The sequence below is a fragment of the Alteromonas sp. PRIM-21 genome (genome assembly GCF_027563165.1).
In the GTDB taxonomy this organism is placed as follows: domain Bacteria; phylum Pseudomonadota; class Gammaproteobacteria; order Enterobacterales; family Alteromonadaceae; genus Alteromonas; species Alteromonas macleodii_A.
Window position 1 is genome coordinate 1 of sequence record NZ_JADOEK010000007.1, and the last position, 115343, is coordinate 115343.

The following is a 115343-nucleotide window of genomic DNA, read 5'->3' on the forward strand; positions in this document are numbered from 1 at the left end:
CCCTGAACTTTAAGTTCTGGAAGGGTTGTTATAGACGATGACGTTGATAGGCAGGGTGTGGAAGCGTTGTAAGGCGTTAAGCTAACCTGTACTAATTGCCCGAGAGGCTTAACCATACAACGCCCAAGAAGCTTTAGGCTTTTGAGTGTTGTAGACAAGCTAAGCTCTGAGAAGAGCCGCAAGTAGAGTGAAAAGTAGTTACTCACTGATTGAATTGATATCCAGTTTTCTAGATTGTTACCAGTTTTTTCCTGGCAGCCATAGCGATACGGTACCACCTGATCCCATTCCGAACTCAGAAGTGAAACGTATTAGCGCCGATGGTAGTGTGGGGCTTCCCCATGTGAGAGTAGGACACTGCCAGGTCCCATTAAGAAGAACCCGCCTAACGGCGGGTTTTTTGCTTTCTACACCAAAGAAAAATAATGGGTCAGGGTACATTAATCCCATTCCTCCCCCAGCAAACCCTAAATTTGAATTGTGATATTACTCTTACGCTCTTACAAATTGTTTAATCAACATGTAGTTTTTCTTCAGAAATGAAAAAACACACCTTTCATATGAGCTCTATAACAGCGATATATGCTTCTTGAAAGGACGATTTAAATAGCGTGGAATTTTATACTAACGTTATTATTTACACAGTGAAAATGTACTCTGACCCTGAGGGATCCCCACGAATTTAGTTTCATGTGTCTCCGGCCCAGGCTGCGTCAACTATGGAGCTGTACCATTTGAGTGCAGCTTTCCACTGTCGCATAGTAAATCGCATTCGACAAGCGACAGCCCTGAGTCCAAGGTAATGGAATGACAGCACGCTTCTGGTTTCGGTATTGGCTTGGAAGCGCCGATGCCTATTCGATGAGACGAGCACCATACCCAGTAATATAGCCACGAGTGACGCTAACGTTGTCAGCAATATCAGTATTATTAGACGTTGCTTTTTCACGCTTTTATTCTGTTCATAGCCAAGCCCGAACTTCGTGCTTTTCATGTCTCTAAAGCCTTCTTCAATTTGCATTCGTTGCCTGTAAATGGCCACTACTTGCTTCGATAAGCTTCGATGAGGTGCCAGTGATGTCGCTAATAGCCATGGATCTTTCGCCCCTTGCGCATGAACTTTTGAGCGTTTTGAGGCTTTACGTGTACCATCTGAATTTGAAGCATGACGCCCTTTAGATTTCTGTTTAAAAAGAACTAGCGTGCAGGTAAAGGGGTTGCTCCTTACTATTTGGCTGTTATCAAAACGCTTCGGTCGACAGGTTGCTTGTGCGTATAAACGACGAATACATTGCCACGTATTTCCTCTATCAAGCGAGTAAAGATGTGGCTTGCGGATACGCCCAACAATGTCCCATCCTAGGGCCCTAACTTCTCTGAACCAAGGCGATTTATACCCTGCATCGGTAACGATAATGGGTCGGCAATTTGAAGGTAATATAGCGTGTAACGCCTTTAAAAATGCCTTGTGTGTAGCAGGTTTCTCTTTGGTCTTGTTGCAATGTACTTCTTGGTAAAGTGTGATGGGCCTTCCTTTCAGAGATACTGCCGCGCGTAAAAGAAAATGCGCTTTACGGTCGTCTAAATCTGACCAATCTATTGAGATAACAGGGCGTGTTGTGTTGCCGCAAAATAGTTGGCATATAGATGCATAGATGAGCGGTGTTTCACTTAGTAAATGCGGATTTGAGAGCAAGCGGTCTGCACGTTTAATCCTATGTTTTTCAAAGGCTTTAGTGTTTATCCCTCGACCTATGCTGGTTACGGTTGCAGCGCTTCCATTAAGCAGACTTTTGACGCACGCCGTGACCGCATTTAGACGAGTTTTATGCATATTGTAGCTGACAAGCGTAACGACTTTGTTCACAATAGATAGGGCATTCATGGCTGTTTGGTCTCGGTGAAGTTTGGCGATTGATCTGATCACCAAACGTCATGAATGTTCCTGTCTTTTTTATCTCACTGATATCATTAGTTTATTTGTGGGGATACCTCAGACTCTGACCCCAAAACTTGTTACTTATTGAAGCTTTAATGTGCATTTAAACTTATGTAAAAATCAGTAATATCAATTAGATAAGAAATAATTGTAAAAAAATTAATTTTTTGTGAAATAACCTTTAAGCCCATAAGGTCTTTTAAAGTACACGTGCTTACTGTACGTCAAACATGACTAATATTATTGAGGGTACATCAATGAAACAAATTAAAAAATCATCAGTAGCTACAGCTTTGGGTGCAGTTGTAATTGGCTCTTTGGCGTCAACAGTTGCAGTAGCAGACGTTAATCCATTTGGTATACAGGCACTAGAATCTGGCTACAGCCAATTCGCTGCAGAAGGCAAGTGTGGTGAAGGTAAATGCGGCGGCGACAAGAAAGCTGAAAAAGAAGGCAAGTGCGGCGAAGGTAAATGTGGCGGCGACAAGAAAGCTGAAAAAGAAGGCAAGTGCGGCGAAGGTAAATGTGGCGGCGACAAGAAAGCTGAAAAAGAAGGCAAGTGTGGCGAAGGTAAATGTGGCGGCGACAAGAAAGCTGGTAAAGAAGGCAAGTGCGGTGAAGGCAAATGCGGCAGCATGTAATTGCCACTCAAAAAACATTGTGTAGCTTATTATAAAGTAATGAAACGCTACACGAGTTACGTTTAGTAAAAATGGCTGTCGAATGATGGCCATTTCTGTCTTATAACGTAAGTTGATATTATGTAATCCCATGAGGTAGAAGGGGGAAATATGAAAGACATCTATGGCGCTGGCTTAGGCTTTCGTAGGGAAATGCTAAAAGAGCTATTACCCACGTTGCCATCGGAGGTTGATTTCTGGGAAGTTGCACCTGAAAACTGGATCCCACTTGGTGGAAAGTACCAAAATCAATTTCAGCAAGCATCTTCACAAGCTTCTTTTACCACCCATGGTTTATCTTTGTCTATCGGAAGTAGCGACAAGCTAGACGTTGAGTTCGTAAAAACCGTTAAGCGATTTTTAGATGCTAATAATATTGCATTGTACAGTGAGCACTTAAGCTTTTGTTCTGGTAACGGTCATATGTACGATCTAATGCCAATTCCTTTTACTGAACAAGCTATTAAGCACGTTGTGTCTCGCATTGTTCAAGTTCAAGATATTATTGAGCGGCCACTGGTTTTAGAGAATGTCTCTTATTACATTGCACCCGGTCAGGAAATGGATGAATTGGAATTCACTACAAATATATTAAAAGAGTCAGGATGCCAAATGCTTCTTGATGTAAATAACGTGTACGTGAACAGCATTAACCACAAATATGACGCAAAATCATTTATCAACGGCCTTCCTTCTGAAAAAATTGTTTATGGGCATATTGCGGGTCACTATGACGAAGCTGAGGATCTAAAGGTTGATACACACGGCGCAGATGTCATCGAGCCAGTATGGGATTTATTAGAGCACGCCTACCTTACTCATGGAGTGTTTCCCACTTTGTTAGAACGTGACTTTAATATTCCTCCTTTGCGCGAGTTATTGTCAGAAGTAAGGAAGATTAAGCAGATTCAGACAAAGTGCGGAGTTATTAGAGAATCAGTCGTAAATGGAAGTGTCGCATGACGCAATCATTTCAGCGCACCCAAAAATCGTTCGTCGAGGCGATAAAAGATCCACAAACTTATCGAGACACTGACAGAGATAACGCCCGTCGAATGAAAATCTATCAGTCTTTATTTTTTAATAATATAGATAACTTCGTTAGTACAGGCTTCCCAGTTCTAAAATCTATCGTATTAAAATTGTACGGGGAGAAAGGGTGGGAGAGTGTTGTGCGTCAGTTTTTTATTGAGCACGAATGCCGATCGCCTTATTTTGCAGAAATCAGTAAAGAGTTCGTTGAGTACTTATCAACAGCACCGTCTTTTGGGTTGGATTTGCCTGATTTTATCGCAGAACTTGCTCATTATGAATGGTTAGAGCTTGATGTCAGTATAAGAAAAAACGAAGAAGATATTGAGTTCTACACCCAAGATCATGCAGTTAATGCTATAAGAGTTTCGCCGTATGCTTCATTAGCTGCCTATCACTTTGAAGTTCATTTAATTGGTGAGGACTATATTCCTGAGCAACCTGCTCAAGAACAACAGTTCTATGTAGTCTATAGAGATCGCGACTATAACGTACAATTTGCTCATGTTAACCCGGTAACGGCTATTTTAGTCAACACGCTGGAGCAAAGTGAGCAGGGAATGAAAATAGAACAATTATCCAAGTCTTTATGTCAACAACTTCCTCAAATACCCTCGAATGTGCTTGTAAATGGCATGAACCAAACCCTCATGGATATGCTTCAAAAAGGGATATTTCTTCCTGTACGCTAGCTAAAAAAGAGTATTTAACTGCTTTATATTAAACTTTCGCCAGGATCTGTATTGAAAGTGAGCGATCAGTCACATTAGCGCTGTCAATCGAGCTTGCTTTCGATTAACATTTAGCACCATTTTTTTGTTCACAAAAATTGTTTAGGTAGTGCAAATGGCTAACAATTCAGATTTCAAAGAAGTCTATAACAAGTGGTACTTTCTAGCTTCGCTAGTAACTTTAATTGCGTTCCCGTTGATGCATATCATCGCCGGCTGGTTCACCTTCTGGTTATAACGCAGACATTCAAGGCAAAATTGTGACTGCAGAATATATTAAATCAGTAGTGAAAACCGTACCTGACTATCCTAAGCCAGGTATTTTATTTAGAGATGTGACCAGCGTTTTAGAAGATCACAAAGCATTCAGTAGCTGTATCTCTTTACTTGTAGAAAAGTATCAAGGTATGGGCTTCACCAAAATTGCGGGTACTGAAGCGCGCGGATTCCTATTTGGTGCGCCATTGGCCATCGAAATGGGCATTGGTTTCGTTCCAGTAAGAAAACCCAACAAACTTCCTCGTGAAGTAGTAAGTGAGAGCTACGAACTGGAATACGGCATGGATACGTTGGAAATCCATAAAGATGCTATAGAGCCAGGCGATAAAGTCCTTCTTATTGATGATCTACTTGCAACTGGCGGCACTATAGCTGCATCTGCAAAGCTAATTCGTTCTCTAGGTGGCGAAATCAACCACGCAGGGTTCATCATTAATCTTCCCGATTTAGGCGGCGAGCAAAAATTGAATCAGCTTGATATTGAGAGTTATTCAATTTGTGAATTTGAAGGCGAATAATCGCTGTAAAGCATAATTAGCAAAAGGCGAAATACGTAATAATGAGTTATCAGGTACTAGCAAGGAAGTGGAGACCAGGCAAGTTCAGTGAACTTGTAGGTCAGGAACATGTCGTCTCTGCCATTTCAAACGCTTTAGATAACGACCGTTTACACCACGCATACCTTTTTACCGGTACGCGAGGTGTGGGCAAAACCACGATTGCGCGTATTTTTTCAAAAAGTCTTAACTGCGAAGAAGGGCAAGGGGCAAACCCTTGCGGTCAATGTAACACCTGCAAAGAGATAGAACAGGGCAACTACGTTGATTTATTAGAGATTGACGCAGCATCAAGAACCAAAGTCGAGGATACTCGCGAACTTCTTGACAACGTGCAATACAAGCCTACTCGCGGACGCTATAAAGTGTACCTTATTGATGAGGTACACATGCTTTCAAAACACAGCTTTAATGCGCTGTTGAAAACGTTAGAAGAGCCACCTCCACACGTCAAGTTCTTACTAGCGACCACTGATCCACAGAAGCTTCCCATAACCATTTTATCCCGTTGCTTGCAGTTCAATTTGAAAGCGATGTCTCGGGAGCAGATTGTTGGACAGCTTAAGCATATTTTAGAGCATGAACAGCTGTCATTTGAACAACAGGCACTCGCGCTTTTAGCTAGAGCGGCTCAGGGCAGTATGCGTGATGCGCTAAGTTTAACGGACCAAGCGATTGCGCAAGGCGGAAATCAAGTTCTGGCATCGGTGGTAACCGATATGCTTGGGTTGATGGACAAGAACCAGTTGCTTAAAGTAGTACACGCTGTGGTAAACAAAAGCCCGGCTGAGGTGTTGCAGCTGGTGAATGATATCGCAGAGCAAGCACCAGATTATGACAACGTACACAGCGAGTTGGCTAGCCTACTGCACCAAATAGCATTAACGCAATGGGTGCCAGAAGCATGTAAGTTAGAAACCACGTCTGCCAAAGCGATATTTCAATTAGCCAAAACTATTCCGGCAGAGCAAGTGCAGCTACTCTATCAAATTGCACTTCAAGGCAGAAAAGACTTACCTTTTGCGGCAGATGGCAAAAGCGCTTTTGAAATGACGTTAATGCGTATGATGTCGTTTGCGCCAAATATTCCCATTGAACATACACCAAATGAGATTGAAAGTGGGAGGAGTGAGCATAGTTTACCTGTAGATCATGCTTCTTCCAGTGGTGGCCCGGGAAACGTCGGTAAGCAGGAGGAAGCGCCGCTAAGCGAAACTTCTGCAAACAACGTGCAGGAGAAGGCTCCGTCAACACCACAAACAGAATCTACTTCGGCTCTGTCATTAGAAATTACGCCATCTAACCCAGAGGCACCTGCTGCATCTGTAATTGAAAAAGAGCCGCAAGAACAGCCTCAATCGACGTCTCAATTTGAGCCACGGCAAGAGCAGGAATATGCCGTTGTTGATGAAAGCAAGTTGCGTGAAGACAATACTCAGTCGACGTCGCCCTCTGTAGCGTCGGGTACAACGTCAACTCAAACAGCAGCGCTTGAGCGTGATGCTGAACATGATGATGAATCCGTAAAGTTACCACCAACTTCGTCTATTGAAGAACTACCCGTAGAAAACACCGCGGTTCAAACAGAAAGCGTTGCCGCAGAGCTTGAACCAACGCCAAACGAAGTCAGCGCGCCCCATAGTGAAGCAGCGCAACATTTCGATGGACCTCCGTTAGATGCGTACATGGACGGTATGCCACCTCCGTCAGAAGATGAAAGCTCCTTAGGTTTTGAAGGTTTTCAAAGCGCTGAGGGTTTTCATAACGCTGAGGGCTCCTATGACGCTGAGGGCTCTTATGACGCTGAGGGCTCTCATAACGCTAAAGGCTCTGATAAAAACAGCGAGTCATTGGCGCACGAGAACGAAGCGTCCTCATTAACCGCCGAAGAGCAGCTTACTTCTACGGCTGATATGTTGGCGCTTCGTCAAAAGTTAAAGCAGAGAAAAGCTCAAGACGCTGATGCAAAGAGCAACAGTGTAGCCGATGCTAAATCTGAAAGTGCAAGTGATATTCAAGCGCGTTTTACCAGAAGTAAGGCTGAGGCTTTGAGTACTGCACAAACTGCACATGGAATTAACAGGGGGAGCGATACTAGTGCAGGGCAGCCTAGCGCAGATAACGAAATCAAGAGTGGTAATGTAAACCCCGTTGGGAATGAGGACAGCCGTGAGTTGCAAGATCATAGCCCAGGGCTTATAGATAGCGGCTCAGAACAAAAAGATAGTACCACTGCACGCGGTGCCGCATCTCGACTAGAAAGTGCAGATTCAGGTTCGGCTTTAGATAGTACTCATGCACATTCTGCTGACACTTTGCGAACTAGCGATGCAGAAACGAGCCACTCTAGCGAAAACGATACGAGCGATTTCTCTCTAGATGAGTTTGAAGAGGATATGCCTTTTTCAATTGATGAGGCTGTCGCTCAGCCAATTACAGCGCCGTCTACAGAAGATATGCCTCCTTGGGCTAGCGATTACGATCAGCAGCCCCCTCAACATGTTGAAGGTAATAACTATGCTGAAGCGCCCTCTAACAGCAGCTCGAATTACGAAAGTGCACCAGATCAGATGGAAAGTGCTGGAGATCGCTCTTTTACGCATGAAGCGTTAAACTTCGATACGCCGAGAAGCAGTACCTATCACGGGCAATTAAAAGCCTATTTAAATGACGGAAGCAAGCTAACTCACGCAAGCCAGATCGATGAGTGGAGCAACCTAGTTGAGCAAATGCCAGTTGCCGGCCTACTTAAACAATTGGTGCTACACGCATCATTTTCTCGAGACGGCAATCAAGTTTCCCTTGAAATTGACCACAGTCAGACTCACTTATTAAATGAGAGCGCGAAAAAGCAATTAGTCGATGCAATACATCATGGACTGGGTGAAAACGTAGAAGTTAATATTACATTGGGTGAACCGTCATCTACACCTTTTGCGTTACAACAAGAGATTCATGCAATGCGCCATGCGCATGCACATTCGGTAATTAAAACCGATGACACAATTCAAGCATTGCTATCGACTTTCGATGCGTCAGTGCTAACCGATTCGGTTAAAGCGCGATAGCAGAATTATTAACACCAAAACGAAGCGAGACAAAAATTATGTTTAAAGGTGGAATGGGCAATATCATGAAGCAGGCGCAACAGATGCAAGAGCGCATGCAAAAAGCACAAGATGATTTAGCTAAAATTGAAGTAACAGGCGAAGCGGGTGCAGGCATGGTTAAAGTAACCATGACGTGTAATCACAACGTCCGCCGTGTAGATATCGATGAGTCATTGATGGACGATGACAAAGACATGGTTGAAGATTTAGTTGCTGCAGCGTTTAACGACGCGGTACGTCGCGTTCAAGAGACTAGCAAAGAGAAAATGGGCGATGTAACCGGTGGTATGCCACTACCTCCTGGCTTCAAAATGCCGTTTTAATTTAGAATCCCATAAAAATAGCGCCTTCAGGCGCTATTTTTTTATCTGAAATTTAGGGATACCAATTAGATACCAAACGTTAGTAATAAAAAAGCCCAAATTATTTCATTTGGGCTTTGCGTCTGTACTCAATATTGATTATCAGAGTAATGCTAAATTGGCGGCAACTTTGTTTATCTCATCACTACCTTCATCAATCCACTTTCCATAAATGATGCGGATCATCCCCCAATCAGCATGTCCCATTTGCTTCGCAAGCCATACATGGTTAGCCTCAGCTTTAAGCATACGACTTGCATATGTATGCCGCAGTTGATAAGGAGGGCGGTGAACTAATTTAGCTTCCTTCAACCAATTAGCCCATTGTTTAGGGACGGTTGTTAGCTCTGGCCGCTTAAATGGTTTATCTTCACGACTCAAGAAAACACGGCGGCGTGATACAATTATAGTTTTACCATGCTTAAGGTAAATTATTTCATCAATAGCTGGTAATGAAAAAGAACGCTTCTTTTGTTCAATAAGAAGCTTTACCGTGGTTGGTAAAAGTTCGACAGTACGCTTGCCTGATCTCGTCTTGGGAGTTTTTAACTTGCCTTTACGGTCTAGATTAAACTTAACATCTATATGTCCCGTTAGGTTAGTCTCATCAATAAAAATATCTTCCCAAGCGAGTCCTTTCATTTCACCTGGTCGTAACCCTGTCCATGCTAAGAACTCTATCATTACTTTTGTTTGAGGTACATGCACAACATCCAACAATGACGATAGTTCTTCTTTAGTAAATGGCAGCACATCTTCATCAAGCTTTTCATCAGGTACAAGTTTAGAGACTTTAACAAACGGGTTGTATTCGATGATTGCATCTTCAACGGCCAATTCTAAGATTCGACGCAATGTTTGGCTGTATTCGATTACAGTTGAAACAGCTAAATTTTTAGCTGAACTCTTTCTGGCTTTGTTAAGGTGCTTATGTGTTAACTCTTTAATATCTAGTTCTATCAGCTTGTTTTTAGCTGTCCAAGTTTTGCAACTTTTAAACTTCGATTTAAGAGATTCAGTCAGGTCAGCATAGTTTTCCTCTTCGTACATGTCGAAAATAGAACCAACGGTGAAGACTTTAATACTTTCGGATTTGACTGAGTTCGGAAAATGGGTAGCCCAGAAGCTCTCAGGGTCAACACGATATGCACCATTTGCAATATCACGCTTGATAGCACTCAATGAAGCAATAGCTGTTTCAAGGTTCTCTTCGCACGCCATGATGCCAAGCGAACGACGCACAGCACTTTTTAAATCAGGTAACTTAAATTGTACTCGGAAGTTTCCTTTAAACTCTGATATGCCCTTAGCTGCTTTCAATTTGTCAGCATACGATAACTTTGCCATATTCAATATTCTCCTACATCTTTTCTCTAAATGCCTTGAGGTTTATATAAATCGAAGCACCTTTGTCTTTCTGCTTCCAAACAGTGCCTTTTGCCATCATCTTTTTAGGGTTTTTGATCATTTGACGAACTGCGGAAGGGGATTTCCCTATTTCATCAGCGGCTCTCTCTAGGGTGACCCAGCTTTCTTTTGCGATTCCTCTAAGCACTCTTACTTCCTCTTCTAACAGGGCGATCCTTTGTAGGGCATTGTCGATTCGCTCCGCTTTATTCATGACACTTTCTAGCGAGGAAGTTAAAGTTGAAAAATCATTCATGGTTTGACCTTTTATTTGTATTTTGCGGTGAAAAATGGTAGAAGTCATGAACATGTTTACGTCCCGTAATAGATGTTCTTGAGTCCCGCCGAGAAATAATTTTTGTCTTTTAAATTCAAGAGATAGGTCAATTGTGAATGTTTTTGGCTTTTTCCTATAAAGCTTACGTGAGAATGAATATTGTACTTTTAGATGAGTTTAGAAAATACGCCGTGTAAAAACTGTGGGTTGGTCGATAGATATAACGATAAGAAGAAACGCTGTCGTCCATGCACTCAGAAAAAGCAAAGAATAAGAAACCAAGCAGCCAGATTGCCAGTTCATGTAGAAGCAGAAAAGCGACAACTGGAAAACCGAAGCATTAAGCAGGCGGCCATGAATGCAGGACATCATATATATGACTCTAAAACTCCCTGCGGCCACTGCGGTGAGTTGATGCGATATGTTAGCAATGGAGCGTGTATTGCCTGTAATTAAATTAAAAGTGAGCGAGTTGGCTTAACTCGCTTTTCAGGCTGACTCAGTGCTTAGGCTCTATTCAATCCTTTTGAACTGAAAGTCACCATTACCCATTACATCGCCAAACTCAAATGTCATCAGGTCTTCGTTGTTGGCTCCATGTCTGCTTTTCGGCTTTCGTAGCTTGATAACGGACTTTGAATCAGTGCTTTGTTTTTTATCTTTAATAGCGATCAAGATGTTATCGATGGCGCGGGCAATCTCAGAATGACCACGGTAGTTTTTGGAGTCTTTGTCGGTGTGATGGAGTACCAGAACCGCTTTGTTCAGCTCTCTTAGTTCATCAAGGCAGTCGTTGTAATAATTCCAGTCATTTTGTGATAGCTCTTCTGCTGAGCGATACAAAGAAGAGAGATTATCCAAAATGATCACCTTCGATGCCTCTATGTCTGGCATCAGTTTTTCAAAGCCATCAGGGTGAGTAAGATCAGGCATACCTGATTTAAAAGATCGTTTATGAATTATTCTTAAAACCCCCTTTGCTGGCCTTTTGCCTATGAATTCATAAATTAGCTTAAACCTTTGCTGTATTTGATATTTACTCAACTCTGAATCTACGAATAGTACAGGCTCAGACTTAGTTGCTGGCATACCAAAGCAAGGTGTACCTGTAGCAACACATGCTGCAATATACTGTGTTGTGATCGTCTTTGCCCCTCCTGCCAATGCGGCGAGCATAGTCGCTTCACCCGACACTAAAAAGTTTGGAACTATAATATTGGGCGGTTCGATATCTGCCGACAATATCGCATTGATACACTCTCCAACACTCGAAGTTTCAGGTGTAGTGGATTCTTGGTGCTCATCAAAATCAAAAGATAATTGGCTCATTTTTTTCCTTGCTAAAAATAATAATTGTTGTGAGCCATTACCTAAGATTGGGTTGTGCAAATTATTCTGATTCGAACAATCTTTCATAAAAATCACCAAAATTCGCATCAATGAAACTTACCAAAAAGCACTTCCCCCTTTTAAAGGGGGAAGTGCTTTTTTGTAAGTAGAACTTGAAAAGCTTCATAAGCTCATTGGGCGAAGCACAATGAATATAAAAAGCTTTAACGCAGTTAAACAACAAATCGCGTAAGCAAAAAATAACGTAGTTGATTTTGCAGCGATAGCCATTTGAAAAATGAAAAAGCGCATCTCAAGCCGCCATAGGCGAGCGGAGCAACCTGGTTCGGTGTATTTACCTCCGAAGTTTCCCGAAGCGGGTTGCTCCGCTCCCATAGGGTAAGTGGAGATGCGCTAATCGGTAACGTCAGTGATGGAATCAATGCCGCAGTTGTAGTTGATGTATCAATGGAAACAAGGAGTTAGTGATTGTCTTCTTTCTTGTTCTGTTTAAAACGCTAGTTTCTCTTACCTTCTTCTGATTGCCTGCAAAAAATCAGTCTCAAGTGCCTTAACTGAAGGTAATTCGCATACCTTGCTGTTACTTAATTAAATAAAGAAGTAAAGGAATGTTTTATGATCACAGTATATGAACGAGGTATCTTATCGAGATACATTCAGTCGAAATCAACACAAGCAAGGCATCAAGCAAAACTGTACTGTATGCTTGATTGGTTACTCCGTTGGGGATATACCAGTCCATCGGTATTAGTCGCATTGTGGGGGCTTGATCGTTCTGTCGTGAATAGAATGCTTCGTCGATATGTAAACGAGGGTGCTGTCGCTGAAGTGCCAGTCTATTCTTGCCGAGATAAGCGGGTATTTATATTAAAACCAGCAGGGTTGCGTCTATTGGAAGACTTCCATCAGCAAAACTTCAAATATGGTGTTAAGCCTTCCAGTTTTCCTAAAAAAGAATTAAACCATGATTTGATGGTTCAGTACCTTGTTGCTAGAGGTGTAAAGTCAGGAGAGTATCAGTTCTTTATTAACGAATCAGAACAAAGCAAAGACGGAACTAGGCGCAAGCGCCGCCTAGACGCCATTGTTTATAATGGTGAAGAGTTAATAGGTCTTGAGATAGAGTGCTCTTCAAAAACAATCCCGTATCGTTTAGACATTATCCGCCGCTACAAAACCGCGATTGTCGAAGAAAACAAAGTGAACAAAATTTTGATGATTAGCCATAAACGTAAATACATCAAAGATGCTGAGCGCATTCACAACAAGCTTTTTGATGAACCAGAAAATAATCTTGAACGATCATTTTTTGAAGAGCACATCAAGTATGTTTATAGCAAGCAGCTTACAGCGGAGTTATACGAATCATTTTGGGCTTATTAAGTTCATAGAGTGGAAAAAGGCAGGTAGTACGATATTCCGTACCCCTGCCTTTATTTTGTATCAGGGAGAGACAATCAAGGCATACCGCCACAGAAAGCTCAAAAGGTGCCGAGGTTTGCATACCCAGCTTTAGTAAGTCATTCAAGTTTGAATGAGCCGCAGCCTGCAAAAGCCGCAAAGTTAACCTGTACATCTTTAAGTAGTAACTAGAGGGACGAAATATTTAAACTATTGGCGTTGAGAGAATAAAACAAATAAAAACCGCCCAAACAGGGCGGCGATGCTAGTTTGTTAACTAGCCAAAAATTGCTGATATGATTTCTTCCATACGGCTTTAGACTCGTCAGAAAAGAACCCTTGCTGATCTACCAAGAATATTCGTTTGAAAGCTTCAGAGCTTACGTTGTGATTACAGTATTCTGAAATCTCTGTCTCAAATAGGTGTAATACAACGTCTATATCACTAGCTTTAATGTATTGACTTTGTGAAGCCTTTGGCAGTCTAGATTGTAGATCTTTACTGAGCGAAACACCGTTAATGCCCGATTCACCCAAGTGCAGGTAAATGCCCTGTTTCGATTCAGGTTGAAACATCATAACCACACGCGACACATCGGCCCAAGGACTACGTGATTGGCGTGTGTAGCGTTTAAAAAACTCAATAGTATCTGTCATCATTGTTACTCATAGTAGGTGGCCTATCAGTAACAAGGTTCATGCTATGGAAATTAGCTGGTATTCATCATAGTTTCTTATTTGTAAGCGTCACGTTCACGCTGAAGTTAAAAGTGGCTAGCACTCGAATCTCGGCTTACCTTGGTGTGTTTTCCCTAGTAGTCAGAGCTGGCTATATATTTAGGCGCACACCAGATGACTCCTACCTCAAGCGTCGGTGAAGTCATCTTACAAATTAAAAAAACAAAAAATAAATTAATATTATGCTTTATCTACCAATCATCAAACCCGCCACAACTTGAATCATCAAAGGTGTCAAAGGTATCCGAACTAGAAAAATCATTATCAAAGCACGAGTTATGATCAATGCCATCGTCTGTGGACGTCACTCCATATGGGTTTCCATTGATATCAATACTGCCACACATTGGTGAGCCGTCTACATTTACGGTTGGTTCACTATTAGAAACTGAATCGCCAGAACCAAACAAGAAGCTAAATAACCCCATAAAAATCACCCTTATTAACATTAAGTTACAGACAAATTGTCTCAAAAATGGTAGCTTTTAAAAGCACTTTCGTTGTCGTTAGACGCCTACAAGTGCTTCGCTGAAGAAAAGCAAAAATAGAATTTAAAAAGGGTGATATAGGGACATAGATAAACCGTTTGATTGCAATATAAAATATCTCAAACTCATCACTAAATAATGGTATCGCTAAGCCAAACTAGTTTAAGTTCAGCCGTGCCCAATTATGTTCCCTACCTAAACACTCCTTTACTCAATATGCGCTTAGCAAACCAAGGAGTGCATTGGTGATAAATAAAAGAATTATAGGGTTATGCCGCTTTCAATAAGGGCATAAGTCCAAAATGCATTGACAAGTAGCGCTATAGGTGGCCGCTACTTTTGGAAGACTAAAATGACAACGAACACAAACTTCTCTCAAACCGCTGCTTTCATCTGGTCAGTAGCTGACTTACTTCGCGGTGACTTTAAGCAATCACAATATGGTCGCGTTATTTTACCTTTTACCCTGTTACGTCGTCTCGAGTGTGTGTTATCAGAATCAAAAGACGCTGTTGTTACACAGGCTGAAAAAATTAAGGCCATGAATCTACCTGAAGAAGCACAGGAAAAAATGCTGCTTAGAGCGACAAATGGCTTGTCATTTTTTAATACCTCACCGATGAACCTTGGTAAAATGGGCCAGAGTGATATTAAAGACAACCTGGAAAACTACATTCAGTGTTTTTCAAAAGATGCCCGTGAAATATTTGAACACTTTAAGTTTGATGAGTTTGTTGGCCTGCTTGACGATGCTAACCTGCTTTACAAGGTGGTTAAAAAATTTGCCACTACAGACTTAAGCCCTAAAGCTATTTCTAACCACGACATGGGTTTGGTGTTTGAAGAGTTAATCCGTCGTTTTGCTGAGAGTTCTAACGAAACCGCAGGGGAGCATTTCACCCCGCGTGACATCGTGCGTTTAACTACCTCGTTGGTATTTATGGAAGACGATGATGCCCTAACCAAAGAAGGTATTATCCGCACCATATACGATCCAACAGCAGGTACAGGCGGCTTCCTATCTTCAGGCATGGAATATGTGCATGAGCTAAATCCAAAAGCGGTAATGCGTGCTTTTGGTCAAGAGCTTAACCCTGAGTCATACGCAATCTGCAAAGCCGATATGCTGATCAAAGGGCAAGATGTAAGCCGTATTAAGTTGGGGAATACCCTATCTAATGATCAACTACCATCAGAGCAATTCGATTACATGCTATCTAATCCACCATTTGGTGTGGATTGGAAAAAGATCGAAGGTGAAATCAAAGACGAGCACATACTAAAAGGCTTCGATGGTCGCTTTGGTGCTGGTCTTCCGCGTGTATCAGACGGCTCTTTACTGTTTCTTATGCATTTAATCAGTAAGATGCGCGACACTAATTCAGTTGAAAACACCGTTATTTATGGTGGACGCATTGGTATTATCTTAAATGGTTCACCGTTATTTACAGGTGGTGCAGGTAGTGGTGAGAGCGAGATCCGCCGCCATATTCTAGAAGCCGACTTACTAGAAGCTATTATAGCCTTGCCAACCGATATGTTCTACAACACAGGTATCGCCACGTATGTTTGGGTCCTTACCAATAAAAAAGAAGCAAATCGCAAAGGCAAAGTACAGTTAATAGATGGCTCTAATTTGTACGGTAAAATGCGCAAATCACTTGGCTCTAAGCGTAACTTGATGAGTGATGATGATATTAAAACCATCACGCGTGCCTTTGGTGATTTTGAAGTGATTGACGCACGTCCTTTAGACAAGCTTGTTGAAGAAAAGTCTAATCGAGGTCGTCAATCAACTACGACTAAAACAGAAGCACCGAAAACCTTTGCTAGTAAAATTTTCAATACCTACGAGTTTGGCTATCGCCGTTTAACCATCGAACGACCTCTACGTTTATCTGCACAAATCACGGACCAAAAAGTGGAGTCATTACGCTTTGCACCTAAGCCGTATAATGCAGTGATGAAGTCTGTTTATGATTTGTTTGAAACTACGTGGACTGAAGAAACATATGGTGACTTAAAATCTTATGAAGAAGAAGTCCGTAGACTTGTAAAATCAGACTTCCCTGAGCTGAAAGAAAAGCAAATTAAAGACCTGCTTGATTGCAAAACTTGGCTATTCCAAAAATCACTAATGGAAAAAGCAGACAAGCTTAAAACAGAAGTTGGCACTGAGCAGCACGATGACTTTAATCAGTTTGAACTCACCCTAAAAGCAGCCTTTAAAGCGACTGATATTAAGTTTGATACAAAAGAGAAAAAGCAATTTCTTGATGCGATAACTTGGAAGAACCAATATGCCGAACCAGTCATCAAAAAGGTGCTGAAAGAAGATGCAGATCCAATATACGGTTCGTTCGAATACAAAGGTAAAGTAGTTGAGTTCCAGCAAGATGGCGATTTACGTGACAACGAGAATGTACCACTTAACCCAAGTATCACCACATCTGATTTAATCGAAACCTACTTTAACGAAGAGGTTGCATTGCACGTAGCCGATGCATGGATTAACACTACTAAGCGTGATGATAAAGATGGCGAAATAGGTGTGGTCGGGTATGAAATACCATTTAATCGCCATTTCTATGTTTATCAACCACCTCGTGCACTTGAAGAGATTGATGAAGACCTTGATTTAGTAAGCGCTGATATTATGAAGCTGCTGCAAGAGGTGCATTCGTAATGGACAACTATCAACAGTATCCAGAATATAAAGGCTCTCAGATTGAATGGGTTGGAAACATACCTTCAAATTGGGATGTTAAACCTGTATTTGCCTTATTTAGTCCTCTTACTCAAAAAAACTTTGACGGAAAAATAACAACAGTTTTATCTTTGAGCTATGGAAATATTATCGAGCGTGACGTAGAAAAAAACTTCGGTTTATTACCTGAATCATTCAACACATATCAAATAGTTGAACCTGGAGATATTATTCTCCGGTTAACAGATCTTCAAAATGATAAGAGAAGTCTTAGAGTTGGCATAGCAAAACAGAAAGGAATTATTACATCCGCCTATTTAAAGTTAGCTGCAAATACCTTGATCGAGCCTAGATATGCGTATCGATTACTTCATTCGTATGATACTACTAAAGTATTTTATGGAATGGGCGGTGGATTACGCCAGTCAATGAAGTTTGAAGATTTCAGAAGGCTTCCCATTCTATTGCCTCCATTAGATGAGCAACTTCAAATAGCCAATTTCCTCGATCACGAAACCGCCAAAATCGATACCCTAATCGAAAAGCAGCAACAACTTATTAAGCTGTTAAAAGAAAAGCGCCAAGCGGTGATAAGCCATGCGGTGACTAAAGGCTTAAATCCAGAAACACCGATGAAAGAGTCTGGTGTGGAATGGTTAGGTAAAGTGCCTGAACATTGGAAAGTCACTCCTTTGGCTGGTGTGGCGGATGTTGTTGATCCGAACCCTAGCCACCGAAACCCTAAATATACAGTTGACGGTTTTCCTTTTATATCTACAGTTGAGTTCACAGAGATTGATAATGTCGAGACCAATACACCGAGGCGTGTAGCAGAAGAAACTGTTCTAGAGCAAGAAAAACGATGTAACTTTCAGGAAGGTTCAATAGCCTTTTCAAGAAAAGGAACTATCGGCGCAGTGAGAGTTTTACCTCACGGAATTCGCTTTGCTCTTCTTGACTCCGTATGTGTTATCAATTGTGGTGAAACAGTTTTGTATGAGTTTCTTTATCAACAATGTCGTTCCAGCTTATTTGAATCACAGTTAGGAGCTGAAACTAGAGGGGCTGCTCTAAAGCAGGTCAGTGTAGGTAGAGTTAGAACCGTTAAAACTTTTATTCCTCCTCTGGAAGAGCAAAAAGAAATTTTAGCCTACTTAACTAAAGTCTTATCAAAACTAGACAAAACAGTAGAACTCGCTAACAAGCAAGTGAATTATCTTACGGAACGCCGCACAGCTATAATATCAGCCGCTGTCACTGGCAAAATTGATGTACGTAATTCGCAAAAGCCTGAAGTGAGTAAAGAGGAAGTGGCTTAATGGATTTGAACTTATGGAAGGGAATATCTGATTTTGTTGCGATTGATAAATACCCGACATTACCTTGCCCCCACTGCAACCAACACTCTCTGATTTTAGACCGAGATAGCATACAAACCCGTGTCGCTCCAGAAAAGGTGTTGCTTGACGCCAATAGAAAATACAGAGGGGAAAAGCAAAAGCAGCAACAAAGTAGCCAAAAAAACCTTGAAACGATAAGAAAGTCCAACGGCACTTGGTTACCTGTAATTGCTGCGGTGTTTAGTGTTTATCAAGATAGTATTGCGGCTATTAATGGCGCGCCATTTTTATTTAGTGGTTTTTTTAAGTGTAGTGAGTGTAAGCATCACGTATCAGCAACGGGTATTTATTTAAAGCCAGCAAAGGGTTTAGGTGATGTTGAAAAAACACCATACATTAAGGTTGATAACTTCTCACCAACAGTGCCTATTTTTCCACTATCAAGTAATACGCCAAAAGTAATTGGTGAAGAGTTGTTTGATGCATTTAAACATTTTCATTTTGATCCGCCATCATCCGCTTCAAAGTTGCGCCGAGCAATTGAAAAGTTCTGTGATGATATGCAAGTAGACGGCAGTAACCTTAATCGAAAAGTACAAAACCTTGCTAAAACGCTTCCAGAAGAAGCTGCATACCTAGAGCCATTAAAGTTAGTGGGTAATGAAGGTACGCACGGTTCAAATGTTGAAGAGTTAGATTTGTTATACGCATTCCAAATGTTCCAGTTTGTATTGGAATTGTATGACAGAAAAGCACGCTTTGAATCGTTACAAGAAACGTATGACAAGTTAGCAAATAAAGTTGGAAGAGAGCGCTTGCAACTTACACACGAAAAAGAACAAGTAGTTGAAGCGATAGAAACGGATTAATAAGAAGCAGCTATGAATGACGCAACGCAAGAACGAATTTTTCAAGACGATATCACCACTCAAATGGTAGCCAATGGCTGGGTGCAAGGTCAGCCGGACCATTATAATCGTGAATCAGCCTTATACGAGCAAGATGCAATCGCCTTTGTAAAAGAAACCCAGCCAAAAGAGTGGCAAAAGTTTTGTAAGGTCTACCCGATTGATTCTGAACAACACTTCATTGATGCACTCGTAACGCAACTTAAAAAAGCCGATGTTAACGCCACCGACCAAGCATCACGTACCTATGGAACTTTGGGGGTGTTACGTCATGGTCTAAAAATTCGCAATGCCCGTTTTTCACTTTGCCAGTTTAAGCCAGAGCATGATTTGAATCCAGAGACGCTTGCTCGTTACCAGCAGAATACTTGTCGTATTGTGCCTGAGCTAGTTTATAGCCCGTACGCTACCAAAGAGCATTTAGCAGCTACGGGTAAAAAAGCTAAAGCGTGGCGTATTGATTTAGTGCTGTTTGTTAATGGCTTGCCCGTATCAACCCTAGAGTTTAAATCCGAATTTAAGCAGGCCGTTGAAAATGCTATAAAGCAATATAAGCGCACGCGCTTACCAAAAGACCCTGCCACCAAAAAGCCAGAGCCGTTATTAACCTTTAAACGCGGTGCGTTAGTACACTTTGCTGTAAGCCAATATGAAGTATATATGGCAACCAAGTTGGCAGGTGACAATACCTTCTTCTTACCTTTTAACAAGGGAACAAGCGAAGGCGGTGCAGGAAATGATATTCCAAAAGATGAAAACCGTTATGCGACAGATTATCTTTGGAATGAAGTCTTAAAGCCTAATAACCTACTTAATATTATTGGCCGTTTTATCCACTTACAGATTGAAGATAAGGAAGACTGGGAAGGGCGTAAAACCAAAAAAGAAACTCTGATATTCCCGCGTTACCACCAATGGAATGTAGTGACTAAGCTGATTGGTGCTGCCATCGATGAAGGTACAGGTAATAAATACCTTATTCAGCACAGTGCAGGGTCAGGTAAATCAAACTCGATTGCTTGGACAGCGCACCAGCTTTCAACTTTGTATGATGCCCAAGGTAACAAACAATTTCATTCAGTGATTGTCGTAACAGATAGAACAGTATTAGATGATCAGCTACAAGATACTATTTATCAGTTTGAACACGTTGATGGCGTAGTTGGCCGTATTAATAATAAAGAAGGTGACGGCTCTAAATCAGAAAAGCTAGCGTCAGCATTAGAAAGCTCACAGCCGATTATCATAGTCACCATTCAAACCTTCCCATTTGTATTACGTGCTATTGAAAACAGTACCAGTTTAAAAGAGCGTAACTATGCGGTCATTGCCGACGAAGCACATTCATCTCAAAGTGGTTCAACGGCGCGTCAGTTAAAAGAAGTATTGATGACTGATGAAGCCGATGAAGACACAGAACTCTCCTCTGAAGATATTCTAGATGCAACGATTGCGGCTCGCCGTGGGAGTGCTAACTTAAATTACTATGCGTTTACGGCAACACCCAAGGCTAAAACGCTAGAGCTGTTTGGACGTTTACCAAACCCAGAGTTGCCTGCATCAAAACAGAATAAACCAGAAGCTTTTCATGTGTATTCAATGCGCCAAGCCATTGAAGAAGGCTTTATTCTTGATGTATTGAAAAACTACACCAATTACCAAGTTGCCTATCAATTGGCTCAAAAAATTGAAGCTGCTGATAAAGAGGTAGATAGTAAAAAAGCCAAGGTAAAACTTAGCCAATGGGTACGCCTACACGAATACAATATCTCACAAAAGGTGAAGGTGATTGTTGAGCATTTTAAAGACAACGTGATGGGGTTATTGGGCGGCCAAGCAAAGGCAATGGTTGTGACTAGCTCTCGTAAAGAAGCGGTGCGCTATAAGTTAGCTTTTGATAAGTATGTCAGTGAAAACGGTTATCAGTCTATTCGTGCCTTGGTTGCGTTTTCAGGTGAAGTTGAATTTAATCAAAATGACCCTGATGCCATTGCATTACTTGATCAAAAGTTCACTGAAAAAAGCATGAACCCAGACCTTAAGCAAGATATGCGCAAGGCGTTTGATACTGATAGTTATCAACTCATGCTGGTGGCGAATAAGTTCCAAACAGGGTTTGATCAACCAAAACTGTGCGCAATGTATGTAGATAAAAAGCTAGGTGGTGTTGAGTGTGTTCAGACACTTTCGCGCTTAAATCGTACTTACCCTGGTAAAGCTGAATGCGGTACGTTTGTGCTCGACTTTTATAATGAGCCTCAAGATATTTTAGATGCCTTTCAACCTTATTATCAAACAGCAGAACTGGCTGATGTGACAAACCCTGATGTGGTCTTTGAGTTATATGAAAAGCTACGTACCAGCGGCATATTCCTATGGAATGAAGTTGAACAATTCTGTAAAGCATTCTTCACTAAAAATAAATCTAACGCAGCGATCAGCAATATTTGTAAGCCAGCGGTAGACCGTTGGCAAAAACGCTATAGCTCAGCGTTAGAAGCTTACATTCAAGCCAAAGAAATGTTTGAGCGCACCAAAAAAACAGGTGACGCAGTGCTAATTGCTAATGCTGAGAATAGCTTTAAAGAGTGTAAGCAAGAGAAAGACCGCCTTGAAATCTTCAAAAAGGATTTAGGTAGCTTTACTCGATTTTACGAGTTTATGTCGCAAATAGTGGACTATGACGACAAAGAACTAGAGATGCTAAGCCTATATGCCCGACACCTGCGCCCGTTATTGCGTGAAAAAGTGATTGAAGAAGATGATATCGACCTTGATAACGTAGTCATGAGCCATTACCGCTTATCTAAAATTCGCCAGCAAGATATTCAACTAAAAGAAGACAGCCCTGAATACCAGCTTGAGCCAAGTAGTGATGTGGGAAGTGCAAAGGCGAAAGACAAGAAAGAAGAGTTTATGTCTAACATACTGGCTCGCCTGAATGAGGTGTTCATCACCGACAACCTCACTGACAAAGACATGATTAACTATGCATTCACCGTGCGTGACAAGCTGACAGAAAACGATGCAGTTATGACGCAAATAGCCAACAACACCCGTGAACAAGCAATGCTTGGTGACTTCCCTCAAGCAATTGATGACGCCATCTTAGGCAGTAGTGAAGCACACCAAGAACAAATGATGCAGTTGTTATCAGACCCGTCGAAAACAGCACAGTTTGCACGGGTGGTGTTTGATATGTTGAATGGATTTGTGGGGTAGTCTACTGGATTCAAGGACATAGGTTGATGTGCTCTTGTGTGTCCGAGCATGTACAAAAAGATGAGGTTTGTACCGTTGTGACAAGCAAAAATAAAAGTGTATTTATAGAATCAATCTACTTTACCAATATTAGGGGGTCAGATAACTGCCACGGGCAGGATGAAGCAGGTTATGAGCGTTCCTATGGAGACTTTATAGAATTTAGAAAAGTTAATATATTGATAGGGGAGAATGGATCAGGAAAGTCGACTATCCTAGATATAATCAACGCATTATCACAACCTGATCTTCTTGCTTCATTACCTAAAGACAATTTAAAAAAAAATGAGAAGATAAAGCTAAATATCAATCTATTGATAGATGATAACAAGCATGAACTACGGTATCGCTATTCTCCAGTTTTCGGAGGTCTCAAGAAGAAGGAATTCCAATTATACTTTAATATAAATGGAAGTGACTTTAATGGCCTCGGTTATACTTTGTTCGACTCCTATAGAAAGAGAAGGTTAACAACAATATACCGCTCTTTATTTCAAAAAGGGGTTAATCATGCAAATATCTTTAGTTTCAATAACAGAGGCAATAACTTAGAAACTGTTATTGAAGACTATCAAACTAATTTTGATGAATACTTCCTGCTAGAGCTAAACAATGCTTATAGGCACTTCCATGGCGTTACAAGTTTTAGAGAAATGGATGGAAATAAGTGTTTTGGTAGAGATCAAAATGGGTATTTTAGCCAAGTATTACTATCCGACCCTGTTATGTTTAATAGAGTTGCTGAAAAGTATATGCCATCTGGTTGGCGTCAGTACGGTGAAATAACATCGTTTTTACAATGTCTACCCTCTAACTCCATTTGTACAATAGATGAACCAGAAGTTCATCTACACCCAAACCTGCAACGACTTTTAATCTTAAGAATCAAAGCTATTGCCCAGGCTAAAAATATTCAACTATTCATCGGCACTCACTCGCCAGTTATTATAAACAACTTAGATTATGAAAACGGTAAGCTCTTTCACGCGCGTATTAACAGCATAGATGAAGTAAAGCCTTCGAAAGCAATTCTGGACGGCCTTGGTTACAAATTAAGTGATTATCTACAAACTGATGGAGTCGTATGGGTCGAAGGCCCTTCTGATAAAATATATCTGTTAGAGTGGCTAAGAGCCTATGCAAAAGCTAACAGAGACGAGAGTTACAACTTCGAATTGCTTAACTTTGAGTTTTTATTTTATGGGGGGTCAACACTAAGTCATTTTGGAAAAGATGAAGAGCTGATCGACTTCCTTTCTATAAACCAGAATTCAGCCGTTATTATGGATAACGATAATGATTATGATCACAATAAGGAAGTTTTTATACAAGATAACAAAAAGAGAGTGTTTGACGAATATAATTCACACCCAAATAGTGCTTGTTGGGTAACTCACGAATATACCATTGAGTCATACCTGCCAGATAGCTTTCGTGAACGATTTTTTGAAGTGAAGAACAATCGGTTATTAAAGGATTCTGGATATAGTAAAACAAAGATAGCGAGTTTATCTAAAGAGGAAGTTGATTCTGAAATGCTTTTAAAAAATAGAACAGAGCTCAATACGTTTTTGGGAGAGCTACTTTCTTTGATAGAAAAGTGGAACGGAGTTGAAGTTTAAATCTCTCTGGTTAGATAGATATGAATCTTAATGAATTTTAGTAGCTAACTATGCAACTATATTGAAAAGTTAGATACCAAATAGATACCAAAAAATTAGAAATTAGGTGTACTTACCAGTTATGAAAGTTGTTTAGGAAACGAAAGAATGCGGCTTTCATAACACATCAGCACTTATAAGAAGACTATGGTCATTTGGCTTCAAAATGCCGTTTTAAGCAAGTATACAGCTTTTAGTCCTTTACGCGTAAGCCTGCGTAAACTCGCTGGGCTTACGGGTTATGTAAGTGTCTTAGCTCTGAAAAAGCTCTGGTTCATTGCCAGAGCTTTTTTGTGTCTAGTCTCCTCAGCGAAACCACCCAAACCACTCTATTTTCATGCCAACTTAATATCTCTTTTTATAAATCGGGCTTGTATATATACATTTATTCTAATGCTCAGGCTTAGCTCATTGAAAACAAACGTTTGGTTATATTTACACTAATATTAATAAATGCGCATGAAAGGTTTAGCTTAACTTATTCTTGGTCTATATTTTATGTTTACTCTCTTTTCAGTTTTACTTTACAGCGCTTTTTAAAGACTGATAACGCTGCTATTTAATTAGTCTAATTCAAATAAGGTTGTTGGATTAACAATAATGCATGACGAAGCAAGCGAACTCACATCATTAGTAAATGAATGCGACAAAGAACCGATTCACCTTCTTGGTAGGATACAAAATCATGGTTTCATGATTGTCGTAGATAGAGAAGGTGCTATTACCCATTTGTCCGAAAACTTAGGCAGCTTTGCCAGTATTCCACAAGATAAGCTTATAGGTCACTCGTTTTGGAAGTTGCTCGACCGTAAGCTGATACATGCGATACGGGGCGCGCAGAGCCAAGCTATGATTCTCGGTAAAGCAAGCTACCTTCATTCTGTTTCACTACCGCACTGTGAAGATATTTTCGATTTATGTGTTCATCAAAGTGCAGAACATTTAATTCTTGAATTCGAACAAACAGAGAGCACCGGCAAATATGAGGGCGTTATCACAGCGTTAATGGCGCAAATGTCGATGTTCTCTGAACTCGAAGACCTTTATGAAGGTTTGGTTGAAAGCGTTAGGACTGCAACGGGGTACGATAGGGTAATGCTTTACCAATTTCTATCAGACGGTTCAGGTGAAGTGATTGCTGAATCGACCTCAAGCGATATGACGCCCTTTTTAGGGTTGCGTTATCCCGCCTCAGATATTCCGCGTCAGGCAAGACAGCTTTATAAGAAGAATCTTATCAGAACTATTTCTGATGTTAACGGTGAAACTTTCCCTATCATTGGTAACAACAGAAGCGATGGAGCTTCTATAGATCTCTCCCTTTCACGCCTTAGGGCGGTTTCTGAAATTCATATTCAATATCTAAAGAATATGAAAGTCGGCGCCTCTATGTCTATATCTCTTATCGTAGAAGGTGAACTGTGGGGGCTGGTTGCTTGTCATCACAACACTAAAAAAGTTATCCCTAGCCGCTTAGTGTCGCAATTAGAACTCTTCGCAGAGATGTTTTCACTAGAATTATCGCGAAGGCTGGTAAATGAACGGATAAGGGTAAGCGAGAAAGCAAACGCTACATTTACACGTGTACTTAGCAACCTTTCTTTAGGCAAATCGCTTAATAATGCCATCGTACAACAATTATCCCTGCTTAAAACGCTTATAGATATTGACGGCATCGGCTGTGTTTTTAGCAATGAATATACAAAGTCGGGCGCTGCATTTAGCGCACGAAAAATCAAACGTCTTACAGCAATACTTGCTGAACTGCCCGAAGAAGAAATCCATCAATTTGAAAACTTAGCAGACATTCACCACGAGTTAGCGGATGAGAGTGTTGCCGGGGTATTGGCATTAAAGATCTCTCATCAGCCAATGGACTATATTTTTCTTTTTAGAAATTCAGTTGTGCAACAAGTCTCCTGGGCCGGTAACCCTGCAAAACGCGTTGAGTTGAAAGGCGGTAAAGAAACGCTTACTCCCCGAGCGAGTTTTGATAAGTGGGTAGAAAATAATGAATCTACCTCTACTCCATGGACAACGCTGGATATTGAGCGTGCTAAATCTATTAGACTCGGTGTAATGGAACTGACCATTCGCCATTTACACGAAAAAGAACTACTGCAACGTGAAGCCAAAAAAAGACTCGAGTTACTTATTGGTGAACTAAACCACCGCGTTCGCAATATCTTAAATTTAGTCAGTGCGATTATCGGACAGACATCACAGTATAAGAAAGATATCGATGAATTTGTGCTCTCCTTATCATCAAGAATATCCGCACTTGCTCTAGGGCATGATCAGCTCACGCATGCCTCATACAACAGTGTGAGATTCAAGGACCTACTTCATAACGAGCTCAAAGCTTACATGATCAAAGAGTCATCTTTTAAAATAGACGGCCCTGATATAAGGATTTTACCCTATGCAGTAACGCCTATCGTGTTGGTCTTTCATGAAATGATTACCAATGCAGCCAAATATGGAGCCTTAAGCGCGACAAGTAATGACGGCAGAGTGGCGATAACTTGGGAGTTAGAAGAGAAAGGCTGCTTTATCAAATGGGAAGAATTAGGGGGGCCTCCCTTACATGGTTTAGGTGAGGAAGGGTTTGGAATGACGGTTATAAAATCAGTTATTCCCCATGAGCTAAAAGGCAAGGCGTCAGTGAGTACCAAAATTACCGGGCTAAATGCAGAGTTTCTCATTCCTCGTAAATATATAGAGCTAGATACTAGCCAAAAAAGTACTCAACATGTAACTCATGGCGATAAGCATCAATCCATCAGCACTGCTAATTCCGAAAAAATCCTCACAAGCGCCTATATCGTTGAAGATAACCTGCTTATTTCGCTTGACCTTAAGAAGCATCTTAAACAATTGGGAATTGATAAAATTGATATTTTTGGCGACATAAGCTCTGCAAGAGCGGCTTTGGCTAAAGGTAAACCGTCGATGATGTTTTTAGATGTTCATTTGGGAAATGAAAATACCTTTCAGTTAGGGATTGAAATACAAAAGTTATCAATACCCTTTCTCTTTATTACGGGTTACGGAGCCGCAATAGAGCTGCCCGAGGAGTTATCAGATGTGGATATATTAACCAAACCCGTCGACACCACATTGCTAAAGCGTTCTATCGAAGCTTTTGGTTTCAAGGTGTAAATTTGTGACTGATATAACCAGGCCCCTAATACTTGTTGTTGAAGACAATTTAGTTGAAGCGATGAACGTTAAAAATGCGCTTATCCAGGCAGGTATGCAGGTGTTAGGCATAGCAAAGACGGAAAGCGAATTGTATGCGTTAGTGGATAAATGTGTTCCCGACCTCATTTTAATGGACATCGATTTGGGTGGTTCAGATTCTGGTATTGGAATTGCGAAAAGCATTACAGAAAGGTTTAAAGTACCAATTGTGTTTAGTACCTCTTACTGTGATGACACCACAATTTCTAATGCGCTCTCGATTTCCCCTTATGGATATCTAGTAAAACCGTACGGTGTGCTTTCACTCACTACTACTATTCAAGTTGCGCTGGAAAGAAAAAAAACGGAAAAAGCGCTAGCTTCTTCTAATAGGCGTTTCGCAATGGCGTCAGAGATTGCGAAGTTAGGCGTGTTAGAAGTTGATACCTCTACTCAGTCAGTCGTTATTGAAAGTGTGGAGAATCTTTTCGATTTTCCACGCAAAATGCCATTATCCAAATTCCTTTCGTTGTTTCCCGAAGAAAAAGAAGTTGAGTTAAAAGAGGCGATACATTTAAAGTCGAATTACCTCACAACGTTGCAGCTAAAAATTGAAGGCCAACCGACTAAATGGTTTCAGGTTGTCCTCTCCGATATTGGGTGGGGCGAAGACTATGTTCAAATTGGTGCCATACAAGATATATCTATCCTACAGAGCACTCAGTCAAACCTGAGTGTTGCAGATAAGATTGTAAGTGAAATTAAAGAAGGGGTTTTAGTCTGTGATGCTGAAGGTCTCATAATAAAAGCAAACCAATCCTTATGCGAGATGCTAGGCACCCAAGCCGAGCACCTTATATCTACTCACATAAACAATGTTTTTCCTAAAGCGCGAAAACACGATCCTCGCCCAGACTATCTGGAAGACGGTTTAAGAACAGAGCTCACTATTGTAAGCGAAGGGCGAAGGTTTCATTTAACCATGTCGGTAACTTCATTTAATCTTGATGATGGAGAAACTAATTTCGTTGCCATTCTTACCGATGTTTCAGAACTAAAGTCATCGGAAAGTCAACTCAAGTACCTTGCATTCACTGACGCTCTCACCGGTGCTGGAAATCGAAACTTTTTGAACAGTATTGTCGAGACTTACAGTGAATCATGCGAGCCTTGCTCAATCATTTTTATTGATATCGATGAATTCAAGCTCATTAACGATACCCATGGGCATGAGGTGGGAGATGAAATACTAAGAGCATGCGCGAGCCGATTTAAAGCATCGCTACGAGATGATGATACTGTTATAAGGTTTGGTGGTGACGAATTCGTTATTGTGACAAGTACTACTTGCCAAAAGCTTTTAAACAAAATGACATCCCGGTTATCTTCTTCACTGAAATCAGTGTTTAAGACAACATCGGGCGACTTTCAAGTTACAGCAAGTATTGGTCTAGCGTCATCTACAGAAAACATGTCGCCAACAGAGCTACTAAAAAATGCTGATATTGCAATGTTTTCAGCAAAACAAGGCGGTAAGAATAGTGTTGTCACATTCAGTGAAGATCTTTCGAAAAATATCGAGTATAGGCTGTTCATTCAACAAGGGCTTAAAAGCGCAATTCAAAATAAACAAATCACAGCCTACTTTCAGCCTATAATAGATTCGAATGGTGAAGTTTTAGCTGTGGAGGCGTTAGCTCGCTGGCACATTCCTAGCCATGGGCCAATTAGCCCCGAAAAGTTTATACCGATAGCTGAACGTACAAAACACATTCATGACATTGGTCTTTTAATGTTAGACGAAGTCTGTTTCGCACTTAAAGCTCTCAGTGGATGGGGTTTTTCAGACGTGAAGTTCAATTTGAATATGTCACCGGTACAGTTACAGAATACCGGGGTTATTGAGCTATTTGCAGAGCGGTTTGCCTTTCATAATATTGACCCTAGACGAATAGTGATAGAAATAACTGAATCTACGCTTCAAAGTTCAAAGGCGAGGGAAGTGCTTACCAAAATTAAAGCACTTGGGGTTATTATTTCCATTGATGACTTTGGTACAGGCTTTTCTTGCATATCAGAGTTAGCTGACGAAACGTATGACGCTATCAAAATTGACCGCTCGCTGCTGCCTGACTTTCCACTACAAAGTAAACAACAAAAGCGTAGAGCGCTAATCATCGAGAATGTGGTGTCGATGTGTGTGAAGCTAGGCATGCCGTGCACGTTAGAAGGTTTAGAGACCGTTCAGCAGGTAGCCTTCGCCAAAAAGATTGGTGCCAAAGCTATGCAAGGGTATTACTTTACCAAGCCTTTAAGCTTGGTGGGTTTGATGGAGTATCTGCAAGCCGAACATGCCTCACCGCTCGTCAGCGTTACCGCACCAACGGAGGGGCAATAAAAGAGCCAGTTAGTTAAGGTGGTACTGCTGAATTTTTTGTTCCACTTTTATACCATTTTGCATTTCTTCGACATCTGTTTGCGCTAGAGAGGTCTCATGCACTATTTTACGTCGACAGAAGTGTACCTATCGCACTAAAATGTTCATTCGCTTAGAAATGGTCCTTAATTTGACCTGATTCGTTATATTATTGCTTCTTATTCCCTGCAGCGTTCAGACAGGTTTCTTCCAAAAAAATGTGCAGGGGAAACGGAAAACCAATCACCCTAAATAGAGGTTTGTAGTGCTAAGGAAAGGCTTAGTTATCACCACGGTTCTTTTGCTTCCTATCGCAGCCGTGCTGTTTTTTATGAGTATTCACGAACTGTTTCAAATGAAAACGGTAACGGTAGACCCAAAACTCAAAGAAATTTCTGGAATAGAGTTCGACAAATACAAAAGGTTGTGGGCTATCAACGATAGTGGTGATGGTCCGATTCTATATATGCTGAATAAAGACGGCAGCATAGAAAGAGAGGTGACGGTTTCAAATGCTAAAAATGTTGATTGGGAAGACATGACACAAAACAGTTTTGGTCATTTCTTCCTAGGAGACTTTGGCAATAATGACAATAACCGCCGCTGGTTAACCATTTATAGAATTGAAAACCCTATCGATATTCAGGGGGAGTCCACGGAAGCAGAGATTATCAAGTTTACTTACCCTGAAATGGGAGAGGGTAAAGTAAAACCTGAAGATAAAAACTATGATTTAGAAGCTTTTGTGGAATACAAACGCAACCTTTACTTGTTCACGAAGAATAGAACGAAGCCATTTGATGGTATTACAAAATTATATAAAGTGGGCGATCATGCAGCGAACTTCGATGCACAGTTAATTGGAGAATTTAAAACCTGTACCACACTTGAAAAGTTATGTTGGATAACGTCTGCGGCGATAAGCCCTGATAGAACAAAGCTGGTATTATTAGATTCAACCAGCTTGTGGCTATTTGAGAATTTTGAAGGCGATAACTTTTTTAGTGGCGATGTATCTCGCATCGATCTCGGTGTGGTAACACAAAAAGAGGCGGTAACTTTCTATGATGACAACACCCTCGTGTTTACTGACGAAGAATACAAAGGCCTATTCGGCGGCAATGTATACGAAGTTAAACTCGACCAAGTGAAGCGTAACGTGATTAAATACCGCGAAAGCCCGAAACAAACCGAACAAATATCTAAGCAGTAAACATTATGAAGTTCAGCCCGCTACTCTCAGAACTAATACAGGCATTAACCTGTCTTCCCGGCGTAGGCAATAAGAGCGCCCAACGAATGGCATTTCATCTTTTAGAGCGAAATCGTACGGGGGCGATTGATTTAAGCAATGTGCTACACAATGCTATGGAGCATATTCATCATTGTAAGCGTTGCAGAACGTTCACCGAAGATGAATTATGCGATATTTGCCGCCACCCAGAAAGAGAAGCTAGCGGGTTGTTGTGTATTGTGGAAAGCCCTCAAGACGTATTAGCGATAGAACAGACGTTAAGCTACAAAGGCCAGTATTTTGTACTAATGGGGCACTTGTCTCCTATAGATGGTGTTGGGCCTGAAGAAATTGGTTTAACTGAGCTTGAGGCACGTTTAGCCGCTGGTGGGATAAATGAAGTTATCTTAGCCACAAACCCCACCGTCGAAGGTGAAGCAACGGCGCACTACATTGCTCAGCTATGTACAAGTCACAACGTCGACGCCTCTCGCATTGCTCATGGTGTGCCTGTTGGGGGAGAACTTGAATACATTGACGGCAATACACTTACCCACGCTTTTTCAGGTCGCCGCAAGCTGTAATTAAGATACAGAGCGTTTTAAGAATTCAAAATAGAAACGCTCTCTTTTCATAAAATCGTTTGCCCATTTCCAAGCTAATACCTGCCTATTCGCTTATTAAATAAGCGGTATTTGTCCTTTCTCGAAAAAGTTTACGAATAGAAAATAAATTTTCGTTCTAAACGTTGAAAAGTGCGTTGAGTGACCTTACCTGTTTAACATCAAACGTGATCCATTCAACGAGGAGATATTGGATTATGGCTGAAGCAGCCCACAAAGAAACCCACGGTTTTCAAACAGAAGTAAAACAGCTTCTTCAACTGATGATTCACTCTTTGTATTCAAACAAAGAAATTTTTCTACGCGAGCTAGTGTCAAACGCGGCAGATGCTGCAGATAAACTGCGTTTTCGCGCCTTAGAAAATGATAGCCTGTACGAAAACGATGGTGAATTAAACGTAAAACTTAGCGTTGATAAAGAAGCGAACACAGTTACGATTTCTGATAATGGTATTGGTATGACTCGTGATGAAGTCATCGCTAATTTAGGTACCATTGCTAAATCTGGTACTAAAGATTTCTTTAGCAAGCTTTCAGGCGATAGCGCAAAAGACTCGCAGCTTATTGGTCAGTTCGGTGTAGGTTTCTACTCAGCATTTATCGTTGCAGACAAAGTTACTGTTCGCACTCGTGCGGCTGGTGCTGATGCATCTACTGGTGTTGAATGGGTTTCAGATGGTGAAGGTGAGTTCACTATCGCTGAAATCAATAAGCCTACTCGCGGCACAGAGATTACGCTTCACCTTCGAGAAGATGAAAAAGAATTTGCCGATACATGGCGTCTGCGCTCAATCGTAAGCAAATACTCAGACCACATCAGCATTCCTGTACAAATGTGGAAAGATGAAGTGCCTGAAAGTGAAGGTCCAGATGGCGAGAAAATCGCAGCTCAGCCTGGTGAGTGGGAAGTAGTTAACAAAGCCACCGCGCTGTGGACTCGTGAAAAGTCTGATATTACTGATGAAGAGTACAACGAGTTCTATAAGCACATCTCTCACGACTTTGCAGATCCGCTAGCATGGGCGCACAACAAGGTAGAAGGTAAAACTGAATATACCAGCTTACTTTATATCCCTTCTAAAGCGCCTTTCGATATGTGGAATCGCGACCAAAACCATGGTCTTAAGCTTTACGTTCAACGCGTCTTCATCATGGATGACGCAGAGCAGTTCATGCCGACCTACCTGCGTTTTGTGAAAGGTTTGCTAGATAGCAACGACCTTCCGCTTAACGTGTCTCGTGAAATTCTTCAAGACAACAAGATTACCCAGGCACTTCGTCAAGGTTGTACCAAGCGCGTTTTACAAATGCTTGAGAAAATGGCGAAGAATGACAGTGAAAAATATCAGTCGTTCTGGAACGAGTTTGGTAATGTATTAAAAGAAGGCCCAGCGGAAGACTTCAGCAACCGTGAGAAAATTGCTGGTCTGTTGCGCTTTGCTTCGACACACGGAGAATCTGACGCTCAAACGGTTTCATTAGCTGATTATATTGAGCGAATGAAAGAAGGTCAGGATAAAATCTACTACGTGACCGCAGACAGCCTGCAAGCGGCTAAGTCTAGCCCACACCTTGAGATCTTCCGTAAGAAGGGAATCGAAGTATTGCTAATGGGCGAGCGCATTGACGAATGGCTAATGTCTCACCTAACTGAGTTTAACGAGAAACAATTTGTTTCTATCGCTAAAGGAAACTTAGATTTAGGCGACTTAGAAGACGAAGAGTCTAAGAAAGCCCAAGAAGAAGCAGAGAAAGAAGTAGAAGGCGTACTAGAGCGAGCGAAAACAGCACTAGGTGACAAGGTTGTAGACGTTAAGTTTACGCACCGTCTTACTGACTCTCCTGCCGTTATTGTTGCCGACGACAATGGTATGACTACACAGATGATGAAGTTGATGCAGGCGGCTGGCCAAACCGTGCCAGATGTGAAGTATCACTTTGAACTTAACCCAGAACATAGCTTAGTTAAACTGCTTGCCGACACGCAGGATGAAGAGCTATTCAATCAGTGGGTTGGTGTATTGTTCGACCAAGCTGCATTGTCAGAGCAAGGTAGTTTGAAAGACCCGTCTACGTTTGTTCAGAACTTGAACACATTGCTAATGAAGTTGGCTAAATAATTACGTAGACAGAAGGTTTACACTTAAAAACGGGCATCATGCCCGTTTTTTTATGTCTGCTACCAACAAAAATAAATTTGGCCGCTTTATTGTGCTATATTTTGGCAGTTAAAAATTTCTAGTTAATCACTTAAAACTTTAAAAATTCATGCTTTAAAGAAGATGAATTACCGGGCGATTGGCTTACAGGTTTAGACTTAAATTTATAAAAACGCCTATAAGCTGAACATATATTCGCCATTAGTCTTAAGATTAACTTTACGGTACTTCTTACACTTGTCACTACAGTGTTGAATGTGTAAAGTGCCCGAAGTAAAAAGTTCAAAAATCATAAGCGGAGAACGCACTCATGCGAATCATTCTTCTCGGCGCTCCTGGCGCGGGTAAGGGCACACAAGCTCAATTCTTAATGGGCAAATATGGCATTCCACAAATTTCAACGGGCGATATGCTTCGTGCTGCGATTAAAGCAGGTACAGAGCTAGGTCTTGAAGCAAAGCGTGTAATGGACGAAGGTAAACTTGTGTCTGATGAGATCATCATTGGCCTAGTTAAAGAGCGTATTGCACAAGATGACTGCAAAGACGGCTTCTTGTTAGATGGCTTTCCTCGTACCATTCCACAAGCCGATGCAATGAAAGAAGCAGGTGTTTCTGTTGACCATTGTATTGAGTTTGACGTTCCAGATGACGTTATTGTTGAGCGCATGGGCGGCCGCCGCGTGCACCCAGCATCTGGCCGTGTTTATCACGTTGTTTACAACCCACCAAAAGTGGAAGGTAAAGATGATGAAACAGGTGATGACCTAATCGTTCGTGACGATGATAAAGAAGAAACGGTGCGTAAACGTCTTGCTATCTACCACGAGCAAACAAAACCACTTGTAAACTATTACAGTGCTGAAGCTGAAGCTGGAAACTGTGAATACCACAAGCTAGACGGAACACGTCCAGTTGAAGAAGTAAGTGCTGAATTAGCGGAACGTTTAGGCTAACCGCTAAAAAGGTTTATAAAAGGTCGCATATGCGGCCTTTTTTGTTGCTTGTAACTTGTTAATGGATAACGTTTAATAGCGTCTAATAAACGTACCATTTAATCACTGATTAAAATTACGCGCTATAACTATAACATGTGGAGTTGACCATGGTTTTACCAATCACGGCGTTTTACGCCAGCCTATTGGGTATTTGTTACCTGTATTTGTCGTTTTTAGTTATTGGTGCTAGGCGTCGTCACCAAGTGAGCATCGGCGATGGAGGCCATGAAGATCTTAGTCGACTAGCGAGAGCCCATGGTAATTTCAGTGAATACGTACCCATTACGCTTATTATGATCGCGTGTTTTGAAGCCAATACTGGGCAAGTATGGGCTGTTCACGCTCTGGGAAGTGCATTGTTATTCGGTCGCGTCTTTCACGCTTACGGATTAGGGCGTCACTCTGGCGTCAGTTGGCAACGCTTTGCGGGAATGATATTGACGTTTTTAGCTATGTTGTGCGCCGCAATAGGCAATTTGGTGCTTATTCATTTCGGCTTGTAGTCACAGCAAAAATACTGAATACAAGTAAAGAATGCCAGCTTAATTGGGTCACTTCATTAGCTGGCATTTTTTTATCTCATTTCTAAGAAGATTATATTAATTCAGGTATTTAAGACAGGTTCTCTTTGCGTGTTGCGAAGGTATAGTACGAAAACCAGCTGAGTATTCTCACGCAGTTATTTACTTTGCTGGCACATTCGAAAATACACAAGCAAAGCTATTACCTCAGCTGTTTAACTGTTGAATAATCTTGGTTGTTATTTAAATGCTTAAAATCTTGATGACTCTGGTATTTATGATCTTCTACACCTACTTGTTGAAGCACAGGTTTAAAGTGAAGATGATGGATGCTTGGCGCGCCGAAATTGTGGGGTCAGAGATTATGGTTTATATCATGATCATTCTGCCGGTACTTTTCGCATGGCTCACGACGGTTCTAATTGAATACTTGTTCTTTTAGAGCAAGTTAATCGAAGTTAAAAAGCGCTCAAGGTACGGTAATGTGAAGTAATACCATTGAGCGCTTTGTCGTTTTACAAGCTTTTAGAAGCGGTAAGTTAGTTTAGAGTAAACAAAGCGGCCTCGAGGGTTGTGTACGCTACCTACGTAACCGTAAAGGTCGCTATCACCATCGCCAATAGCAAATGGAGGCTCTTCATCAAGCAAGTTGTTAGAACCGATAACTAAGCGAAGGTTATCGCTATAGTTGTAACCAAACTGCAAGTCTACTAACATTTGCGAATCAACCGTTCTTGACGTATTTTCTTCGAAGTCTAATACTCCGTCGAAGTCAATGTCAGGCGTGTCTTCAAATTCACCAATAAAGCTAATGTTCAAGTTAGCGTCAAACGAACCTTTAGACCACGTTGTACCGAACAACCAACGATGCTCCGGGTAACCGTATTCGCCTGTGTATTCTAGACCGTCTTTTTCAAACTCGTCCATATATGACCAGTCCAAGTTGAAGCGCACGTTACCATATTCTTCAAGTTCCATGCTGTAATTGGCACTGAAATCTACACCCGAGGCTTCTTGTGAAGACACATTTTGGTAGGTGTTGAAAATTTTCTGAATAACACCTAGAGACTCACCCTCCTGAGGGTCTAAACGAACACAGATTGTGCTGTCTTGATTATTACATTCGGCATTGTAAACCAATCCAAACTGCTGTTCGTCAATTTTGTTGTCTTGAGTAATGCTCCATACATCAATGCTTAATCCGAGCTCTTGAATAGGCGCGTAAATTACGCCTACGTTCCATGACTCTGACTCTTCGGCGTCTAGATTAGGGTTACCCGCAAACTCGATGTTGTAGTCCAGAGACTCACAATCTTGGCCAGTTGCTTCACAACGGTATTGGTCGACAAAAAATACGCTCTTCTGTGACGGGCCAAGACCAACTTGGGCGAGAGATGGGGCTCTAAAGCCTTGTGCCCAAGAGCCGCGTACTGTTACTTCGTCGCTTGGCGCCCAACGTAACGCAATTTTTGGGTTGGTTGTGCTGCCAAAGTCACTGTAGTGGTCATAGCGGCCAGCTAATTGAAGTTCTAGCTCTTCAGCCAAAGGAATTGAAAGCTCTAAATACGCCGCATACTGGTCGCGTTCTGCTGAAGCTGACACCGACTCAGTACCAAAGATCAAACCGCGTTGGAACTGTACGTCTGGTACGTCAGACACTTGTTCTTCACGATACTCCACGCCCGCAGCCATCATGACAACGTCGTCACCAAAATCAAAGGCTTCGCCCGTAATGTGCGCATCAACGCTGGTCATGCGAGATTCGCCGCGGCGCACTAGGCTGGTTGTTATATCGTCAATTACGCTTTGCGGGTTGGTTACACCACCAAATGGATTGTAGTTGCCAAGATCGATTTGCTCTTGTAACCAGTCAACGCGAACCCAACCTTGTGATTGGTCACCGCTTTGCTCTGAACGGCTACGGCCTTTTTGTACCGACGCTTCCCAATCATAGTCGTTGAATGTACCGCGAAGGCCCGCGACAAGACGTAGGGTATCCGACTCAATGTCCCAACGGCGAGCGCCAGCGTCAACAGGGCGGTAGCGACCAATTTCAATGTCTTGCCCGAAAGGGTTATCAGGGTGAGTACCAGGAACGGTTAAGCCCGCGTCTTCATCGAGTGGGGTTGCTGCGCCGCCTGCTTCAGACGTATTGTGCTGCATAGCCACTTCCATAAACGCTGTGGTTTCATCGCCAATTTTGTAATCAAACTGGCCGATAAAGCCTACACGCTCAGAGGCGGGAATGGTAAGACCGAAAGGACCGTAATCGAACAAGCAGCTGCCAGATGCCGTAGCGCTATCTTCTGGGCAGTCTGGGTCGATTGTTTTAACACCATCTACATAAAAGTAGCCAGGGTAGCCGCGCGATGAACGAAAATCCATGCCGCCATAAGGTGATTGGTTCGCGGTACCGAAACGTCCCATTTCATCAGCACCTAGCGTGCTGTTGTTAAAGTAATCGATAATAACAGTAGCACTGCTTTTCTCGCTTTGAGAGCCCCACAAAATACTTGCTGTGGTTTCATCATAGCTTGGCCCAGTAGTACCACCGTAACCGGCGTTAATCTCAAGACCTTCATAGTCTTTCTTAAGAACAACGTTAACCACACCTGCTACCGCGTCTGAACCATAAATCGCCGATGCGCCATCTTTTAAGATATCAATGCGCTCAATGGCAGATACAGGAATAGAGTTAATATCAACAAATGAATTCGTAATGCTTTCTGCAAATGCGCTAATTGCTACCCGGCGACCGTTAATTAGTACCAGCGTCGCGTCTGGGCCCATACCGCGAAGCGATACTGCTGCCGCTCCATTCGCAGTCGAGTCTTGACTGTTATTGCGGGTTGAAAAGGTACCTGCGCCGGTAGCAGGCATACGCTCAAGTAACTGTTGAAGGTTTTCATAGCCCATACCTTCAATCATGGTTGCATCAATTGATTGAATAGGAGAGGGGCCTTCCATATCTGTACGCTTAATACGAGAACCGGTGACCGCTATACGCTCGAGGTTCGCTGATTCTTCGTCAGCTTGCTGTGCATGCGCAGGAGATAGAGAAGTTAATCCTGAAAGTGCTAATCCCACTGCAATTGCACTTACTTTACGACCTTGTTTCATTATTATTTCCTTATTATCCATCTTACTTGTTGTGTGTTTCTGCAACATAGTTATGCTGCGAAATTATGAATAGCATTCCTTATACTAAAGTTGCAATAGGGAAAAACGCGAAAAATGTGACACTTGGTTACAAGGTGTGTAAATAAAGACTTACTTTTTAGTGTAGTGCTTGTCTAAACGAAGTGATCTTAATGGGTTGAAATATCGAACGAGCGGAGAGCTGAAGCCTAATAGCCGAGTGCTACTGACTTGGTTTAATTAAAAAATAATTTGTACATACAAGCGTATGGTTCTTAATATGCTAGGTGGGAGGAGCGCTCATATTTTTTTCGTGAGATATTCGCGACCACTCATTTTCGCAGATCTGACCAGTCTTTTTATGATGAAAATTTGAACGTGAGTAAAGGTCGCTTTCAAAACGCAATTAAGACTGAACTTGAATAGCTTTATTGAAGTGCCACAAAGACTCTGTCTTTCCTTGGTAAATACATATCATGGGTGTCTAAAGAAAATGCAACGGATGTCGCTTTGCCTTGAACCTCTTCAACTGGAATGAATCCATAGTAGCGGGAATCGACACTATTGTTTCTGTTGTCCCCCATAGCGAGGACATGAGCTTTGGGCACAGTGACCATATTAAAACTCTTTGCAGGGCTTGGTATTGGGTTAAGCGCTATAGTGCGATTGTGACCTAGAATGTCTTCAGAATAAACCTGCTCATTTGAGAAGGTTAATGCCGCTTTCTCACCGTTAATAAAGAGCACATTATTGTTTAATGCGACCTTATCGCCTTCAACGGCAATGACTCTCTTAATAAGCCTAGTATCAGCAGCGCTGCTGTCGATAATCACGATATCGCCGCGTTTTATATCACCAGTTCGAGCAACTACAACATCGGTAAAGGGAAGCTCTAGCGTGTATGCTGATTTATCTACCACCACTCGGTCCCCGACCATAATAGTTGGCTCCATAGAGCCGCTGGGAACATGATACCAGTCAGCTACGCTACTTCTAAATGAGAAAAGCAAGACGATCAATAAGATAAAAGGCAGGTTGTTTTTTACGCTTTGTTTAATATTTTTCAAAATCGAGTGCTCGCTATTCGCATCTGGCAAAATCATGCAAAGACTTTTGAAGTCTCACCTTTCATTGAATATAGAGGTCAATTTAACCCATTCGTTCAACTTACCGGTTTAAAAAATGTAAGTAACTGTGTCTTTGCCTATTCAGAATCGCCTTACCTCTAGTACTTTTATCTTAGTTTTTTTAAGTACGAACTTCTAAAGAGTGTAATTAATATGACCGAAAAGGGGCGAAACCGACGTACCTGTATAAGAACACGTACTAGTGTAATTAATATCGTCGTGCATTACTCACCTGCTATTACGCTGTTGAAAATGTTTGAACGAAGTTTAGAAGTTTAAAAAAGCGTTACGGAGGCATAAGTGACTGAGAAAGAGAAGGAGTCTGGGCGTCGAGAACAGGATGTGGCACTTAGTCACACCGAAGAAAAGGATGTACAAAACAATCAAAGTTTAAACTCTGTCTCTTTATACGCAATAGTGCATCGAGAGGGGCTGGAAGAGCTTCAGCGGCCTATGATGTCGCTATGGTGGTCTGGGGTTGCGGCGGGTATTGGTATTTCGCTGTCAATTCTGGCTGAGGGGATCCTGCATCACCTCTTTGCCGGTTCTCGTTATCAGTTTGTGATAGAGAACTTAGGTTATACGGTGGGCTTTGTACTGGTTATAGTAGGTCGGTTACAGCTATTTACTGAAAATACACTGTCAGTTATTTTACCGTTGCTAAGTAAGCCATCTCTTAATATGGGAGTGTGCATTGCACGACTGTGGACTATCGTTTTCGCCGCAAACATGGTTGGCACCTTCTTAGCCGCCTTTTTCAGCTATACTCTGCAAGCGGTTCCATCAGAGCTGGTGGAAGGAATGACTGCTATATCTGAACACTATGCCAAGTTATCACCGTCAGACGCCTTCTCATATGGCATAACGTCTGGATTTATCATTGCCGCTATCGTTTGGATGAAGCCTTCGGTTAAACATTCGCAAATATGGATGATAGTTATTTTTACCTATTTAATAGCTATAGGAAATTTCACGCACGTGATAGCCGGTTCAACCGAACTTTTCTTGTTAGCACTACAAAATAAAATAAGCGTTCTTGAAACAATCTCACTAATTGGCGCAACACTATTAGGAAATATTGTGGGCGGAACGGGGCTGTTCGCGCTACTAGCTTATGGACAGGTAGTAAGGGAAATAGAGAAGTAGAAAGGTAAGGAAATCGAGAAATAACACATAATAAATAAAAATGCCCTTAGCGCTTGCCGCACTTAGGGCATTTCAAAACAAACGTTAGCGTGCTCGCAGATTACTTATGACGCTCACGCAACACATCTAGCGCATCGTTTAGCGACATATCGCTTGCTTGAAGCAGTACAGTTAAGTGATACAACAAATCAGCGGCTTCGTTTTTAAGCTCTTCTTTATCGTGGACAGTAGCTGCTAGTGCGGTTTCAACGCCTTCTTCACCTACTTTTTGCGCTATGCGCTTGATGCCTTTGTTATAAAGGCTTGCGGTGTAGCTGCTTTTAGGGTCGGCATCTTTTCGAGCAGCCAAGACACGTTCTAAATCTGCAAGAAAGGTAAATGCGGGTGTATTGCCATCAAACCAACAGCTTTCAACGCCTGTATGGCACGTCGGGCCGTTAGGGTTGGCTAGTACCAATAGTGAATCTTGGTCGCAATCGCAGGCAACGCTCACTAAATCTAGTGTGTTACCTGAGGTTTCACCCTTGGTCCACAGGCGCTGCTTTGAGCGGCTGAAAAAAGTCACTTTACCGGTTTCAAGGGTTTTCGCTAGTGCATCTTGGTCCATGTAGCCCTGCATTAACACTTTGCCTGATAGTGCGTCTTGCACAATGGCAGGCAGCAGGTTGTCCATCTTGTCCCAGGCTAGTTTATTGCTGTTTTCATTAGTAATGATCACGGGTTTACTCCTTCTGCTTGCGCCGTTAAACCGTGACGCTTACGCATGGCAACGCCATTGCTGGTTAACTCTGCTTTAAGCTCATCAATGTTGATGATGCCTTTGTGAAATACCGATGCTGCAAGCGCGCCATCTACGTCAGCCTGTTGAAACACATCCGTAAAGTGGGCAATTTCACCCGCGCCACCCGATGCAATTAGGGGCACTTCGCAGACATCGCGCACGGCTTTAAGCTGCTTCACATCATAACCTTTACGCACACCGTCTTGGTTCATGCAGTTCAGTACTATTTCACCTGCACCGCGCGACTGAACTTCTTTAATCCAGTCAATGGTTTGCCACTGGCTTTTCTGTGTGCGGCTCTCATCACCTGTAAACTTGTATACTTCGTATTGGTCGGTTGCTTCGTTATAAAAACTGTCGATACCAATTACTACGCACTGTTGTCCGTACACATCATGAAGCTGGTTAATAAGCTCAGGGTTATTAAGGGCAGGGGAGTTAATCGAAATCTTATCCGCCCCCATTTCCAAAATGCGCCCAGCATCTTCAATGCTTTTAATGCCGCCCGCTACGCAAAACGGTATATCAATAACCTGTGCAATACGGCTTACCCAGCTTTTATCTACCACTCGGGCGTCAGAGCTTGCAGTGATATCGTAAAATACCAACTCGTCGGCACCCGCTTTCGCGTATTGCTCGGCAAGAGGCACGATGTCACCAATAATCTCATGGTTTCTAAACTGAACGCCTTTAACGACTTTACCGTCGCGTACGTCCAAACAGGGAATTATGCGCTTTGCCAGCATGCAATAGCCTCCTTCACCGTGAATTTACCTTCAAGTAATGCACGACCTAAAATTACGCCACCAACGTTAGTCGGCTTCAAAGCTTCGATATCAGCAATACTGCCGATACCGCCAGATGCTTGCCAGCTTACATTAGGGAAACGGGCCGCCATTTCTTGATAAAGCTCAGTGTTCGCGCCCTGTAGCGTACCGTCGCGGCTAATGTCAGTACATAGTACATGCTTTGCGCCTACTGTAGCGAAGTCTTCCAGTAAGCCTTCAAGGGCTACGCCAGAATTCTCTTGCCAACCATGGGTGGCAATAAGCTTTTCGCCGCTATCGCTTATATTAATATCAAGGGCTAAAACAATGTGCTCTGGACCGTACTTTTCTACCCAAGATTTCACTAGTTCAGGTTGCTTAACGGCCAACGAGCCAATAACTACGCGGCTAACGCCCGTTTCTAGTAACTGCGCAACTTCTTCTTCACTACGAATTCCGCCGCCGGCTTGAAACTTCATGCGCTTGGTATCGACCATAGACTTAATTAGTGAAAGCTGACGTTTACTGGTGTCTTTAGCGCCCGTAAGGTCAACAATGTGGAGCCAAGTCGCACCTTGGTCAGCATAGTCGTGAACCACATCAACAGGGTCCAGTTCGTATTGGGTTTTTTGCTCGTAATCACCTTGATAAAGGCGGACTACATGTCCTTCAATAAGATCAATCGCTGGAATAATCATTATAGGTTCACAAAGTTAGTCAGTAGTTGTGCTCCGGCTTCGCCAGAACGCTCTGGGTGGAATTGCACCCCGTAAAAATTGTCTTTGTTTATGGCCGCAGAAAACGCATTTCCATAAGTACAGCTTGCAAGCGTATGCTCGTACTCAGGTACGGCAAAGCTATGCACAAAATAAAAGTAGGTATCTTGTGGAATGCCTTTAAACAGACTTGCGTTGTCGTGACTGCTGTTATGAGAGACGGTGTTCCAACCCATGTGAGGTAAGCGCACACCTTTTGATTCCATGCGAGCCACATGACCTGGCATAAGGTTTAAACAATCGATGTTGCCTGTACCTTGAAAACCACCTTCGGCACTGGATTCAACCATAAGCTGCATGCCCAGGCATACACCTAGTACAGGTTGGGTTAGCGTCTGAAGGGTTTCCACTAAAGCTTTTTGCTTAATGCTTGCCATAGCCGCGGCTGCTGTACCTACGCCGGGTAAAAACACTTTGTCAGCGCTTTTAATCACGTTTACATCGTCAGATACGTCTACTTCAACGCCCAAGCGTTCAAGGGCAAAGCGTACCGACGAAATATTCGCGCAGCCGGTATTCACTATGACTATTTTTTGTCGCTGGCTGGTGTTTACCACTGACATTACAGGGCTCCTTTACTGCTAGGTAATGCATCACCCTGGCGCGTAATGGCTTGGCGTAGCGCACGGCCAAATACTTTAAACAGGCTTTCTACCTGGTGGTGAGCGTTACCTTCGCTGGTGGAAAGGTGCAGCGACAGCCCCATACTTTGCGCCAGTGAGTAGAAGAAGTGCGGCACCATTTCAGTAGCCATTTCGCCAACTTGGTCGCGACTAAACTCTGCATCAAACTTAAGGTGTGGGCGGTTTGAAATGTCCATAATACATTCCGCACGGCACTCATCCATTGGCAACGCAAACCCAAAACGGCCAATACCGCGTTTGTCGCCCAGTGCCTTTTTAAGCGCCTCACCTAGTGCAAGGGCGGTATCTTCTACACTGTGGTGGTCGTCAATGTGTAAATCGCCATTGGTAGTAAGATTTAGCTCGAAGCCACCGTGGGTCGCAATTTGGTCAAGCATGTGATCAAAAAAGCCCATGCCGGTTTGAATGGTTGATTTAGCCTGCGAGTCCAAATCTACGCGCACGCGAATATCGGTTTCGGAGGTGGTGCGTACCACTTCAGCAATACGTGACGACGCTAACAAGCTTTTCTGAATATCGTTCCAATTTAAGCTTTCGCGGTTGTATTGGAAGCTGCGAATACCCATGTTTTCAGCAAGCTGTACGTCGGTAATTCTGTCACCAATTACAAAAGAGCGGGTGAAGTCCACCTTGCCTTGCTGTAAGTATTCTTGCACTAGACCAAGCTTGGGCTTGCGGCATGTACAGTTATCTTCGTCGAAATGCGGGCAAATGAGCACGTCGTCAAACACTACACCTTGGCTTTCAAAAATCGCCATCATGGCATTGTGTGGCTTGTCGAAGTCTTCTTGCGGGAAACTGTCTGTGCCCAATCCGTCTTGGTTACTTACCATAACGAGTTTAAACCCAGCTGCTTTAAGCTTTAGCAACACGGGAATGACGTTTGGCTCGAAAACCAGCTTTTCAAGACTGTCTAGTTGCTTATCTACTGGCGGCTCTTCAACAAGTGTACCGTCGCGGTCAATAAATAAAATGGCTTGCTGACTCATGCCGCATCCTCACTATTTTTAAATTCGTTAATCAACTGCATTAAACGCTGATTTTGTTCTTCTGTGCCTATGCTAACGCGTAAACAGTTTTGTAAATTAAGCTGCTTCGATTGGTCGCGAATAAGCATGCCTTGGCTTACCAAGTACTGCATCAACGCAGATGCTTTTGCATAGCGGAACAAAATGAAGTTTGCTCGCCTGTCACCAACTAGCTCAAAGCCTTCAACCGCTTCTAACGCTTCAGCTAATACTTCTTTTTCGCGGTTGAGCGTTGCAACCTGTAGCTCAAGTAACGTTAATGACTCGGCCGATAATGCTTGCGCGGCAATCTGCGCTACTGGCTCTGGAATAGGATAGGGCGCTATCACTTTAAGTAGAGCTTGAATAACGGGTGCCTGAGCAAGCGTAAAACCACAGCGGAGCCCAGCCAGTGCAAACGCTTTCGAAAGCGTGCGAAGTACCACAAGGTTAGGGTAGGTTTTTATTTCATTTGCCCACGTATTGTCAGCATCGAACTCAATGTACGCTTCATCAACAACAACGAGCGCTTTATCGGCAAAGTGATTAAGTACAGTTTTAATGTCTTCGCGGGCAACCGGCGTACCGGTCGGATTATTCGGCGCGCAAATAAAAATAACGTTCACGTCTTCTTCGGCGCAGACGGCATTTACATTCAAACTGAAATCATCGTTCAGCGGCACTTTTTTAATGCCCACATCGCAGGTTTCAGCACTTATTGCATACATACCGTAGGTAGGCGGGCAAATAAGAATCTTATCTTTACCCGGCGTACAGAAGGTACGAATAAGCAATTCTATGCCTTCATCTGCACCACGAGTAACGATTAGCTGCGACTTATCAAGGCCTGCATAATCGGCGTAACCACTCACTACCGCTTCAGGCTGACACGACGGATAGCGGTTAAAGTTACTGCTATCTACGCTGTATTCGTTAGCATAAGGTGACTCGTTGGCATTAAGCCAGTCTTGACCACCGGAAAACAAACGACGTGCCGACTCGTAAGGCTTTAACGGCACTAGGTTGTCGTTAATTAGGTTATCGATAAGTGCCGACATTAGGCGTCTCCCTGCTTAAGTGCCTGCATACGAAGTGCAACAGCCTGTTCGTGAGCGTCTAATCCTTCTGCTGCCGCTAGTGCCATAATAGCAGGGCCTAAATTGCGCATGCCGTCTTCACTTAACTCTTGAATCGTGTAACGACGCATAAAGTCCAACAGACCAAGGCTAGAGTAATTCTTAGCATAGCCGTATGTGGGCAGCACGTGGTTAGTGCCTGACGCATAGTCGCCTGCAGATTCTGGCGACCAAGGGCCTAAGAAAATCGAGCCGGCGTATTTAATTTTGGGTAAATAATCACGGGCGTTTTCTATTTGCACGATTAAGTGTTCAGCCGCATAGGCGTTGCTTGCTTCAATAGCTTGTTCAATTGAATCAGCCAAAATATAGCGTGCATTTTCCATAGCAGGGCGTGCAATTTCAGCGCGAGACAATGTTGCTAATTGACGCTCAACCGCGGCTCTTGCCGCTTCAATAAGCGTCGCGCTGTTAGATACCAAAATAGCCTGCGAGTCAGGGCCGTGCTCTGCTTGAGAAAGTAAGTCTGCAGCGACGAACTCAGGGTTTGCGAATTCATCAGCAAGTACTAACACTTCTGATGGACCAGCCGGCATATCAATGGCCGCACCATCAGCGCGTTGGCTAACTTGTTGTTTTGCTTCAGTAACAAAACTATTGCCCGGCCCGAAAATTTTATCGACCTGGGGAATCGTTTCAGTACCTAGCGCCATGGCTGCAACCGCTTGCGCTCCGCCGCATAAAAAGATCTTATCAATACCGCACTTTCTAGCTGCATAGGCAATTTCAGGGGCGATAAGCTGCTCTTTGTTTGGCGGTGTGCACAGTAGTTTGTTCTCACAACCTGCCACTAGTGCTGGTACACCAAGCATCAGCACGGTAGAAGGAAGTGGAGCACTGCCGCCTGGAATATAAAGACCTACTGCGTCAAGAGCAGTGAAGCGCAGCTCACACTTAACCCCTGGTGTGGTGGTTAGCGCAATATCACTTGGCATTTGCGCTTCGTGAAACATTTTTATGTTGTTAAACGCAGTATCGATCGCACTCGCTACTTCGGGCGTTACCTTAGCAGCAAGGGTATCGATATTTTCTTGCGAAAGCACAAGGCCAGTGAGATCTGGGCAGTCAAATTTACGAGTGTAATCAAGTACTGCCGCATCACCATCTGCTTCAACGCGGGCGATTATCTCGCCCACGGTTTGCTTTAACTGTTGGCTATTGGCCATAGCCGGGCGGGCTAGCGCCTGTTTTTTCTCATTTGCCGAGAGAGATGACCAAGTAATCATAATTGTCTGCCTTTTAGCCCATCATTTTTTCGATTGGCATTACAAGAATAGAACTACAACCAAGGGCTTTAAGCTTTTCCATGGTTTCCCAGAATAAGGTTTCTGTAGAAACAACGTGGATAGCTACTTGCTCTTCATTTCCAGCTAATGGAAGCACCGTTGGGTTTTCAGCACCTGGAAGTAGGCTTTTCACCTGCTCTAAATAGGCTTTTGGCGCGTGTAACATGATGTACTTGCTTTCTTTCGCTAGTAATACCCCATCAACACGAGGCATAAGACGATTAACAAGTGTTACTTTCTCGTCGCTAAGTTCGCTGTCAGTACGCTTGATAAGTACCGCTTTACTGCGGAAGATGACATCTTTTTCTACAAGGCCATTTGCTTCAAGGGTTGCGCCTGTTGATACCAGGTCACAGATAGCGTCAGCTACACCAGCGCGAGGTGCTACTTCTACTGAGCCCTGTAGCATTACAGCTTTTGCGTTAATGCCTTGGTCTTTGAAGTAGCGCTCAAGAAGATAAGGGTAAGTGGTTGCTACTTTTTTGCCTTCTAAAGACTTGATACCGTCGTAATCCATTTCATTAGGTACGGCAATTGACAGCCTGCAGCCGCCGTAGTCTAGACGACGCAATACTTCATACTCAAACGGCTTGCCTGCTGCTTTGCGTTCAAGCATTTTTTCTTCAAGCTCATTTTCGCCAATGAAACCAAGGTCGCAAACGCCATCCATAACAAGGCCTGGAATGTCGTCATCACGGACGCGAAGTAAATCAATTGGCTCGTTCGTTGAGTGCGCAATCAGCAGGCGATCACGAATGTTCAATTTAATGCCGATAGCTTTAAGAAGTGCGATGCTGTCATCACTCAAGCGACCTGATTTTTGTACGGCAATTCGAAGTCTGTTGCTGTTACTCATTGAAACGTTCCTTACACGTTGTGTTTTAACTTTTGATTGCGCCTAAAACGAAAAACCCCCGGAAGTTTCCTTCCGAGGGTCGAGAATTTTTCTATCTGCGCCACTGGAAGGATTCATAGACCTTCCAGCACGAACCTGAAAGGTTATGCTTTGTGGTGATGGTGATGTTTCGCCGCGCAGTTAATCATTTTGATGAATTAAATTCCTAATTTCGAACGGCTGAAACATTAGCGGTTTGAGGATGGATTTGCAAGGCCAAAGTGAACTCTTTTGCTACATTAACTCTAAATTAATATACATATAATAAAACTATTCGTTATGAATTAGTTGTGAACCATAATTTTGAGCACTTTTCTGCCGATAAATTATAAAACAGATATACATTTTAGGAGGGCGTATGAGCAACGATTTACTGTTTCCCATTTTGCCTCGTAATACAAAAGTGCCCGTGGAACCCGATGAGCGGGTGAAGAAAGTGCAGAAGACAAAGAAGTCTGAGCATCTTAGTGAAGAAGATCGCGACAACTATCAAGATATAAAACGCACGGAGGTAGTCGATGCGTCAATAGAGAACTCGAAAGACAAAGAGCGAGACAACAGCAGCGGTGGGCTTAAACACATTGATATTGATGTTTAGACAATTCTAGTGATTACGTTTTTCTGCGTTTAACGCTTCAAATAACGCTTCTATTTACCCGGTGACTTTGTGCTTTGGTAGATAGAAGGGCAGCGGCACACGCTTAGAATGAGACTCTTTCACCTTCACTGTAGCACTTATATAGCTTTCTAACACTGGCAACCCTTGTTGCTTGAGCGATTGCACTAGTTCTGTAGGCAGTTTTGCCTGACTATTAAATTGATTGACTACAATGCCCAATAGCTTAAGTTCTGGGTTATGGTCCTCTTTAAGTTCTGTTGCATTGTCGAGTAAGTGCTCGATAGCTTGTGCGGAAAAGTCATCACAATCAAAAGGTACACAAAAGCCATCTGCAGCAATAAGTGCCGCTTTTGAATAGAAATTAAAATTTGGTGGCGTATCAATAAAGATATGGTCGAATTCCCCTTTTAACTCCTTCAGCGCATCTTTAAGCTTAAAAATTTTGTATCGAGATTCAAGTTCTCGCTCTACATCAGCTAAGGCTGGTGAGGACGGCATGACAAACAGATTTTCAAAAGGCGTAGGGTGAACGAACGCGTTAGGTTTCTTTGCGGTTCTAAATATTCCCACCACTTGTTTGAACATATCGGCCACAGTAAGGCTTTGCTCGTTGACGTCAAACCCCGTGTAGTGAGTGCTATTTCCTTGAGCGTCTAAGTCTACTAATAAAGTTCTATGGCCCAGTTTGGCGCTTTGAGCGGCTAGGTTGGTACTTATAGTCGATTTACCCACGCCGCCTTTTTGGTTAAACACCACGGTAATCATAAAAAATCCCTTCGCCAGTTGTGTTTAAAATATGCCCAATTGAAAGTGCTTATGCAAAAAATTGTTTGAGGTTTAATGCCAGTCACGCTCGGCGAGTTTACAGCAAAAAGCGCTAGCAAAAATAAAAAGGCCTCTTGCATTCAAGAGGCCTTTGGTTAGGTAAAGCACTAATCGCTATTTCGATTAGTCATAACAAGGACAGGCTCAGTTTAGTTCTTTATCTACCCAAAATTTTGTGCCTTTTACAGTGGCCTGTAAAGTAAGACCGCTTTCAGTCATGGTGTAAACAGTCACATTACCAAGATAACCTTCGCCTTCTGCAGACGCGCCTTTATTACCTGCTTTTGCCGCTACATCCGCATTGCCGCCAACAGTCCAACCATTTTCAATAAAATAGTTCATCGCCTTTTGAGTATGGAAGACCATGACAATGCGATAATCTTTAGCGCCTAAGCCAAGGCCTACGCCACCTTCAGCCATATTCATATATGTTTTTGCACCGGTAACGTTGTTGTTCACCACGCCGTAGCCTGTACCTGCGGCCACAAAAAACACATTAATGTTGGCGTTAGTGAATACAGCGTAGCCTGCGGCATCCCTTATTTGAGAGCGAGTATCTGGTTTCTCGGTATAGAGGCGTGCAAGCGCATTCTCTTGCATGTCTAAAATAGCTTGTTGCTTTTCAGCAACAGTGCCATCGCCCATAGAAGCGCAAGCAGTCAATGCCAAAACAGCAGCCAAAAATACAGACTTAATAGCTAACTTACTAATCTTCATGCAATTCTCCTTAGCATGTAGGTATTTTATCACTTGCGTTAAAAGACAGCTTCTAACGCTAGTAATTCAATAAAATACCGTTTTTGTTTACGTTTCATGACTTGTACGCAAAAACTGTGCTAGGTGATGCATTCAAACTAAAATCAGAAAAAGCTAAATGCGCTATAAGCTTCTCTCAAGTGAATATTTACCACTCGATTTCTAACTCAAGCGCACCGGGGTGGTCGGTTTGACCAACCATTTCTTCGTACGGCGTGCTTTGGCGAAGCCAAACGTGCTCAAATGCTTGCGAGTCGAAATGTTCTCTAATTTCATTCAAGCAGTGAAACGTTTTAGGTTGCGACTTTTTGTCTCTAACTAAACTGCGCGATGCACCCATACCCGTTGCAGCAAGGTAGTTACCACCTTCTAATGACTCAATGTATAAATTCATAATGTTGTCCTCGTTAGGTCGCAGCTAACTTTGGCTGCGTCTTTTAATTAATTAGTCGAAAACAGTGACAATGATCATTAATTTTGTGTCATGAAGGTTTTCATTCAGCCTCGTTAGAACACCGAAAACCGAAAACCGAACCTTTGAAGTAGAAGGGCGTTTGCTGGAAGCAAACTGTAACAGCGAGCGTTACCACCATTTGTTCGTGCACACCATGATCCCCGCCTTGTGCAAATTATCGTGTACTAGCTTTTTATCTTCCGAGTTTAAAAATGCGCCCAACTCAAACTGCTGCAAAGAGGTTTGTAAAATTAATCGTGACATCCGCTTCAGGCTTGTGTCTTTTTGATAAAACAAGGACGTGTCTGGACGGGGGAAGCATAGGCTGGTGCCGTTCGAGCAGGAAATTTGAATGTGGTCAGCAGAAACTAAAATTGTTTCCCATCGGTAGGTGGCTTTAGACACTAAGTACATAACTAACGCGAGCAACCCCACTTCTACCCCTGCAAACGGCAAGATTACCCAAGCACCTACTAAAGACCACGCAATAGCGATTAGACCAACAAACAAAGCAAACGCCATAATTAGGTATTTAGTTTGCCGCCATGTTGCTGAGCGGTTTGGCGAAAGATGCAGTTGCACCTGTTGCTCAAATGTAGATACTTCAACCATATTTTACAAAGTGCTATACATGACAATTGCGTAAGTAAAAGCTTATACGTTTCGAGCCAACAATAGTTTGAAAAATGTACTAATGCTAATGATTAACGTGTTAAGCGAATTTATTTTCTAACAATTATCATTGTTTTGTCGTAAGGACGTGTGTGATTTCTTTTTTTAAGCGCCAAACGGGCAAATTAATTGTAGTTTTACTTCTTTTTATCTGGTGTGGCCTTTGGTTAGCTCAGCCCGCTCCCATTGAGCTTGTTAAGGAATTTGGACTTTTCAGCGGGCTAGGTGTGATAGGGGCTATATTTGCAAACGCTACAGGCGCCGGTGGAGGTGTGGTGTTTGTTCCGTTTTTTAACTATCTATCGTTTTCTCCTCAAAGCGTAGTGGCAACCAGCTTTGCTATTCAATGCTGCGGAATGACCGCTGGCGCATTAACGTGGGCGGCGTATTATAAAAGACAGCACAAGTACGATGGCTACTGGCAAGCGCTGCCGAGCGCACTAATGCTAACCATTCCTTCGTCAATTTGCGGTATAGGGTTTGCGCAATATTCGTCGCAAAGCAAGCTTCTGCTCGAACATTTATGGGGTGGAGCTAATAACCTTCATATTGCTTTTGGAAGTTTTTCTATCTTATTAGCGATTGCAATTTTTGCTTCTATTCCTCTAATGAAGCGCACTCATTTTATCAAAGAGTTACAAACAAAAGACTTAGTGTTTCTGCCCTTCATCGGTTTTCTAGGCGGCATTATTACGGCCTGGCTTTCGGTGGGAGTGGGTGAGTTAGTGGCGGTTTACCTCATTATTCGTGGGTTTAATGTCACCATGTCTATCGCGGTTGCGGTTATCTTATCTGCGTTTACTGTGTGGTCAGCGCTGCCATATCACGCTTTTATAAATCCGTCGGTGGTTTGGCAGGTCGTTTTGTTTGCTGGAGCGGGCGCAATCATCGGTGGAATGATTGCCAAATATGTAGTTTTGGCATTTTCCGTTCAGCGTCTAAAACTTTTTTTCGGTATGTGGGTACTAATTTTAGGAGTCACAAGTTTACCTATTCTTTAAGTCATGAGCTAGCGACAGTTAGCAGCCCAGCTTGCTGCGATTTAAAGCCTAAAAGTAACATAACGTAGTGCATAGTAACGCGCACTATTCAGGTTCTTCTTCTAAACGCCAATCTCGATAAGGAAAGATAAAATGGATATCAATCCTACCCCTCAGAAACGCTACAACGTGTTTCAGCCACAATGGTCATCTCATGCGGTTATTTATCAGGTCAACACCCGTCAGTTTTCAGAAGAAGGAACTTTCGAGGGTGTAAGAAAAGGGCTTGCGCATATTAAATCCTTGGGCGCTGATATCATTTGGCTTATGCCTGTACATCCTATTGGTGAAAAGAATAGAAAAGGCGAGCTTGGAAGTCCCTACGCCGTTAAAGACTACTTGGCCATTAATCCAGAATTCGGTAGTGACGAAGATTTCAAAGCGCTGGTGGACGAAGCGCACCGGCTATCGCTGAAAGTCATCATTGATTGGGTACCAAATCACAGTGCATGGGATAATCCATTAGCTGAACAGCACCCTGAGTGGTACGCCAAAGATTATAAAGGCGATTTTCGTCCCTCGCCGTGGTGGGATTGGAGCGATATTATTGAGTTCGATTATGAACAAATTGGCCTTCGAAAATACATGATTAATGCAATGTGTTACTGGGTTGAAAAGTTCAATATCGACGGCTTTCGTTGTGATGTGGCAGGTTATGTGCCGAACGACTTCTGGACTCAAGCTGTCGAGACATTAAATGCAATTCGGCCTGTCTTTATGCTGGCTGAATGGGAGAATCGCGACCTTCACGAAAATGCGTTCAATATGACTTACGCATGGAGCTGGAATGAAACACTTCATGAGCTCGCTCACGGAAAGTGCTCACTAGATAGGTTGCGCAAGTATTATTCGTGGAACGAACGCAGCTGGCCAGCCTCTGCGTATAGAATGACCTTTGTTAGTAATCACGACAAAAATGCCTGGGATGGCACTCAGCGTGAACAGTTTGGCGAAGCACTTGAAGCTTGCATTGCTTTATCGGTAATAGGTGAGGGCATGCCCCTAATTCATAATGGGCAAGAGGCGGGAGAAACTAAACGGTTAGCATTCTTCGAGCGCGATCCTATTGAATGGCAAGACCATAAAATCGGCAATTTGTATCGCGAGCTTATTACACTTAAAAAATCTAAAGCCGTACTAGGAAATGGAGAGTATGGCGCAAGGATGATTCAGGTCCCGAACTCGACAATGGACAAGGTTTTCAGCTTTGTACGCCATAACGAGCGGGAAAAAGTGTTTGTTGTTATTAACTTTTCAAATGAGCATCTCGAAGTAACCTTCGAAGAGCCATTATTTCAGGGCGAATACACACATTGGCAGCGTAATGAAAAACGAAGGGTTAACGCTGATTCGGTCTATAAACTTGAACCATGGCAATTTGAAATTTGGATAGCTTGAAGCGTTGATCGTTTGGCGTCGTGTTTAACTACAAAAGGTATATGAGATTTTTCATTTTTACTAAGTAAAGATTAAGGACGAACTATGACTACGAATGAGCCAAGTGAAAAAACCGAAGACCGCTCTTTAAATAATCACGCTGCGCTGAAAACTTCCATTGCCAATGGTGATGTAAGAGAGGTCAAGACGCGGCTTAAAGGGCATTCTTTAAACAAGCTAGAGAAAGGCTACTTAATTGACCTCGCTCGCTTAAGTGGGAACAGTGAGATAGAGGAAGTAATCAAGTCTACGCCGGAAAGTTAGGTTTTTCTTAATTGCCCTAAGATATGTGCGTACCCTTCTATTACCGGAAGGGGCGCACCATAGTTTATACTTAAGAACGCAACCTTGTTTAAGTTACTTCCGTAGATGCTTATTATTGTTGAGATTTTCAACTTCAGCTTCAACGGGTTTTTCGAGTTTAGACACTGCGTAGGCAACGCCAAAGCCTAAACAGCTTCCCACCAAAACATCTGATAAATGATGTGCATCGCGCTTAGTCCTCGACTTTCCAATAACTGCCGTGGCAGCTAAACCTGCCGCTGATGCTAATAGTAGAGGTCCAGAAGTCCGAGGTATTGAGCCCGTCACTGCCGCTACTGCTGCCGCATGTCCTGATGGCATAGAGTTAAATTTGTCTTTCAATGCCGGGCCTTTTATTTCAGGGCCTGTCTCAGCTCTAGGACGCTTTCGTCCAATCAATCTCTTAAGGCCTGCATTAAGTAGACCTGCCACTGAGGCTGATAACGTCGATTTTAGAAGGAAGCGTTGTATTTTTGGAGCGTCCGTCATCTTAGATACAGCATAGGCTGAACCTGTTATCGCGGCGACTGATGGTGGCGTCGTTGCATTGCTCAATTTGCTAGACGTAATAAGGCTATCTTTACTCTGCGCTTTATCTGCACTGCGCCCATTCATTTTGCGCAGTGCTCGGTACGCGAGTAAACTTTTAATTCCTGTGGAAGCTAACATAAAAATCCTTTATTCGATGAAGTGGTGGGAGAGGGAATCAATACGTGCAGGCTTGATAGCACGTGTACAGAAAAAGTATTTAAACAATAAAAAGAGCCGCACAAGCGGCTCTTTTCTTAATGCAACATTACTCTTCCGAATTACCGTCTAAATTCCCTTCAGATGAGCGCTGATAACGCTTAAATTCGGTACGTGTAATCAATTCATCATCATTTAAATCGATTTTATCGAAATTGCGTGTTACGCCACTTCTTGAGGCTTCAGCTTTGGTAAGCTCGCCATCGTTGTTTGCGTCCATCATGTCGAATTTACTACGTGCGATTACTGCTTCATCTGCGATCACCGTCTTATCGTTCACAACAGTATCTTCGGCTACTTTATCGACCTTTGTCTTTTCTAAGTTTCCATTAGCTTTAAGCTCAGTTTCAGCTCTTAACTCGTGAGTCAGCCTTTTATCTTTTGTTGCGGCAACCACTTCATCTACATCAGTATCAACGTTAACCTCCGTTTCCATTGTACCTTGTGACCCCATGCTTTCTTTCATCGACTTTACTGAAGAAATCACTTCATCATCGAAATGTTGAGGGTGCTTCATGACATGAGCATTAAATTCTTTAGCTGAAAGTTGCATGTCTGAATTGGTATCAATTTTAGAGAAGTGCGCATAAATCTCATCGTCGTCTGCTTCTTCCCGCGAGATATATCCATTGTCGTCATTGTCTAAATCAACAAAGGTTGTGTCGATTTTTTCCATGTCGTCGCCAGCAAATGCACCAGCTGACAGAGCGGCACTAATTAATGTAGCAATAGTTAACTTTTTCATATCTTACTCCTTGGTTTTTCGGCCTCCATACTGCTTAAAAACGGAGGAGAGAGTTCACAAAGGATTATTCACAGCATATGCCATTTCAATAAAGTTTATTTAAAACAATAGTTTATATCTTTTCGGGGCTGGAGAGAATTACGCTAAATTGTGAGAACTATAGAATTTTATGCAAAAGTTACCCAATATTTTTAACAAAATTGGCACAAGCGCAGCGTGTCGATATAAGCAAACGTTGGTTATAAGTTTATAGCTTCACATCTCATTAAAAACGCATAGCGTTAAGTCGAAACTATATAGGCGTCAAGTACCACTGAGTTGAATGGAAAAAAAGCAATGTTTTTGGTCAAAACGCTTTCTCTCTACATTGCTCGACTGGCAAAATAGCCAAAATTTTCCGATAATCAAACCTTTAAACTACTTGATGATGTGATGGAAACGCGACTTCCGCTATATAAAAAGCTTCTGGTAATGTACCGCATTGAACCGGGGTGTCTTGGGCCGCAAGGTGCTGACTACGTCGAGGAGTTCTGTGTTTTTGCGAAGAAGAAGCTAAAAGACAACAATGGTCATTGTTTGCGATGGACTATTAAGCCCCGTTACGACAAAACACTGCCTGAGCTTGAATTTCAGATAAAAAACGCCGTACTTTCACGCGACAATGCGGCCAAATATATGGACAGTTTTGACATTGACATCGACGCTTTTGAAGAAGAGCTTGAAGAATCACTCGCCGATTTAGTTGACGCTTTTTTTGAACGTTAACTCAAACTTTAGCAATATTCGAAAAGCCATATCACTGCGAATATTGTCGTTAAAACGTAAACCTTTAATGGGCATTCAATAGGCTTTTTGGCATAATGCGCGGCCTAAAGTAGAAAAGTAATGACAGCGCTTAAACCATGCCCACAATAAATAACGTATTCTCATCAGATGGCCTTCTTGCTGGCGCTATCAAGGGGTTTGTGCCTCGCGAAGCGCAAACTGAGATGGCGAAGGCAGTTAAGCGCGCTATTGATACTACGGGTAGTTTGATAGTAGAGGCGGGTACAGGAACGGGAAAAACCTTCGCCTATCTTGCTCCAGCATTACTGAGCGACGGAAAAGCCATCGTTTCCACCGGGACTAAAAACCTGCAAGAGCAGCTATTTCACCGCGACCTACCTCTTGTAAAAAAAGCTTTGGGCAGCAAGCGAAAAACTGCACTGTTAAAAGGTCGTTCAAATTATCTTTGTCTTCACCGGGTTGCACAGCACAGCGGTAACTCAACTCTGGTTGAAAAAGAGGTATTGGGTCAGCTTTCAGAAGTGAAACGCTGGTCGAGTACAACCAAAACAGGGGATATGGGTGAGCTTAAGACGCTTCCCGAAGATGCTCGTGTCCTCCCCCTTGTTACCTCTACCGTGGATAACTGCTTGGGTCGCGACTGTCCAGATTATGAAGAATGTTATTTAGTCAAAGCGCGCAGAAAGGCGCTAGATGCTGATATTATCGTGGTAAATCACCACCTTTTCTTTGCTGATATGGCACTGAAAGATACAGGTTTTGGTGAGCTTATCCCTGAAGCCGACGCGATTATTTTTGATGAAGCCCACCAAATTCCTGACATTGCCAGTGATTACTTCGGTGAGTCACTTTCAACGCGTCAAATCCACGACATCGCGAAAGATATTACGCTGTTGTTCAGAACGGTTTTAAAAGATGCCGGGCAGTTAGATAAAGCCGCTGACAAATGTAGAATGATCGCGTCTGATTTGCGTTTACTGTTTCCTGACACTGCTGAAAGGGGCAATTGGGCTGAGGCGCTAGACCGTGACGACGTTCGTATGCAGGTGGGCAAATTAGCCGAAGCGCTGGGTGTACTGCATGAGGTGTGTAAATTACATATTGGCCGCGATAAAGACCTGGATAACATGTATGAACGTGTTGTTGCGGCAAGAGAGCAGTTAGACGCATTAAGCGATAACAAGCAAGAGAATGTGAGTCTGTGGTATGAGACAACGCAGCGCCACCTCATTATGCATTTAACGCCATTATCGATTGCGGCTAAATTCAGACGATTTGTCTCATCGCCGCCGCGCGGGTGGATATTTACTTCGGCAACCTTAATGGTGAACGGCGGCTTTGACCACTTCCAGCGCCGTATGGGCTTAGAAGACGCAGAAACCTTAGGTTTGGATAGCCCGTTTAATTACCCTGAACAGGCCATGTTGTGCGTACCTCGCTATTTGCCCGAGCCCAATAGCTATGCCATGCGCGAAACTTTGCTAGAAACGGCCAAACGGCTAATCAAAGCAAGTCGCGGTAGATGTTTCTTACTGTTTACTAGTCACGCAATGCTTAGGGAAATTGCCCAAAAGCTTGAAGATGAGATAGACAACCCGCTGTTAGTACAAGGGACAACAACCAAGCAGGCTTTGCTTGACGCTTATCTTGCAGATGAAAAAGCGGTATTGATGGGCACGGGCGCGTTTTGGGAAGGGGTAGATGTGCGAGGTAACGACCTAGTTTGTGTGATGATTGATAAGTTGCCGTTTGCGTCCCCTGATGATCCACTGCTTCAAGCGCGTATGGAAGATGTGAAAAAGCGCGGCGCGAATCCGTTTGGTGTTATCCAGATTCCCCAAGCGGTTATCACCTTAAAGCAAGGCGCGGGGCGTCTAATACGAGATCCGTCTGATAAAGGCGTACTGGTTATCTGTGATAACCGGTTAGTAACAAAACCTTACGCCAAAACCTTCATCGGTAGCTTGCCCGATATGAAGCGAACAAGAAGCTTAGACGAAGTAGAAACATTTTTAGCCGGCATTGATGAAGCCTAAGTTAAAGCACTGAAATGCGGTTAAAGAGTGCTCACTCTCTATCGCTATTTTCAGTTGGTATGAAATAAGAGATAAACATGAATATTTTAGCTATAGATACGGCAACCGAAGCGTGCTCAGTGGCGCTTAAGTATAACGATACTATTATTACGCGCTTTGAAATATGTCCTCAGCTACATAGCCAACGTCTACTTCCCATGGTAGATGAAGTATTAAAAGAAGCACAGGTAGCACTAACCGATCTTGATTTACTGGCTTTTGGTCGAGGCCCTGGCAGCTTTACCGGAGTTCGTATAGCAACGGGCATGATTCAAGGTCTAGCGCTAGGAACGGGGTTAAAGGTCGCCGGCGTAAGCACGCTTGAAGCAATGGCGTTCGAAATGGCGTCTAAAACCGAAGACAAAGCGGCATTGATCGCTGTTGCATCAGATGCGCGCATGAATGAAGTGTATTTTGCTGTTTATAAGCAAACAGAAGAAGGTGTTTTACTCACTATTGACGAGCAAGTTTGTCCGCCAGAAGTGGCTATTGAACAGCTAAATGAACAACGAGAAAATAACAGCGCTACCGTTATTGCCGTTGGCACAGGCTGGTCTGCTTATGATGAACTTACAAAATGGAAGTCTGAAGTAATTGGTGAAACAACGTCTGACGTTACCCTTCCAAACGCGCAATTCATGCTACAGCTTGCACGCGAAGCTTATGAAAAAGGTGAAGTGTCTGACGCCGTGAATGTTGAACCTGTTTATTTGCGCGATAAAGTAACGTGGAAAAAGTTACCGGGAAGAGAGTAGTAATACTTAAAAGCGTACCTGCTTAAAGCGAATGGATTGCTACAGTTTGCTCCTGTATGGTACGTTTTTTGCCTTATCAACCTCGTATGATTATAAATAATAACTTCGCATTACCGTCCTCTGAACCTTCGCAGGGACGAGTTGCAAAGATCAGTAAAGACCCCGAACAGCAAAATAAGGGGCAAAATGAATCGTCGGTAAAGGCGATTGTTGTTGCGCCCGACGAACAGGGTACGGATAACGCTAAAGCCTACCAGCAATTTGTTCGAGAGGATGGCAATACCTATTCTCAAAACGCGATAGCTTCTTACACCAGTTTTGAAAAACAACAACAACGAGAATCTATCCAGTCAATGTTTGGCGTAGATATCTACGCATAAATCTACGCACACTGCTGTCTTTTTACTTGCAAGTTAATTATAACGAATTGTTAAATCTCGCACATCCTTTTGAACTAACTACTACTGTATCTACACTAAATTAGTGTGGCATACGGCCCCTTTTGCGTTTATCCAATACATTAATTGAACGACAATGGTAGTCGTCTCGTATTAATGCTAATGTTGAGTTGCTAGGATGCGGTTTTTCTTTGTAACTTAAAGAGATACGTAAGAGTATATAAGAGTTTTTAGATGTGTTGCCGCACAAGAATTTCGTTTAGAACACCTGTTGAATCATTGTGATTCAATTAGGCGCAACATTTTTTCTAGGGTTCAGAGGAGCGCTTTGATGTCTCGTTATTTAATTCTAATTACGGTCATGTTATTTACAGGCTGTACCATAGTTCCAGATAGTATCGATGTACCTGAAGGTACCCAGTTAGTCAGCTACTCTAAGGCGGTGACTTCAGGTGCTAGTGCGCAAGGTCAAAAAGCGCGATGGGGTGGTATGATTGTTGGGGTTGAAAATAAGCCTAACAAGACATTGATCGAGCTTGCTCACTTTCCTTTGAACCACTACGGTAAACCTTCCACCAATGGCGAAACGTCAGGCCGATTTAAAGTTCAAATAGATGGCTTTGTTGACCCTATAGTTTTTGAAGAAGGGCGCTCCGCAACATTTTTAGGCAGTATAACTGCACCGACTGCGGGTATGGTTGGGGAACAACCTTATATCTACCCAACAATTATCGCCGAAGACTACTATATGTGGAAAAAACAAGAAGTTTACGATGTAAATACTTACTTCTTTAACTATCACACCGGCTGGTATTCACCATTTTATCGCTTTAATGGTCCGTGGATGTACCCGCATTTCAATAGAACCCGCGTAATCCGGTATCAAAATGCACCGAGCAAAGCAAAGTTACCTTCTACCAACAATAGACCAAGTAACAACAATTCTGAGCCGCGTGGTAAATCACCAAGTACCAACAAGCGACAATAGGGATAGTTAATTGGGGCGGCATATAATTGCCGCCTTATTGGTTTTAGTGGAATGAAAATGTAAGGGAGGCGGCGGTTATTTGCCGGTACGGAGCGTTATGATTGAAACAGAATTCAATATTGGAGCACTACACCTAGCTGCGTTAGATAACCAAGGTGGTGGCAAAGTTGTTATTGGTTTACACGGGTACTTAGATAACGCAGAAAGCCTAAGGTTGCTAGCGCCTTATCTTCAAACCCACCGCTTTATTGCAATTGACCTTGCAGGGCATGGCCGTTCATCTCATCGTGTGCATGGTGCGCATTACAATCAAGCTGACTACCTGCAAGACTTGTACGCCTTAATTGAATCTCAAAATTGGGAAGAGGTAATTCTACTGGGGCACTCACTTGGTGGAATCCTTGCTAGCTTATTCGCTGCACTCTTCCCCGAAAAAGTCTCTGCTGTCATTAGCATTGATGCATGCGGCCCGCTTACAGAAAGTGAAGAGACCACTGCATCGCAAATGCGAGAGTCTATTATCAGCCGTCATGCTAAATCGCGTAATAAGTTGCGAATCGTCGATTTAGAAGATGCTGTAAAAGCGAGATGCAAAATTTCAGATATTCCAGAAGAGCACGCCCGTTCAATATTGTCTAGAAACTTAACTCAAGATGCTGGTGGACATTGCTTTTGGGCGAGCGATCCTAAACTACGCACAAAATCATCGTTAAGGTTCACAGAAAAACAGGCAGAATCTCTTATGCGTGCTATTGTATGTCCTGTACTTTTTATCGGTGCATCTAATAGCTTTAAAAATCTAGAGTCAGTCTTTCCAAAAAGGAAGGGGTGGTTTTTAAATGCACAATACGAACAATTAGTAGGCGGTCATCATATTCACATGGAAAATACTGATGATGTAGGGCTACTAATTCGCAATTTTGTTGAGCAATTGTAAATTGTGCCGTTTATTTTTTTTTACACTTCCTATACTATTCGCAAGTTATCAGACCAGTTACATGGGCACGTCTTCTAAAGTGCTCATTAAATAGTATAAGAATAAAGTAGAGGAGGTTTTGGTGGAAAAAACCTGGCTTAAGCATTACGACCCTCGCGTTTCCGCAGAAATCGATGCCGATCGTTACGCATCTGTAGTAGACATTTTCGAGCAGTCGGTTAAGAAGTTTAAAAACAAAGAAGCCTTCATTAACATGGGGCACTCAATTTCGTTTGAGGAGCTAGATACCTTATCAGCGCAGTTCGCTGCATACTTACAGTCTAGCGGCTTAAAACGCGGTGATGCTGTGGCAATTATGATGCCTAACCTCCTTCAGTACCCTGTTGCTATGTTTGGGATATTGCGTGCAGGTATGGTTGTGGTTAACGTTAATCCTCTTTATACCGCTCGCGAGTTGAAGCATCAGCTTAACGATGCCAACGCTAAAGCTATCGTTATAGTTGAGAACTTCGCTTGTACTCTCGAAGAGGTTATCGCAGATACTAATCTACAAGAAGTCTTTTTGACGGCATTGGGTGACATGTTGCCTGCTCCTAAGCGTTGGGTTGTGAACGCGGTGGTTAAGTACGTCAAAAAGATGGTGCCTTCATTCAACCTGCCTGAAACGACTTCGTTTATGTCGGCGGTTAAAAAAGGTCAGTCTCTTGAATACAAGCGTCCAGATATTGATAGTGGCGATTTGGCATTCCTTCAGTACACAGGTGGAACAACCGGTGTTTCTAAAGGGGCTATGCTAACTCACCGCAACATGGTGGCAAACTTAGAACAAGTGTCAGGTATTCTAGAAACCGTTATAGAAGAAGGCGAAGACTTTGTTGTTACCGCTCTTCCGCTGTATCATATCTTTGCTCTATTGGCGAACTGCCTCATGTTCGTTAAATATGGCTGCCGCAACTTGCTTATTACCAACCCCCGCGACATGCCAGCTTTTGTAAACGAGCTAAGCAAATATCCGTTTACTATCCTGCCAGGCGTCAACACCTTGTTTAACGGCCTGTTAAACACGCCAGGGTTCAGCGAGCTTGATTTCAGTAAGTTTAAATTTGGCTTAGGGGGCGGCATGGCTGTTCAGCGCCCTGTGGCAGAGAAGTGGGAGAAGATTACTAACACTGTGCTTCTTGAAGGCTATGGCCTTACAGAGTGCTCACCTGTGGTTGCGGTAAACCCACCTCAGATTGAAGCTTATAAAGGCGCAATCGGTATGCCTGTGCCTTCTACAGATATCAAGCTGCTTGATGATGACGGTAACCCTGTCGAAAAGGGTGAGCCGGGTGAAATGTGGGTAAAAGGCCCTCAGGTGATGAAAGGGTATTTGAACCGACCTGAAGCAACAGAAGAAATTTTAAAAGACGGTTGGCTAGCCACTGGCGACATTGCAACAATAGATGATGAAGGTTACTTCTATATTGTTGACCGTAAAAAGGATATGATCCTAGTGTCAGGCTTCAACGTGTTCCCGAACGAGATTGAAGAAGTTGCTGCAATGCATGACCATATTGTTGAAGCAGCTGCAGTTGGGGTTCCTCACGAAGTCAGCGGTGAAGTTGTGAAACTATTCGTAGTTAAAAATAACGATTCACTCACTGAAAAAGACGTTATCGCGCACTGCCGTAATCATTTAACAGGTTACAAAGTGCCTAAGCAAGTTGTGTTCAAAGACGACTTACCAAAAACCAATGTAGGTAAAATACTGCGTCGGGAGCTTCGAGACTAATTTCGTTGAAATAGTTTTTTGAAAGCCGGCGTTAGCCGGCTTTTTTATTACTGTGCAAAAATATGCAATATCAATTAATTACAACATCTGAACAACTCGAAAAAGTGTGCACTGCAGCACAACGTCAAGAGGCAGTAGCCTTAGACACCGAATTTGTAAGAACGAGAACCCTTACACCTCACCTTGGCCTTATTCAGCTTTATGATGGCCATCAACTAGTGCTTATTGACCCGCTAGCTATAGACAACATGAGCCCGTTTATTGAGCTTATGGAAAATACCGAAGTAGTAAAAGTGCTGCACTCGTGCTCAGAGGATATAGAGGCGCTTCTCACCGCCTTTGACACGGTGCCAACGCCGGTATTTGATACACAGTTGGCGGGAAGTATTCTGGATATGGGGCCATCACTGGGCTACGCAAAGCTAGTAGAGTTGCTATGCGATATAACACTAGATAAAGGTGAATCGCGAACAGACTGGATAGCCAGGCCCCTTCGCGAATCTCAGCTTAGCTATGCAGCAAACGACGTATTGTACTTACTGCCATGCTACCAAGAGCTAGCCAGTAAAGTGCAAGAAGCGGGCAAAGTGCATTGGATTTACCAAGAAATAGCGTTGCTAGTAGATAAAAAACGCGCTCAAATGCCAGAAGATTTTGCCTATTTAAGTATTAAGAACAATTGGCGCTTAAACAGCGAACAGCTCACAGTATTACAAGCGTTAGCTGCATGGCGTCTAAATACAGCACGAAAGAAAGACTTGGCGCTAAACTTTGTTTTCAAAGAAGGTCACTTGTTTGAAGCAGCGCAGCGTCTTATTGATAGCAAATCTGGCCTTTCGCGCATTAACGGCGTGAATCACCAGTCGGTCCGTCGTTACGGCGACACCATTATCACGCTAATTGAAGAGGCGAGAGCAAAATATGCGCAAACGCCAGAAAAGCTTAGGCTTCCTGTTGTCCTGCGATTAATTGATATCGCCAAGTACAAAAAGACGCTGGCCGAGCTTAAAGTCATCAGCGACCAGATAGCGAAAGACAATGCCGTTAATAGTGACGTTATTGCCTCTAAAAAACAGCTAAATCAATTGTTAAAATGGTACTGGTTTCCAGTTGACGAGACCCGTGTACAAGGTTTAATGCCTGACGTGTTGTCTACTTGGCGTGAGCCATTATTTCGTCCTCACGTAACCCGACTGTTAGGCGACGCGCCTTCCCAGTAACCGTCTACAAAACAACGTGGGTGTGCAAAAGTGAAAACTTTCACGACCGCACTCATTACAAAGCGAGTAAATCATTTATGTTATGCGCAGTTTATAAAACGCGAAAAAAAGAAGGCATGTATTTATATGTGCCAAAAAAAGATCATTTCGAAGATGTGCCCGAAGCGCTAATGGAAACCTTTGGTCGCCCGGAATTAGTGACTATTGTCGCTTTAGAAAAACGGGAAAAACTGGGTATGGTCGATAAGCAAAAGCTTATAGATGAACTTACTGAAAAAGGTTTTTATCTACAAATGCCTCCCAAAGAAGACAATCTACTAGAACAGCATCGCGAATCCCTCGGCTTGTCTAAAAACCCGGATAAAAAGTTTTAAATATTCATGTCAGTAAAGATAATAAACCGCTTAGTCGCTCGACTGACGGTTCACACTAAGCGTAGTTGCTACAGTTTTCTGACAAAGCCGATTAACGTCGCCGTGCTTATATCTAGTATCACCTTAAGCCTTTCGGCTTACGCTGAAAACAAGCCGAGTAGTGACAATAGACTGAGTGAAGAAGGCTTTAACCGTTATGTTGCTCAGCTTAAAAACGAAGCGGCTGCAAAAGGTATAGATAAAGCTCAGCTAGAGCAGGCGTTCGCTGATATCGCCTTTAGACCTACCGTCGTTAAATCTGATAAAAGTCAGCCAGAGAAAAAAATCACGTTAGATGACTATCTGGCAACGCGAGTACCTGATTGGAAAGTAAAGCAAGCGGTTGAGCAGTACAACGAAAATAAAGTACTACTTGAAGAGATTGCTGACAAATATGGCGTACAAGCACGCTTTATCGTTGCTCTATGGGGGAACGAGTCTAATTTTGGTAAAATTCAGGGTAATTTCAGCGTGCTGTCCGCACTTGCATCTTTAGCGTATGAAGGGCGAAGAGAGAAGCTATTCAAAGATAATTTCTTTGCTGCGCTTCGCATACTTGATGAAGGGCACATCGATGTAAAAGCATTAAAAGGCTCTTGGGCTGGCGCGATGGGCCAAACTCAGTTTATGCCCATATCGTTTTTAAACTACGCTGTAGACTACGATGGCGACGGCAGAAAGGATATTTGGGGAACTAAGGCTGATGTGTTCGCATCAATCGCTAACTACTTGTCATCGGAAGGGTGGGATAGTGAAGGGACATGGGGCCGTCAGGTGACACTGACTAAGCCAGTGCCTTTTTCAGGCCTCGCAAAATCTAATATGAAGCCGCTATCTTTTTGGAGCTCAAATGGCGTTAGGCGCTATAACGGCAGTGAGCTTCCCAATGCAAATGTTGATGCGTCACTCATTATGCCAGACGGTGAAAAAGGCCGAATCTACTTGGTGTATAACAATTTCCATACGCTAATGAAGTGGAACCGTTCGTCTTATTTCGGCGTTTCGGTTGGGTATTTATCTGAACGAATAAAGCGAGGTTACTAATGGCATATCGTCACATTGATACCCAAGGTAATGAGATTCCATTACCGGTTAGTAAAGTGCTATGCATTGGTCGAAATTACCTCGACCACATTCAAGAAATGAACTCTACGGTGTCTGAAGCACCGCTGCTGTTTATGAAACCGAAAGCTGCTTTGTGCCATATGCATGAGCCCATTGCTATTCCCACTGACAAAGGCGAATGCCACAACGAGCTTGAAGTGTCAGTACTGCTTAAGTCACCACTTAAAAATGCTAGTAATGATGAGGTCAAAGACGCGATTTGGGGAATTGGCCTGGGGCTTGACTTAACCCTTCGCGAAATCCAAGCAGCGCTTAAAAAGCAAGGGCAACCTTGGGAACGGGCGAAGTCTTTTGATAACAGCGCGCCACTTTCTGGCTTTGTGCCGTACAGCGAAGTTGGGAATCTTGATGATTTGCGCTTTACCTTAACCATAAACGGAGAGGTCAGGCAGCAGGGGCATACCGAGCTCATGCTACACAAGATCATTCCCCTGATCGCTCACATGTCATCTATATTTACCCTAGATAGCGGTGATGTAATCCTTACCGGCACGCCAAAAGGGGTAGGTAAGTTAAGCCCGACTGATAAAGTTGAGGCATCGCTAGATAGCTTGCTTGCATTAAATACAGAGGTGGTGGCGCAATGACGGTGGCATTTTGGGAAGCTAAGTCATTAGAAGAAATGACCCAAAAAGAATGGGAATCTCTTTGTGATGGGTGCGGGAAGTGTTGCCTGCAAAAGTTCATCGACGACGAGGCCGTTGAAGAATACGAAGTTACCGACCACATTAACGAAAACGAAAAAATTCACTACACCAATATTGTGTGTTCATATTTAAATACGAAAAAGTGTGAATGTACTCAGTATGAAAGACGCACCGAGCTTGTACCAGATTGCGTGAAGCTGACAAAAGAAAACCTCAAAGATATTTTCTTTATGCCAAACAGTTGCACTTATCGACGCCTTTATGAAGGAAGGGGGATACCCTCGTGGCACCCTTTGCTAAACAAGGGTAAGAAGCACGTAATGCACGCGAAGGGGATGTCGGTACGTAATAAAACGGTGTTTGAAAGCGATGTAGATCTCAACCATTTTGAAGACTATATCGCCATTTGGCCGTTAGAAGATTTAGACTAAACACAACAAGCTGTTATTACACAGGTTCAATTTCTCACCTTTGTAAGCTTTTTAGACTAAAGAGCGTGAGTGAAATGCGATTGTCTCGCTTATACTTACGCTTTCTTACCCGATTTTCAAAGGCTTGAAGATGAGAAAATTGAGCGCTAGTGTTTCGATACTGTTGTTTGCCACTACTTGTATGGGCACATCATTAAAAGCACAAAGCCTAGACACTAGCTACAGTGGTTCGGTTAGAGTACGTTACGAAACGCTTAATAATCCAATTTTCCCTACCAATGAAAACATCCGCACAAAAACAAATGAGCGCCTCTCAACGCGAATTAGGCTAAAAGGCGAAGCCAACTATGGGAATTGGAATGCTGTCGCCGAGATAGAAGATTCTCGCGCTTATCTCGACGATAACGATCCTACCCTTAAGTCTTCGCAGGTGAATACGCTTGAGCCAGTGCAGTTGTATATTTCCTATAAGAGCAATAGTGAATACCTAAGTAGCGTTACTATTGGACGAGTAACGCTTGATCACGGTAGCCGTCGACTGATTGGGCGCACACGATTCAGAAATGCTACGAATAGCTTTGAAGGCGCACTCATTGATGCAAATTGGTCTGGATGGCATGTGCGTGGTTTTTATCTATTGCCGCTGTCTCGCTTTCCTATCGATTCAGCATCAATCGATAGTAATAAACGGGCTTTTGATAAAAGTTTTAGTAATAGAAAGTTTTTTGGCGTTTATGCTGAATCAGAAGATAACACATGGAAAGTACATAGTTATTGGTTAAAAGAGTCCGACTCAAAGGATCTTGCGACCAAAAACCGCGACCTCTTTACCCTGTCGGTAGATTATTCGAAAACCTTTTCGGAAAACTGGAAATACAATATAGAAGCGATAGGGCAAACTGGTCAGGCTAGGCAGTCTACATCGACATCTGACATTGACGATAAGGACGTTAGCGCTTGGATGGTACATAGTCACATCGGCAAACAAATCAGTGCTAATACTTTTATTAGAGCAGAAATTGATGCTGCAAGCGGTGATGATGATAGCACCGATAACACTATAAAAGCCTTTAACTCCCTTTATGGTTTACGGCGGTTTGATTTTGGTCCTACGGACGTGTATCAAACATTCCCTCGAAGTAATATCCTAGCACCGGGGTTAAGAGCGGTCACAAAGTTCAATAGTGTCAATACGATCATGTTGGGTTACAAAGGGCTTTGGCTTAAAGAAGTAGCTGAGGGGCAGGAAGACTTTTTAGGACACCAAATAGAGCTTCGCTGGCGATATCAAGCATCTGCGCCACTAAGGTTCGAACTAGGCGGTGCATACCTTGCTAAAGGTGAAGCGTTAGAAACTGGCGCATACCCCGATAATTCTATGTACGCCTATACGGGAGTTATGTACTCTTTCTAAGTGTTAATATTGGTTCGAGTAAAGCCGCCAAATAAGCAGGGAAGGTTGGGATTATTGGTGACCTGCTTTTACAATTAAGCTAATTAGGTAGTAAGTGCATAGAGAAGCGCGTCTCTTCCAAATACGCGTTTTCTACACAGCCCTTCTTTCACCCCGCCAATTCGCTCGGCAACACGCATACTCGCTTTATTGTTTGGTTCAACAAAGCACTCTAGTCTGTGCAGATTCATTTGCGAGAATGCGAGCTTTTTCAGTGCTTCACATAGCGCCGTGGCTAAGCCTCTACCGCAAGCGTCGGGTCTTAACCAGTATCCGAGGTTTGCGGTTAAATGCGTGTGATGAATATGATTGATAATACCCATGCCTAAACACTTTTCGTCATGCATTAACAAATACGTAAGGCCGTAACCTGTCTGACGAGCTTTCTCCATACTAGTAATACACTGCTTCGACAATGCTGGAGTGACAGGGCACACCGCAGAGCCGAACCAAGGCTTTACATGGTGAATAGATTGTTGACCCGCTTCGCATAGCGCATTGCAGTGTTTCTCTGCGATGCGCTGAATGCTAATTGGTCCTTGCTCTGTCTGTATAGGAGGCAGGCGAGAAGGTAAAATGGATAAGTCAATCAAAAGGGTTTCTTATCCAGCAAGCGGCAGGCAAATACTACGGCAAATACAACGAAGTAAGCAGCAAAGATAATTTGCATCCACTCTGCCATTCCCATAGACAAAAACTGCCACGTGTCTTCTAAACAGTCACCCTCAGCAGCAAACACCGCGGGCAGCCACTCATGGAGCTGTAACCATGAAGGAAAGTTAGGCACTATTTCACAGCTGGCAAAAAACGGGTTGGCAGCGTTAAGAATACCTACGTGCTCTTTGGCTATTAAAAAGCCCCAGCCTGCAGATACCGCCCAACCAGCAAAGCCAAGCATACGGGTGAACCCGTTGTTTTTTATAATTACCACAAGTGCCGATAATACAATCCCGTACATAGCCGTACGCTGATAAATGCACATGATGCATGGTTTTAGGCCCATGCCGTATTGGAAGTACAGGGCTGCAATTTCCAATGCTAGTGATGTAGCGAAAAGCACAAGCCAAGAAGACTTGTGCTCTGCCCACTGGCTTATTCCGTGAATAAAACCTCGCATGGATTAGTGACCCACCGCTTGCGCGCCTGCTTCGGTAACCGAGTGGTGCTCAATAAGGTGCATGTCGTATAGCCACTGAGTTGCATCGGCAAGCCCGACATAGGTTGCCACCAAACCTACAATAGTAAGTACAATTGTGTACGGTAGCGCCATCATCACCATGCGGCCGTAAGACAGGCGAAGTAGTGGGGCAATAGCTGATGTTAGCAAGAACAAGAACGCAGCTTGTCCGTTTGGCGTTGCAACACTTGGCAAATTAGTCCCTGTGTTAATTGCTACTGCAAGCATATCGTATTGGTCACGAGTAATTTGACCTGCTTGTAAAGCCGCCGTTACTTCTGTGATGTACACTGAGCCTACAAATACGTTGTCACTCACCATCGAAAGAACGCCGTTGGCAAGGTAGAACATGACCATCTGCGTTTCGCCTTCAAAAGACAGTACCCAATGAATAACTGGCTGAAAAAGACCCTGGTCAATAATAACCGCTACAACGCCGAAGAACACACAAAGCAAAGCCGTAAACGGTAGCGCTTCTTCGAATGCTTTTCCTAGCGCATGCTCTTCGATTACGCCGCTCATTGACGTAGCTAGCACAATAACAGACAAGCCAATTAAACCGACCGAAGCCATATGTGTAGCAAGACCGACGATTAACCAAAGGCCAATGAGCGCTTGTACTACCAGTTTAGCGGTTTCACGCTTACTGCGACCCTTGTCCATGTGGTCGTTGTAATCGACCAAAATCTGTCTAACTGCTGTGGGTAGTTTGGCACCGTAAGAGAACATGCCGGTCTTTTCTAACACTACGGTGGTTAACAGACCAAATACAAAAACAGGTAAAGTAACAGGCGCCATGCGGATAAAGAACTCAACAAAGTCCCAACCTGCTTTATCAGCGATAATTAAGTTTTGGGGTTCACCTACCATAGTCATAACGCCACCTAAGGCGGTACCTACCGCTGAGTGCATCATGAGGTTGCGTAGAAATGCTCTGAAGTCTTCTAAATCGTGGCTTCCTAATTCGTCATCACTGGTGTGGTCGTGGTCAGAGTGAAACTCTTTGCCTGACGCCACTTTGTGATAAATAGAGTAAAAGCCTAAGCCAACACTGATGATTACCGCCACTACCGTAAGCGCATCGAGAAATGCGGATAAAAACGCAGAGGCAAAAATAAATGAAAGCGAAAGTATTAGCTTATTACGTACCTTGATAACCAGTTTGGTGAACAAGTACATAAGTAAATCTTTCATGAAGTAGATACCAGCCACCATAAATACAAGCAGTAGCAGTACCTCTAAGTTCACTTCAATTTCATGCATCATATGACCGGGTGTCGTCATACCTATGAACATGGCTTCGATAAGAAGGAGACCGCCTGGTTGGAGCGGGTAGCATTTAAGCGCCATTGCTAGCGTAAAAATAAACTGAATGACAAGCGTCCAGCCAGCTATATATGGGTCCACCATAAAGATGAAGGGATTAACAATGAGAAAGGCAATAATGGTTTTTTTATACCAGTCGGGCGCATGTCCCAGGAAATTCTTATAGATCGCCGCGATCATTGAGGTTTGCATGAGTTCCTGTTCCTTTTACAACAAAGCACGCGTTTTGCGCATCTTTATACTGTGTAGTTCCGGTTATTGCATACTTAAACTGCTGGTGCTGTACGATTTAATTCGTCTAACCGCCGTTTCGTTGCTGTCATTATAGTCGGAAATTAAGCGTACATGATATTACCGCCTTGAGAAAGCAATTCACAGACCCCACCATATGAAAGTCACTGAATATTTATCACTTTTTTGATGATAAATATCATTAAGATAGATAATGCTGACTATTTTGAACATAAAGTATACAAGTAGTGCTTTATAGTCTTTGAAATAACACTTTAATTTTAACAAGTTGTTAAAACCTTTGGTGGACTAAGCATAATTCATTGTGATAATAAAACAGCATCTGGTACAATCAGTTGCAAAATAACAAGAACGTGCAGGCGATTAGTTATGATTTATAAGGCACAGAGTCCAGCCGGATTCGCCGAAGAATATATTGTTGAATCTATTTGGAGTGGAAGATTTCCACCTGGCACCATTTTGCCTGCAGAGCGAGAGCTTTCTGAGTTAATTGGTGTAACGCGAACCACTTTGCGAGAAGTATTGCAGCGTTTGGCACGTGATGGCTGGTTGACCATTCAACACGGCAAGCCGACCAAAGTAAATAACTTCTGGGAAACGTGCGGTCTGAACATTCTTGAAACCTTGGCTCGCTTAGACCAAGAGGGCATTCCTGAGCTTGTCGATAATCTGCTTGCTGCGCGCACTAACTTAAGTGCGGTTTTCATTCGAGGTGCTATTCGTAACAACCCTCAAGCGTCTGCAGATATTATCGCTAGATACAAAGATGTTGAGCAAGAAGGCTTAGCTTTTGCGCAATTCGATTATCAGATGTCACATGATTTAGCGCTTGCCTCTAACAATAACGTTTTCGTTCTGATGATGAACGGATTCCGCGGGCTTTACTCGAGAATAGGCGGGTACTTTTTCTCGCACCAGCAAGCAAGGGACGTAGCAAACAAGTATTACGCTGATTTGCTAGAAGTGGCTGAAAAAGGCGAATACGAAAAAGTACCAGTAGTGGTAAGAAACTACGGTATTGAGAGTGGTAAAGTATGGCTTTCTATTCGTGACGAAATGCCAAAAGATTTAGTTGATTAAGGTTAGTCACGTTTAGGTTCAGAAGAACGTAAACTTTATTTAAAATTCGATAACACGTTTTTATATTAAGCACCGCATAGTCCTTAGGGATATGCGGTGTTTTTGGTTGTGAAAGCTGCGTAATATTTTTCTATCTTTAAGGCGTGTATATTTTGTAACACTTAATTCCCGCCTTACCCGCATACATTTGCCATTAAAGCTAGAACCTCACTTTCATTTATATATACTCGTTATATAAAACAGCGAAGGGCTTTCTTGCGCATAAATTCAAAATTACGATAGTTTTGAAGAAACACTTTTTGACAGCGATAAAGCACAAAGCGTGGATAAACATGGGTACAAAGGAAAAATAATGAAATTCATATGGATAGCACTTGCTGCAGGCGGGCTGATGTCAGGCTGTAGCCTTGAGAACAAAACGGAAAACGCTCAACAAGAGTTAGACAAGGCGGCTCCATCAGTTATGTTAAACACAAATGTTAATGCACCAGTAGCGAAAAAAGTGCCATATAAGATGTCGGCGCATGGAGTGACTAGAAACGACAATTATTACTGGATGCGCGATGATTCACGCACAGATGAAGAGATATTGGCGCATCTAGAGCAGGAAAACAGTTACGTAGAAACAGTACTTGCGCCGCTCAAAGAAAACCGTGAAGCACTTTATAAAGAGCTGATTTCTCGTATAGAGAAAGACGATTCCACGGTACCCGTTTTCGATAATGGCTATTGGTACTTCACCCGTTATTCGGGAGAGAACGAGTATCCTGTATACCTAAGAAAACCTTCACTGGATGCAGAGCCACAAGTGTTGCTTGATGCAAATGTTATGTCTGAAGGACATGACTATTTTAGTATTGGAAGTTACTCGGTGAGCAGTAACAACACGCTTATGGCGTACTCTGAAGACACGCTTAGTCGTCGAATTTATACCGTATACGTAAAAAACCTGGATAGCGGCGAAAAGCTAAACGATGTATTAGAGGGCACGTCAGGCAGCGCAGTGTGGGCTAATGACAATGAACATTTATTTTATGTGAAAAAAGACCCGCAAACCCTTTTAGGCTATCAAGTGTATCGCCATAAGCTGGGTACTTCTCAAGAAGACGATGTCTTAGTGTACGAAGAAAGCGACCCAACGTTTTATACTTACATTAGTAAAAGCAAAGACGATAGCGTTATTTACATTCATCATTCTAACACTGACAAAACTGGCGTGACTTTGATTGATGCAGACAATCCTACGTCTCAACCAGAAGTATTCCTACCTATTAAAGACGGTCAGGAATATAGCGTAGCAAAAGCAAGTGACGGTTATTACGTTTTAACTAATATTGATGCAAAAAACTTCAAAGTAATGAAAGCGCCGCTTGATGCAACAAGTGATGTGTCGAAATGGCAAGAAGTAGTCCCACATCGTCCAGAGGTATTTCTACAAAGTATTGAGGTGATGAAAAATCATCTGGTTGTGAAAGAAAAAGAAAATGGCATGCTGCGCTTAGTCGTACACAACCTAACTTCAAAAGAAGAAAAGGTTATACCAACTCAAGATCCAATTTACGGTGCGTACTTCAATGCGAACCCTGAAATGGATACTAACAAGTTAAGAATTTATTACAGCTCGCTAACTACGCCAGGCTCTATCATTGATATCAACCTTGATACGCTTGAAAGTGAAGTGATGAAGCAAACCCGTGTATCTGACACATTTGACTCCTCCGCTTATTCATCTGAGAGAGTAATGATTGAAGCGCGCGATGGCGCAATGGTTCCAGTGTCCTTGGTTTATCGTAAAGATAAGTTTAAGAAAGATGGCACTAACCCACTGTATCAATATGCTTATGGCTCGTATGGCGCAACTATTGACCCAACATTTAGAAGCAGCTGGCTTTCTTTAATAGACAGAGGGTTTGTTGTTGCTATTGCACATATTCGCGGTGGGCAGATGCTAGGGCGTGAATGGTATGAGAGCGGTAAAATGCATCAAAAAATGAATACATTCACTGATTTTATTGATGTATCAAGAGGCTTAGTTGCTAAGCAGTACGCTGATAAAGACCGCGTATTTGCAATGGGCGGCAGCGCAGGTGGGTTACTAATGGGAGCCGTTGTCAATATGGCCCCTGAGCTTTATCAAGGGGTAAGTGCTCACGTGCCGTTTGTTGATGTGGTGACCACGATGAGCGATGAGACTATTCCATTGACCACAGGTGAGTACACTGAATGGGGTAACCCAGCAAATAAAGATGAGTTTGATTACATGCTCTCTTACTCGCCTTACGATCAAGTAGAAGCTAAAGATTATCCACACATGCTAGTAACTACAGGGCTGCATGATTCGCAAGTTCAATACTTTGAGCCTATGAAGTGGGTTGCTAAACTCAGAGAGTATAAAACAGACGACAACTTGCTTCTGTTTAAAACCGACATGGAAGCGGGTCACGGTGGCGCATCGGGACGTTTTAAGAGGTTTGAATCAACTGCTCTAGAATATGCCTTTGTTTTGCATCTTGCAGGTGTACCACTTTAATTCGATGCTAATATTTAGAATTTAGCTTTTGTCTTTAAGCCCGAATAAGTCACCACTTTTCGGGCTTTTTTATTTTTTAGTGTTTTTAGTATGCGGATTCTAATTGTTAAGCGTACAGTTTAACCATGGTGTTGAAACACACTCAAATTTAGCATTCATAGGAGCTGAACATGACTACTACTGACACAATTAAAGGCAAAATTAACGAAGCCGAAGAAATGGCGCGTAAAATTTGGTTAGCAGGCCTAGGCGCTTATGGTAAAAGCGTTGAAGAAGCGCAAGGGCGTTACGAGAAACTAAGCGAAGAAGCGAACAAAATGTTCGACGAGCTAGTAACTAAAGGTGAAACGCTAGAAGACGATGCTAAGAGCAAGTTTAAATCAACCACTAACGATGTAGAAAATCGTGTAGCTGATGTTCGCAAAAAACTTGGTCTTGATTCTGAGCCAGCAGATCAGCGTATTGAAGAGCTTTCGGCTAAAATCGATGCCTTGACTGAAGCTGTTGCTAAACTGGCGGCAAGCAAGTAAAGCGATAGTCTTTTTTGGGGCACCGCTTACGGTGCTCAATATGCAGTTTTTGATTACTACTTCGCTAGAGTAGTGTACTAATAAAATTGCAACTGAGTGGCAGTGAAAGCCGTGTGTTCACGCTTAGAGTGAGCTAGTAGCAAAGCTTTGAAACTAAGCTGTGAAACTAAGCTGTGAAAAGGCCTCACACTGCCATGCTTACAAATCTCCATGTTGGAGGCGTTATGAGCAACAAAAATATCCCCAATCCAGAACTTGTGCCTGTTGCCGAAAGAAAAGCGACAACACTAAACGGTAGCAACGCTTCACTTTTGAAATCGTCCCCCTTGTTTGGATGGCTCTTCGCTGGTTCTGACCTATTATCTGAAAAGCTAGACCAAGCTGCAGGTGTAGTCAGCCAGAGAATCGACGATACACACGAAACCATTAACGCTATGCAGGTTAAAGGCCTTGAAGTGGAAAGCGAACTTAGACGTACACTTAATCCATTCGCTTTAGTCGACGCTGCACAAAAGCTGGTGGCATCAACGCCGTTATTTTCAGCATTATCAGGTGGTCAAAAACGTCAACAGAAAGAGCAGCAACTTGAAATGTTGAGTGCAAAAGTGGATTTGCTCGTCGAGCAAGTAGCCCTTTTAGCTGCAAAAGAAGCGGCTAAAAAAGCCGAAGCGACAAGTACTGCAAGTAAGGCTACTGCCACTAAAAGAACAGCAACTAAAAGTTCTGCAGCTAAGTCAACAACGACCTCGTCGACAACCACCGGTACCCGCAAAGCGAGTACCGCAAAAAAAGCTACTACAACGGCCGCTTCATCGTCTAGTTCGACTAAAAAGGGCGCTACTGAAACAGCTAACAAGCGCACTGGGGCGAAGTCAACGGCAGCTAAGAGTACAGCGCGTAAGACAACAGCTAGTACTAAAGCGACACCGGCCAAAAGCACGGTTAAAAGTACAGCGAGTTCGTCTGAAAGCACTAAGAACGACGAGTAAAAGTACTTGCCAAAAGTAGGCGGCCGCATAGTAAAGATCCTGTGCGAGGTACCAGCGTTATAATGGTCGCTGCCCGAACGAATATATGATGTTTGGGGCAGTTGGCGTGTACAACCCACGCAATCGACTATGGCAAATTTTTAGTAGGGGTTTTGGCGTAAAGTAATCAGTTGAGAATTACGTTTCTGATTAGCGGTGAATGATTATTGTTCAATAAACACTTGCAGTTGTTGTTCATATAACCTACTGTTTAATTGAACAATAAATGAAGGAATATGGCATGAGAATACTACTAGTAGCGTCAGTAATTTTTTTAACGGCATGCGATTCAACAGAAATTGCTCAGCAACAGCCAGAAGCGAATAGCGGCGGAGTTGCGCTTTATGATGCGCAGGGCATCTTCGTTAGGCAGTACCAAGATGCACAGGATTGTCATGCTGCTGCAATACGTCATAATATGAGAGCCGTTAACAGTAATACGGAAAATAATAACACGTACAGACGGGCGGGTATTATGAATGAACCTCGACTCACTTCATCGTGTCGCGATGTGTAATAGCATTTTGGTCATAAACGAGTTTCAACAAAAACGCCCTTTAATGGGCGTTTTTTTATGCTTTAAACTTATCGCTTATTAACTATTTTTCGCCCACAAATTCTGATGCTTTTTAAAACCGAAGAAGTCGTAGGGTTCCCAAAAGCTTGGAACTAAATCATCAATAGCATCTGGCGTGAAATTGCTCGACAGCTGGCTCATGATTTCGCCTAACCTCTCTTGGCCTACGCGCATTAGCTTTTTTCTGTTTGCCGGAAAATACAGGTTTCTGCCTTTTGGAATGACTTCTTGCGCACCGCTGGTGATGTACTTTTGGTTCCTTGTCACGACTTTGCATAAAGGCTCTGCGGGGTTCGCGGGGTTCAGCCCAATCACTATGGCGCATTCATATTGGTCTTTTTCTTGGCCTTTTTCATTTACAGGTATATAAGTAACGCCAAAACCTTGTGGGAAGTAGCCCACCAACTCGACAAAGTCCTGTGCTAATTGTTTATTTAGGCCACCTTTTTTCGCAAGTTGCTCAATTAACATATAGCCCTTGGGTAAGCTCATGCGGGAATAGTCTGACTTGGTAGAAAGCACGATGGAGACGTAAATTTGCGGGATTTTTACAATCTCGCCTAAACCGGTTTTTGACACAAAGGCGTCTTTAACCAAACTCAGCAAAAATTCGTTAGCTTCTTTGTGAGTTTGATTGAAACGGTCTCTTTCTTCTTTGTTGTTACCTACGTAGTTAGGCTGCCCTAAACCGTCAGATAAGTAACGTAACGTGAAGTGATAGTTCAGCTTCAGCAGATCTTTTCGCTGCGATTCTTCTAATAAACGAAACTCATCTAGGTCGCCGTTTTCACCTTTTAATATGGTCTGCGCAGCAGGGCTTTGTAAACCGATATCTTGCAGAAGGGCGGCGGTGATAAGAGGGCGACCTAACTCAGTTTTCCATTTGTCTCGCCAATAGCGGTTTCCGCGAAAGCGAGAGGCAGCTTCTCGATACTTTGATAAATATTTGTGGGCAATTGTGTCGTGTTCTAAAAGTCTATCTACTAAGCGCAACGTTAAGACAGCCTTGTAGAGTGGTTTGAGGCGCATATGCACACGAGCAAAACTGCCCTCAGGTCCTCGTGTCAGCAACATTATAGTTCCAAGCAGCTTAGCACTTAACTGTTGTGTTTCTTGCCAGTTATCGCCTTCACAGAGCTCGATTATTTTAGTGCTTACAGCGTCCAAACGCTCTAATCTCGCTAAACGCTCTTCTTCAAGTTTTTCTGAGCTATTTTTTATTTGTTGGGCAAGCTGTTCAGCTAATACTTCTTTCTTTTTATTACCTTCAATTCGTTTAAGCTGTGCTTTTAATTCTTCAATATGCTGCTCAAGAGAAGGGGTAAGGGAAAAGTAATGACTAGCATCCTCAAAAACCGAACCGTAGCCCGAGTCTTTAGGATAAATCATGTTGATAAGTTGTTTTACCTGCTGCGTAAAAATGCTATCGGGGTTTTGGCTTTGTGCGCTCACCGTCTTCCTTTCAAATGATGCTGCGAATTGCTATTACGTTGCTATAAGCAATTCAGGACAGGCCAAGCGACACAAAGGTTACCTAACCTCGTGCCCAAGCTCTACTGCCTCACGTTTTTTCAATTGACCTAAATGATACCGCAAATTTTCACTGATTTTGGTATTTCTTTTAATAACATGTAGTTGCGGCCATGATGCCCGCTCACCACTTACAATTAACTGGCTAATGCTTTCGCGGGTTGGGTTAGACAATACCTGAGATAAATTCCTTATTTGGCGCTTGGGTAAAATATTGATATTGCCTACATACTGCTGATCAATAATAGAACGTACTTTATGAATTGCTAGCTTGGCGCTCTTATTCCCAGTCAAACGTTCAATAATATCGATAGCGAAAATACTATTGGTTTTTGCAAGTTGTCCAATATGACGTGCCGACATATCCCATAGCGAGTTGGGATCAATGCGGTTTGATGAAATGAACGGCACCGCCAGTGGATTTGTTTGGCTTACAATACTGTGATTGACACCGTATAACCTAGCTAACCGTTCGTAGGGGAGGTCAGCCATTAACGAACCGTCGGCAAAACGTCGGTTAGGGATATAAGGAACTATCTCGCCAGACGGGGTTTTCGCCCTCAGCTGCACAGGGCTAAAGATAACGGGTACCGCACAAGATGCACGTACCGCTTGGGTAATAATAGCATTGGGCGAGGTTTTGGCATTTAACAGTCGTGAATGCTGATGCAGGTCGGCAGGAGATACCGTCACAGTTATGTGGCGGCCAGTTTTCTTAAAGGCTTCTTCAAAGGTTGTAAGGTCGAACAGTTCAATCAGTGCATTTTCAAGTACTGAGCTATCAAATAGTCCTTTCTTACCAAGACCGGCAAAGCTTCGCCAATGTTTGAAAGTTTCGTAGATAAAATCCGCGCTGAGAGCTTCTAGCAACTGATCGTGCGTTCGCGTACCTAACATCGCAGCAATAATCGACCCAGCACTAGAGCCAGACACTACGGTAGGTAGTAAATTCTTTTCGTTTAGCGACTTGACCACACCAGCATGAAAAAAACCTAAACCAGCTCCTCCTGAAAGCATAAGGCAGCTTCGCCCGAAGGCGTGCGCAGTTTCGTCAAAAAATGACAGCTTTTCATAGAAGTCTACGTCTTGCTCGTCGGCATTATAGATCTGTTCTAATGCCAATATTACTTCATCAATAAACTGTTCAATAAGGTATTTAGTGCCAATTTTGCACTGGGTAAGCAGTATAGGGTTGGCAATATTGCCCAAGTTGCCGTGCAATCCTTCGTGCAGTATTGACATCAGTGCAGGTAAATCACCTTTACCTCTAGCAAGTTGTAAGCGCTGAACCCGCTTTCGAATAAGCTTGTAATCATAGTCATCGCTGGCATCTTCTGCTTTCCACTCGTCAGCGCCAGACAGCGCATCGTGGGCTAGACACGCGGCTTCATATTCATCGTAACTGCTTGCATGCTCAATCTCATGCTCAAGCTTTTTTAACCGAAAATCGAATACTGCCATAACGATTACCTATTTTAATTGATGAGCGCTGCTGCCTTTTCTTATAAGACGAGCGAACAGGCGCGGTTAACACCAGTAAAAGGATAGATACGTATTTCAAACCCTGTTTACTAAGAGGCGCATTTATCGACATTTGTCAAAAAGCATGTGATAAGCCTGCGCGCATTAACAGCGGTTTCTACGCTATATTGAGTGTATGGCGTAAATTTAGAATCCACTACCTAAACCCTTTTACTTAATTAACCGCGTTGCGCTTTTTGCGCGGGAGTCAAAGCGGTATCTTTAAATTTTTAGACTCTCAGAGACTTGTTTTCAATCAACAATTAGCAGTAATTTTGTTTTTTACGTTGACCATTTCATGAGCACTCAGTAGCCTGAGAAAGAAAATAATAATGTGGACCTCTTTTTTGTAGTATGGAATGGAATTTTCAAACGCTAAGCCTGCTATCAATTCCTTTAATTAGCGCTATTGTTGGATGGCTGACTAACTTTTTGGCGGTAAAAATGATGTTTTACCCCATAGAGTTCGTTGGTATTAAACCTTTCCTTGGCTGGCAAGGCCTCATTCCCGCTAAGCGCCGTCAAATGGCAGAGATTGAGGTAGAGCTAGTTTTAGGCAAATTGCTAAGTGTTGAAGAATTAGCGCAGCGTTTAGATGCTGATGAGCTAACGAAGGCTATTGAGCGCCGCTTAGGTCAGGTTATTCGCAAAGTGGTTAATGACGTAATGGCCCAGTCAGCGCCTCAACTTTGGGCTGCTTTGCCTGTGCAAGGCAAAAATTTAGTTTACCAGCGTATCGAAAACGACATCCCCAATGTGGTCCACAAAATGGTGGACGACTTTCAGCATAACGTTTCAGAAATTTTAGATATTAAAGAGTTGGTGGTTGAACAATTGGTTAACACCCCAGAACTTGTCAATGAGATTTTCTTAACCGCCGGCAGCAAAGAATTTCCGTTTATAGTGCGTTCTGGCTTTTATTTCGGCTTCCTGTTCGGCTTACCAACCATGCTGCTTTGGTATTTCTATCAAGCATGGTGGATATTACCCCTAGGCGGCTTGATTGTGGGTTATGCGACTAATTGGATTGCCATCAAAATTATATTTGAGCCCAAACGCCCACGAAAACTCGGGCCTATTACTATTCAGGGCATGTTTTTAAAGCGGCAAAAAGAAGTATCAGAAGTTTACTCAAGCATTATTGAAAAAAAGCTGATAACGCCGAAAAACATTACGCACGTTATATTGCACGGTTCTGGTTCTGCGCAGCTTTTAGAGCTAATAGAGCTTCATGTTAATGATGCTATTGAACGTTACGTTGCTATCGCTCAGCCTTATTTCGCGTTAGGTGTGGGGTCAGAAAATTACCATCAAATGAAGGCGCTAGCCGTACGTCAAATATTTGATAATTCAGATAAATACTTACTTTATGCCTTTGATTATGCCAACAATGCTATGCAGATTGGACACGATTTGAGCGAGCGCATGCAGGCACTGAGTGTTGAAGAATTCGAAGGGGTGTTGCGCCCAGCTTATCAACAAGATGAGTGGAAACTCATCGTAACGGGCGCTATTTTAGGAATGTTAGCTGGTGTTGCCCAACTTTATTTGGTGTTTATGTGAGGTGTTCCATTAGCAAAAACTAACGCATAGGGTTGGCAAAGGGTCGAACTGAACTATGAAAACCGCGCAGAAAATACTACTCACCGCGCTAACATTATTTAATGAGCACGGCGAAAACACGGTAACCAGTGTGGATATCGCCGTCGAAATGGATATTAGTCCGGGAAACCTTTATTACCACTTTAAAGGTAAAGACAGCCTAGTTAGTGCGCTGATGAAAATGCATGAACAACAAATGCAGAAGGTGCTAAATCGAGAAAAGCTCGACACGCTTCACCCTGAAGAAATCATGTACTACCTGTATCTTCTTATCGATAGCATCCATGTATTTCGTTTCTTCTATCGCAGTCCAGCTGACTTGGCGGAAAAATACCCGAGTATTGTGCGGCCTAGGCAGCACATCCTATCTAGCTTAAATAAACAATTAGCGTTTCTTTTTGAGTCACTATCGAAGCGAGATATTCTTATTGCCTCAAATGCAGATAGGGCGCTATTAGTAGATTTGATATCTTTAATTATTACCCAGTCTTGTCAGTTTGATGAGCTAAACAGTCATATGGATAGCACAATGCAGCGTTATCATGCTCTATCACTCATGATGGTGAGTGTATTGCCAAGGCTGACGCTGCCTGATGAACAAAAGCACCAGCTAGAACAGATGCTGAACTCACATGACTTTGTGAGAAATGCCTCAACCCCATCACCCTTAGAGTTCGCATAAAGGAATAGTAATGGCAAAAACGCTCAGTTTCTTAGATAAGTCATTTTGGATAACAGAGTCAGACGAGAACCCCAAACATGTGGCTTGCTTGCAGCTACTCGCACTTCCAAAAGGGGCAAAAAGTACTGAATATGTGCCTCAGTTATTCCAAGAAATAAGAAGCTTTGCTCGCGCTACTTCTCCGTTCAACTGTTCGGTAAAAACGGTGCTAGGTTACCCTGTTGGGTTTGCGCCGGTGAAAAAGCTAAACATGGATTATCATGTACAAATTCATCGAGTGGCAGATATTACAAACCGAGAAGCGCTGGACGCCTTCGTTGCGAGGTTACATGCGTCGCGGTTAGACCCTGACAAACCTTTGTGGCAATACCATTTTATTTTTGACGATAATAGCGAAACATTTGCCATTTATGCTCGCGTTCACCATATGTATGGTGATGGTGCGACTTTGGTACGTTGGTTTCAGGCTGGGTACGTTTCCAACTCTCACGAAACAAAGTTTACACCTGTTTGGGCAGTGAAGCGGCTTCGTCACAAGCGTAGAGACTCGGTGAGTTTTTACAAGCGCTTAGTTGGGGTGGGCTATGCGTTAAAAACAGCGTTCGATTTACTCATCATCTTTATTCGCATATTTATGAAAGTACTGCGTGTAAATCCAAATTATATGCCTATCCCTTTTACTGGCACGAAAACAGTGCTGACTGGGCAGGTAAAAGCGGGTAGGGCCGTGGCAACTATGGACTTAGACTTCAAGCGAGTAAAGAAACTTGCAAGACGCACGCGCTCTACCGCGAACGAGGTATTGCTATGCGCCTTTGATATCGGTGTGCATAAGTTGCTACAAGATCATGGTCAGGTATTTAAAAAAGCCTTATTCACCAATATGCCGATTAATTTGCGCAAACCCGGTGAGAAAACCACAGGTAATAAAATAGCTATTGTACCGGTGGAGTTAGCACATGGCGAAAACGACCCCTACCTTAGGTTGCGCCAGATTGTGGTGAATCATCGTATTGTTAAAAATGCAGCGCAGCATGCGCGCCCTGCGGCATTTAGTGGCTATACCATTGCCATTCAATCTCTAGCACTGGTCTTCGAATGGTTAAAGCTATCTAGCCTAGTTAAACCCATTGCAAATATTCTAATTTCAAACGTACCTGGCCCCAAAGATACAAGGTATCTAAAAGACGCTGAGTTATTGGCCTGCTATCCCATTTCTACCATGACGCCTGGGGGCGGGGTAAATATTACGCTTATGACCTACGCGGGCACTGCGAATGTTGGGTTGGTGTGCTGCAATAAAAATATCGAATCGTTACAACCATTAGCGCGCTACGTTAAAGAGGCATTCGACATGCTAGAAGCGAGCGTGGACGACCCTAGGCTAAATATTGATGATATTGGTGAGCAGGTGGATACCGTGCCTGTTTCTATTGTGTCAGATCACTAGCATGCGTAATTTGCAGACTAAGTGCTATTCGATGAGATAGAAGCGCAATACGTCGTCTTCTACACGTACGTTTTGACCTAGTTTCGAGAAGAGTACCTCGCGCCAGTGGTCACCACGCATAGTATGGCTTAAGTCTTCTTGGGTAATTTGTTTTTTGATCGCGTTATTAATGTGAGGAATGTGGTATTCCAAAACAGCTTGTTTCGAACCCGTTAAATAGATCTGTAAATAATCCGCTGCAATATCAGACGTTCCGGCGCTAAAAAGCGATAGGGCTGACTTTAACGAGCCGCCAAGGAGTGTATTTACACTTTTAGGAAAGAAGCGCGAAACCAAAAACTGTGTGTCTTTAATAAGCGCGTAATCATCGTTAACTAAACTGACACTATCAGTGGAAAGGCCGGTTAGATAAAGCGTGCTCATATTTTTGTCGTAATGAGGCGATGCTGACACAGTGAACACCACGTGAGCGCGATAGATAGTTGTAGATGCTACCGCAATATTAAGTGCCGCAAGGCACTGAAGACCAATACGGTTGTTTGCATTATCTAATGTAATGTTGCCTTCAAGCACGGTAACAGTGCCACTTCCCATAGGGATGTTGATGGTGAACGCGTAAGGAAAACTATCGTTGATAAGCTCTTGGAGCTCAGTTTTGGTAAAGTCGTCGTGCGTCAGCTTACCCCATTTCACAAGCCATTGTGCCAGGTACACTTTGCATTTGTCTTTGAAGGATAAGTTATTGGTCAAGGTGTATTCTTAGCCTAATGTTGCTAGGCAATGGCACGTAGCTAGATAGTCTAACGTGATGCATATACCGATATAGCACTTAAGTTATCAGGATTATTAGATTTTTTAAATCTTACAATTTAATTCTTTTATTGATGAAGTATTGTTTGCTAATCTGGTCGTACCACAACGTTTTATTAACATTTAAAAGTCTTGCCCTCAAGGAGTTGGCGAAATGAGCGAAGTACTTAGCAAATACGATTACATTATTGTAGGCGGCGGTTCTGCCGGGGCGGTGCTTGCCACTCGATTATCGGAAAATCCTGCATTAGATATTTTGCTATTGGAAGCTGGCTCGAAAGATACCAACCCACTTATTCATATTCCTTTTGGTTTATCTTTGCTGAGTAGGTTTGAGGGTATAGGTTGGGGTTATCATACGGCGCCACAAAAAGAGATGTATGACAGAGAGTTGTTTTGGCCTCGCGGTAAAACTTTAGGCGGCAGCAGTTCAGTTAACGCCATGTGCTATATTCGCGGACAACAAGAAGACTACGACCGCTGGGCCAATGAAGAGGGGGCCGAGGGCTGGTCATTTGAAGATGTGTTGCCTTATTTCAAGCGCTCAGAAAACTTTGAAGAAGGTGCTGATGAATACCACGGCACAGGCGGCCCATTAAATGTTAGCAAGTTAAGGCATACCAGCGTGCTGTCAGACGCATTTGTGAACTCTGCGTCATTTGCCGGCTATCAACAGCTTGACGACTTTAACCGAGACGATAGGGAAGGGCTTGGCTACTATCATGTTACACAAGCCAACGGCCAGCGCTGCTCAACAGCAAAAGGCTACTTAACGCAGGCAAAGCATCGTAATAACTTAACTGTTTTAACAAAAGTTGCTGCCGAAAAAGTGCTGTTAAAAGAAGGGCGTGCAATTGGGGTTCAGGTGCGTGAAAAAGGCGCAGTAAACCGCTACTTCGCTAAAAGCGAAGTCATTCTTTGTGGCGGCGCGATAAACTCTCCACAGCTTCTCATGCTATCAGGTATCGGACCAAGAGCAGAGTTAGAAGACAAAGGTATTTTTGTACAGCAAGACTTGCCTGGCGTAGGCCAAAATCTACAAGATCACCTAGATGCCATTGTGCAGTTCACTTGCAAGGCCAGAGAAGGCTATGCCGTAGCATTCGGAGCGCTGCCTTCCTATGTGAAAGCCACTGCAGACTACGCGTTTAAGCGCAAAGGTATTCTTTCTTCAAATATCGCTGAAGCTGGTGGTTTTGTTAGTTCAAGCTTAGCAACACAAGGTCCTGACATTCAGTTTCATTTCTTACCTGCAATCTTAAATGACCATGGAAGACAGTTGGCCTTTGGGTACGGTTATGGCCTACATGTATGCTGTCTATACCCAAAAAGCCGAGGAACTATATCGCTTCAAAGTAACCATCCTGCTGATCAAGCGCTTATTGACCCGAACTACTTGTCTGCCAAAGAAGACCAGCAAGTTATGATTGAAGGTGTTCGTATTGCTCGTAAGCTACTATCGGCTCCTGACTTCGACAAGTTCCAAGGCAGTGAACTATACCCTGGAGATGATGCGCAAACAGATGAAGAAATATTAGAGTTTTTGCGTGAGCGCGCTGAAACCATCTATCACCCGATTGGTACCTGTAAAATGGGCAGTGATGACGATGAGATGGCAGTGGTTGATACTCAGTTGCGGGTAAGGGGCATTGCAGGTCTTAGAGTGGTAGATGCTTCGGTGATGCCAAGTTTAATAGGTGGCAATACTAATGCACCCACCGTCATGATTGCCGAACGTGCTGCTGAGTTTATTAAAGCGACGCACGAAGGTCAGCCAGTATCTTTGACTAAAGCGGAATCGGCGTAACTGAAAAATTCAAAGAGCGAGCCCTCGCCTCGCTCTGGCATTTCATCCGTTTTAAGCAGTCAAACGCTTTTCGCGGCGTACATGCACAACGCTATATTCAAGTAGTTGTGTTGATAAGACGTTTACACCTGCTTTTGCATAAATAAATCCGCTGCACAATCACACATCTCATCGATATGACTGCTGTCAGCGTATATGCCGTCAATGAGTAAACGCGCAATACCGTGTAACGTGCCCCAAGTCACCTGTGCGAGTCTCAGTGCATCCTGATTGTTTGGAAGCAGTCCTTTGTCTTGCCAATAGCGGGTCATAGTTACCTGAAATCGAAAGCAAGGGAACGCAACGCTTTTTAAGTCGTTGGTTGCCGCTTGATTTTGCCAAATAGTGCGGCCAAACATCAGTTCATACATTTCAGGGTTATCGGCGGCGTAGCCAATATATTCATGCACAAACTCACGAAAACGCGCCTTTGGCGTTTTGTCTTCTTGCTCAAAAATGCGCTTTGCTGCGCTATGCCAGTCGCTAAAGCCTTTCGCCGCGATAGCACTCAACAAAGCACTTTTATCTTTAAAATGGTGATACGGTGCAGTACGTGAAACCCCCGCATCTTCTGCCAGCTTTCTAAGAGATAAACTATCAACGCCGTGTTCAGACAAACGCGCAGTTGCTGCCTCTATTAGCGCACTGCGAAGATCACCGTGATGGTAGCTTTGTACTGCATTAGCCATAAACCAAATGTTTCCAACTTCATAATTGAGACGAATAGATTACGTTTTATCTTGACAGTGTCAACATAGCCTTTTATCTTGACGCTGTCTAGTTTGCAAATTTGTTAACAGGAACAGCCCAAGGAGACAGCGCAAACCATGAAGTACTCTACATTAGAAGTAAAACAAGAGGGCCATATCGCCCACGTAGTACTTAACCGCCCTGAAGCAATGAACAGCATGATCCCAGAGTTCTGGACAGAGCTACCGGCAGCCATTCGAGAAATAGATGATGAAGCCAAAGCACGGGCAATCGTTATTTCATCTACAGGTAAGCATTTCTCTGCCGGTATGGATTTATCGGTGTTTCTGAATATGAAAGAAGACTTTAAGGGCGACCCATCGCGCAGAGCTGAACGCATGCGCCGTATGGTGATGTTACTTCAAGATAGCTTTACCGCTATAGAGCAGGCACGTATGCCGGTTATCGGCGCAGTCCAAGGCGGGGCAATTGGTGGTGCGGTTGACCTACTTAGTGCATGCGACATGCGCTATTGCACCCAAGACGCTTTTTTCACCATAAAAGAAACCCAATTAGGCATGACCGCCGATGTCGGTACGCTGCAACGGCTACCCAAGCTTATTCCTATTGGCATTGTTAAAGAGTTGGCTTATACAGGTCGCAACTTTGGTGCCGCAGAAGCACAGCAACTTGGCTTTGTAAATCAGGTATTTGACGACCAAGAATCAATGCTAGAAGCAGTGATGAAAATAGCGCAGCAGATTGCAATGAATTCGCCGCTAGCGGTTTCAGGCACCAAGACTATGATTAACTACGCGGCAGAACACACGGTAGCAGAGAGCTTGACTTATATGGCCACGTGGCAAGCGGGCATGTTCCAAATGGAAGATGTGTTTAAAGCCATGGAAGCACAAAAAACAAAAACGCTGCCGGATTATCCGCCATTGCACCCAGCGATTAAAAAAATGAATTCGTAAGTTTATGTGATTAATTGAATTCTACAGCGCCTTCAGAGAAATGGCGCATTAGATAAAAATATTTAAACAGGCTTTTTAACGGCTTTTACAAAGCCAAAACGACTTTCAGGAATGTATCATGAATCAGACCGTTACCGATCATCCCGTTTACCCTCATTTATTTCGTCCGTTAGATTTAGGTTTTACCACCCTTAAAAACCGCGTGCTTATGGGCTCAATGCACACGGGGTTAGAAGAATTACCTGACGGCCACAAACGTATGGCAGCCTTTTATGGCGAACGTGCCAGAGGCGGCGTAGGTCTTATCGTTACAGGTGGTATTGGGCCGAATGAAGAGGGCGCTACTCACCCGTCAACGTTTCGTTTAGATACAGACGAAGCGGTTAAAAACCATAAAGAAGTGACTGACGCTGTGCATATTGCAGGCGGAAAAATTTGTATGCAAATTTTGCACACGGGCCGCTATGCGTATAGCCCTAAGCTTGTGGCACCTTCTGCGGTACAAGCGCCAATTAACCCGTTTAAGCCAAAAGCACTTGAAGCTGAAGAGATTGAAAAGCAAATTAAAGACTTCATTACTGCAGCAACTCAAGCTCAGCGCGCGGGTTACGATGGCGTTGAAATCATGGGTTCTGAGGGCTATTTCCTTAATCAATTTATTGCGAAGCGCACTAACCACCGCGACGATGAGTGGGGCGGTGAATACGAAAATCGTATCCGCTTGCCTATCGAAGTAGTGCGCCGGGTGCGCGAGGCGGTAGGTAAGAACTTTATCATTATCTATCGTTTGTCCATGCTTGACCTTGTTGAAGGTGGCTCTACTTACGAAGAAGTCGTGCAGCTGGGTAAAGAAATTGAAAAAGCTGGTGCAACTATTATTAACACGGGTATAGGTTGGCACGAAGCGCGTATTCCAACCATTGCCACTAAAGTACCGCGAGCGGCATTTACGTGGGTTACTGCTAAATTCCGCGAAGCGCTATCAATTCCAGTAATTACGTCAAACCGTATCAACACGCCTGAAGTTGCTGAAGAAGTGCTGTCTCGCGGTGATGCTGACATGGTATCAATGGCTCGCCCATTCTTGGCTGACCCAGACTTTGTGCGCAAAGCGCAGCAAAATAAAGCTGATGAAATCAATACCTGTATTGGCTGTAACCAAGCCTGCCTTGACCATGTATTTAACGGCAAAATGACTAGCTGTTTGGTGAACCCACGCGCCTGTCACGAGCTTGAAATAAACGTTAAACCTGCAGAAACTAAAAAGCGTGTAGCGGTTGTAGGCGCAGGTCCAGCGGGATTGGCGGCGGCAGTGACCTCTGCCGAACGCGGACACGATGTTGTGATTTACGATGCGTCTAGCGAAATTGGTGGGCAATTTAATATTGCGAAACAAATTCCGGGCAAAGAAGAGTTTTACGAAACGCTACGTTATTTTAAGCGTCAAATTGAGCTTCATAAAAACATTACCCTTAAGCTAAATACTTATGTTGATGCGGCTGCGCTAAACGATGAAGGGTTCGATGAAGTCATGATTGCAACTGGCATCAAGCCGCGTACGCCAGCGATCGAAGGCATTGAGCACGAAAAAGTGCTGACCTATATCGAAGTGTTGAAAGAAAAGAAACCCGTTGGCAATAAAGTAGCCATTATTGGCGCTGGTGGAATTGGTTTTGATACCGCTGAGTATTTGTCTCATGGCAAAGAAACGCCAAGCCAAGATATTCCTGCATTTATGAAAGAGTGGGGCATTGATATGACCTTTTCTGCTCGAGCAGGTATTGAAGGCGTTAAGCCGCAGCCAGAACCATCGCCAAGAGAAATTTTCCTACTGCAGCGCAAGACAACTAAAGTTGGCGCGGGTTTAGGCAAGACAACGGGATGGGCACACAGAGTCGGCTTGCTAGCCAAAGGCGTGACCATGATCCCTGGGGTAAGCTACGATAAAATTGATGACGAAGGGTTACACATTACGGTAGAGGGTAACAGCCAAGTATTGCCGGTAGACAACATTATCATCTGTGCAGGCCAGGAGCCAATGCGAGATATCGTTGAAGGCTTAAACATGCCTTATCACTTAATTGGTGGTGCTGATGAAGCGTTAGAGCTAGACGCAAAACGCGCAATTGACCAAGGCACGCGAGTGTGCGCAGCGGTTTAATTACCTAGCGCAAACGTGCGGTTAGAAATATAAGCACCTTATCAATAGGTGCTTCAAATTCATCATACACCCCTCTTTTTTCGGAGGGGTTTATTTTATCTAGCAGCCGAAGGCTGCGATTTTTTATGAAACTACCGAAACGAGACGTTTTTCAGTCTGTGATGGTAGCGTAGACCTGCTATTATCGTTTTCTTTTTTTCGAGATAAACATGGCATACAGCAACATCCAAGACTTAGTTCAAGCAGTTACTCATTTCCCAGATACTATCGAATTTAACGACGTTATTGCGCTTATCGATAGCGTGTTTACTTTTACGCCCACTGCTTTCACCAATGGCGATGTGAAAAACGAAGCAAACCAGAACAACGGTTCTTGCAAACTGCTCGCACTCGGTCAGCATTTAAACCTAAATCAAGCTCAAACGCTGGCATTATTTGGACGGTTCTATCGCGAAGACGTACTTAATAACCCCAACGGCGACGACCACGCCAATATCCGCAGTTTTATGAAAACGGGCCATGAAGGAGTGGCGTTTGAGACGTTTCCTTTAAAGGAAGAGTAGTTATGACTGCACCGCTTCAAATACCAAAACAGTAGACGCTTAAAAAAGATCACGTCAAATACCGCATCTATTTCTCTGTGATTTGTTAAAAAAATAAAACCATAGCAGCGCAAATGTAAATTGGATGTATACATATGATGTTTATTTATGTAGTATCAATTTGGTGTTTTAAACTTGATAAATAGATGTACGTTGGTGCGCAGCATTTTGCAAATGATGCTTAGCCAACGTGCTGTTAACCTGGGACTACATTATGAAACGTCAGTTTAAGGTTGCCGCTCTGGCTCCACTTATAATGATTGGTGCCGCGTGCACGCAGATAGAAACTACAGAAAGCAGTACTTCTTCAATAAATCCAAGTCAGCAAGAGGGTGTAAAAAACTCCCTTGAGGCGATAGCTCGCAGCAAAATCAACGTACTTCAGACAATGATGGACGAAGCAAAGTCAAAGGGCATCGATGTAACGCGCGAAGAAGCCGTTGTTTGGTTTTCTAATGAATTTTTAAAATTTGCAAATTGGGATGAAGCAAACCCAGAGGCTATAGAAGCTGCTTTTGGTTATGAACGGCATTTTGCTCCCAACAAAACACAGCTAGCTGCAGAACTTCCAGATTTCGAGCGTAGAAAGGTGATAGATATTCTTGACGCTGGTATAGAAGAATTAGGCAAAGAGATTCGTGGCGAAATAAAACGTCGCCCAGTTGTTAAAGTTGACTGGCAAAACACTAAAGCCGCTGATGATATGTTTATAAGCAATGGTAAGCCTATTTTCCTCTACGATTACTTTTCTAAGTCTGTAGGTCAGCCTCTGGGGCAGCCTGATATTTATAACGACTATTTAGGTGCACTTTACCACGGTGGCGAAAACCTATATCCCGTTGACCACGACCGTGCCATCAATTCTTTCCTAGTAAAAGAAGACGGTACGTTTGATGAAGCGTTGCTAAAAGAGCTTACAGATATTCCTGATGACAACATTGGCTACTTAGTCGCATGGCTAATGGGTATACCTGAGTGGGTAGAAGCGAAAGAACCAGAAATTAGGAAAGGGCGATCGCTTTTTCAGGGCTTTGATTTAGATAACCCGCTTGCCCGTGAAGTATGGAGCAAGATACTTCGTAAAGCCGCCGAAGTGACTAAAGACAAAAAAGTCATCGAATTAGGTTTCGTGCTTGCCAATGAGCCACATTGGTATTCAGAGGCTGGACATTGGACAGGTAACTATGAAGAGATGCAAGGAATCTCATCATACACGTTAGCTGAATTCCAAAAATGGCTTAATGAAAAATACAAAGGTAACGTAGCCCAGCTTAATGCTAACTGGAACACCGAGTTTGCTAGCTTTGACGATGTAGAAATACAAATTCCTATCAGCGAAAGCTTGCGTGGAAAGCCAATCTGGTTCGATTGGAATCGTTATAACATGCATCGAGCAACCTCTTGGTTCACTTTCATGCAAAATGAACTACACGCAGTAAACCCAGACGCTGACACCCACATAAAAATTTTTCCGCGTACATTTTACGAAGATTCTCGCTCCCACGGTATCGATTTAGAAGCCTTGACCGAGCTTACCACCATGATTGGCCACGACGCTAAAGCATTAGGAAGTCCTAGTATAAGACCTCATATTTCTTCTGACTGGTGGGAAAAGTACACCTATAAATGGGATGGTATGAGCATGATCCACGACTTTACTGAGTCGGTTTCACCAAACAAAATCAACGTAAACTCTGAATCCCACTTCTTGTCGTCTGGTCAATGGAAAGTGATGGACCCACGTGAAAGCTACGTGCGAAACGTGTATTGGTTAGCCACGCTTCAGGGGATGGATGCGAATATGGGCTGGTTCTGGATGCGCGATCCAGATGGTTCTCCCGAAGACCGTTTAGAAGGTGAGCTTAACTTCTTCGATCCAGGTTTAGCGGGGGCGTTTGCGGGATCAAACAATATGCAGCCGCATGTTTCAAACGAAGTGACGCAAGTCATGTTCGACTTAAATACTTACTCTGAAGAAATTATGGCGCTAAGAAAGCAGCGTAGACCAATACGTCTATTCTACTCAGAAACGTCTGCCATAAACGTAAGTGACTACATGACTACGCAAGGGAAACTCTACAAATCTATGTTTTTTGAGGGCTTTCCACTTGGGTATGCCACTGAAAATATAATAGTCAAACAGGATAATTCATCGTGGGATGCTGTGGTGGTATACAAAACACCAAGGGTTACCGATAGTGAGTTTGACGCATTGCAAAAATACCTAGATGCGGGCGGCTCTGTGGTTATAGATAAGCAGTCTCTTCGTTTTAATGAATACGGTCAGTTACGTGAAAGCACCTTGAAAGCACATAAAGGTAGGCTCATCGTACTTGACGAAGACGCTGATATAGAAAAACTGCGCCACGCGGCGTTAGCTGAAATAAAGCCGGATAGCGTACCGGAAATTGAGTTTAAAATTGATAGCCCGCTAAAGCACAAAACCACAATCACGAGAGTGGCGAAAACAGGCGCCAATAAGTACCTAGTGAATTTATTAAGTGTAGGTCACAAAGCAGTCCGAGTTGACCTAAGTCACAAAAATGGACGTGTCATAAAGGTTATGGACCTAATGACCAGCAAAAGTATGGACAGTTCTTTTGAGCTTGCTTCGGAAGAAGTGCTATTGCTTGAAGTAGAAGTGAAATAGCATTTTAACTATCGCGTAAAGAGGCCGGTCACCAGTCCAAGTTGACCGGCCTTTTTTGTTTTAAACTGTCATCTTACTTTTTACTCTATTGTCAGTGCTTCAGCCAAACCTCTCACCACACCCCCCAAAATTAACGTCATTGTAAATATTACCCCAAACAAAAGTTAAATATTTGTTGAACAATACAAACATAATATGTTTATATTGGTATAACATAGTTGTGAGGGCACTCTGTGCGTCAAGCGGTAATATAGCTAGCCAAGCTGTCCCCGCTTTTAGCAATACCGTACAGATTAAGTGATGTGATCAAGCGTTAAAGAACGAGAGTAGCGATGAAAAATGTAATAAATCGAGGTTCAGTTTTAAAAACTACGGCGATAGCTGCGGCGGTGGCGCAGTCGTTAGTGAGCGGGCACGTTTTTGCACAGGATAATTCTGATAGCGACAGTGGCGTTGAAGTGATTGAGGTCAAAGGGATACGAGCAAGTCTTAGCCAAAGCTTAAATAAGAAAAAGAACAGCGACGAAGTGCTAGATAGCATCGTTGCCGAAGATATTGGTAAGTTCCCAGATACAAACGTAGCTGAATCGCTACAGCGCATCCCTGGTGTATCTATAGATAGAGCGGGTGGTGAGGGAGCTCAGGTTACTGTGCGAGGTTTTGGCCCTAGCTTTAACTCCGTACTAGTACAAGGGCGCCGTCTCGCAACTGATACTGCAGGTAGAAACTTTCGTTTCGATTTACTCGGTGCTGAGCTAATTGGCGGCGCTGATGTTTATAAATCGGCACCATCGCATCTTCAAGCGGGTGGTATAGGCTCGACCATCGATTTACAACTACAGCGCCCGTTAAGCATTGGCGAAGAGAAAACCGTATTGAGCACCCGTGCGGTGTATGAGGATAACTCAGGTGATGTAGCGCCACAGTTCTTTGGCCTTTACAGCAATACTTTCGATGATGATAAATTAGGTGCTTTATTCTCGCTTTCATATCAAAAACGTAAGTCAGCACAAGATGCTGTTTTCTCGGGAGTGTTTGTTGGGCCAGAAATAAACGAAGAGCAGGCTTCTGTGCTCTTCGCTGATGGCGTAGGAAATGGCGCGGGTCGCTATTTGCACCAACAACAAATTCGTTATGCGCGACAATTTCAGGACCGTGATCGTATTGGCGCTACCGCGGTACTCCAGTACCAATTAGCAGATAACGCCTTGTTAACCATAGATGGTTTGTTTAGTGAATTCGATATTACGAATCAAACCACTCATAATTTTATGTTTAACGAGCGCGTCACTTACAACAATGCGGTAACTGACGAAAACAATATCCTTGTGGCTTGGGATCAAATTGGACGTCCGTTTCAAGCTGCAGTAGAGGACAATCGTACTTCTCAGGTTTACCAAATCGGCGCAAACTTAGAGTGGGATATCACTGATGATTTAGTTGCAACATTTGATGTCTCTTATTCTGAAGCTGAAGATGATTCAGCAGGTGACGATTTCTTCTTCGTTGTAGCAGGTCCACAAGCCGTTCAAAGATACGATAATACAGGGGGCTTTGACGCGCCTGTATTCCAAAACTTCGAGTTTGAACTAGCCACTACAGATTTAAACGGTGACGGCCAAATTAATAACCTTGACCGTATTGTGGGTGATGAAATCACAGCGCCTGATCCAAACGATACCTATTCGTGGTTTGGTACCCGAGAAGGACAGGGGAGTACTGATGAAGTACTAGAGCTTCGAAGTGACTTTGAATGGTATGTGGACGCTGGTGTTCTAGAAAGTGTCACCTTTGGCGCGTACTATGGTGACCAAGAAAAGACCCGTTCTGACGCCCGCACGCCAGGCGGTGGTGGCGGCATCAATAACGCTTATCTTCAAGGCCAAATCCCGTTACCCGCAGAGCTATTTTCGTTAGAAAACAACACCAACTTCCTTGATGGTATCGACGTAAACCTTCCTTCGCAATACTTGGCCTATGACCCTGAAGAAGTCATTGCTTATTTAGAGTCACCTGCCGCGATGGAAATGCGCGATATGCTAAACGGATTGCCACTGGGAACAACTGCTGCGCGTTTAGGTTTAGACCCTTCTAACCCACGTGCTGACGGCGGCGTAGGGTTTAACGCTGTTGATGTTCCTCGTAATGCATTTATTATTGGTGAGGAAACGTTGGCCGCCTACGTTAATGCCAAGCTTTCTGGTGAAATTGCAGATATGGGGCTAACGATAAATATTGGCTTCCGCTACACGCAAACAGAAACTACTTCTGAAGCGTTCGCAGAACCCTTTGCAACAATATTCCCTGACCCAACTCGTCCAGATGTGTTGTTAAGCACGCGCTTACCAGCACAATTTATAGAGCAAACTGAAGACTATAATGAATTTTTACCTTCAATCGCTGCACGTTTAAACATTACTGATGAGCTCGTAGCACGGGCGTCGTACTCACAATCTTTAACACGTCCTAACTTGGCAGACTTGAACCCAGGTATAAATACGGCGCCAGAGCTAAGGCTATCTGATTTATCAGGTTCATCAGGTAACCCAGACTTAGACCCGTTCGTGTCTGACAATATTGACCTTTCGCTAGAGTACTATTTTGGTGAAACCTCTGCGGTAAGTGTTGGCTTCTTTAGAAAGGATGTATCGGCATTTATTGCGCAGCAAGAGCAGTTAGAAGGTCTTACGTTGCCACCAGGTAATCGATTAGACGAGGTTACTGAAGATAGAAGTAACATCGATGGTGACACCATATTTTTGAATATAAATCGCCCTCGTAATTTGAATTCTACCGTGGTCGACGGCGTTGAAATTGCCTTTCAGCATGTTTTCGACACATTACCAGGCTTACTTCAATACGTAGGGGTTAGCGCTAACTTAACTTATGTGAGCTCTGATGATGAGGTAGGGGACGAGTTAATTGATTCTGCGGTAGCACTACCTGGCCTCAGCGACTCACAAAACTTTGTGCTGTTCTACGATGACGGGGAAATCGAAGGTCGAGTGGCTTACAACAAAAGAGATCGTTTCTTTAGCGGTCGACAAGGCCCAGAGCCGATATTTACTGAAGACTTTGATCAGCTTGACGTGCGAGTAGCATGGAACATTAATGAAACCTATCAAGTGTTTGTTGAAGGGACTAACTTGACCGACTCATTCGTTAAACGCTCTGGCAGATTTGAAAGCCGATTTGGCGGCATAGAAGATCCGGGAGCACGCTACGTCCTTGGAGCAAGAGCAACATTTTAAGAAATGTAAAACTAAAGTAAGCACCTCGATTGAGGTGCTTTTTTTTACATCTTTAATACTATACTGGTATGAAAATTCTTTCGAATAATGATGCTTAGCTAGACTGGCGTTTTACCAATGTTGGCCGAAAATCACGAGTACGTATTTTACCTTTTTGGATGCGATACACGATTTCGTTCAACATTTGGTTAAATGGGTATTGTACGGTGGTTAGCTTTGGGTAGCTTAAGGTTGATATCATATGATTACCAAAGCCAACTACTGTAGTCTCGTGGGGAATTCTGAGCCCCATTGTTTTAAGTGCATTGATAACACCATAGGCTGCAAAGTCGTTCTCAGTGATAATGAAGTCAGCCCTTCTGAATAAAGCATCATTTTGCTTAACTAAATCAAAAGCACTGTCTATGTCACATTTAGTTAAAGGCAAGGTTTCAACTTCCAACGGCCCTTTATAATTGCTAAGTGTTCCAATGATCCCAGAAAAGCGCTGAGCGCTGGCATGATTGAACAATGATGAATAGACAACTATTCCGAATCGTCCGCCATTTCTCAGCGCTTCTCTAGCCTGGAGTACACCTGCGTCTAAATGATCAAAGTTAACGCTTTGGAAGGACGACGAGGTCAATTGACGGTCAATACAGTAAAGATAGGGCAATTTTTTCACCCAGCGATTAAGCGTTTGCGCAGAGCATCTGGAGTGGCACAACACAATACCGGGGCATCCGAGTGCATCTAGTTCTTCAATTCGCGCTTTTTCTTCTTCCTCTGAGTGCGCTGTCTGTGCCAAGTAAGGTGGGAGTGGGGTACCCGTATTGGCTTGACTTAAACCGTTGAACTCATGACAGTCAAACGAGAAGTGGGGATAAATGATACCTATTGATGAAGAGCGATTTTTTACAAGATCTCTAGCATACGTATTCGGTTTAAAATTCAAACTATCTATTAACTGTTGAATTTTAGTTTTAGTCGCGCCTTTTACTTTTCCATTTTCATTGATAACCCGCGAAACTGTCGCAATAGAAACGTTTGCTAGTTTCGCTATGTCTTTGATAGTTACAGGCTGGGTGATCATAAACTTATACCTTTCAAAAGCACCAACCATTTAAAAGAACGCAAAAATGGCATATCCACTTATTCAACGAGCGCTAATTAAACAAAATTCAGCGCTAGCATTTTGTTCACTTGCATTGATACAACAATTATATTTATCCAAGTTTAAACGTAATATGTTATAAAATATATAATGTATTATGAAAATGTTAAAGACGCTTCTTTGATTACACTAGACACCCCCTTCTTCGAAATAAGCAATGTATGAGGTGTACTCGAGTAAGTTGACATTATTCGTAACATCACGCTGAGTTATAAAAAGGAAACGTTAACAAAACGTTTATATTTAGGTTGCAGAAACCCTTCATTAAACATAGTATGTTTACATTGGTAGTATATTTTAAATGAGGAAGTTGTGAGATTACCCATTAGATTTAGCTCATCGAGCGCGAATGTTTCTTTTTTCGCCCTCGTCGCCGCATTCGGTGGCTTCGTATTCGGGTTAGATGCAGCAAATATATCAGGGGCGCTTAGGTTTGTAAGCGCAGAGTTTGAATTGGACTCAATTCAACAAGGTACGCTCGTGGGCTGTGCACTTCTTGGGGTTATTCTGGCGCTATTCTTTACAGGTTCTCTGTGTGAAAAGTTTGGAAGAGCAAGAGTATTGCTCGCTATCGGCTTTACGTACTCCCTATCATCTCTATTGTCTGCATTTGCGGTAAGTTACGAAATGCTTCTTATTGGCCGCTTTATAGGGGGTGTGGCATTCGCATCAATCACGGTTTCTGCCATGTACATTGGAGAAATTGCGCCTGCCCACCAACGAGGTAAGTTTGTATCGATAAACCAGTTCATGATTGGTCTCGGGTTGCTATGCGCCTTTGTGATTAACTATTTTCTTGTTAAATCGCTTTCTACCTCAACTTGGTTAACCAACGACAATATTTGGCGCGTTATGCTGGGCGCCGAACTGATCGCCAACGCGATTTGGATTGCCCTTATTTTGTGTATTCCTGAATCGCCTCGATGGCTGGCTAAAAAGGGAAGAGATAACGAAGCTCTGTTTGTTTTTGACATTATTGATTCTGGTGAAAAGGCCGCGGTTCTTTTAGAGGACGTAAAGCGCTCACTTACTAACAATAGTGAGCTAGACACCTTCTCGCAACTTAAGATGTTGTTTAGCCCAGGGCTGCGTTTTGTCGTATTTATCGCTGTTGCATACGCTTTCGTTCAGGGAGCAACAGGTATGAATGCAGTGCTGTTTTTTGCGCCTATGGTGTTTGAACAAATCGGTATGAGCGTTGAAGATACTTTCATGCAAACTATTTCTACAGGAGCGGTAGGGCTTGCGGCAACCCTTGTTGCTATTGGGTTTGTCGAAAAGCTTGGCAGAAGGACGCTTACTGTAGCGGGTTTACTACTCGTTGTTGTCGCTCATGGCTCTACGTTCTTAGGGTTTAAGCAAGCGAGCTACGAATTTAACGAGACAGCCATGGCTGAGCTAACAACACATTTTGAACAAAATGCGCTGGCTGTATCGTCTTTAGCGCCATTCGCAGGTAAAAGTTTCGATAGTGATGTGGAGTTGAAAACTGAACTGACAAAACACTTTGATAAAAAGACACTGCCATTAGTGAGTGGCGCAATCATCGAAAAAACAATTATCGGTGTTAATGCATCACTGGTCTTGTTCGGTATTTTTGCCTTTCTTGCTGCATTTAACTTATCGATAGGGCCGATAATGTGGGTGATTTTCTCTGAGATATTCCCAAATAAAGTACGCAGTGTAGCACTTCCTTTCGCCGCACTCGTTCAAACTGTTTCATCGTGGTCAATTCAGCAGTTCTTCCCATGGCAGTTAGACAACATGGGCGTAGCAAACATCTTTTTACTCTACGCCGGTATTGGGCTATTTGGGTTAATTGTTATGTACCTTTATTTGCCAGAGACAAAGGGTAAAACCATAGAAGCTTTGGAACTTGAGCTGACAAATCAAAATGCGCTAGGGGCTAAGTAGTTAACATGAGTAAAAATAGCATAGCCACGTTTGTTGTCGATTGGGGCACAAGTAACTTCCGGCTTTTTGGACTAGATAGCAAAGGTGCATTAGTTGATACCATAGAGGCGCCCTTGGGCCTTCTACAAATAAAAGACGGAAAGTTCGCTGAAGCATTAGAGCCGAAATTAAAAGCATTAACACCGAGTTACCAACATATCCCTGTGCTAATGGCGGGTATGGTAGGCTCTGCCTCGGGATGGAGAGAGGCGCCCTACGTTGCAGCACCAGCATCAGTTTCAGATATCGCCAATCATGCAGTTTGTTTTGAGCTTCCATGGGGAGCGCAAGCTAGAATTTTGCCTGGCGTGAGCTACAGGTCAGCGGAATTTTATTGTGACGTGATGCGCGGTGAGGAAGTCCAAGTATTTGGTTTACCATTTTTAACTGAATCAAAGAATATGCACGTTGTATTGCCAGGTACACATAGTAAGCATGTCGATATAAAAAGCGGTTCCATTTCAAGCTTTTCGACTTATTTCACGGGTGAGCTTTACGCTTTGCTAAGTCATTACTCATCAGTAAAACCGCCATTGCCGGCACAAGAAATTATTAATGAAGATGCATTTGTCAAAGGTGTGAAGAGGACTGCTGAAGGGGCTTTACTCAATGATATCTTTTCTGCCCGATCGCTCAGGTTATTTGGTGAACTCGCCGATCACGAGGTGGCTGATTACCTGTCTGGAATTTTAATTGGTAATGAATTACACAGTTCAACGCACAGAAATATCTATTTAGTCGGCGGTGAAGCATTGTGTGCTCGCTATGAGTTAGCGGCCAAAGAATTACAAATAGAGACGTACACGTTTTCTGGGAACACCTGTTTCTTAAATGGTATCGCAAGAATTATCAAGGAGATTGAAAATGAGCAGTGATAAGCGCGCTGAACTACCTCTCATAGCTATTTTGCGGGGCGTAACACCTCAGTCAATCTTGGATGTCGCTGCCGTACTAGTAACAGCCGGGTTTACCAAAATAGAGGTCCCTTTGAATAGTCCTAATGCGCTGGAAAGCATACGTTTGCTTGTAAAGGAGTATGGCACCAAGAACTTCGAATTGGGCGCAGGGACAGTAACCAGATTAGATTTGGCTGAACAAGTTTTAGAAACCGGAGCGAACCTTGTGGTAACGCCGAACTGCAACGTAGATGTTATTAAAACAGCTGTTGATGCAGGGTGTGTTACTTACCCTGGCGTGGTAACGCCCACCGAAGCGTTCAATGCGGTACATGCAGGTGCAACCAATTTAAAGCTATTCCCCATTTCTATGGTGGGCATAGGCGGAATGACCGCGATGAAAAGTGTATTACCATCTCATATTGCATTGTTTCCAGTCGGAGGGATTGACGCAACTGTAGAGTCAATGTCTCCCTACTTAAACAAAGGCGCAAAGGGCTTTGGCTTAGGCTCGCAGCTGTACAAGCCGTCGATGTCATTGAACGAAGTTAGCCAGAAAGCTAAGGATTTTGTAAAAACATATACAGCAGCAATTCATGAATAATGTTTACCGATAGTAATACGTTTGGTGTTTGAACCAATTTAATATAATGTTTAGTACATATTATGTTTATCATTTTCTAGAGCGTTTACTGAACGAAAGGAGAACGATAAAGTAGGTGTAGGTGTTGCTTGTTAATTATGACGAATAGGCGATGCAGACTCATCTGATGACTTAAAGAACCACCCCTAATAGCGTGAACCATCTAAAGGTGTTATGATTTAAATTATCATATGTTTAACGTAATCGGATTCGATTAAATGAATGAATTAGTATATTACGACTTGAAACGTGCTGCCAAAATGACGCCAAGCTTGTCTGTGCAAGTGGCGAAAGAAATTGGCCGTCGTATTGTCGCTGGTTCTCTAGAGCCAGGTACCTTGTTAGAAGAGGAAAACTCTTTAGCAGAGCGCTATCAGGTTAGCCGTGTAGTTATTCGTGACGCGGTAAAGATACTGGTCGGTAAAGGGCTACTAGATGTAAGGCGAGGTATAGGTACTAAAGTTCGTCCCCGTAGCGAGTGGATATTGTTAGACGATGACGTGCTTGCATGGCATATCACTGCGCCACCCAATGAACACTTTATTAGTCAGTTAATGGATGTAAGGCTCGCTTTCGAACCTAAGGCGGCGCGATGGGCCGCAGAACGGTCTGATCCTGAAGCGCTTAAAGAAATCGAAGAAGCCGTTATCCGAATGGAGCAAGAGTCGGGTTCCTTAGAAAAGTTTATTGTTGCCGATGCTTTATTTCACCAAGCGGTACTGCGAGCGGCACATAACGAATTTTTAACCTCTATGGAAGGTATGATTTACTCAGCCCTGTTAGTAAGTGTTCGTATTACCAACCAAGATCCTCGTAAAAACAGTGATTCAGTTAAATTTCATAGAGATGTTTATGAAATGATAGCGAATGGGGACGGCGAGGGAGCAGAAGCCCTTACAGAGAAACTTCTAAAAGATGCAATCAGAAGGTTGAAAGAAGCCTTTGGAGATAGCTTCCGAGAAGAGTAATAGTCTAAGAATTGTTAAAGCCGGTGTCTAAATTACTATAGCCACCGGCTTTATCGTTTTTAAGCGCTTTACAAAACTGCTTTTTGTTTCAATCAACCCCTCTATGACTTCGCTCACGAAATAGTTGCTGCCCAAATAACAACACAACGTATTTAGCTCATCTCGAATCACCACTATTTAACCAATATTTTGTTAATGAGTTTTAAAGCGCTCTTTACATTTAAACATAATATGTTTAAATAAATGCTACATATATTCAGTGCCTCTATCCGATGTCTGCATAGCAGGGATAAAACATCTGAAGTCACAACATTGATGTCGTGCAAACCGCGATTGTCGTCTTAGTAGTGATGAATGTGCACAGGGATGTAATACAGCAAATCGCACTTTCCAAAGGTTTTTTAACGGACATTGGAAAATTACTTTTAATTGATATTAGCGTTATAAAGGTGAATTAGGTGCCACTATCAAAACTCTTCAAAAAGCCGGTGTGCACGCTGTTAAGCGGCATACTTGCAGTCAGCGTAAGTCAAAGCTCAATAGGCGCTACGTCTTCAATGGAATCAGTACCTTCTAACGAGGTAACGGGAAATAAGTCAGGTAAGCCTGCAAACGTACTTGTCCTGATGTTTGACGATATGCGCTTTGATACTTTTTCCTACAGAGGAGGTCCAGTAAATACACCCAATATTGATGCTCTTGCGGCTGAAAGTACTCGTTTTGATAATGCAATGTCGACTACTGGACTTTGTTCACCCTCTCGCGCAGCGTTTTATACAGGGAAATGGGGGCATAAAACGGGTCTTGATGACAACGTAGAACTTTATCATACCCGTTTGGCTGAATTAGATTTAAGCGAAGGTGGGCTTATTAAAAAAGCATCCGAAGCAGGGTATTTAGTTGGACACGTAGGAAAGTGGCACCTAGGTGCTAGAGGAACTGAACTTCGCGGGGCTGAAATTGATTTGGCGCATGGTCATGAGCCAAGGGAGCGTTTTACTCGAGTATTTACGCCTACGGGCAAGGTTAAGCAGGTCGAGGGCTACTACGAAGGTAGGCTCGACGCAAACAACGAAAAACATGAGTATTACAAAACCCTCCCTGGAACTTATGAAGATACTGAAGCCTATAAAAAGGTGGTAGCAGGCAAAAAAATGCTTTCACAAATGGCAAAGGATAAGCGGCCCTTTTTTGGTGTTATCAGTTTTAATCAGCCTCATCCTGCTTATCGAGTTCCTGAGCCCTATGCCAGTATGTTTGACCCAGCGAAGCTCGAACTTCCAAGTAATCATCTGGCTAAACGCATTAATAAGCCTATGGCGCAAGGCGGCATCTGGTGGCCTTGGCATGACGTAGGTCACATGAGCGACACGGACTGGCGAAAGGCTCGGGCTCACTACTATGGCGCGATCGCTATGGTAGACCGCATTATCGGTGAGTTAATTCAACAGGCCAAAGACGAAGGTATTTACGATGACTTGCACATTGTACTGTTCGGCGACCAGGGTTCTATGCTTGGTGAGCATACGCTTTATGATAAGGGTCCCTATGCCTACGACGAGCTTATGCGTATGCCGCTTCTTATAAAGGACCCGGACATATCCCCACGTGTGGTTAATCGCCAAGTATCGCTTATTGATGTAACGCCCACGCTAACAGAGATGATGCATTTAGACGCTGAGCCTGACTATGACGGCCATAGCTTAATTCCACTCATGTTAGAAGGTGATAAAGCGGAAGAGGGCCAGGTAGATAAAGCCCTTTATGCCTATGAATGGTACAACGGTTCATGGTTCGGTATTCGAGCTATTCGCACCCCTGAATACAAATTTGTATGGAACCCAGGTGAAGATTTAGACGAATTTTACGATCTTAAGAAAGATCCTGGAGAGGTCACTAACCTCATAGACGATAGCGATTATGTTGATATTTGTGGGGAGATGCTGGCACTGCTTATTTCAGAACTAAAACGTACAGAAGACCCATCGCTAACAAAATTAGAATATCACGCTAAACACTATTTACAGGACGCTAAAAATGAAAAATTACGCCATTAAGCTCTTAGCGGCAATAAGCTTTTTATCCGCGGTGCCAGCCGTAGCGACAGAAGCCCAAAGACCAAATATTTTGGTTATTCTTACCGACGACCAAGGTTACGCTGACGTTGGCTATCACGGTTTCGACAATGACGTTAAGACACCTAATTTGGATACTTTGGCTAACGAAGGAGTACGCTTTAGCTCAGGTTATGTCGCACACCCATTTTGTGGACCAAGCCGAACTGCACTTATGACGGGGCGCTACCCTCATAAAATTGGCGCTGATTTTAATCTTCCGGTAGATGGTTCTAGCACCGGTATTGACACCAACGAAATGTTTGTGAGTAAAGCGCTTCAGCAGGTGGGTTATCATACCGGCGCTATAGGTAAGTGGCACCTAGGTGAGGAAAAGCCTTATCAACCAAATAATCGAGGCTTCGACGAGTTTTATGGCTTCTTGGGTGGTGGTCACAGGTTCTTTCCTGAGCAATACCAAGCCCAATATGAAAAAGCGAAAGCTTCGGGCGTCACACGCTTCAATGATTACATCACGCCGTTAATGCGTAATACCGAAGAAGTGAAAGAAACTGAATATCTTACTGATGCATTCACTCGAGAAGCCGTTGATTTTATCGACAGAGCTGGAAAAAACAAACAGCAACCTTTCTTTTTGTATTTAGCGTACAACGCGCCTCACGCTCCCTTAGAAGCGAAAAAGGAAGACGTCGCTCTGTTTTCACATATTAAAGATAAAAAGCGTCGAACTTACCTAGCTATGGTTTACGCGGTAGATCGCGGAATTGCTAAGGTAGTGGATATGCTCAAAGAGACGGAACAGTATGACAACACGCTTATTGTTTTTGCCAGCGATAACGGGGGTAAACGCAAATTGGGTGGGGTCAACCTACCATTACAAGAAGGAAAAGGCAGTGCAAGAGAAGGAGGGCATCGTGTACCTATGTTTTTCCACTGGCCAAATGGTTTAAAAGGTAACAAACAGTATGACGCTCCAGTTTCAACGTTAGATTATTATCCAACGTTCCTGGCACTTGCTAAGAGCGATGTGCCAAGCGGCAAAGTCCTTGATGGTAAGAACATTCTTCCTCATATCGTCGCTAGCACAAGCGCCCGCGAGGGAGAGAGTTTATTCATTATGCGCCATCGTAAAGGCGCGCATGATGTTTCTGTTCGTCGTGATGACTTCAAAGCGGTTCGTACTACCACTACAGGTGGCTGGAAACTCTTCAACGTAGCTGAAGATATTGGCGAAACAAACGATTTAAGTGCGCAATACCCACAGCTTTTAGCTGACATGGTGAAAGACGCAGGCTACTGGGCATGGTCAAATAAACCTCCCCAATGGTTCCATATCCATAAAGAAGGAGACGAGTGGCGAAGCGAAGATATGCCGCGTTACGGTGAAACCTTTGATTTAGACTAACTTATATATGTCCACCCAACGACAAAAGCCGACGCCTAAAAGTGTCGGTTTTTTTATGCATTCTATTTACATATCATTTACATTAACTTTATAAAGGTGATATGTTTGCTTTTATAATACTAATAATGGTGACCCTACTTCTTATTCGGACAATTAGGTAATTAATATGAAAAATAAGTTACTACTCGCTTCAGTTGCTATTGTTTGCGGAGCACAAGTAAGCGCAGAAGTTGTAAGGCCAACAGGAATGAAAGCTGGAGAAGTGCGTTTTAGAGAGCTGGGGGCGCAAACAGACGATTTTGAAAATGGGTTTAATAATAGTAAATGGCAAAATGCGCCTGCGAGTTTAAATGTAGGGGCATGGACATTCGACAGCGATAACGCCTATGTAGAGAATGGTCGATTAAAAATTGCGACTACCCAAGAAACTCATACCCGATCATTTCAGGACAGCTGTTGGGATGGTGTTGCTGGCGGGCCATCTCAAACCGTTCAAAGGCAACTTTTTTATAAGTCCGGCGCTGTGCGCTCTGCTGTAGAAAGTACTTATGGTTTTTATGAAGCCTCTATCAAAGGTGTAGACATTTTTCCTGGGTTAAGCCCAGCTTTTTGGCTTTACAGTGACGGCCATCCTTTTCCTCGCGTTCAGGGGGAACAATATGTCGATTATAGTGAAATAGATATCGTTGAGTTACAACAAGCCGATTGGCGAAGCCCAACAGACTTTGATGAAGTTAATGATATGGATCACAACCTACACGCGCGCGTGGAAGAGAATGGTAAGATCGTGTGGAAACGCCCGAAACCAAATCCAGAAGCTCAACTGCTGCATTACGAAGCGCCGTTCGACCCTTCAAAAGGTTTTCATACCTACGCGGTTGATAATCGCCCTGATAAAATCATCTGGTATGTCGATGGTGTAAAAATAGGGGAAAAGGAAAACAAATGGTGGCATAGGCCTATGCACCTTATCTTCTCGCAAGGATTGCGTCGCCATTTAATCAAATACAACAGTGCTTGTCAGCGAGCAGATCCAAACCCCGACAATGTTATAAAAGAGGGTTTTCCAGAAGATGCGACAATGCAGGTGGAGTATGTGAAAACGTGGGAGGTTTTGCCATCTATTTGGGTAGATGATGCGAATAAATATGCTACTACAAGCTATCAGTCTGGTGGCACGCTTGATGTAGTCGTTAACTATCATGGCGGTAGCAATTTTTATGTCGTTTCAGACAAGTACAATGGGATTACGGTTAACTTAGTCGAAAAAAATGCGCAAGGGTTTGTGAAAATCGCTGCATCAGCAAATGATGCTACCGTAGCTAATAACGACAAAAAATATGGAGGTAAGACGACAATCTCTCTTGATTTAGATGGCGTAACACCCACAGCCAAGCTTCCCCCTGGCCATTATTATGCGCTGACTCCGGTATTTAAATCTTCTAATGGTAGTGATGTTTTCTTACAAAAAGCCATCAATAATGTAAGCATTGTGTCGAATAACTCGGCAAATATTAGTGTTTCTGGGGTAACTATTTCAGGTAGTAATAATAGAACACTAAACCTTGGTGAGTCAGTCAAATTAACGGCTATCATTCAACCCACTAATGCGACCAACAAACAAGTGATGTGGTACTCATCTGACTCATCTATTGTTGACGTTGATAGTAACGGTTTACTCACTGCCTACTCAGAGGGAGCCGCCACTATAGAAGTCGAAAGTGTTGATGGACGATTTACCGATGCGGTTTCGGTTACTGTACAAACTAGCGGAGGAGGCGACAACACTGACGATAATTTGGTCATAAACAGCGGTTTTGAACAAAATAATCTGGCTACGTCCTGGGCCAACAGCTGGGGTAACGTTGACATTGTCGCCAATAATGCAAAGGAAGGAGTTAACGCAGGTTATATAGATGGTACAGGAGCGTTAGTTCAGATTATTGATGTGCAGCCAAACACTACATACACTTTATCTGGTTACGGTAAGGCCTCGTCCTTAACTGAAAAGGTGAGACTGGGTGTAAAAGAATATGGTGGCAATGAAAAAAGCCTTAAGTTTAAGAGCCGAGGTTATCAAAAATTAAGTACTACCTTTACTACAGGCTCCGGTAATACCACTGCGAAGATATACTTCTGGAATGGTGAAAGTAGCGTTCAAGCCTATGCTGATGACATCCTTGTATCATCAACTGGCGGTACTAGTTCCCCTTCAGTTCCTGTAATTGTAACTGGCATAAATACTAATCCTTCCAGAGATGAAATAGCAGTAGGCCAGTCCATTGCATTAACGGCGACAGTAAGTCCTAGTGAAGCAAGTGATAAAAGCGTCACTTTTAGCTCAAATGATCCGTCTATAGCGGTAGTAGATAATACGGGGGTAGTTACTGGAGTTAGTGAAGGAACCGTCACAATCACTGCTAAAACAAACGATGGTGGTTATATTGACACTACAGTACTAACTGTTGTTCAGGCAGGAAATGTGTCTTGTAACAAGAAGTGGGTGAACGTAACCGGAGTGATATTATCCATAGGCGACAACCGTTTGCGTAAAGGTCAGTCAGCTAACTTGAACACAGTAGTTGCACCGGATTGTGCGTCAAACAAGTCAGTGGTTTACACAAGCAGTAATCCCGCTGTAGCTACTGTTGATGCTAGTGGGGTGCTCTTTGCTCGTAATAAAGGGGAAGCGGTAATTACCGTGAAGACGAAGAATAAAGGAAAGACAGATAGCTTGACTATAAAAGTGGATTAGTTTTTTAGTTGAAGCGAAAAAAAAGCCTGCGACTTATACATGTCGCAGGCTTTTTATTTTATCAGGCTTTAACTTTTATAGCGTATTTATTGCTGCCAAATAATCGGTAAGAACACGCTCATTTCAGCCTCACCACGGTTACTCCACGCGAAGTAGGGCACGAATTGCGTTGTGATGCTTTCAAATTCTGGCTGCGAAACATCGCGATACATGCCTGTTCCTCTATCTTTGCGCAATAAAATCTCGCCTTCGATAGTTGTGACACCGCCTAAAAATGAAGGCTGTTTTTGCACAGAAAGTTTAGACTTACTTGGTAAATACACATCGGTAATGCTCGCTGACTCAGGCAAATCAGGAGACTCAACGCAATAAACAATCGGGCCGCGCTTAACGGCTACCTGATTGCGTACTTCCTCAATACGCTCGTGACCTTCAATTAATTTAATATGCATCGGCATATCTAGTTCAATCACATCACCGGCTTTCCATTGTCGAGTAATTGTCGCGAATTCACCTGGAACAAGCGCAATATCAAGGGTATCACCGTTAATTTTCAACGTGTTTTCTTTCGACCACTCCGGAATGCGTAGCATGATGTCAAAAGCGTCTTCTTTGCACGCATCAATAGTGATTTTTACCAAGCCTTCCCAAGGATACTCAGTGCTTTGAGTAAGCTTAAGTTCTGTGCCGTCGAGTAGTGTAGTTTCTAATGTGTTACCGCCATATAGATTCACGGATATGCCGTTGTCCGAGCGGTTGTAGGCCCACAATGAAGACTTTGCCACTGTTCTTACCAAGTTAGGAGGGCAGCAGAAACAAAATAGATAAGGCTCGCGGTCTGGCGACTCTGTATTCATATTTTCGTAGTCGCGGGCATCGTTAATTTTACGCAAAGGGTTAGCGTAGTAGTACTTGGTACCACATACGCTAATACCTGACATCATAGAATTGTGCATGACGAGTTCCATAATATCTGCGTATTTCGATTCTCCATGAATACCTAGCAATCGTTGGCTAAACATGGCATTACAGATGTTTGCACAGGTTTCGTTATAAGCGGTTAAATTAGGCATCATATATTCGTCAATGAAACCTTCTTCAATCATATCTCTACGCGGAGACGCACCGTAATGGGTCTGCCCTACGGCACCGGTAGCGTACATTTTCTTTTGCGTTACGTTTTCCCACAGACGATCCAAAGCACTAATAAGCGCTTTTTCACCTGTTTCTGCATAAACGTCAGCAGCGCCTGCGTAATAATAAAGCGCCAATACCGCATGACCAGCAGCTTCAGTTTCTTCGCGAAGTGGTACGCGCTCTTGCACCATATCACCAATAGGGTAGCCAACGGTCGTTGAGTCATGGACCATTTCTGACTGGCCGCGATTATTGATAAATTGTTCGGCAAGTTTAAGGTAATCTTCATTTCCTACAGTTCGATAAAGCTCAACAAGGCCCATAATTTGAGTTTGGTTAAAACCAAAACGACGTAACTCAGGTGGGTTAGGGCCGAACTTTGACACCAGCAAATTAGCATTTTTAAGGGCAATATCTAAGAAGTTAGTTTTACCCGTCATTCGATAGTGAATGCATGCAGCGGTATAAAGGTGACCACAGTTGTACATTTCGTGATACTTTCGGTTTGAGAAATGTTCAATGCCATGTATTTGAATATAGGCATGAAGATAGCCGTCAGCTTCTTGTGCTTTAGCAATAATGGCTATGATCTCATCCATTTCTTGAAGGAGTTTCTGATCATTGTTTAAGCCATACATGTAACAGGCTGCTTCCATCCACTTAAAAAAGTCTGCGTCATGCCAGTATTCACCGTCAAACTTACCATCAAAATCACCCGTTACAATTTTGAAATTATTTAAAGCATGACCAACTTCACCGGTAAGTAGGCTTCCCATGTATGGGATCATTGATTCTTCGCAAAGCCTAGTTTTTTCGGCCCAAAAACCATCTTTCCATTTACATTCGCCCATGGATATAGGTTTGAGCTTTACATTAGGGCTTTTAGACGTATCAACTTCTGTCTTATTGCGCGTTAAATTCTCTGGCATGGAAAACCTCACTACCGATAGTTAAATTCATTGTAAAAATAAGCAGTGTGTTGGGCGCTTCGATACTTGCGCTTATCAAGCACTATTTATTTTCAGTTTTACCTTTTTATTTAGTATTTGCCTGTTGTCTTCCCTTAGCTTTTCCCAGCCAATACGCTTTCCAATCGTGAAAACAAAGCGTTAGAAAATTAGGGTAGTGGTTTAGAGATAACAACTAAAGCGTTATTGACAACACAGTACGTAACTGTGATCAATGTAAACATATGATGTTTTGGTTTTCAAGAATTATTAACATATCCCCACGCCATTTTCAGGTCTGAAAGGCCTAATGCTTAGGTAGCGTATGTGAATTTATATATGCCGCGCTTTTGATCTTTAAATATTTCTTGTTAAAAGCCTGTAAATGTAGTTGAAATGCAAACATCATATGTTTATATTTGTTATATAATGCGGTGGCGATATAGAATATGCCACCATGGCTGTCGTGAAAGTTGAGTCTTAAAATGAAAATTGAATGTATTAAAACCTATCATCTTCGGTGTCATCTCGAGCAGCCTTTTGGTTTTTCTCAATGGTTTTACAATCAGCGCAATGTGCTCGTTATCGAAATCATTACTGATAATGGTACTAGTGGGTGGGGAGAGTGTTATGGCCCAGCAGATGTTATTCAGGCAGCAGTAGAGAAGTTCTACGCCCCTCGTATTATCGGCCAAGACGCGCTTTCAACCGATGCATTGTGGCATTTTATGTGGCGCGCTTCACTTGACTTTGCAAGGGCTGGCGTTATGACAGCAGCAATGTCAGGAATAGATATGGCGCTGTGGGACTTAAAAGGCAAAGCGTTGGGGCAGAGTGTAAGTACTTTGATGGGGGGGAAATGCCGCGATAAAGTACCTTGCTATGCCACTGGTATGTATTACATCGATTTACCCGAAGATAAACTTCTGCCTCATTTACTTGAAGAGGCGCAAGGATATGTAGACGAGGGTTACCAAGCGTTAAAAATTAAAGTGGGTAAAAACCCAGACTTCGATATTGCTTTTATTCGCGCGCTTCGCAAGCGTTTCCCAAATACAATATTAGCTGCAGACTCGAACCATGCATTTGATTTAAGTGAAGCTATAAAAGTAGGGCAGGTACTTGATGAGTGCAATTATGCTTGGTTTGAAGAGCCTTTATCTCCAGAACATGCAGCGCAATTCAGGCAGTTAAGCGATAAATGCCTGACGCCTATTGCTACCGGTGAATGCGAACAAACTCGCTTTGGCTTTCAAAAATTACTAAGTGCTGGTGGTGTACAGTTAGTTCAAGCTGACCTGGGTTATTGCGGCGGGCCGAGTGAAGCGCTTAAAATCAGAACCTTAGCTTCATCACAAGGGTTAAACATGATCCCACATGTTTGGGGAACCCAGTTTAATCTAGCCAGTGCTTGTCACTTCCTGGCTACGGCTTATCACGAGCCAGGCCGAGCGGAAGAGAAACCGCTCTTCTTAGAATACGACCGCACTGAAAACCCTTTACGTGACGATATATTTTTACAAAAAGTGGTAGTGGAAAATGGTAATGCCAACGTGCCTTCCGGGAATGGTTTAGGTGTTGAGATTAATTTAGACGCAATGAAACCTTATGTGTTTTGCGAAACGGAGACAAAATGAACCATACATTTAAGATGCTAATTAATGGCGAATTAACAGGCGCAGATAGAACTTTTCCCGTATTTAACCCTTCAACTGGTGAAGTAATTACCGAAGTGCCTGATATTTCAGAGTCTCAAGTCATTGAAGCGCTGGGCTTCGCAGATGAGGGCTTTAAGCATTGGTCTTCTACACCGCTGTCGAAGCGCGCTGAACTTATTCTTGACTATGCTGCACTTCTTGAAGAAAACGCGGAAGAAATTATTGCAATCCTTATTGAAGAGACAGGAAAGCCTCGCGATAACGCAGAGTATGATTTCGGTATGCTAACAAATTGTTTGCGCTTTTTTGTTGAGGAAGCGAAGCGCATAGAGCAGCCTGTTATTGTTGACCCAGACGAGCGTTTTCACCATTTTATTCAGCGTCAATCACTGGGCGTAGTAGTGGGGTATTTAGCGTGGAACTTCCCGCTACTTAATTTAGGTTACAAGCTAGCACCGTCTTTAGCGTCTGGCTGCAGTTGTATCATCAAACCCTCGCAAGTAACGCCACTTGCAACGCTCAAGTGCGCAGAGCTTGCCCATCAAGTTGGCTTTCCTGCAGGTGTTATTAATATTATTACTAGCAATAACTACGATAATACTAATCCACTATTAACAAGCGATACTACCGCACTGTTTACCATGATTGGCTCTACTAGGGCGGGCGTTAATGCAATGAAGACGGCCTGTACAAGTGTTAAGCATTTCTCGGTAGAACTTGGCGGAAACGCACCTGTAGTGGTTTATGACGATGCTGATTTAGACAAAGCCGTGATTGATATTGTTAACCTTAAATACGGCAATTCGGGTCAAGTTTGCGTATCGCCAAATCGTTGCTTTGTTCATGAATCACGAGTTGCCGAATTTATCGATAAAGCGGTATCGCACGCTAGCGGTATACAGTTAGGCACAGGCGATGACGCGGAGCGCCTTATGGGCCCGCTAAGCAGTGAAAAAGAACGTGGTCGTATACTCAAATTAATAGAGGATGCTGTTAAAGGTGGGGCTCAAATTGCCCTAGGCGGCAACATTCCCAGCGACAGAGCAACCGGCTTCTATTTAGAACCCACCATTCTTACCGACGTGAAAGAGGAAATGGAAATCGCCCGTACTGAGATTTTCGGCCCTGTGCTTTCTATTATTCCTTTCTCTGATGCCGATGACATCATAGCTAAAGCCAACGATACAGAGTTTGGGTTAGCGGCTTACGTTTATACAACGAGTTTAGGCAAAGCGTTTAGTGCAGCTAAAGGTATACAAGCTGGCAGTGTGTGTATAAACGAAGCGCATTATTCAGTGCAATTGCCTCATGGTGGCCTGAAGCAAAGTGGCGTCGGTAAAGACTGTTCGAAATACAGTCTGCAAGAGTTTTACACGAATAAGCGTGTATCAATGCTTATGGGGTGATCCTTGTTTAAATAGGGGAGACCCTAATCACGGAATTGATATAAAAACCTCCAATTTAGGAGGTTTTTTATTATGCGCACTAATTTAGTAAGCTTTTTTGCTATGCATTTTTATAGCTAATCATTTTAATAATTGTCCTACGCCTCAGCCCCCGCACTTTACGCCTATTATTTTTCACTAAATATACTTAATTACCGGAGACTACATCTAACCGTGGCATAGCAGTCAGAGGCCATTCCCGAACGCCTAAGGCTATATCACTTTGCCCTCTCTACGTTACTTCAAGCGTTCTAATTGTCTTTGTCACTAGGCAGCCTGAGTTTTGAAATACCGAAAGAAGGGAACTGGAACTTAATTTACTATTAATTGGTGAAGTAACACTTAACGCTAAGCTTAGAATCGTTCACCGTACGGGAAACAGTAAGTTGACATCAGAAACAATCAACGCAAGTTGATAAAAGGGCATAAAAAACGCGGCCTTTTGGCCGCGTTAGTTTCAAACTAAAACTTCTATTTTACTGAACTTCTACTGATGAATATTCATCAATGAGTACCTTAGCGCCCACAGGAAAGCCTAGGAATTCATAGAAAATAAATACATCAGTTACCACAGTCCAGTTTTCAGGGACTGACCATTCTCGACTGCCAGTAGCATCGTCGACGAATTCGACAAGCTGCCACTCAGTAGTAGGTCGAAGCGTAGACGTAAATATTCCTGCCGCTTCTAGTCTTCTGTCAAAACCTGGCCCTGTGGGACCGTCTTGGTAGGCAAAAGGAAGCACAACGTGGCGAAGCTGAACTTCTGTTTCCGGTACTTCTTGTAATTTAACCCACATGGCAAACTTATACGTTTTCCCAACGCTAGCGCCACCTAGTCCGTAGGTTGAACTGTGCCAGTTGCGCTGCTTATTAAAGACCTGCTGCAAAATACGAGTAAACCCGTTATTTACATTCGTCATGGTCACTTCCAAAGCCTTTCCAGACAAAGAATCGTCCACAGCAGTAACTAAGCCATCAGGCTTCCAGGGCGCGCCTTCACCATCTAGGTTAAAGTCGGTGTTGAATCCAGCTGGATGGGCTGATGTTCCTGGGTCACACATCAAGTTCTTTTCAACAATAACGGTGGCACTTTTGCTTTCTACCTCATCACTCGGAAAAGATCCGGTATCACCCGATAAATAGCCAACGCTTGCCTCAAATTGTGAGCCCACGTTGTTTATATCACCTGTGCTAAAGCGACCCATTCCATCTTCGCCGTAGTGTATGGTTTCAGCTAACGGGAAATCGATTTCGTTAGATGAAGTCCACTCGTAGGTATACTCACCAGTAAGCGTTTCCCCTGAAGCGGGTTGTGGTTCAACGTACAAACCCGCAGAAACACAAGATGGGGTGGTTTTAATGTCGGTTGTTA

General features: G+C 43.1%; 93 protein-coding genes, 2 rRNA genes and 1 other annotated feature (1 of these 96 running past the window's edge). Of the genes, 63 read left to right on the forward strand and 32 right to left on the reverse strand.

All coding sequences use genetic code 11. The annotated features are described in order from the left end of the window. Positions 1-116: ribosomal RNA gene (locus IW644_RS11125) — 23S ribosomal RNA — on the forward strand; the annotation flags it as partial. 134 nt (positions 117-250) lie between these two features. Beyond that, a 5S ribosomal RNA gene (gene rrf / locus IW644_RS11130) occupies positions 251-366 on the forward strand. A 322-nt stretch (positions 367-688) separates the two neighbouring features. Here rrf and IW644_RS11135 read toward each other — a convergent pair. Continuing rightward, positions 689-1927, reverse strand: a complete 1239-nt coding sequence (locus IW644_RS11135) for an IS4 family transposase (RefSeq protein ID WP_269917660.1) — start codon at positions 1925-1927, stop codon at positions 689-691. A gap of 269 nt (positions 1928-2196) precedes the next feature. Here IW644_RS11135 and IW644_RS11140 point away from each other — a divergent pair, with 269 nt between their 5' ends. The 6 genes from IW644_RS11140 (at position 2197) to IW644_RS11165 (ending at position 8651) form a co-directional block, all read left to right on the forward strand. Then, positions 2197-2580, forward strand: a complete 384-nt coding sequence (locus IW644_RS11140) for an HvfA family oxazolone/thioamide-modified RiPP metallophore (RefSeq protein WP_269917661.1) — start codon at positions 2197-2199, stop codon at positions 2578-2580. Positions 2581-2730: 150 nt separating this feature from the next. Then, positions 2731-3582: an HvfB family MNIO-type RiPP peptide maturase gene (locus IW644_RS11145; protein ID WP_269917662.1), complete on the forward strand. Its 852-nt coding sequence runs from the start codon at positions 2731-2733 to the stop codon at positions 3580-3582. Beyond that, on the forward strand, positions 3579-4343 hold the full coding sequence (locus IW644_RS11150) for an HvfC family RiPP maturation protein (RefSeq protein ID WP_269917663.1): 765 nt from the start codon (positions 3579-3581) through the stop codon (positions 4341-4343). The genes IW644_RS11145 and IW644_RS11150 overlap by 4 nt, the downstream gene beginning before the upstream one ends. A 299-nt stretch (positions 4344-4642) precedes the next feature. Then, complete coding sequence (apt, locus tag IW644_RS11155) at positions 4643-5179, forward strand: adenine phosphoribosyltransferase (RefSeq protein WP_179983962.1); 537 nt, start codon at positions 4643-4645, stop codon at positions 5177-5179. Between the two features lie 41 nt (positions 5180-5220). After that, positions 5221-8286, forward strand: coding sequence for a DNA polymerase III subunit gamma/tau (gene dnaX, locus IW644_RS11160; protein WP_269917664.1), 3066 nt, complete (start codon positions 5221-5223; stop codon positions 8284-8286). Between the two features lie 38 nt (positions 8287-8324). Further along, positions 8325-8651 carry a YbaB/EbfC family nucleoid-associated protein gene (locus tag IW644_RS11165; RefSeq protein WP_014950049.1) on the forward strand — a complete coding sequence of 109 codons (327 nt, stop codon included), beginning with the start codon at positions 8325-8327 and terminating at the stop codon, positions 8649-8651. A 141-nt stretch (positions 8652-8792) separates the two neighbouring features. Here IW644_RS11165 and IW644_RS11170 read toward each other — a convergent pair whose 3' ends face one another. From IW644_RS11170 to IW644_RS11180, 3 genes are all read right to left on the reverse strand, one after another. Continuing rightward, positions 8793-10037: a site-specific integrase gene (locus IW644_RS11170; protein WP_269917665.1), complete on the reverse strand. Its 1245-nt coding sequence runs from the start codon at positions 10035-10037 to the stop codon at positions 8793-8795. 13 nt (positions 10038-10050) lie between these two features. After that, on the reverse strand, positions 10051-10353 hold the full coding sequence (locus IW644_RS11175) for a hypothetical protein (RefSeq protein WP_269917666.1): 303 nt from the start codon (positions 10351-10353) through the stop codon (positions 10051-10053). A gap of 534 nt (positions 10354-10887) precedes the next feature. Further along, complete coding sequence (locus tag IW644_RS11180) at positions 10888-11790, reverse strand: AAA family ATPase (RefSeq protein WP_269917667.1); 903 nt, start codon at positions 11788-11790, stop codon at positions 10888-10890. 549 nt (positions 11791-12339) lie between these two features. Between IW644_RS11180 and IW644_RS11185 the strand changes: the two genes are divergently transcribed. Next, positions 12340-13107: a hypothetical protein gene (locus IW644_RS11185; protein WP_269917668.1), complete on the forward strand. Its 768-nt coding sequence runs from the start codon at positions 12340-12342 to the stop codon at positions 13105-13107. A 291-nt stretch (positions 13108-13398) separates the two neighbouring features. Here IW644_RS11185 and IW644_RS11190 read toward each other — a convergent pair whose 3' ends face one another. After that, on the reverse strand, positions 13399-13785 hold the full coding sequence (locus IW644_RS11190) for a hypothetical protein (RefSeq protein WP_269917669.1): 387 nt from the start codon (positions 13783-13785) through the stop codon (positions 13399-13401). 269 nt (positions 13786-14054) lie between these two features. Next, positions 14055-14291: a hypothetical protein gene (locus IW644_RS11195; protein ID WP_269917670.1), complete on the reverse strand. Its 237-nt coding sequence runs from the start codon at positions 14289-14291 to the stop codon at positions 14055-14057. A 412-nt stretch (positions 14292-14703) separates the two neighbouring features. Between IW644_RS11195 and IW644_RS11200 the strand changes: the two genes are divergently transcribed. From IW644_RS11200 to IW644_RS11260, 13 genes are all read left to right on the forward strand, one after another. Next, entirely contained in the window at positions 14704-17037 is a 2334-nt protein-coding gene (locus tag IW644_RS11200; protein WP_269917671.1) for a type I restriction-modification system subunit M, read from the forward strand. Further along, positions 17037-18377, forward strand: coding sequence for a restriction endonuclease subunit S (locus IW644_RS11205; protein WP_269917672.1), 1341 nt, complete (start codon positions 17037-17039; stop codon positions 18375-18377). The genes IW644_RS11200 and IW644_RS11205 overlap by 1 nt, the downstream gene beginning before the upstream one ends. Next, a complete protein-coding gene (locus IW644_RS11210) occupies positions 18377-19267 on the forward strand; it encodes a DUF4145 domain-containing protein (protein ID WP_269917673.1) in 891 nt (296 codons plus the stop codon). Before IW644_RS11205 ends, IW644_RS11210 begins: the two co-directional genes overlap by 1 nt. A 12-nt stretch (positions 19268-19279) precedes the next feature. After that, positions 19280-22528 (forward strand): type I restriction endonuclease subunit R, encoded by a 3249-nt coding sequence (locus IW644_RS11215; RefSeq protein WP_269917674.1) that lies wholly within the window; start codon positions 19280-19282, stop codon positions 22526-22528. A 38-nt stretch (positions 22529-22566) separates the two neighbouring features. Then, positions 22567-24189, forward strand: a complete 1623-nt coding sequence (locus IW644_RS11220) for an ATP-dependent nuclease (protein WP_269917675.1) — start codon at positions 22567-22569, stop codon at positions 24187-24189. Positions 24190-24828: 639 nt separating this feature from the next. Further along, complete coding sequence (locus IW644_RS11225) at positions 24829-27390, forward strand: HWE histidine kinase domain-containing protein (RefSeq protein WP_269917676.1); 2562 nt, start codon at positions 24829-24831, stop codon at positions 27388-27390. Positions 27391-27394: 4 nt separating this feature from the next. Then, the gene (locus IW644_RS11230) at positions 27395-29809 is read left to right on the forward strand and encodes an EAL domain-containing protein (RefSeq protein ID WP_269917677.1); all 2415 of its coding nucleotides are present in this window, start codon (positions 27395-27397) and stop codon (positions 29807-29809) included. A 283-nt stretch (positions 29810-30092) separates the two neighbouring features. Beyond that, a complete protein-coding gene (locus IW644_RS11235) occupies positions 30093-31040 on the forward strand; it encodes a hypothetical protein (RefSeq protein WP_179983956.1) in 948 nt (315 codons plus the stop codon). A gap of 5 nt (positions 31041-31045) precedes the next feature. After that, the gene (recR, locus tag IW644_RS11240; RefSeq protein ID WP_039222833.1) at positions 31046-31645 is read left to right on the forward strand and encodes a recombination mediator RecR; all 600 of its coding nucleotides are present in this window, start codon (positions 31046-31048) and stop codon (positions 31643-31645) included. A gap of 236 nt (positions 31646-31881) precedes the next feature. Further along, positions 31882-33804, forward strand: a complete 1923-nt coding sequence (htpG, locus tag IW644_RS11245; RefSeq protein ID WP_269917678.1) for a molecular chaperone HtpG — start codon at positions 31882-31884, stop codon at positions 33802-33804. A gap of 349 nt (positions 33805-34153) precedes the next feature. Then, on the forward strand, positions 34154-34798 hold the full coding sequence (adk, locus tag IW644_RS11250) for an adenylate kinase (RefSeq protein WP_179983954.1): 645 nt from the start codon (positions 34154-34156) through the stop codon (positions 34796-34798). A gap of 149 nt (positions 34799-34947) precedes the next feature. Continuing rightward, entirely contained in the window at positions 34948-35343 is a 396-nt protein-coding gene (locus IW644_RS11255) for an MAPEG family protein (RefSeq protein ID WP_179983953.1), read from the forward strand. A 265-nt stretch (positions 35344-35608) separates the two neighbouring features. Beyond that, a complete protein-coding gene (locus IW644_RS11260) occupies positions 35609-35803 on the forward strand; it encodes a hypothetical protein (protein WP_269917679.1) in 195 nt (64 codons plus the stop codon). An 83-nt stretch (positions 35804-35886) separates the two neighbouring features. On the opposite strand, the gene IW644_RS11265 is transcribed toward IW644_RS11260, so the two are convergent. Beyond that, positions 35887-38481 carry a TonB-dependent receptor gene (locus IW644_RS11265; RefSeq protein WP_269917680.1) on the reverse strand — a complete coding sequence of 865 codons (2595 nt, stop codon included), beginning with the start codon at positions 38479-38481 and terminating at the stop codon, positions 35887-35889. 446 nt (positions 38482-38927) lie between these two features. Then, positions 38928-39602 carry a signal peptidase I gene (gene lepB, locus IW644_RS11270; RefSeq protein WP_269917681.1) on the reverse strand — a complete coding sequence of 225 codons (675 nt, stop codon included), beginning with the start codon at positions 39600-39602 and terminating at the stop codon, positions 38928-38930. 324 nt (positions 39603-39926) lie between these two features. Between lepB and IW644_RS11275 the strand changes: the two genes are divergently transcribed. Further along, entirely contained in the window at positions 39927-40772 is an 846-nt protein-coding gene (locus IW644_RS11275) for a formate/nitrite transporter family protein (RefSeq protein ID WP_269917682.1), read from the forward strand. 100 nt (positions 40773-40872) lie between these two features. Here the strand turns inward: IW644_RS11275 and hisIE are convergent, their stop codons facing one another. The 8 genes from hisIE to hisG are packed head-to-tail and all read right to left on the reverse strand — an operon-like array spanning position 40873 to position 48025. Then, a complete protein-coding gene (hisIE, locus tag IW644_RS11280) occupies positions 40873-41490 on the reverse strand; it encodes a bifunctional phosphoribosyl-AMP cyclohydrolase/phosphoribosyl-ATP diphosphatase HisIE (protein WP_015067587.1) in 618 nt (205 codons plus the stop codon). Further along, positions 41487-42299: an imidazole glycerol phosphate synthase subunit HisF gene (gene hisF / locus IW644_RS11285; protein WP_179983945.1), complete on the reverse strand. Its 813-nt coding sequence runs from the start codon at positions 42297-42299 to the stop codon at positions 41487-41489. Before hisF ends, hisIE begins: the two co-directional genes overlap by 4 nt. Then, positions 42281-43018, reverse strand: a complete 738-nt coding sequence (gene hisA / locus IW644_RS11290; RefSeq protein ID WP_179983944.1) for a 1-(5-phosphoribosyl)-5-[(5-phosphoribosylamino)methylideneamino]imidazole-4-carboxamide isomerase — start codon at positions 43016-43018, stop codon at positions 42281-42283. The genes hisF and hisA overlap by 19 nt, the downstream gene beginning before the upstream one ends. Continuing rightward, positions 43018-43659: an imidazole glycerol phosphate synthase subunit HisH gene (gene hisH / locus IW644_RS11295; protein WP_269917683.1), complete on the reverse strand. Its 642-nt coding sequence runs from the start codon at positions 43657-43659 to the stop codon at positions 43018-43020. Before hisH ends, hisA begins: the two co-directional genes overlap by 1 nt. Next, positions 43659-44729 carry a bifunctional histidinol-phosphatase/imidazoleglycerol-phosphate dehydratase HisB gene (gene hisB, locus IW644_RS11300; protein WP_269917684.1) on the reverse strand — a complete coding sequence of 357 codons (1071 nt, stop codon included), beginning with the start codon at positions 44727-44729 and terminating at the stop codon, positions 43659-43661. Before hisB ends, hisH begins: the two co-directional genes overlap by 1 nt. Continuing rightward, positions 44726-45805, reverse strand: coding sequence for a histidinol-phosphate transaminase (gene hisC, locus IW644_RS11305; RefSeq protein WP_269917685.1), 1080 nt, complete (start codon positions 45803-45805; stop codon positions 44726-44728). The genes hisB and hisC overlap by 4 nt, the downstream gene beginning before the upstream one ends. Continuing rightward, positions 45805-47109 carry a histidinol dehydrogenase gene (hisD, locus tag IW644_RS11310; RefSeq protein WP_269917686.1) on the reverse strand — a complete coding sequence of 435 codons (1305 nt, stop codon included), beginning with the start codon at positions 47107-47109 and terminating at the stop codon, positions 45805-45807. The genes hisC and hisD overlap by 1 nt, the downstream gene beginning before the upstream one ends. 13 nt (positions 47110-47122) lie before the next feature. Beyond that, entirely contained in the window at positions 47123-48025 is a 903-nt protein-coding gene (gene hisG, locus IW644_RS11315) for an ATP phosphoribosyltransferase (RefSeq protein WP_179983939.1), read from the reverse strand. A 50-nt stretch (positions 48026-48075) separates the two neighbouring features. Next, positions 48076-48193 (reverse strand) — a sequence feature (His leader region). 229 nt (positions 48194-48422) lie between these two features. Between hisG and IW644_RS11320 the strand changes: the two genes are divergently transcribed. Further along, entirely contained in the window at positions 48423-48662 is a 240-nt protein-coding gene (locus tag IW644_RS11320; protein WP_179983938.1) for a hypothetical protein, read from the forward strand. A gap of 54 nt (positions 48663-48716) precedes the next feature. Here the strand turns inward: IW644_RS11320 and IW644_RS11325 are convergent, their stop codons facing one another. The 4 genes from IW644_RS11325 to IW644_RS11340 all read right to left on the reverse strand — a co-directional run bounded on the left by IW644_RS11325 (position 48717) and on the right by IW644_RS11340 (position 51330). Continuing rightward, positions 48717-49448: a ParA family protein gene (locus tag IW644_RS11325; RefSeq protein WP_269917687.1), complete on the reverse strand. Its 732-nt coding sequence runs from the start codon at positions 49446-49448 to the stop codon at positions 48717-48719. A 204-nt stretch (positions 49449-49652) separates the two neighbouring features. Beyond that, a complete protein-coding gene (locus IW644_RS11330) occupies positions 49653-50225 on the reverse strand; it encodes a YSC84-related protein (RefSeq protein ID WP_136782996.1) in 573 nt (190 codons plus the stop codon). 187 nt (positions 50226-50412) lie between these two features. Further along, the gene (locus IW644_RS11335) at positions 50413-50658 is read right to left on the reverse strand and encodes a DUF6482 family protein (RefSeq protein ID WP_179983935.1); all 246 of its coding nucleotides are present in this window, start codon (positions 50656-50658) and stop codon (positions 50413-50415) included. Between the two features lie 189 nt (positions 50659-50847). Continuing rightward, entirely contained in the window at positions 50848-51330 is a 483-nt protein-coding gene (locus IW644_RS11340) for a DUF2244 domain-containing protein (protein ID WP_269917688.1), read from the reverse strand. A 152-nt stretch (positions 51331-51482) separates the two neighbouring features. On the opposite strand from IW644_RS11340, the gene IW644_RS11345 reads away from it, so the two are divergent. The 3 genes from IW644_RS11345 to IW644_RS11355 all read left to right on the forward strand — a co-directional run bounded on the left by IW644_RS11345 (position 51483) and on the right by IW644_RS11355 (position 54131). Beyond that, positions 51483-52391 (forward strand): sulfite exporter TauE/SafE family protein, encoded by a 909-nt coding sequence (locus tag IW644_RS11345; protein ID WP_269917689.1) that lies wholly within the window; start codon positions 51483-51485, stop codon positions 52389-52391. Positions 52392-52523: 132 nt separating this feature from the next. Next, positions 52524-53828 carry an alpha-amylase family glycosyl hydrolase gene (locus tag IW644_RS11350; RefSeq protein WP_269917690.1) on the forward strand — a complete coding sequence of 435 codons (1305 nt, stop codon included), beginning with the start codon at positions 52524-52526 and terminating at the stop codon, positions 53826-53828. Positions 53829-53912: 84 nt separating this feature from the next. Beyond that, positions 53913-54131 (forward strand): hypothetical protein, encoded by a 219-nt coding sequence (locus IW644_RS11355; RefSeq protein WP_269917691.1) that lies wholly within the window; start codon positions 53913-53915, stop codon positions 54129-54131. Between the two features lie 93 nt (positions 54132-54224). Here IW644_RS11355 and IW644_RS11360 read toward each other — a convergent pair whose 3' ends face one another. Then, a complete protein-coding gene (locus IW644_RS11360) occupies positions 54225-54839 on the reverse strand; it encodes a phosphatase PAP2 family protein (RefSeq protein ID WP_269917692.1) in 615 nt (204 codons plus the stop codon). A gap of 127 nt (positions 54840-54966) precedes the next feature. Beyond that, a complete protein-coding gene (locus IW644_RS11365) occupies positions 54967-55662 on the reverse strand; it encodes a calcium-binding protein (RefSeq protein WP_269917693.1) in 696 nt (231 codons plus the stop codon). 471 nt (positions 55663-56133) lie between these two features. Here IW644_RS11365 and IW644_RS11370 point away from each other — a divergent pair, with 471 nt between their 5' ends. The 13 genes from IW644_RS11370 to IW644_RS11430 all read left to right on the forward strand — a co-directional run bounded on the left by IW644_RS11370 (position 56134) and on the right by IW644_RS11430 (position 68625). Next, positions 56134-56427, forward strand: coding sequence for a hypothetical protein (locus IW644_RS11370; RefSeq protein ID WP_269917694.1), 294 nt, complete (start codon positions 56134-56136; stop codon positions 56425-56427). Between the two features lie 137 nt (positions 56428-56564). After that, the gene (locus tag IW644_RS11375) at positions 56565-58484 is read left to right on the forward strand and encodes an ATP-dependent DNA helicase (protein WP_269917695.1); all 1920 of its coding nucleotides are present in this window, start codon (positions 56565-56567) and stop codon (positions 58482-58484) included. 77 nt (positions 58485-58561) lie between these two features. Then, on the forward strand, positions 58562-59278 hold the full coding sequence (gene tsaB / locus IW644_RS11380; RefSeq protein ID WP_269917696.1) for a tRNA (adenosine(37)-N6)-threonylcarbamoyltransferase complex dimerization subunit type 1 TsaB: 717 nt from the start codon (positions 58562-58564) through the stop codon (positions 59276-59278). 68 nt (positions 59279-59346) lie between these two features. Beyond that, a complete protein-coding gene (locus IW644_RS11385; RefSeq protein WP_269917697.1) occupies positions 59347-59658 on the forward strand; it encodes a hypothetical protein in 312 nt (103 codons plus the stop codon). A 349-nt stretch (positions 59659-60007) separates the two neighbouring features. Then, entirely contained in the window at positions 60008-60664 is a 657-nt protein-coding gene (locus tag IW644_RS11390) for a Slp family lipoprotein (RefSeq protein WP_269917698.1), read from the forward strand. Between the two features lie 97 nt (positions 60665-60761). Then, on the forward strand, positions 60762-61601 hold the full coding sequence (locus tag IW644_RS11395; RefSeq protein WP_179983922.1) for an alpha/beta fold hydrolase: 840 nt from the start codon (positions 60762-60764) through the stop codon (positions 61599-61601). Between the two features lie 121 nt (positions 61602-61722). After that, positions 61723-63375 (forward strand): long-chain-fatty-acid--CoA ligase FadD, encoded by a 1653-nt coding sequence (gene fadD / locus IW644_RS11400; protein WP_179983921.1) that lies wholly within the window; start codon positions 61723-61725, stop codon positions 63373-63375. A gap of 62 nt (positions 63376-63437) precedes the next feature. Continuing rightward, on the forward strand, positions 63438-64595 hold the full coding sequence (gene rnd, locus IW644_RS11405) for a ribonuclease D (RefSeq protein WP_269917699.1): 1158 nt from the start codon (positions 63438-63440) through the stop codon (positions 64593-64595). A gap of 77 nt (positions 64596-64672) precedes the next feature. Then, positions 64673-64969 carry a YcgL domain-containing protein gene (locus IW644_RS11410; protein ID WP_269917700.1) on the forward strand — a complete coding sequence of 99 codons (297 nt, stop codon included), beginning with the start codon at positions 64673-64675 and terminating at the stop codon, positions 64967-64969. Positions 64970-64975: 6 nt separating this feature from the next. Beyond that, a complete protein-coding gene (locus tag IW644_RS11415) occupies positions 64976-66052 on the forward strand; it encodes a lytic murein transglycosylase (RefSeq protein WP_269917701.1) in 1077 nt (358 codons plus the stop codon). Beyond that, entirely contained in the window at positions 66052-66720 is a 669-nt protein-coding gene (locus tag IW644_RS11420) for a fumarylacetoacetate hydrolase family protein (RefSeq protein ID WP_269917702.1), read from the forward strand. The genes IW644_RS11415 and IW644_RS11420 overlap by 1 nt, the downstream gene beginning before the upstream one ends. Beyond that, positions 66717-67211, forward strand: coding sequence for a YcgN family cysteine cluster protein (locus IW644_RS11425; protein ID WP_269917703.1), 495 nt, complete (start codon positions 66717-66719; stop codon positions 67209-67211). Before IW644_RS11420 ends, IW644_RS11425 begins: the two co-directional genes overlap by 4 nt. A gap of 130 nt (positions 67212-67341) precedes the next feature. Beyond that, complete coding sequence (locus IW644_RS11430; RefSeq protein ID WP_269917704.1) at positions 67342-68625, forward strand: alginate export family protein; 1284 nt, start codon at positions 67342-67344, stop codon at positions 68623-68625. Between the two features lie 83 nt (positions 68626-68708). On the opposite strand, the gene IW644_RS11435 is transcribed toward IW644_RS11430, so the two are convergent. From IW644_RS11435 to nhaB, 3 genes are read right to left on the reverse strand one after another with little or no spacing between them, the layout of a single operon-like run. Further along, entirely contained in the window at positions 68709-69257 is a 549-nt protein-coding gene (locus IW644_RS11435) for a GNAT family N-acetyltransferase (protein ID WP_269917705.1), read from the reverse strand. Continuing rightward, positions 69254-69781 carry a disulfide bond formation protein DsbB gene (gene dsbB / locus IW644_RS11440; protein WP_269917706.1) on the reverse strand — a complete coding sequence of 176 codons (528 nt, stop codon included), beginning with the start codon at positions 69779-69781 and terminating at the stop codon, positions 69254-69256. Before dsbB ends, IW644_RS11435 begins: the two co-directional genes overlap by 4 nt. 3 nt (positions 69782-69784) lie before the next feature. Continuing rightward, the gene (gene nhaB / locus IW644_RS11445; RefSeq protein ID WP_269917707.1) at positions 69785-71359 is read right to left on the reverse strand and encodes a sodium/proton antiporter NhaB; all 1575 of its coding nucleotides are present in this window, start codon (positions 71357-71359) and stop codon (positions 69785-69787) included. 429 nt (positions 71360-71788) lie between these two features. On the opposite strand from nhaB, the gene fadR reads away from it, so the two are divergent. From fadR to IW644_RS11470, 5 genes are all read left to right on the forward strand, one after another. After that, on the forward strand, positions 71789-72499 hold the full coding sequence (fadR, locus tag IW644_RS11450; protein ID WP_269917708.1) for a fatty acid metabolism transcriptional regulator FadR: 711 nt from the start codon (positions 71789-71791) through the stop codon (positions 72497-72499). A gap of 352 nt (positions 72500-72851) precedes the next feature. Continuing rightward, complete coding sequence (locus IW644_RS11455) at positions 72852-75029, forward strand: S9 family peptidase (protein WP_269917709.1); 2178 nt, start codon at positions 72852-72854, stop codon at positions 75027-75029. A 170-nt stretch (positions 75030-75199) separates the two neighbouring features. Beyond that, complete coding sequence (locus IW644_RS11460) at positions 75200-75559, forward strand: phasin-related domain-containing protein (protein WP_025255732.1); 360 nt, start codon at positions 75200-75202, stop codon at positions 75557-75559. A 224-nt stretch (positions 75560-75783) separates the two neighbouring features. Continuing rightward, positions 75784-76548: a hypothetical protein gene (locus IW644_RS11465; RefSeq protein WP_269917710.1), complete on the forward strand. Its 765-nt coding sequence runs from the start codon at positions 75784-75786 to the stop codon at positions 76546-76548. Between the two features lie 280 nt (positions 76549-76828). Next, positions 76829-77104, forward strand: coding sequence for a hypothetical protein (locus tag IW644_RS11470; protein ID WP_269917711.1), 276 nt, complete (start codon positions 76829-76831; stop codon positions 77102-77104). Between the two features lie 78 nt (positions 77105-77182). Here the strand turns inward: IW644_RS11470 and IW644_RS11475 are convergent, their stop codons facing one another. Together IW644_RS11475 and IW644_RS11480 are read right to left on the reverse strand one after the other, a co-directional pair. Continuing rightward, on the reverse strand, positions 77183-78616 hold the full coding sequence (locus IW644_RS11475; RefSeq protein ID WP_269917712.1) for a hypothetical protein: 1434 nt from the start codon (positions 78614-78616) through the stop codon (positions 77183-77185). A 78-nt stretch (positions 78617-78694) separates the two neighbouring features. Next, positions 78695-80155, reverse strand: a complete 1461-nt coding sequence (locus IW644_RS11480) for a DUF3336 domain-containing protein (protein ID WP_269917713.1) — start codon at positions 80153-80155, stop codon at positions 78695-78697. A gap of 414 nt (positions 80156-80569) precedes the next feature. On the opposite strand from IW644_RS11480, the gene IW644_RS11485 reads away from it, so the two are divergent. Genes IW644_RS11485 through IW644_RS11495 form a run of 3 tightly spaced genes read left to right on the forward strand, consistent with a single transcriptional unit; the run spans position 80570 to position 83949 of the window. Beyond that, a complete protein-coding gene (locus IW644_RS11485; protein ID WP_269917714.1) occupies positions 80570-81778 on the forward strand; it encodes a DUF445 domain-containing protein in 1209 nt (402 codons plus the stop codon). Between the two features lie 55 nt (positions 81779-81833). Next, the gene (locus IW644_RS11490; protein WP_269917715.1) at positions 81834-82499 is read left to right on the forward strand and encodes a TetR/AcrR family transcriptional regulator; all 666 of its coding nucleotides are present in this window, start codon (positions 81834-81836) and stop codon (positions 82497-82499) included. 10 nt (positions 82500-82509) lie between these two features. Continuing rightward, a complete protein-coding gene (locus IW644_RS11495; protein ID WP_269917716.1) occupies positions 82510-83949 on the forward strand; it encodes a wax ester/triacylglycerol synthase domain-containing protein in 1440 nt (479 codons plus the stop codon). Positions 83950-83973: 24 nt separating this feature from the next. Here the strand turns inward: IW644_RS11495 and IW644_RS11500 are convergent, their stop codons facing one another. Beyond that, on the reverse strand, positions 83974-84699 hold the full coding sequence (locus IW644_RS11500) for a DUF1439 domain-containing protein (RefSeq protein ID WP_269917717.1): 726 nt from the start codon (positions 84697-84699) through the stop codon (positions 83974-83976). Between the two features lie 214 nt (positions 84700-84913). On the opposite strand from IW644_RS11500, the gene IW644_RS11505 reads away from it, so the two are divergent. Continuing rightward, complete coding sequence (locus IW644_RS11505; protein ID WP_269917718.1) at positions 84914-86566, forward strand: GMC family oxidoreductase; 1653 nt, start codon at positions 84914-84916, stop codon at positions 86564-86566. 122 nt (positions 86567-86688) lie between these two features. Here IW644_RS11505 and IW644_RS11510 read toward each other — a convergent pair whose 3' ends face one another. Then, entirely contained in the window at positions 86689-87294 is a 606-nt protein-coding gene (locus IW644_RS11510; protein WP_269917719.1) for a TetR/AcrR family transcriptional regulator, read from the reverse strand. A 138-nt stretch (positions 87295-87432) separates the two neighbouring features. On the opposite strand from IW644_RS11510, the gene IW644_RS11515 reads away from it, so the two are divergent. From IW644_RS11515 to IW644_RS11535, 5 genes are all read left to right on the forward strand, one after another. After that, positions 87433-88272 carry a crotonase/enoyl-CoA hydratase family protein gene (locus IW644_RS11515; protein ID WP_269917720.1) on the forward strand — a complete coding sequence of 280 codons (840 nt, stop codon included), beginning with the start codon at positions 87433-87435 and terminating at the stop codon, positions 88270-88272. A 118-nt stretch (positions 88273-88390) separates the two neighbouring features. After that, the gene (locus IW644_RS11520) at positions 88391-90433 is read left to right on the forward strand and encodes an NADPH-dependent 2,4-dienoyl-CoA reductase (RefSeq protein ID WP_269917721.1); all 2043 of its coding nucleotides are present in this window, start codon (positions 88391-88393) and stop codon (positions 90431-90433) included. 209 nt (positions 90434-90642) lie between these two features. Then, positions 90643-90996 carry a HopJ type III effector protein gene (locus IW644_RS11525; protein WP_269917722.1) on the forward strand — a complete coding sequence of 118 codons (354 nt, stop codon included), beginning with the start codon at positions 90643-90645 and terminating at the stop codon, positions 90994-90996. A gap of 253 nt (positions 90997-91249) precedes the next feature. Then, the gene (locus tag IW644_RS11530; RefSeq protein ID WP_269917723.1) at positions 91250-93685 is read left to right on the forward strand and encodes an alpha-amylase family protein; all 2436 of its coding nucleotides are present in this window, start codon (positions 91250-91252) and stop codon (positions 93683-93685) included. 332 nt (positions 93686-94017) lie between these two features. Next, positions 94018-96936: a TonB-dependent receptor gene (locus IW644_RS11535; RefSeq protein ID WP_269917724.1), complete on the forward strand. Its 2919-nt coding sequence runs from the start codon at positions 94018-94020 to the stop codon at positions 96934-96936. Positions 96937-97030: 94 nt separating this feature from the next. On the opposite strand, the gene IW644_RS11540 is transcribed toward IW644_RS11535, so the two are convergent. Next, positions 97031-98008: a LacI family DNA-binding transcriptional regulator gene (locus IW644_RS11540; RefSeq protein WP_269917725.1), complete on the reverse strand. Its 978-nt coding sequence runs from the start codon at positions 98006-98008 to the stop codon at positions 97031-97033. 393 nt (positions 98009-98401) lie between these two features. On the opposite strand from IW644_RS11540, the gene IW644_RS11545 reads away from it, so the two are divergent. From IW644_RS11545 to IW644_RS11575, 7 genes are all read left to right on the forward strand, one after another. Then, on the forward strand, positions 98402-100003 hold the full coding sequence (locus tag IW644_RS11545; protein ID WP_269917726.1) for an MFS transporter: 1602 nt from the start codon (positions 98402-98404) through the stop codon (positions 100001-100003). A 5-nt stretch (positions 100004-100008) separates the two neighbouring features. Further along, positions 100009-100917 (forward strand): 2-dehydro-3-deoxygalactonokinase, encoded by a 909-nt coding sequence (locus tag IW644_RS11550; RefSeq protein WP_269917727.1) that lies wholly within the window; start codon positions 100009-100011, stop codon positions 100915-100917. Further along, positions 100907-101542: a 2-dehydro-3-deoxy-6-phosphogalactonate aldolase gene (locus IW644_RS11555; protein WP_269917728.1), complete on the forward strand. Its 636-nt coding sequence runs from the start codon at positions 100907-100909 to the stop codon at positions 101540-101542. Before IW644_RS11550 ends, IW644_RS11555 begins: the two co-directional genes overlap by 11 nt. 257 nt (positions 101543-101799) lie before the next feature. Beyond that, positions 101800-102549: a FadR/GntR family transcriptional regulator gene (locus IW644_RS11560; protein ID WP_269917729.1), complete on the forward strand. Its 750-nt coding sequence runs from the start codon at positions 101800-101802 to the stop codon at positions 102547-102549. Positions 102550-103007: 458 nt separating this feature from the next. Continuing rightward, positions 103008-104606: a sulfatase-like hydrolase/transferase gene (locus tag IW644_RS11565; RefSeq protein WP_269917730.1), complete on the forward strand. Its 1599-nt coding sequence runs from the start codon at positions 103008-103010 to the stop codon at positions 104604-104606. Next, a complete protein-coding gene (locus IW644_RS11570) occupies positions 104587-106029 on the forward strand; it encodes a sulfatase-like hydrolase/transferase (RefSeq protein WP_269917731.1) in 1443 nt (480 codons plus the stop codon). Before IW644_RS11565 ends, IW644_RS11570 begins: the two co-directional genes overlap by 20 nt. 166 nt (positions 106030-106195) lie before the next feature. After that, entirely contained in the window at positions 106196-108784 is a 2589-nt protein-coding gene (locus IW644_RS11575) for an Ig-like domain-containing protein (RefSeq protein WP_269917732.1), read from the forward strand. 86 nt (positions 108785-108870) lie between these two features. Here the strand turns inward: IW644_RS11575 and IW644_RS11580 are convergent, their stop codons facing one another. Beyond that, positions 108871-110850: a glycoside hydrolase family 127 protein gene (locus IW644_RS11580; RefSeq protein WP_269917733.1), complete on the reverse strand. Its 1980-nt coding sequence runs from the start codon at positions 110848-110850 to the stop codon at positions 108871-108873. Positions 110851-111353: 503 nt separating this feature from the next. On the opposite strand from IW644_RS11580, the gene IW644_RS11585 reads away from it, so the two are divergent. Both IW644_RS11585 and IW644_RS11590 read left to right on the forward strand, forming a co-directional pair. Next, a complete protein-coding gene (locus IW644_RS11585; protein WP_269917734.1) occupies positions 111354-112505 on the forward strand; it encodes a mandelate racemase/muconate lactonizing enzyme family protein in 1152 nt (383 codons plus the stop codon). Next, positions 112502-113932: an aldehyde dehydrogenase family protein gene (locus tag IW644_RS11590; RefSeq protein WP_269917735.1), complete on the forward strand. Its 1431-nt coding sequence runs from the start codon at positions 112502-112504 to the stop codon at positions 113930-113932. The genes IW644_RS11585 and IW644_RS11590 overlap by 4 nt, the downstream gene beginning before the upstream one ends. Positions 113933-114447: 515 nt before the next feature. Here the strand turns inward: IW644_RS11590 and IW644_RS11595 are convergent. Beyond that, on the reverse strand, positions 114448-115343 hold the 3' portion of the coding sequence (locus IW644_RS11595) for an Ig-like domain-containing protein (protein ID WP_269917736.1). 853 nt of this gene lie beyond the right edge of the window; 896 of the gene's 1749 nt are visible here — the last part of the coding sequence; its start codon lies off the right edge, out of view; the stop codon is at positions 114448-114450.

Coding starts and splice junctions, on each gene's coding strand:
- IW644_RS11140 (WP_269917661.1), top strand. CDS start 2,197: ATGAAACAAATTAAAAAATCATCAGTAGCTACAGCTTTGGGTGCAGTT.
- IW644_RS11145 (WP_269917662.1), top strand. CDS start 2,731: ATGAAAGACATCTATGGCGCTGGCTTAGGCTTTCGTAGGGAAATGCTA.
- IW644_RS11150 (WP_269917663.1), top strand. CDS start 3,579: ATGACGCAATCATTTCAGCGCACCCAAAAATCGTTCGTCGAGGCGATA.
- dnaX (WP_269917664.1), top strand. CDS start 5,221: ATGAGTTATCAGGTACTAGCAAGGAAGTGGAGACCAGGCAAGTTCAGT.
- IW644_RS11165 (WP_014950049.1), top strand. CDS start 8,325: ATGTTTAAAGGTGGAATGGGCAATATCATGAAGCAGGCGCAACAGATG.
- IW644_RS11170 (WP_269917665.1), bottom strand. CDS start 10,037: ATGGCAAAGTTATCGTATGCTGACAAATTGAAAGCAGCTAAGGGCATA.
- IW644_RS11175 (WP_269917666.1), bottom strand. CDS start 10,353: ATGAATGATTTTTCAACTTTAACTTCCTCGCTAGAAAGTGTCATGAAT.
- IW644_RS11180 (WP_269917667.1), bottom strand. CDS start 11,790: ATGAAAGATTGTTCGAATCAGAATAATTTGCACAACCCAATCTTAGGT.
- IW644_RS11185 (WP_269917668.1), top strand. CDS start 12,340: ATGATCACAGTATATGAACGAGGTATCTTATCGAGATACATTCAGTCG.
- IW644_RS11190 (WP_269917669.1), bottom strand. CDS start 13,785: ATGATGACAGATACTATTGAGTTTTTTAAACGCTACACACGCCAATCA.
- IW644_RS11195 (WP_269917670.1), bottom strand. CDS start 14,291: ATGGGGTTATTTAGCTTCTTGTTTGGTTCTGGCGATTCAGTTTCTAAT.
- IW644_RS11200 (WP_269917671.1), top strand. CDS start 14,704: ATGACAACGAACACAAACTTCTCTCAAACCGCTGCTTTCATCTGGTCA.
- IW644_RS11205 (WP_269917672.1), top strand. CDS start 17,037: ATGGACAACTATCAACAGTATCCAGAATATAAAGGCTCTCAGATTGAA.
- IW644_RS11210 (WP_269917673.1), top strand. CDS start 18,377: ATGGATTTGAACTTATGGAAGGGAATATCTGATTTTGTTGCGATTGAT.
- IW644_RS11215 (WP_269917674.1), top strand. CDS start 19,280: ATGAATGACGCAACGCAAGAACGAATTTTTCAAGACGATATCACCACT.
- IW644_RS11225 (WP_269917676.1), top strand. CDS start 24,829: ATGCATGACGAAGCAAGCGAACTCACATCATTAGTAAATGAATGCGAC.
- recR (WP_039222833.1), top strand. CDS start 31,046: ATGAAGTTCAGCCCGCTACTCTCAGAACTAATACAGGCATTAACCTGT.
- htpG (WP_269917678.1), top strand. CDS start 31,882: ATGGCTGAAGCAGCCCACAAAGAAACCCACGGTTTTCAAACAGAAGTA.
- adk (WP_179983954.1), top strand. CDS start 34,154: ATGCGAATCATTCTTCTCGGCGCTCCTGGCGCGGGTAAGGGCACACAA.
- IW644_RS11255 (WP_179983953.1), top strand. CDS start 34,948: ATGGTTTTACCAATCACGGCGTTTTACGCCAGCCTATTGGGTATTTGT.
- IW644_RS11260 (WP_269917679.1), top strand. CDS start 35,609: ATGCTTAAAATCTTGATGACTCTGGTATTTATGATCTTCTACACCTAC.
- IW644_RS11265 (WP_269917680.1), bottom strand. CDS start 38,481: ATGAAACAAGGTCGTAAAGTAAGTGCAATTGCAGTGGGATTAGCACTT.
- lepB (WP_269917681.1), bottom strand. CDS start 39,602: ATGATTTTGCCAGATGCGAATAGCGAGCACTCGATTTTGAAAAATATT.
- hisF (WP_179983945.1), bottom strand. CDS start 42,299: ATGCTGGCAAAGCGCATAATTCCCTGTTTGGACGTACGCGACGGTAAA.
- hisA (WP_179983944.1), bottom strand. CDS start 43,018: ATGATTATTCCAGCGATTGATCTTATTGAAGGACATGTAGTCCGCCTT.
- hisH (WP_269917683.1), bottom strand. CDS start 43,659: ATGTCAGTGGTAAACACCAGCCAGCGACAAAAAATAGTCATAGTGAAT.
- hisB (WP_269917684.1), bottom strand. CDS start 44,729: ATGAGTCAGCAAGCCATTTTATTTATTGACCGCGACGGTACACTTGTT.
- hisC (WP_269917685.1), bottom strand. CDS start 45,805: ATGTCGGCACTTATCGATAACCTAATTAACGACAACCTAGTGCCGTTA.
- hisD (WP_269917686.1), bottom strand. CDS start 47,109: ATGATTACTTGGTCATCTCTCTCGGCAAATGAGAAAAAACAGGCGCTA.
- hisG (WP_179983939.1), bottom strand. CDS start 48,025: ATGAGTAACAGCAACAGACTTCGAATTGCCGTACAAAAATCAGGTCGC.
- IW644_RS11320 (WP_179983938.1), top strand. CDS start 48,423: ATGAGCAACGATTTACTGTTTCCCATTTTGCCTCGTAATACAAAAGTG.
- IW644_RS11325 (WP_269917687.1), bottom strand. CDS start 49,448: ATGATTACCGTGGTGTTTAACCAAAAAGGCGGCGTGGGTAAATCGACT.
- IW644_RS11330 (WP_136782996.1), bottom strand. CDS start 50,225: ATGAAGATTAGTAAGTTAGCTATTAAGTCTGTATTTTTGGCTGCTGTT.
- IW644_RS11335 (WP_179983935.1), bottom strand. CDS start 50,658: ATGAATTTATACATTGAGTCATTAGAAGGTGGTAACTACCTTGCTGCA.
- IW644_RS11340 (WP_269917688.1), bottom strand. CDS start 51,330: ATGGTTGAAGTATCTACATTTGAGCAACAGGTGCAACTGCATCTTTCG.
- IW644_RS11350 (WP_269917690.1), top strand. CDS start 52,524: ATGGATATCAATCCTACCCCTCAGAAACGCTACAACGTGTTTCAGCCA.
- IW644_RS11355 (WP_269917691.1), top strand. CDS start 53,913: ATGACTACGAATGAGCCAAGTGAAAAAACCGAAGACCGCTCTTTAAAT.
- IW644_RS11360 (WP_269917692.1), bottom strand. CDS start 54,839: ATGTTAGCTTCCACAGGAATTAAAAGTTTACTCGCGTACCGAGCACTG.
- IW644_RS11365 (WP_269917693.1), bottom strand. CDS start 55,662: ATGAAAAAGTTAACTATTGCTACATTAATTAGTGCCGCTCTGTCAGCT.
- IW644_RS11370 (WP_269917694.1), top strand. CDS start 56,134: ATGTACCGCATTGAACCGGGGTGTCTTGGGCCGCAAGGTGCTGACTAC.
- IW644_RS11375 (WP_269917695.1), top strand. CDS start 56,565: ATGCCCACAATAAATAACGTATTCTCATCAGATGGCCTTCTTGCTGGC.
- tsaB (WP_269917696.1), top strand. CDS start 58,562: ATGAATATTTTAGCTATAGATACGGCAACCGAAGCGTGCTCAGTGGCG.
- IW644_RS11390 (WP_269917698.1), top strand. CDS start 60,008: ATGTCTCGTTATTTAATTCTAATTACGGTCATGTTATTTACAGGCTGT.
- IW644_RS11395 (WP_179983922.1), top strand. CDS start 60,762: ATGATTGAAACAGAATTCAATATTGGAGCACTACACCTAGCTGCGTTA.
- rnd (WP_269917699.1), top strand. CDS start 63,438: ATGCAATATCAATTAATTACAACATCTGAACAACTCGAAAAAGTGTGC.
- IW644_RS11410 (WP_269917700.1), top strand. CDS start 64,673: ATGTTATGCGCAGTTTATAAAACGCGAAAAAAAGAAGGCATGTATTTA.
- IW644_RS11415 (WP_269917701.1), top strand. CDS start 64,976: ATGTCAGTAAAGATAATAAACCGCTTAGTCGCTCGACTGACGGTTCAC.
- IW644_RS11420 (WP_269917702.1), top strand. CDS start 66,052: ATGGCATATCGTCACATTGATACCCAAGGTAATGAGATTCCATTACCG.
- IW644_RS11425 (WP_269917703.1), top strand. CDS start 66,717: ATGACGGTGGCATTTTGGGAAGCTAAGTCATTAGAAGAAATGACCCAA.
- IW644_RS11430 (WP_269917704.1), top strand. CDS start 67,342: ATGAGAAAATTGAGCGCTAGTGTTTCGATACTGTTGTTTGCCACTACT.
- dsbB (WP_269917706.1), bottom strand. CDS start 69,781: ATGCGAGGTTTTATTCACGGAATAAGCCAGTGGGCAGAGCACAAGTCT.
- nhaB (WP_269917707.1), bottom strand. CDS start 71,359: ATGCAAACCTCAATGATCGCGGCGATCTATAAGAATTTCCTGGGACAT.
- fadR (WP_269917708.1), top strand. CDS start 71,789: ATGATTTATAAGGCACAGAGTCCAGCCGGATTCGCCGAAGAATATATT.
- IW644_RS11455 (WP_269917709.1), top strand. CDS start 72,852: ATGAAATTCATATGGATAGCACTTGCTGCAGGCGGGCTGATGTCAGGC.
- IW644_RS11460 (WP_025255732.1), top strand. CDS start 75,200: ATGACTACTACTGACACAATTAAAGGCAAAATTAACGAAGCCGAAGAA.
- IW644_RS11465 (WP_269917710.1), top strand. CDS start 75,784: ATGAGCAACAAAAATATCCCCAATCCAGAACTTGTGCCTGTTGCCGAA.
- IW644_RS11470 (WP_269917711.1), top strand. CDS start 76,829: ATGAGAATACTACTAGTAGCGTCAGTAATTTTTTTAACGGCATGCGAT.
- IW644_RS11480 (WP_269917713.1), bottom strand. CDS start 80,155: ATGGCAGTATTCGATTTTCGGTTAAAAAAGCTTGAGCATGAGATTGAG.
- IW644_RS11485 (WP_269917714.1), top strand. CDS start 80,570: ATGGAATGGAATTTTCAAACGCTAAGCCTGCTATCAATTCCTTTAATT.
- IW644_RS11490 (WP_269917715.1), top strand. CDS start 81,834: ATGAAAACCGCGCAGAAAATACTACTCACCGCGCTAACATTATTTAAT.
- IW644_RS11495 (WP_269917716.1), top strand. CDS start 82,510: ATGGCAAAAACGCTCAGTTTCTTAGATAAGTCATTTTGGATAACAGAG.
- IW644_RS11505 (WP_269917718.1), top strand. CDS start 84,914: ATGAGCGAAGTACTTAGCAAATACGATTACATTATTGTAGGCGGCGGT.
- IW644_RS11510 (WP_269917719.1), bottom strand. CDS start 87,294: ATGGCTAATGCAGTACAAAGCTACCATCACGGTGATCTTCGCAGTGCG.
- IW644_RS11515 (WP_269917720.1), top strand. CDS start 87,433: ATGAAGTACTCTACATTAGAAGTAAAACAAGAGGGCCATATCGCCCAC.
- IW644_RS11520 (WP_269917721.1), top strand. CDS start 88,391: ATGAATCAGACCGTTACCGATCATCCCGTTTACCCTCATTTATTTCGT.
- IW644_RS11525 (WP_269917722.1), top strand. CDS start 90,643: ATGGCATACAGCAACATCCAAGACTTAGTTCAAGCAGTTACTCATTTC.
- IW644_RS11530 (WP_269917723.1), top strand. CDS start 91,250: ATGAAACGTCAGTTTAAGGTTGCCGCTCTGGCTCCACTTATAATGATT.
- IW644_RS11535 (WP_269917724.1), top strand. CDS start 94,018: ATGAAAAATGTAATAAATCGAGGTTCAGTTTTAAAAACTACGGCGATA.
- IW644_RS11540 (WP_269917725.1), bottom strand. CDS start 98,008: ATGATCACCCAGCCTGTAACTATCAAAGACATAGCGAAACTAGCAAAC.
- IW644_RS11550 (WP_269917727.1), top strand. CDS start 100,009: ATGAGTAAAAATAGCATAGCCACGTTTGTTGTCGATTGGGGCACAAGT.
- IW644_RS11555 (WP_269917728.1), top strand. CDS start 100,907: ATGAGCAGTGATAAGCGCGCTGAACTACCTCTCATAGCTATTTTGCGG.
- IW644_RS11560 (WP_269917729.1), top strand. CDS start 101,800: ATGAATGAATTAGTATATTACGACTTGAAACGTGCTGCCAAAATGACG.
- IW644_RS11570 (WP_269917731.1), top strand. CDS start 104,587: ATGAAAAATTACGCCATTAAGCTCTTAGCGGCAATAAGCTTTTTATCC.
- IW644_RS11575 (WP_269917732.1), top strand. CDS start 106,196: ATGAAAAATAAGTTACTACTCGCTTCAGTTGCTATTGTTTGCGGAGCA.
- IW644_RS11580 (WP_269917733.1), bottom strand. CDS start 110,850: ATGCCAGAGAATTTAACGCGCAATAAGACAGAAGTTGATACGTCTAAA.
- IW644_RS11585 (WP_269917734.1), top strand. CDS start 111,354: ATGAAAATTGAATGTATTAAAACCTATCATCTTCGGTGTCATCTCGAG.
- IW644_RS11590 (WP_269917735.1), top strand. CDS start 112,502: ATGAACCATACATTTAAGATGCTAATTAATGGCGAATTAACAGGCGCA.